This window comes from Pseudarthrobacter sp. PvP004, from assembly GCF_017876035.1.
In the GTDB taxonomy this organism is placed as follows: Bacteria; Actinomycetota; Actinomycetes; order Actinomycetales; family Micrococcaceae; genus Arthrobacter; species Arthrobacter aurescens_A.
Genome location: NZ_JAGINL010000001.1, coordinates 1 through 115343, shown reverse-complemented (window position 1 = coordinate 115343; position 115343 = coordinate 1). Strand labels below are relative to the sequence as shown.

Here is a 115343-nt window from a genome sequence, read left to right as displayed (position 1 = left end):
TCACGGGGCAAACTATACGAGCTTTTCTTCCGCAATGACATGGATAATGGGCATATGCAAAGTCCCCACCTGGCCTCCCACCTTGTTGCCGGACTCAATGCACGCGCCAAATGGAAGGCGCGGGACTTTGACGAGGCCTTCAGGCTGGCAGCAGAGGCCGCTGAACTTGCCCGGGACGCCGGAGACGAACTCGCCTGGTGGAACATGCGTTACCTGCAGGCGGAGTGCCTCCGTGATCAGGGAAGCATCGAGGAATTCCTGGCGCTTGCGTCCACCCTCAATGATCACAGCCTTACCGCTTCCTCCCCCGAGCTTGGGGCGAAGGCACAAACAATGGTGGCCATTGGGCTCCAAGGTCTCGGCCGGCTTGCCGAAGCAGCAACCATGGCGGCCGACGCGGCAAAACTTGCTGCCACTGACCCGGATCTCCTCTACGTTCAGGTCCTGGCCCAGCGCGCCCTTATCGCGGCGTTGGCCGAGAGCCGACTGCTGGATGATGCGTGGCGGGAATGCCTTGTTCTGGAGACCCTGATTACCGATGACGTTGATGAGGACACAGCGGGTAAGGGTTACTGGGTGATTGGTAACGTTGCTTTCCTGGCTGACCGCGTTATGGACGGCGGCCGCTATCACGATCTGGCCGCCGAGAGACTTTCGCCGTCAAAGGACGTTGATTTGTGGGCACGCTTCAACCGTGCCTCTGCGGAAATGCGCCTGCAAGCAAAACTCGGTGACGCGGCCACCCTTCGTTGCATCGAGAGGGCAGAGCTCGCTACGGACATCGTGGGCGGTTCCGAGCGGGACCATCTGGAAATGTCCTTGGTCCGCGCCCATTGGAATTCCCTCATCGGTGATATGCAGGAAGCCCTGGCCATCCTCGAACCCCTTTGCGCGCGTTCATCCATTCTGGCCACCCAAACATCCGCCGAAGCGCACTTTCTATTCGCACGGACTTTGCTGGCATCCGAGAGAATTGACGAAGCGTTGGCTGCCTTCGAAGAAGCAGCAAAGCTCTTCGACCAAGCGGCCCTACCTGAGCGCAGCGCGGCCGTTCGCGAGTATCTTCGGCAAAGCGTCGAGCGCCGGGGCGGGCCGCACGGGGGGTGAGCATGTCTGAAGCAGAAATGTACTCCGCGAACGACCCCCGCTTAGGGATGCTCCTTGAAGGCATCGTCAGGTTGGCGGCGGGCGACCTGAACACCAGGATCCAAGTCTCCGACGCGCGCGATGAGATTGACGCCGTGATCATGGGCACCAACCTCCTGGCCGAAGATCTCCAAATCGTCTACGAAGAGCTCGAGCAACGGGTGCAGGCCCGGACACAACAGCTCAATGAGGCGCACCTGGCAATGCAGCGCATGGCGATGACCGATCCCCTGACCGGCCTGAACAACCGCTCCGCTTTCGCAACCGCCCTGACCAAGGCCCAAGCGAACGGCGGACAAGGCAACAAACGGCCGGCGATCCTCCTGCTGGATATGGATGGATTCAAGGCCATCAACGATTCCCTCGGCCACACCATCGGTGACAAAGTCCTGGAAACGGTAGCTAACCGGATCAGTGGCGCGGTTCGGGAACAGGACATGGTTGCCCGTATGGGCGGCGACGAGTTCGCAGTCCTTCTGACGGAGGTGACGCCCACGGAGGCCAGCGCCATTGGCAGCCGAATCCTCGCTGCCGTGGCGGGGGTGATGGAGATCGAGGGACAACATCTCCGCTGCGGGGTCAGCATGGGCCTCCGTATGGCCGACCCCGGCCAGCGGGCCGAGGAGCTCATGATGGAAGCGGACATTGCCATGTACGAGTCCAAGGCGGACGGGCGCGGCAAACTCAAGGTGTTCGCCGCTGACATGCTGCTCGCCAGGCAAATGCGGAACCAGCTGGTGGGGGAGCTCAAAGAGGCTATCGCCGGTTCCCAGCTGGTGCTCTACTACCAGCCCATCATCAGGCTGGACACCCGCGAAATTGAAGGTGTGGAAGCACTGGTCCGGTGGAACCACCCCACCCGCGGGATCATCATGCCGGACGAGTTCATCCCCATCGCCGAGGAAACGGGAATGATTTCCGATCTGGGCGGTTGGGTGCTCCGCACCGCCGTCGAGCAGTTAAAGCAATGGCGCAGCGACCCACTGACGGCGGGCCACAACTTCAGCATGCGCATCAACGTTTCGGCGGCGGACCTGCAGCGGCTGGAGTTCATTGAAGACGTTCGCGAAGCCTTGGCTTCAGCCGACCTGGATCCGTCGCTCCTGGTCTTGGAGCTGACCGAAAGTGCCGTCATCCAGGGCAACGATCTGGACCGTTATACGCTCAATAGCCTGCGCCGCCTTGGTGTGGGATTGGAAATTGACGACTTCGGCACGGGCTATTCCTCCATCAGTTACCTTCGCCAGCTGCCCGTGGACACGGTCAAGGTTGACCGGACGTTGCTTTCCGCCTTGGGCAGCGACCCGTCCCAGCCCGCCCTGCTGGCTGCTGTTCTGCAACTGATCCGCGCGTGCGGGCTGGCTGCTGTGTGGGAAGGCATCGAAAGCGCCGAGCAGGCCGAGTACCTGCTGAGCATCGGGTGCACCAGCGGTCAGGGTTACTACTTCAGCCGGCCACTGCCTGAAGCACAGTTGACCGAGCAGCTGAAGCATCACAAGACGTGGCCTGTCAGCTGATGGTCCGCGTCCATGGATGGTGCCGTGTGCGCCACTCCGAATCCAGAATCGCGTAGATGTTCTCTGTGGCCCACTGGCCTTTGTAATGCCAGTTGTCCACCAGCGTTGCTTCAAGCCGCATGCCCAGGCGCTTGCAAATGCCGGCCGAACCGTCATTGAGGGCGTCCAGCTTGGCCTCGATGCGATGGAAGGCCAGTTTCTCGAACGCCAGCTTCATGACGGCTTCCGCAGCCTCGGTGGCAATCCCGTGGCCGCGGGCCTCGGGATGGAGGATCCAGCCCAGCTCGCCCTGCCCGGTGCCCTCCAACCACTTCAGTACTACCTCGCCAAGCAGGCCGGGCTTGTCCTTATGCTCGATTGCCAAGCAAACCCAGTCTCCTTCCTGGTTGAATTCGAAGTTTGCGTACCGGCCAAGGACCTCCATGGACTTGGTTTTGGTCAGCTCGTTGCGCAACAGGAACCGGGCTGTTTCGGGCAGCGACTGGTATCCGTGGAACCGTTCGAGGTCTTCAGCTTCGAAGCGCCGCAGGACGAGTCGGTCGGTGATGATGGGAAGCTCAATTTCGGGCATGCTTCCGAGGCTACTAGCTACGGGTGAATCGTGGTCCAGTCTTGACACGTGGCGCGATCTGGGATTACCTAATGAACATTCGGTAAATAAAGCTGGAGGCAATGACGCATGGTTGAAACAACCCTCTCCGGTGCTCAGCACCACATCCTGACCAACGACTACGCGTCCGAATGGATGGGCATCGAGGTCCTCAAGCTCGACGACGGCCACGCCACCATCCGCATGCATCTCCGCCAGGAAATGCTCAACGGATTCGGCATGGCACACGGCGGAATGATCTTCGCCTTCGGTGACACCGCCTTCGCACTGGCCTGCAACCCGGCCAACCCCACGCCCAAGCAAGCCGCCAACATCACGGTGGCGTCCGGCGTCGACATCAACTTCATCAAACCGGCGTTCCAAGGCCAAGTGATCACCGCCGTCGCAAACCGCCGCGCGAGCACCGGCCGAAGCGGTCTGTACGACATCCAGATCTATGCGGCATCCCACGACGCAGCCGCCTCCCCCGAGGCGCCCGGGGAGCTCATCGCTGAGTTCCGTGGCCGCAGCCGCACCATCTCCAAGAAGTAGGGAAACCCATGACGCAGAACACTGTGGCCGCCCCCGCCACCTCCACGGCAGCTGCCCCCGTGCTGGACCGTGAAGAGACCATCTCCCGCGACGAACTGGAGGCCCTGCAGCTCACCCGCCTCCAGCACACCGTGGCCTACGCCTACGATCGCGTGCCGCTGTACAAGCGGAAGTTTGATGAGGTGGGCGTACACCCCACCGACCTCCGCGAGTTGAGCGACCTCGGCAAGTTCCCGTACACCACCAAAGAAGACCTGCGCCTGGAATACCCGTTCGGCATGTTCGCCGTCCCGCAGGACCAGGTTGCGCGCATCCACGCGAGCTCCGGCACCACCGGCCGGCCCACCGTGGTTGGCTACACCAAGAACGACCTCGCCAACTGGGCAACCTTGGTGGCGCGCTCCTTCCGCGCCTCCGGCGTCCGCCCCGGCATGAAGGTTCACAACGCCTACGGATACGGCCTGTTCACCGGCGGCCTCGGCGCGCACGCAGGCGCTGAAGCGCTCGGCTGCACCGTCATCCCCATCTCCGGCGGCCAAACCGAACGCCAGATCCAGCTCATCCAGGACTTCAAGCCCGACGCCATCCTGGCCACGCCCACGTACCTGCTCACCATCGCCGATGCCATGCAACACCAAGGCATCGACCCCACGTCCACGTCGCTCAAGTATGCCGTTTTGGGCGCCGAACCGTGGACCGAAGAGATGCGCCACGAGCTCGAAACGACCATGAAAATCAAGGCCTCGGACATCTACGGGCTCTCCGAGGTCATGGGCCCTGGTGTGGCCGGCGAAGCTGTTGAAACGCAGGACGGCTGCCACATCTGGGAGGATCACTTCCGCCCCGAGATCATCGACCCGTTCGACCACTCCACGGTCCTCGCCGACGGCGAACCCGGCGAGCTCGTTTTCACTTCCCTCACGAAGGAAGCGCTGCCGATCATCCGCTATCGCACCAAGGACCTCACCCGCCTGCTCCCCGGCACCGCACGCCCCGCGCACCGCCGCATGGGCCGCATCACCGGCCGCAGCGACGACATGATCATCCTTCGCGGCGTGAACCTGTTCCCGTCACAGATCGAGGAAATTGCGCTCCGCATCCCCGAGCTCAGCCCCCACTTCCAGCTCGAAATCACCCGCCCCGAAGGCAAGCGCATGGACTCGCTGACTGTGAAGATCGAGCGCCGCGAGAACGTCCCGTCCGAGGCAGGCACGACGGCGGCACACACCTTGCGTGAGCAGATCAAGATTCACGTCGGGTCATCCTGCGTAGTTGACGTTGTAGAGCCCGGCTCACTTGAACGGTCCAATGGCAAGCTTCGCCGGATCTACGACATGCGACCCAAAGGCTGAGCGCCGTCCACCACTGAGATCGTGAGAAAATGCCAGCATGCCTACTGAGACCACCACCAAGCGCGGACGGCCCGGTTATGACCAGCAGTCGGTGCTCCGCATCGCCGTCGACGTCTTCAACCGCCACGGGTACGACGCAACGTCCATGGGCATCCTGGCCGAAAATCTCGGGATCTCGAAGTCAGCCATCTACCACCACGTGCCGTCCAAGGGCGATCTGCTGAAGCTCGCCCTGGACCACGCCTTGGGCGGCTTGGAAGCCATCCTCGAGGAGCCGTCCGCTACGTCCGGTCCTGCTGATGCGCGGCTGGAGTTCGTGCTGCGGCAGACCATTGCCGTGCTGGTGGACCGGTTGCCGTTCGTGACCCTGCTCCTGCGCTTGCGGGGCAACACGGAGATCGAACGCGACGCCCTGGAACGCCGCCGCGCCTTCGACCACAAGGTGGCCGAGCTGATTGCCGCTGCCCGGGAAGACGGCTCCCTGCGCCAGGACATCGATCCCCGCACCGTCACCCGTCTGCTGTTCGGCACCATCAACTCGATCGTGGAGTGGTACAAGCCGGGCGGCTCTCTGTCCCCGGAGAAGCTCGCCGACGACGTCATCACCATGGCCTTCGACGGGCTTCACACAGCCGCCTGACGCTCTCTCACATCCCCCACCCTTCCGGCCAACCCTCACTCACATCCCCACCCTTCCGGCCAACCCTCACTCACATCCCCACCCTTCCGGCCAACCCTCTCTCACATCCCCCACCCTTCCGGCCAACCCTCTCTCACATCCCCCGGTGGCGGGCATGACGAAGCCAGGTGCCGCTGTCGTCGTGAAGTTCCTCATGGCTGCCTTCGGCCGGAACGACGAAACGCCTTTCCGCATTGAAGCGGAAAGGCGTTTTGTCGTTGCTGCAAGAGCGTCCCGTTCAAACCCGAGGGATCTGCGAGAGGGACCCGCTCAAACCCGAGGGATGTGAGAGAGCGTCCCGGCCAAACCCGAGGGATCTGCGAGAACGACCCGGCCAAACCCGAGGGATCTGCGAGAACGACCCGGCCAAACCCGAGGGATGTGAGAGAGCGTCCCGGCCAAACCCGAGGGATGTGAGAGAGCGACCCGGCCAAACCCGAGGGATGTGAGAGAGGGTCCCGCTCAAACCCGAGGGATGTGAGAGAGGGTTACTTCTCCACGAGGGTCAGGACGTCGTAGGTGGCCACGATTTCGTCGTTCTGGTTGGTCAGGACGGCGTCCCAAGCCACCTCGCCGTATTCATCAGTCTCGCGAGGCGTGATCTTCTTGGCCGTCAGCGTGACCCGAATGGAGTCGCCCGCGGCAACCGGGGTGATAAAGCGCAGGTTCTCCAGGCCGTAGTTAGCCAGGACGGGACCCGGAGCGGGCTCAACAAAGAGTCCGGCAGCCCAGCTCAGGAGGAGGTAGCCGTGGGCCACGATGCCGGGGAAGAACGGGTTGGCTTCAGCGGCTTCCTGATTGGTGTGCGCGTAGAACGTGTCGCCAGTGGAGTTCGCGAAGGCAGTGATGTCCTCAAGCGTGACTTCACGGAGGTCCGAACGTACGGCATCACCGATGCGGAGCGTGGACAGGTGCTTCCGGAAGGGATGCTCGCCCTCGGTCTCCACGGTGAAGTTCCGGTCCGCGCCGGTGTGCCACAGACCGGTAACCGCGGTCAGCATGTTCGGCGAACCCTGAATGGCCGTACGCTGCATGTGGTGCATCACGGAGCGGATACCGCCCAGCTCCTCGCCCCCACCCGCGCGGCCGGGACCGCCGTGAACCAAGTGCGGTACCGGTGATCCGTGGCCGGTGGATGAGCGCGCGTCTTCACGGTTGAGCATGTGAACACGGCCGTGGTGAGCAGCGATGCCGAGCACCAGTTCCCGCGCAACAGCAGGATCGTTGGTGCATACAGATGCCACCAATGAGCCGGAGCCGCGGGCCGCCAAGCGGATGGCGTCGGTGAGGTCCGAGTACCCAATCACTGAGGAAACCGGCCCGAACGCCTCCAATGAGTGCACTTCTTCCGCTTCGGCGTCTGCCCAGCTCAGGAGCACCGGAGACATGAAGGCGCCGTCTTCCACCACGCCTACGGTGCCGCCGACGGAGGTGACCGACGGCGAATCGAGAGATCCGTACGCAAGCTCACCGCCGGCGTCGAGCATGGACTGAACGGCAGCGCGAACGTCAGCGAGCTGTTCCAACGACGCCAAGGCGCCCATGGTGACGCCCTCGGCTCGGGGATCGCCAACCACGACGCGCTCGCTGATGCGCGCGCCGATGGCAGCCGCGACGTCGGACGTCAGCTCCTGCGGGACGATGACGCGGCGGATGGCCGTGCACTTCTGGCCGGCCTTGACGGTCATCTCGGTGACCACCGCCTTGATGAAAGCGTCGAACTCGGGGGTGCCCGGAATGGCGTCGGGTCCGAGGATTGCGGCGTTGAGGGAGTCGGTTTCGGACGTGAAACGGACGCCGCCCTGGACCACGTTCTTGTGGCCCTTCAGCGAGTTGGCAGTGGATGCCGAGCCCGTAAACGAAACGAGGTCGCGGTAGTCGAGCTCGTCCAGAATGGTGCGGGCGGAACCGGAAATCAGCTGGATGGAGCCTGCCGGAAGAATGCCGGACTCGACGATTGCCTTGACCGCCGCGGCGGCAACATAACCCGTGGGCGTGGCCGGCTTCACGATGGTGGGGACGCCGGCCAGGAACGCGGGAGCGAACTTCTCCAGCATGCCCCAGACCGGGAAGTTGAACGCGTTGATTTGGACAGCAACGCCGGGGATCCGGGTGTGGATGTGTTCGGCGACGAACGATCCGTCCTTGGACAGAGTCTCCATGGGGCCGTCCACCACAACCTGCGAGTTGGGCAGCTCGCGGCGGCCCTTGGAACCGAACGTGAAGAGCACGCCGATGCCGCCATCGATATCGATCATGTTGTCGATCTTGGTGGCACCGCTCTGCGAAGAGGATTCGTACAGCTCTTCGCGGCGCCCGTTGAGGTACATGGCAAGCTCTTTGAGCTTGAGCGCGCGCTGGTGGAAAGTCAGCTTCCCAAGTTCAGTTTGCCCGGTGGTGCGGCCGTGATTGACGACGGCGGCAAGGTCCAGTCCGTCGGTGCTGACGTTGGCCAGGACCTCTCCGGTGCTGGCATCACGGACCGGGACTTTCTTGGCGTCGGGTGCCGGCGTCCACCAGGCATCCTGGACGTAGCTGGGGACGGTTGCAACGGCTGTGGTTTCCGGGGCGACTGCGGTAGTGGTCATCGTCGACGGGTCCTTCCAAGGCACGTGAAATCGGCACGGTCATTGCTGACTGGAGCCAACATTACTGACCGGCCGTTCGGTAATATATACAGGGTACATGAATGCCCGGTGGAGTACAGCAGGAATTTTTCCGCTTTGGAGGACGCAACGAAGGGCCGGCCTCCATAGTGGGAGACCGACCCTTCACATTGCTGACACACGCAGTATGGCTACGAGGGTCCGAACTTGGTGTTGTAGCGGAACATGAATGCGGCCATGGCATCACGGTTCACGGGGAGCAAAGGCTTGAACGCCTTGCCACCGGCTTCGGCCCAACCCGTGGAGATGCCCTGGGCTGCGAGCCACGTGATCTCCTTGTAGAACTGGGCCCCGACGGGAAGATCAACGAACGGCGAAGTCGCCGGGGCAGTGAACTCAGGCTGCTCAGCCAAACGGTACATGAACGCAGCCATGGCATCGCGGTTCACGGGCTGCAACGGCCGGTAGGTCTTGGTCTTGTCAGCCTCTTCCCAACCGGTGGTGATGCCCTTGTCTGCCAGCCAGGTGATCTCTTTGTAGAACTTGGCGTCTGTGGGGAGGTCAGCGAACGGTGACACAGCAGGCGGGGTGAACTCAGGTTCGCCCAACAACCGGTACATGAATGCGGCCATCGCGTCACGGTTTACCGGAGTCAGCGGCTGATAGGTCCTGGACCCATTGGCTTCCCAACCCGTGGAAATTCCCGCATTGGCCAACCAAAGGATTTCATCCTGGAACTGAGCTCCGAGGGGAACATCGTCGAAGCCCCGGGTACCCTGCGTTGCAGTCGCGTAACTCAGTGTCCCAAGATTCGTGTTCTGGCCTACGAACGAGGAAACAGACCTGGCGTTCGTTGCGTTGAGGACATTTCCGGAGTAGATCGGGCCAGCCCCCTCGGGCTCAGCCGACACAAAGTAGAGTCCCGTGGTGAGGCCAGTGACATTGAAGGTACCGTCTGCTGCGGTGTAAGAAAACCGAGTCACAAGCGACTCGTGCTTGGTGTAAACGTTAACTCGCACGCCGCTCAGGGGAGCTCCTGTGGATCCCAGGATCTTTCCGGTAAGAGTTCCGCCCTGGCGAACGGTTGCGTTGACACTGTTTAGGGTCTGCCCGGCGGCTACGGTCACCGGCGTTGCGTTAGCAGCGCCTCCGGACTCGGGGAGGTCCTTATAAAGCTGTGCCTCGTACTTGGACACGAAACCCTTGGTCCGGTTGAACTGAACCGTGTACGTGCCAGGCAGCAGGTTCTTCAGCGCGTAGGTGGTCTGCGAGGTTTCCATGACCGTTGACGCTGCAACAGTGCCGTCTTGAGCAATGGCAGTAATGCTCATGCCCGGACCACTCATCGTGGGGCCAGGGGCGGGGGCACCCGCGATGGAGCCGCCGATAGTGGCAGCCGCAACGGCAGTGTCCTGGATACCAGCGAGCTGCTGTCCTTCAGTAACCGTTACTGACTGTGAGCTGCCGACTCCCGCAACACCGCCATGCCACATGTTCGCCCACCCGCTCTGGGCTTGGAACTGAATCTTGTAAGTGCCGGGCGCGAGGCCACCCACCACATAGTTTCCGGAGTCCGAGCTTTGGAGAAACGCATTTCCCGCGTAGCCGCTGTTCGCGTAGTCGGGACCCTTGATGACGTTGACCTGACCGGTAAAGGCAGCAGAGCCAGCCGGAACGGAGACCTTTCCGGAAATGAAGGCTGCTGGCTTCAGGGTCTGGTTGATGCCCGTGGTGGTGGCACCCGGTGAAACGTTGACGAGCGTTTTTGAACCATCCGGAGAGGTTGAATAGTGAGCATTCACCACCGGCGACGGCTGGAAGGGGTAGTTGAAGTTGACCCAGACGTTGCCTGCGGGAAGTCCACTAACCGTGAACGTTCCGTCCGAGGCCACATTCGCCGTTTGATAATACCCGACTTCGGGGCCGGCGAAGACAGTTATCTTGGACGCGTCAACGCCCGCCGGTACGGTGACCGTTCCTGAAATGCTTCCCGTGGCTGCTGCAAACGCCGGGGATGCGATCCCGGCAGGCAGGGCGCCCAGGACGAGTGCCGCTAGTAGTGTGATTGCGAGCCGAAAACGGCCGCGAGAATAACCCCTCATGGGTCCCCCATGTTTCATGCGAACGAAGGGGCCGCAAATGGCGGCCCCTCGCGATCCTAATGCAGGGAACGGGTAATACTAAACGCCGCATATTTGTGAAGTGAGAGAACGCTTCGCGGACGATTAGCCCCGCCTGAGCAGCTTCCGCATCAAAAGCATGGGCTTCTTCAAGAACTCCCCCACACTCGTCCGTACAACAACGGTCTGGCTCAGCGCCTCGAGACGCTCCAGGATGTGGTCGAGCTTGGCAGCGGACTCGTCCAGGCGTCGCTGCTGCGCGACAATGAGTTCTTCTTGCTCCGACAACACCCGCGTCAGGTAAAGCATGGTGCCAAGTCCGCCCTGCGCGGCCTGGTCACGGAGATAGTCGTCGCGAACCAAGGCATCGTATTGGGCATGTTCTGCGACCTTAGCGAAGATGCTGTTGCTGTGGTGGCCATCGGATTGGGGCCGCTGCGACCAGAAGGCGAGAGGTTCGCCGTCGAGGAATCCAACGCGCGAGTGGCTCAGCACGCGGAGGTGGAATTCCCAGTCCCCCACCACGGGCAGGTTCTCGTTGTAATAGCCCACGTGGTCGTGAAGATTGCGCCTGTACAGGAACGAAATGGGAACGGCACGGTTGATCTTGAGCATGTCAGCGAGCGTTATTTGCCGCATGTCAGCCCAAAAGATTTCGCGGCGGATGGGCTCGATCGCGCCGTCCACAAGCTCTTCGATGACGATTTCCGTCCGCACCATCACGCCGCTTTCGGCAGCGTGCGCGGGGTCGTCAAGGTAGGCCACTGTTCGGGCCAGAAATTCAGGGGCCCAGAAGTCGTCGTCGTCGTGGATCACCACGAACTCGCCGGATCCTGCCTTGAGACCGGCATTCGAGGCCCCCTCCATGCCAGCCGATTCAGCGTGGTGAAGCGTCGTAACGCGGGATCGCTCGGCTTCCGACCGCTGGGAGATGAGGTGGTCCACGTCGGCAGAGTTGCCGCCATCGTTGACAATCACCAGCTCGAAGTCCTGGAACGTCTGGGCAAAGATGTCGTCCAAGGCGCGCGCCAGGAAAATGGGTCGGTTCTTGGTTCGGGTCACGATGGTGACGCGGGCACCGGAAGTCATTGCGGATCCATTCATTTCGGAGACGAGTCAACTCTGCATGTTAGCAGCGCTGGTGACCCCGAGCTTGGCCCTGACTGCCGCCAACTCCGCCTCGGAAACGCCGTTGGACGTCAGAAACGCGGCTACATCGATCGAAGCAAGGAACTCGCGCAGGCTGGCTCGCCGCCGGGTCAGCATTGCCTCAAGGTCCTCCTCGGACAGATACGGATCGTGCGCATGCGGCGCCCCGTGCGTGCGATGCCGCTCGTTGATGCCCCGCGCCGCGAGCTCGTATCCGCGCACAATCTCCTCATCACCAACCCCCGCCAATCGCTGCAGGAGCAAAGCGATCACTCCGCTGCGGTCCCTACCCGCGGAGCAATGAACCACCACCTTGCCGGGTGAGGCCGCAATAACTTTGAAGACTGCCGTTATCTTCTCAGCGAACAATTCCAGGTAATCCGCATACTGCGCGGGGTCCTTGAGGTACGGGCCAAAAAGCTCGCTGTAGTCCCTATGGTCCGGATCTTCCGTTGGGCAATGCACGACGTCGATCCGCGCCTTCACCTCGTCCGGCACCTCGGGATCGGTGTCGCGTTGCCGCCGCTCGCGCGAGGCGCGGAGATCGATCACGGTGCGGACGCCGTCGTCGTACATCTGCTGCCAACCGGCTTCGGTAACCCATTCATGGCGACCCATGCGATACACATCCCCGGCGATGCGCCACGCGTTCACGGCGCCGTCCCAATGGACACCGTGGTGAGCTGAAGTAGTCCCGTCCATAGGAGGTAGCTAAGCACATTGGCGCCTTGGTGTGGGAAGTGAGAGAGGGTCGCGCGCAAGCACGCGGGAGGTGAGAGAGGATCGCGCGCAAGCACGCGGGAAGTGAGAGAGGGTTCCGCGCAAGCACGTGGGATGTGAGAGAGGGTCGCGCGCAAGCACGCGGGATGTGAGAGAGGGTTCCGCGCAAGCACGCGGGATGTGAGAGAGGGTGGGGGTGGGTCTTGCGGAGGTTGAGTGACCCATGTCATACTCGTTCTCGATGCGCATCGACGATACGCATCGACAAGCCACAGGAACTGTTCAGCAGAGAGCACAAGGAGGTCAGGCCATGCCCACCAGCAAGGACGTTGCCCAGGCCGCCGGAGTAGCTCAAAGCACGGTGTCCTATGTACTGAGCGGCAAGCGGCCGATTTCCGAGAAGACCCGCAAAAAGGTCGAGGCGGCGATCGAACAACTGACGTACCAGCCGAATGCCGGCGCCCGCGCCTTGGCGGGGCGCAGGACGCGCGTCATCGGGCTGGTCATTCCGTTCATTCCAGAACTGGAAATGGCCTCCCTCATGGAATTCGTTTCCGTGATCGCATCGACGGCGAGGCAGTTCGATCACGACATCCTGCTGGTCACCGAAGACGAAGGGGCCGCGGGGCTCCGCCGTGTTGTCGGTCAGCAGATCTGCGACGGCCTGATCCTCATGCAAGTGGAAGACGAGGATGAACGGCTCCCGGTCGCGCGGACGCTCAACGTTCCCGTGCTGCTGATCGGCATCCCCCGGGATCCGTCCGGCCTGGTCTGCATAGACGCAGACTTCGAAATGGCAGGCGAGCAATGCGTCCGCGACCTGGCCGCAGCCGGCCACAACGTCATTTCGATCATCGAATGGCAGCCAGCCGTCGTGAACCGGCACGTCAATTACGTTGACCGGTTCATGCGCGGAGCCGATGGGGCCGCCGAATCCCTGGGAGTGGCAGTTCAGCACTTTCCGGGAGGCGCGGATGTTGCCATCATCGCGGATTCCGTAGACAAGGCACTGGCCGCCACAGACGGCGTGCCAGCCTTCATCGCACCGGACCGCACCATTCAAGACATCCTGCGCCGTGCCCTCGCCGCCCGTGGACTGACTCCCGGCAAGGATGTCTCCATCATCGGCAGCGCTTCTCCCACCCTGGCCGAACTACAACCCGTGCCACTCTCCACGATTGATCTACGCCCGAGGGAAGTATCCCGGCGGGCAGTGAAAATCATTTGTGACCTCCTCGAAGCCGACAACCAGGGACCACACGAATCCTTGGAACTGGTACCCACGGTCATAACGCACCGTTCAAGCACGCTCCGCCCACCCCACGGCAGCTAAGTCCCCTCTTTACGTACCCGTTTTACCTCCGTTTCCGAACTCATCGATACGCATCGTCGATACGCATCGATAAATCGATTCCCAGAAAAGGAACAGACAATGAAGTCAGCACAAAGGACATCCCGTCCACTCGCTTTGGCTATGGCCGCCATGGTCGGCCTGCCGTTGGCCCTCTCCGGCTGCGGTTCCTCCACAGCTGCATCCTCCACCGAAGCCGTCACGGAAATCTCAGTGATGGACTACTACAACAACGAGCCGGACAAGTCCTTCATCGGCGATGCCCTGACCAAGTGCGGCACCCAGCTGGGCGTCACCGTCAAGCGGGAGACTGTCCCCGGAAAGTCGCTCATTTCCAAGGTTCTCCAGCAGTCCTCCTCCAAGACACTCCCGGACGTCCTCATGTTGGACAACCCGGACCTGCAGCAAATCGCGGCCACGGGTGCGCTGGCTCCGCTGGCCGATTTCAAGGTCAGCACGGAGAACTTTGCTGAAGGCGTGCTGAGCGCGGGCACCTACAAAGACAAGGTGTATGGTCTGGCTCCCACGGTGAACACCATCGCCCTTTTCTACAACAAGGACATCCTGGCCAAGGCCGGCGTCACTCCCCCTACTACCTGGGATGAGCTCAAGGAGGCCTCCGCAAAGCTCACTGCAGGAGACCAGTACGGACTGGCCTTCAACGCAAACCCCACCTATGAAGGCACTTGGCAGTTCCTTCCTGTCATGTGGTCCAACGGCGGCGATGAGAAGAAGATCGACACCAAGGAGACCGAGCAGGCGCTCCAGCTGTGGACCGACCTGGTCAAGAGCGGCTCCGTCTCTTCCTCTGCCCTCAACTGGACCCAGGCTGATGTGAAGGACCAGTTCCTGGCCGGCAAGGCCGCCATGATGGTCAACGGGCCGTGGCAGATTCCTGCTTTGGACAAGCAGCCCACACTTCAGTACGGCGTAGTGAAAATTCCGGTACGGGAAGCCGGCCAGACGTCGGTGGCTCCGCTCGGCGGCGAAGTGTGGACGGTTCCGCAGACTGGCAACAAGGCCCGGCAAGCCAAAGCAGCAGAGATGGTTGCCTGCTTGAACAGCGACGAGAACCAACTCGCCATGGCCACAGCCCGCAACACCATCCCCTCCAAAACCACGCTCTCGGACAAGTTCGCCAGCGACAACCCCAAGCTCGCAACGTTCACCGAACTGATCAAGACTGCCCGCGCACGCACCGGCCAGCTCGGAGAAGAATGGCCCGCACAGGCCACCAAGATCTACACAGCCATTCAGTCTTCACTCACGGGCAACGCCTCACCGGCCGACGCACTCAAGCAAGCCCAAGGTCAGTAGGCAGCTGCCATGTCATTAGCAACTGATCTACCTCGTTCAAAGGGGCAGACTACCGGCGGGGCCGCCAAAACTCACGGCTTAGGGACCGGACAGCCAGCCCCCAGACGCCGCACCCGACAACGCCGCGAGCGCCTCTTCCAGTGGCTCTTCCTGGTTCCCGCAGTGGTGTACATGACGTTGTTCTTCGGCTATCCCGTAGTCAAGAACGTGGTCATGAGTTTTCAGGAATACACCACCTCCACGTTCTTCACCGGAGAAGCCCCCTGGGTAGGGTTCGCCAACTACGTGACTGTACTGTCGTCGTCGTTGTTTTCAACGTCCCTGCTCAACACCGTCTTGTTCACCATCGGCTCGATTGTGGGCCAGTTCGTGATCGGCCTTTCGTTGGCGATCTTCTTCCAGCGCAAGTTCCCGCTCAACGGCATCCTGCGGTCCCTGCTCCTGCTTCCCTGGCTCCTTCCCTTGATCGTCTCCAGTGCTGTGTGGCGGTGGATCCTGGATAAAGACAGCGGCGCTCTCAACCGCTTCCTTGGAGACCTCGGCATCATCGATACCGGTATTCCGTGGCTCACCAGCACCTCACTGGCCCTCATCGCGGTGGTGGGTGTGAACATCTGGATCGGCATCCCGTTCAACATGACCATCCTCTACGGCGGACTGCAGGAAATCCCGGACGAACTGTACGAGGCCGGATCCCTGGACGGTGCCACCGGGTGGAAGGCCTTCCGGCACATCACCTGGCCCATGCTGCGGCCAGTAGTGAGCGTGGTCCTGGTGCTCGGTGTCGTCTACACGCTCAAAGTGCTGGACATCATCCTGGGACTAACCAACGGCGGGCCGGCCAATTCCACCCAGACCATCGCCACGCAGTCGTACAACCTGTCCTTCCACGAATTCAAGTTCGGTGAAGGCGCAGCCCTGGGCAACGTGTTGGTGATCATCTCCCTGGTCTTCGCAGTGCTGTACCTGCGGGCCAGCCGACGCGCAGTGGACGAGTGAGGACAGCATGACAACCACACTGAAAGCCCCCACGCTCCGGCGTAACAACCCACGAGCTACGGGACGCAAGAACTGGGGCTACACGGCACTGGCCATCTTCTTCCTGGCCATCATGCTTTTCCCCGTGTATTGGATGGTCAACGCCTCCTTGCAACCCAACGGCACCACCTTGGAAACCTCGTGGTTCCCGCTGAAGCCCGACTTCACCGGTTACGCCACAGCCATCAACGAGCAAGCGGGCAACCTGGGAACCAGCCTCATCATTTCGCTCGGAAGCGTGGCGCTGAGCCTGGCCATCGCCGCCCCGGCCGCTTACGCTTTGGCCTACTTCAAGGTCCGTGGCGCGGGAGTGGTCCTGTTCGCGATCCTCATCAGCCAGATGATTCCGGGGATCGTGGTGGCCAACGCCTTGTACACCGCGTACAACGATCTGGGCCTGCTCAACTCCATTCCAGGTTTGATCCTGGCTGACTCGGCCCACGGCATCCCGTTCGCGATCCTCATCATCCGGGCGTTCATGAACGGCATGCCGGCCTCGGTGATCGAGGCCGCACGGGTGGACGGCGCCGGACACGTCCGGGCGTTCTGGTCGATCGTGCTGCCGCTCAGCCGAAACTCATTGATCACCGCCGGGCTTTTCACCTTCCTGTTCGCGTGGAGTGACTTCCTGTTCGCGCTGACGCTGACCACCACCGAAGCCGTCCGACCCGTCACCTTGGGCATCTTCCAGTACATCGGCGCCTATGTGAACGACTGGAGTTCGGTCATGGCGACGGCGGTACTCGCCTCCATCCCGGCCATCGTCCTGCTGGTCGCGGCCCAAAAATACATCGCCGCCGGCACCACCGGCGGTGCGGTCAAGTAGACCGCCCTCCCACACCTTCAAGGAGAAAAACATGACTGAAAGCAAGCCCATCCGCGTCACTGTGTGGTCCGAGAACCGCCACGAAAAGCGCGACGAACTGGTGGCACGCCTCTACCCGGATGGTATGCACGGCGCCGTCAAGGCGGGCATCGAGGAGAACCTGGGTGCCGCCGTCGAGGTCCGGACCGCAACCCTGGATGAACCGGAACACGGCCTCACCGAGGAAGTCCTTGCCAACACCGATGTCCTCACCTGGTGGGGTCACATGTCACATGCCGACGTTGAGGACGAGATCGTGGAGCGCGTCCACCGGCACGTCCTGGCCGGAATGGGCCTGATTGTGCTGCATTCCGGGCACTGGTCCAAGATCTTCACCAAGCTCATGGGCACCTCGTGCACCCTGCGCTGGCGCTCGGAACAGGACCGCGAACTCGTGTGGACCGTGGACCCCACACACCCCATCGCCAAAGGCATCCCGCACCCCATCGAGATCCCGCAGCAGGAAATGTACGGCGAGTTCTTCGACATCCCCACCCCCGAGGAACTGGTGTTCATCAGCTCGTTCAGCGGCGGCGAGGTGTTCCGTTCCGGCTGCACGTTCCGCCGCGGTCACGGCAAAATCTTCTTCTTCAGCCCCGGCGACCAGGACTACCCCGTCTACCACCACAAGGACGTGCGGCGCGTCATCGCCAACGCCGTGGAATGGGCCATCACCGATCGTCCGGAACGCGCTGTACCGGAACTGCTGCGTTACGAGACCGGCGACTTCTTCAACGGCAAGAGCTACCAGGGAGCCAACGCGTGAGCACGCATTTCGCCACCATTCCCGACGACGGCACTCCCCTTCGCGTCGTGGTAGTCGGCGCCGGGGGCATGGGCCGCGCGTGGCTGCGGACGGTGGAATCGTCGCCGTTGGTGGAACTCGCGGGCATCGTTGACCTTGACCTTTCGGCCGCCACCGAAGCGGCGGCGTCCCTGGGCCGTCCCGACCTCCCGGTCGGTGCCGGTACAGCAGCAGTGGCGTCCGACGTCGGAGCCCAGGCCGTCATCAACGTCACCGTTCCTGCCGCGCATCATCCGGTCACCACCGAAGCGCTGGCCGCAGGCTTGCCGGTCCTCGGTGAGAAACCAGTAGCTTCCACCGTGGCCCAGGGGCTTTCCTTGGCGGCCGCCGCCGAGCTCCATGGTCAGCTGTTCATGGTCAGCCAGTCCCGGCGGTACAACAAGCACTTGTTCTCCGCCAAACACCTATCGTCAACTTTGGGTGCCGTTGGCATTGTGTCCGCTGAGTTCTTCAAGGCCCCGCACTTCGGCGGTTTCCGGGACGCCATGGACCACCCACTCCTGCTGGACATGGCCATCCACCAGTTCGATATGGCCCGTTTCCTGCTGGACGCCGACCCCGTCTCAGTGTTCTGCGAGGAGTACAACCCTTCGTGGAGCTGGTACCGCGGAGACGCAGGGTCCACGGCCATCTTCGAGATGACCGGCGGCGAGCGCTTTGTGTTCACGGGCAGCTGGTGCAGCCCTGGACAGGAAACATCATGGAATGCGTCGTGGCGGATCAGTGGCGAGCACGGAACTGTCCTTTGGGACGGCGACAACGAACCAGTATCTTCCGTTCCATCGGATGCCGGGTACTCTGAGGACCCCGGCCAGGAGATTGCCGGCTCCTTGCGGGACTTCGTGTCCGCTGTGCGCACCGGAAGCACGCCCATGGGACGTGTGCACCAGAACATCATGAGCCTGGCCATGGTGGAGGCGGCCATCCTCAGCGCTTCCACCGGTGCACGTGTTTCAGTCGATTCGTTACTGGAAGACTCGTACCAACAAGCAATCCTGGCTGAGCGCGATCCCGCCGTGTTGGAGGTGCTCAAGTCCTGGACCTCGGTGAGGAGTGCCCTGGCCGGCGAAAGCGTTGCGCTGTGACGGGTGCTCCGGCGTGACTTGGTTGCGATCTCGCCGAGGGGTTAGCTCTCGGGCTTATCGGGTGTTCTTACACCCGAGATCTCACCCCTCGGCGAACGGGTTAGCGCTTTGCCAGCTGGGCGGGCTTGATTGTGGAGAGTAGGGCTGCGGCGTAGGCCTGATGGCCGGCCGGATTCGGGTGGAAGTTGGCGTCCGGCAGGCGATTGAACGGGGGCACCGGAGCCGGGACCAGCACAATCCACGGTTCAGCTGAGTTGACCGCATGCCCGCGGAATCGCTTGGTCACGTCAACGAACACCGCATTGACCTCACTCGCCTTCACCGCTGCTGCAATGGTCGTGTTGAGAGCAGCGACGGCCCGGTTGACCTCAATCTGGTGCTCCACAGAAACAATGGGCACACCGTTGATGGGATCAAAGAGCAGTGGATAGCCCATCACCGCGATGGTTGCATTTGGCGCGGCTTCGGCGATGTCCCTATAAAATTCCGCAAGCGTCAACTCCAGGCCCGGCAAGAGGGACATGGCATTATTCACGGCACCTTGGCAGATGATGAGAGTCTGCGTGAGGCAAGCAACCAGAGCATCCCCACTCCCAATGTCATTGGCGCCTGCCGTAATACTGACGAGCTCCGCAGCAGCAAGCTCGTTCCCCAGGCCGCTAATCTGGGCCGAAACCGATGGAATGGGAACCTCGTCGAGAGTAAACAAGAGCGCCCCATGGCACGCCCCGTTCGCCAAAAGGTTCACGCGGCCTGTATCGGCAACCACATCCACGTAGCCGCCCTCGCTTTGCCAACAAATTGCGTCTGCATACAACCCGCCGGCCCCGGTCCCCGCCGTATACGAATCACCGAGTGCAACGTAGTCCACCGGTGGCGGCGGGGCGGCAGTCGCCGGACTTGCCGTAAATCCTAAGGTGAGCGCCAGGACGGCAAGCGCGCCCGCAAAAGCGGTGTGCCGCCGTCGTAATTGATGAGTTGCCATTGTGAATCCCCTTTTTTACCGCTCGATGGGGCTCCGGTTCCGCATGCGCGGAAGTCGCGGCTCGCCCACCAGTCGGCCGCGCACCCGGGGCAATGTGTTGGCTAGATTACGCCCACGGGTGTGTTGGGGAAAGACCTTGACAGCACGCCGAGGGGTTAGTTCTCAAGGCTTACGCGACCGGATAAGGCCGAAAGCTCACCCCTCGGCGAACCAGTTACGCGCTGTACTTCTCCAACCGGAATTCCAGCCCATTCCGGACGGCCGGCCATTCGTGTTCGAGGATGGAAAAGACCACGGTGTCGCGGAGGGCACCATCCTTGCTGCGGGAGTGGTTTCGAAGCACGCCGTCCTGTTTGGCACCGAGCCGGGCGATAGCCTCACGGGACTGCTGGTTCATCCAGTGCGTGCGGAACTCCACGGCCGGGCAGCCCAGGGTTTCGAACGCGTGGCGCAGGAGCAACAGCTTCGAATCCGGGTTGGTTCCTGTACCGTGCGCCGACGCGGCATTCCACGTGGATCCGATCTCCAAGCGAGGCGTCTCGGCGTCGATATTCATGTAAGTCGTCATGCCGATGAGCTTGCCCGTGGTGTTGGACCTGGTGGCAAAAGGCACCATGGTCCCTTGGGATTGCAGCCCCAAGCGGCGATCGATTTCGGCAGCCATGCCCTCGGGCGTAGGGACCGAGGTGTACCAGAGCTTCCAGAGATCACCGTCGCGGGCAGCGTCCACCAGGCCGTGGTGGTGTTCCTGGCTCAACGGCTCCAGCGTCACGAATTTTCCGGTCAGGGTGATGGGTTCGATTGAAGTCACCCGGATAGCCTAACCGCCGCGCAGCCGTCAGTCGGTCCAGTCGAAGAAGCCCTTGCCCGTCTTGCGTCCCAGCTCGCCGCGCGCCACTTTGTCCCGCAGAATCTGCGGCGGAGCGAAGCGGTCGCCCAGCGTGGAGTGAAGGTACTCGGCAATGCCCAACCGGACGTCCAAACCAACGATGTCCGTGGTCTTGAGCGGACCAGTGGGGTGCTTGTAACCGAGGACCATGGCAGCATCGATGTCTTCCGCCGACGCCACGCCCTCTTCCACCATGCGCATCGCCTCAAGGGCAATTGCCACGCCGAGCCTTGAGGACGCAAAGCCAGGAGCGTCATTGACGACGACGGCGGTCTTGCCAAGTGCCTCAGTCCAGTTTTTCGCTGCTTCAGCCAGTTCGGGAGACGTTTCCTTGGCCAACACCACCTCGATGAGGGTTGACGCAGGCACAGGGTTGAAGAAGTGCAGCCCCACGAAGTTCGCAGGGCGGCGAAGCTGGTTGGCGAGCCCGGTGACTGAGAGCGAGGAGGTGTTCGACGCCAGATAAGCATCCGCGGACAAGTGGTCCTCCACGGCCTTCAGCGCTGTGACTTTGAGGTCGTAATCCTCGGGCACGGCCTCCACCACGAGACCGCAGTGGATGAAGGATTCGTAGTCCGTGGAGGTGCTGAAGCGGGACATTGCTTCTTCGGGGGTTTCGCTCAAGGTACCGCGGGCCGCGGACTTGGCAACGGCATCAGCAACGCGACCTTGCGCTCCGGCCGCTGCCTCGTGATCGCGTTCCACCACGATCACAGTGGCACCGTTGGTAAGGAAGGCATGCGCGATGCCAGCGCCCATCCTGCCTCCGCCCAGGACTCCAACGACGTGCGGGATGGCGGGAGCTTCGGTCATTTCTGGGTCCTGTCTTGCGTGGGTGCGTCGGGTGCGGCGGCGGTGTCAGCGGCGGGTAGGGCGGTGTCTTGCGTAGCTTTCGCGGACTTCTTATCGAGGAAAGCCTGCATGCGATCAAACTTGGCCTGAGACTCGAAGAGGATTCCCTGGGCAAGGGTATCGATCAGTGGGTGGGCTTCTGCCGGGGCGTGGAACACGGATTTGGTAATCCGCACGGCCAGAGGGTCCTGGCGTCCGATCCTGTCCGCCAGCTTGTGTGCCGCATCCATGAGCTCGGGTGCTTCGTGGATTTCCGTGATCAGGCTGATTCGCAGGGCTTCCTCAGCGCGGAGCACGGCACCGGCCAAGAGAATTTCCTTGGCTTTCGGTTCGCCCACCAGTTCCTTCAGCCGCCAACTGGCACCGGCTGCGGCCAGGATCCCCAAACCGGTTTCAGGGTTCCCGATGCGGACGCTCGGAGTTCCAATGCGGAAGTCGGCAGCGTACGCGAGCTCGGCTCCCCCGCCAAGGCAGTAACCGTCCAAGGCGGCGATCACGGGCATGGGCAACTTGGCGATCCGGACAAAGATCGTGGAGTTGATCCCCTGCAGGGCGTCGTCCCGGCGGCGTTCGCGCAACTGTCCGATGTCCGCACCCGAGGCGAAAACGCCCTCGGTTCCGGCAATGATCAGTACCTTCGGGTTCCGCTCAAGTTCAGCGCAGACCAGGTGAAGCTCGTCCACCATGGTCTGGTCGATCGCGTTACGGACCTCGGGACGGTTCAGCAGAACAGTGAGGCGGTCCCCGCGGTCCTCGATGAGAAGTGTGGAGAAGTCTTTCGGATCCAGCGCCATTACACGCCTTCCAGCAGCATCGCGGTACCCTGTCCGACGCCGATGCACATCGTTGCCAATCCGAGCTTAGGTCCGGTAGTTGAGGCCAGTTCCCGCTCCATGCGGCCCAGCAGGGTGATCGCAATTCGCGAGCCGCTGGAACCGAGCGGGTGCCCCAAACTGATGGCGCCGCCGTCGTTATTCACGATGTCCGGGTTCAGCCCGAGGCGGCGCATGCTCGCCAACGATTGGGTGGCGAAGGCTTCGTTGAGTTCTACGGCGCCCAGCTGATCCACGGTGAGGCCGGAGCGAGCCAGGACCTTTTGGGTGGCCGGGACCGGGCCGATGCCCATGATCTCCGGTTCGCATCCAGCCGAGGCGCCGTCGACGATGCGGGCGCGAGGGGTCAAACCAAACTTCTTGATGGCGGCCTCGGAAGCAACGATGATGGCCGAGGCGCCGTCGTTGAGCGTGGAGGAGTTGCCGGCCGTCACCACGGATCCGCCGGGAACCACCGGGCGGAGCCCAGCGAGTACGTCCATGGTGGTGCCTTCGCGGGGACCCTCATCCGTGTCCACCACGGTCTCCGATTTTCGGGTCTTCACAGTGACGGGAACGATCTCGTCCTTAAAGCGCCCACCGGCGATTGCGGCCAAGGCGAGCTCGTGGGAGCGGACAGCAAAAGCATCAGCATCCTCGCGGGAGATGTTGTCCACGCGGCCCACTTCCTCGGCCGTTTCAGGCATGGAGTAGGTCATCTTGCCATCACGGGAAAGCTCGCCCTTGGTGAAGCGCGGGTTGGCGAAGCGCCAGCCAATGGAGGTATCGAAAATCTGGCCGGGCTTGGCGAACGCCGTGGTCGGCCTCTCCTGCACCCACGGCGCTCGGCTCATGGACTCAACGCCACCGGCCACCACGATGTCCGCAGCGCCGGACTTGATCATCTGGCTGGCCATGATGATCGCGCTAAGGCCCGAGGCACACAGTCGATTGACGGTGATGCCGGGGATGTGGAGGGGAAGTCCGGCCAGGATGGTGGCCATGCGGGCCACATTCCGGTTCTCCTCGCCCGCGCCGTTGGCATTACCGAGGATCACCTCGTCAATGGAGTCAGGATCGACGCCGGCACGCGCCACCGCTTCCCGGACCACCAATGCTGCGAGATCGTCCGGGCGGACGGAGGACAGTGCCCCACCGTAGCGACCTACAGGCGTGCGTGCGCCGCCAACAAGAAAAGCCTCGACCATGAGAACATCCTTCGCGAAGTGAAAGGGACCGGTCCGGAATAATATACCGACCGTTCGTTCTATAAAGATTACACGGCAGGGCGGGCCGGTCAACAGCTGAGCCCTCAGTTACAGATCAGAGGAGACCGGCCCCAGCCCGGATCAAACCACCCTGATTCCCAAGTGTCCAGCGAGCAGCGGTGCCATGAGGCTCAGCTGATAGTCATCGATCACCACACCTGCCAGCCCCGCCAGACCGTTGATTCCACGGAACTCCGAGGTCCGCAGATCCACATCCTTTAGCTTGGCGCCCGTGACATCCAACGTGCCGATGGTGCAGTTCTTCAGCGCCAACCGCGTTCCCGTGCAACCGCCGAGGTCCAGCTCGTTAATGATGCAGTCGGAGATTTGGATATCCATGAGCTTGGAGCCTCGAAGGTTCACGTAGTCCAGCTTGCCGCCATCGATGCGGACTGAACGCCAGTTCCCCTCATAAAGTTCGGCTGAGCCCCACCTCGGATTGCTGATCTCCACGTCTTGCCAGGAACTCCGGGCAGCTGTGAAGACCGGGGCGTACGGCTCCGCGAGGATGCATTCACGGAACGTAGCTCCCCGCAATTGGGCTTCGTTGAAGGACACACCGTTAAGCTCACACTCGATGAAATCCGCGCCGCTCAGTTCCTCGCCGTCGGCAGAAACGCGGGTGAGCCGGACGCCGTCGTACCGTTCGCCGCGCTGGAAGTCCGGGGCGTCGTCGTCACGCAGTTCATCCAACCGCACCGGCGAGATTTTGGGGGCTGCTACCTTCACAGCCGCCATCAGAGCGATTCCGCTTTGGCGGCGATCTCGGCGAGGTCCTTACTGAGGGCCTTGCGGGTCATGCTCATCCCGATTTTCCCGAACAGGGCCATGCCCACCTTGCTGATAAGCGAAGGATTGATCATCTCGGCGCCGAAGGTCAGCGTCAGGTCCGTGCCGCCGTCGCGGTCGTTCAAGGTGAAACGGGTGGTGTAGTCCGCGCCTCCCTGAAGCGCCTTGACCGTGGTGCTGCGCGGAGGGTCTGTTTGGGACACCCACATCTCTACTGTTTCCTGCTTGCCCATCATGGTGCGGGTTTCCTTCCAGCGGGTGCCCTCGCCGTACGGGCCCTCACTGAGCATCTGGATGGATTCGATGCCGGAGAGCGTTCCGGCCGAGCCGGGAATGTCCGAGATGACGGCCCAAACCTTCTCCGGGCTTGCGTTGACGTGCTGCGTCAGGGTGGTGGTGTGTTCCATATATTGAGCCTAGACCCGACCCCCGACACTCCCAACCGGGGTGCTCGTTGCGAGGCCCACTCTGCACGACTCACCCCACCCAAAAGGCGCAAAGCAGGCCCCACAACACAGGGGTGCTCGTTGCGAGGCCCACTCTGCACGACTCGCGCCACCCAAAAGGCGCAAAGCAGGCCCCACAACGCAAGGGGTGCTCGTTGCGAGGCCCACTCTGCACGACTCGCGCCACCCAAAAGGCGCAAAGCAGGCCCCACAACACAGGGGTGCTCGTTGCGAGGCCCACTCTGCACGACTCACCCCACCCAAAAGGCGCAAAGCAGGCCCCACAACGCGAACGGCGGACGCCCCCACCAAGGGAAGCGCCCGCCGTCGAGTTATGGACCGGAAGAGGCGTGAACCGGAAGAGTTAGCTGAACAGCTCGCTCTTGGGCTCGTTGTTCTTGACCTTCTGCCATCCGAGCCACAGCACCAGGGCGAAGAACGGAATGGTGGCGAGGGTCCACAGGCCAAGCAGGAAGACCTCGCCGGTTTCCTTGTCCGTCATGGAGTCGAAACCGATCAGCACGGTGATGGCCAGCAAAGCGATGAGGCCCAACCAGCTGGTCCACGGTGAACCGGGCATCGGCAGGCTGGAGACGTTGCCGCGCTTCTTCCGCAGGGCAATTTGGCTCGCGAAGATGGAGCCCCACGTGAAGATCACGCCGATGGATGCGGTGTTCAGCGCGAGGTCGAACGCGTGCGAGCCACCCAGCCAGATGTTGAGCAGGATGCCTACAAGGTAGACGCCACCGATCGCCAGGATGGCCGCGTACGGCACGTGGCGTGTGGACATCTTGGTGAGCCACTGCGGTGCGTGGCCGTTGTTGGCCATGGTGCGGAAGATGCGGCCGATCGAGTACAGGCCCGAGTTGCAGGAGGACAGCGCGGCGGTGATGACGATCATGTTCATGACATCGCCCATCCAGCCAAGGCCCATCTGGCCGAACACGGTAACGAACGGCGAGGTGCCGGCCACGTACTGGTCGGACGGCAGCAGCATCGCGAGCAGCGTCACCGAACCGACGTAGAAGACAACAATACGGACCACGACGGCGCGGATCGCCTTGGGAACTTCGCGTTCCGGGTTTTCCATCTCACCAGCGGTAATGCCGACGAGCTCGATGGCGTTGTAAGCGAAGATCACGGCGTTGAGGACCAGGATCATCACCAGGCCGCCCTTGGGGAACATGCCGCCGTCTTCGTGGAAGAGGTTTGCGACGGACGCGTTGCCCTCGCCCACCTTGGCGTTGGTGACAACCATGAACGTGCCAACGGCCAGGAAGATCACGATGGCCGCGACCTTGAGGCAGGAGGCCCAAAATTCGAATTCGCCGAACGCCTTGACGCTGAACAGGTTCACGGCCACCAGCAGCACCAGCGCTGCGATGGCGGACAGTTCAATGGGCACGTTGGGGAAGAAGAACTGGAAGTACAGGCCGATTGCAATGAGTTCGGCAATGCCGGTCATGGCCCAGTTGATGAAGTACATCCACCCGGAGAGGAAAGCGCCCTTCTTGCCGAACATCTCGCCGGCGTAGCTCACGAAGGAGCCGGAGGTTTGGCGGTACATGATGAGCTCGCCGAGGGCGCGCATCAGCAGGTAAGCGATGACGCCGGCAATGGCGTAGGAGAAGATCAGGGCCGGGCCGGTGGAGGCGAGGCGGCCACCGGCGCCCATGAACAGGCCGACGCCGATTGCGCCACCCATGGCGATCATGGTGACGTGGCGGCGGCTCAGGGTCTTCTGATATCCCTCGGCGCTGAGGTTGGAGTCCGAGGCTGCGGATGAGGCCTTGGGGCTCTGGAGATCTGTGGGAGTACTTTGCGGCACAGCTGTTCCTTGTGGGTTGGGGTGTTGCTGTAGGTGTTACGCCAGTGCCGGAACACGGGCGGCTTTGGCACACATAATTCGAGCTTTTCCTCGTTTGAGGGTTCGAAGTGTGACAAAGAACGCAGAACGCCGAAGCTTCGCGCAACCCGTCTATCTTACGGGATTAACCACAATGCCCGTGACGCAGGCAACAAGGGGGCTGTAGATAACCGCTGTTCAGTCATGCGTCAGCACGATGTTCCCGGCCTCATCTGCGAAGACTTTGTAGGAACGCAAAGATTTCTCCCCCGTGGTGGAACAACCTGTCATCAGCTCGAAGGCGTGCTGATGGAGGGGACAGATGACCACGTTATGGTCGATGGTTCCGTCAGCGATCGGGCCGCCTTTGTGGGGGCAGACGCCCCCGACGGCGCGCAGCGTGCCGTCCCGTAACCGGAACACCGCAACCTGCTCGCCGTCGACTCCGTAGGCCCGGCCCTCCCCGAAGGGAATTTGGTCAACGGACCCCAAGACCGTATTCGCTTCGATTGCCGGAACGGACCGGGCGCTCATCGGACCGGCACCTGCGGGAGGACGGTCAACGGCAAGGAAGTCCGGAACTGACCGGGCGTCAGCGGATCATCCCGTTCGCTCCAGGGATCCACGTAGCTGTCAACGGACGCCTGCATGGCGGCGTCCAATTGGGCGGCGATCCCTTCGGAGTCGTCCAGAATGACGCTGCGAACATGGTCGATGCCTACCCGCGGAACAAACGAGTAACTCCGCTCCAGCCAGTTGGCGTTTTCCCTGTAGTACTGCATGAACCGGCCCGCCAAGAGTGTGACCTCTTCCGGTGTATCCACGGTAACCAGTAGGTCGCCTTTCCGGATGTGGGCGCCGGCCGCTCCCCCTATATAGATCTCCCAGCGTCCGCCTTCCACAGCCACCACCCCGACGTCTTTCACCAAGGACTCGGCGCAATTGCGTGGACACCCGGAGACCGCGAGCTTCAGCTTGGCAGGCGCTTCGATTCCTTGGAAACGGGACTCCAAAGAGATGCCCAGACCGGTGGAGTCACCTGTCCCAAACCGGCAATAGTCCTTGCCAACACAGGTTTTGACGGTGCGAAAGCTCTTTCCGTAGGCGTATCCGGACGGCATGTCCAGGTCAGCCCAGACCTGTGGCAGGTCCTCTTTCGGGACTCCCAAAAGGTCAATCCGTTGACCGCCGGTCAGCTTGATCATGGGAATGCTGTGTTTCTCCGCGACGTCGGCAATCCTCCGGAGCTGTTGAACAGACGTCACCCCGCCTTTCATCTGTGGGACCACGGAGAATGTGCCGTCGCGCTGGATGTTGGCGTGCACGCGGTCGTTGATGAACCGGGCGTCGCGTTCATCGATGTACAGATCGGCCAACATCATTTTCATAAGCGAAGCCAGCGCCATCTTGGATTTGGCATCCTCAACACTGCCCGGGGCGAGCGCCGCAAACACCTGGGAAACGGATCGCAGCCCGCGTGCCCGGATCTCGGCCATCAAAGCAGGCTTGTCCAAAGGAATACCGGGAACGTAGTAGCCCGCGGCCAAGTCTTCCTCCACAGCCCCGCCTGCGGCCCACTCCACCACCTGCGTGACCATGAGCTTGCACGAGCCGCAGCCTTTACCGGCCCGGGTAGCATCCATGGCCGCGGACACCGAAGCGCACCCGCCACGCACCGCCGCAACGAGCGTCCCCTTGGAAACCCCGTTGCAGTTGCAGACCTGTGCGCTGTCCGCGAGTTCGGCCACACTTTCTTCTTCACCCGGCGAACCGAGATCGAACATCAGCGAGAGCCGCTCCTCCGGAAGGGGCAACCCCTGATCGAAAGCTTGGGTCAGGTAAGCCACCTTGCGGTGATCGCCCAGCAGGGTGGCGCCCACCATTTTGTTGTCCCGGATGACGATGGACTTGAACACACCCCGGCCGGGTTCCGAGAACACGATGTGCTCGTCCGTGTCCCGTTCAGGACCGGAAAGGCCCATTGAAGCGACATCGACGCCGGCTACCTTCAGTTTGGTGGCGGTCCTGGAACCCAGATACACCGAAGACCGATCCATCCCCGTGACCTGGTCTGCCAGTACGGCGGCCTGCTCCCAGAGGGGCGCCACCAGTCCGTACACCTCACCGCGGTGTTGGACGCACTCCCCTACTGCGTAGATGTCATCTTCATCCATGACGCGCAGTTGGTCGTCCACCACAATGCCGCGCTCCACTGCCAACCCACTCACAACGGCGACATCAACGTTGGGTCTGATGCCTGCGGTGACCACCACCATGTCGCAGTCAATCTCAGTGTCGTCGCGCAGCCGAACCCCACTCAGCTGGTCTGAACCGAGGATCGCCGTGGTCCGGCTTCCTGTGTGCACCTCGATGCCCAGCGCCTCGACGCTTCGCCGCAGTATTGCACCGCCGTCGGGCCCTAACTGGGCGTTCATGAGGTGACCGCCTGAGTGGACAACAGCTACGTCCAGGCCGTTGGCCTGCAGGCCGTGGGCCGCTTCCAGTCCCAGCAAGCCGCCGCCAATCACCACTGCCTTGCGCCGGTGATCATGGTGGGCCTCGTGGTGGGCGAACTGAATCATTTTCCGGGTATCGTCCAATGTCCTGAACGTGAAGACACCGTGCCTGACCGCGCCGCTGGGTGCGTAGACACCGCCCATGGGTGGCAGGTGTGAGCGGCTGCCGGTCGCGATGATCAGGACGTCGTACGGCTCCACGCGACCGTCGGCGGCGAAGACGTGCTTGCTGAACTTGTCGATGCGATCCACCCGGACACCCGCGTGCAAGGTGATGTTGTTCTCCCTGTACCAGGGCAGCGCATTGAGGAAGATGTCCGCATCGCTTTCCTCGCCGGACAGCACATGGCTGAGCATGATCCGGTTGTAGTTCCCATACGGTTCATCGCCAAACATGGTGATGTCGAAGACGTCGGCACCGCCCCTTGCCAGGATTTCCTCAACAGCCCGGGCACCGGCCATCCCGTTTCCGATCACCACCAGCCGCCGGCGCATCAGTGCTCCACCATCCCGAGATCCACCACAACGGAACCTCTCACGCCGGCGGGCGCAACGATGAACAGCTCAATCATGGAACCTCCATCGATGTCTTCCACCACCCTCAGCGGAACGTGCACATCGCTTTTGGCCCCGATGGGGAAGTAGCGCATGGGGACGCCGTCGCGCATGAGGACCACGGTGATGAGTTCGGGGCTGGAGTTGCCGCCGCGGAAGTACAGCGTCTGGTTCACGACGCCGTCCGGGACAAAGTGCGCCAGCTCGCTGTGGAGGGGGACCGGCTTTTCCATGCCGATGCCTTCGAAGGGGTAGATGCCCTGGAGGAAGAGGTTCTTGGCGATCACGGAAGTTCCTTTCGGCCGGCTTCCTTCCATGGTGCTCCGGCCGTGTTTCAGGACACTCGATGCCACGTTTCCGCTTGCAGGACAGGGGGTAACGATCACTTTGCAGGCGGCTCACCACGGCCGCTCGCAAACAGCCGCTCGCCAGCTACAGCCGCTCGCCCGCTACAGCAGTTCGCCGCCCTGCATCCCGTACCTGACCCAGTGTCCGCCCGCCCCGACCGGACCATTGCGGTGTTCGCCTGCGACGTCGGCACGAGCGCAGCGGTCAAACCATTCCCCCAGCGCGCGGTCGTGGCTCACGATCACCAGAGTCCCCGCAAATACAGCGAGCGCTGCCTCCAGCTGCTCCACCAGCACTGGCGCCAAGTGATTGGTGGGCTCATCCACGATCATGGTGTCGTACCCGCCTAGAAGGAGGCGGGCCATGGCGAGCCGGCGCTGTTGCCCGGCTGAGAGACCTCCCACGGGAACATGGAATTCAGCGGGCCGGAACAGGCCCAGCCGCAGCAAGCCCTCAGCATGTTCGTCGATGTTTCCGCCCAGCCCCGCAGCGAACGCCGGAAGCAGGCGCAGCCCCGGCCGGGCCGGCACCTCCAGTTCCTGCTGCAGGTAACCCACGTTGCCGTTCACTGTGACGGTCCCGGTGGTTGGCTCGAGTGTTCCGGCAAGGATGGACAGCAGCGTGGACTTACCGGCCCCGTTGGGCCCGGTGATGAGCACTTTTTGTCCGGCTTCCACCCTGAGGTGGGTGGGCTGGAGCCGCCCGGGAGAGCTGACGCCGCGGGCCTCCAGCGCGGGTTCGGAAACGGCCAGAGCCGCCGCCCGAAGCGGTGCTGCCAGTTTCAGTGGCACAGGCGGCCTGTCCACTGGGTTCTCCTCGAGCCTGCGGAGCCGTTCCTGGGCGTTGCGGACTTTGCTTGCTGCCGCGCTCTGCCACGTGCCTGTTTTGAAGCCGAAGGCCATCTTGTCGTTGTCGCGCTTGCGGCCGTAGCCCATGCCGTCCGCAACTGTGGCGGCTTGGAGGCGTTCGGCGGCCATGGCGTCCAGCCACTGCTCGTACTCCTGGACCCACCGGGCGCGTTCTGCCGCTTTCTCCCGGAGGTAGCCTTCGTATCCGTTCCCGTAGCGGTTCACGGACCGTCGGTCAGCGTCCACTTCGATGATGGTGGTGGCCACTTTCCGCAGCAGGACACGGTCGTGGGAGACCACCACCACGGTTCCGCGGTGCGCAGCCAGCCGCGATTCGAGCCAGGCGGTGCCGTTGGCATCCAGGTGGTTGGTGGGCTCATCCAGGAGCAACGCTTCGGCCGGGTCTGCCAGCAAGCAGGCGAGGGCTACCCGCTCCTGCTCGCCGCCGGACAGGGATCCAAGCGTTCGACGGCGGTCCAAGCCTCCCAGCCCCAGCTTGTCCAGCGCTGCTTCAACCCGGGACTCGGCGGCGTAGCCTTCTCGGAGCTGGTATTCCGTTTGAAGGCTTCCGTAGAGCTCCAGTTCCTCGGAGTCGGCGTCGGCGAGGCCGGTTTCGAGGTCCAGGATCCGCGCCTCCAAGGAACGCAGCGAAGCCAAGGAAGTGTCGATGGCATCGCCTACGGTCAGCGACTCAGCGAGTCCATGGGTTTGCGCGAGGTAACCCACGCGGTAGCCGGGGTTACCGGACAGACCTGCCGTGCCGTCGTCGGGCGTTTCAACGCCCGCCATGAGCCGGAGCAGGGTGGATTTGCCCGCGCCGTTTTCGCCGACGATTGCCACGTGTTCGCCGTGGTGAATCGTCAGGTCTACGGCGTGGAGAAGTTCGCGGTCCCCGTAGCCGTGGGAAACGCCGGAAAGGTGAAGGTGGTCAGTCAAGAGGGATCCTCGCAAGTCCGCAGTGGATGGCAGAAAGCCGTGTGGGTACTGGGGATGCAGCCGGGAAGAGGGGCTGCGCTCAAGACTTCATCGCTCAAGACTGCCCGGCAAAAAGGACCGCGTCAACCCGAGACACCAGTGCTGGTGCCATTCAGCGCAAAAAAGCATTGATGTGACACCAGTGTGGCGTCATAATGGTGTCATGCAGCTGAACCAGTACGTATCCTCAGTCCAACACCAGCTGGACACCGCCGCCGAAGCAGGAGGGCCGGAAGCCCGCGCCCTCAGCGAACGCCTCACGGCAGGCCTCGAAGCCACCGTCAGGCTGGTCCTCTTGGAGGCGCTCTCGGAGGCCGCAAGCGAGATCACGCTGGAACTCGCTCCCGGCTCGGTGGAGCTCAGGCTCCGCGGCCGCGACCCCGAGTTCGTGGTGAGCAGCCCGCAGGGTGGGGACTTCGAGGCAGTCAACGAGCGCTCGGCACGCACCGTAGCGGCCGAGGATCTCGACGGCGCCAGCACCTCACGCACCACGCTCCGGCTTCCCGACTATCTCAAGCAGCAAGTCGAAGAAGCAGCCAGCCAGGACGGCCTCTCCGTGAACTCATGGCTGGTCCGGGCCGTCGGCGAGGCGCTCAACGGCGGCCACTCGAGCAAACGCAGCTCCCTCCGCGAACCCGGCGAGCAGAACTTCACAGGATGGGCACGCTAATGGCAACCTTTGAGACTCCCCAGCCAATCGCCGTCGTGGTTGATGTTTCTGTCCGCGCCGATATCTGGATCGTGGCCGGTGACCGCAAGGACACCGAGGTCACTATCCGCCCCCGCAAGCCCAAGCGAAGCCTGGACGTCAGAATGGCTGAGCAGACCACGGTGGACTACACGGACGGCCGCTTGCAGGTCAGGCTTCACCCCCCATTCCGCCACACCTGGTTCAGCGACGGCGGCGCCGTGGAGGTCACCGTGGAAGTTCCCGTAGGCAGCAGCCTGGAATTGAAGTCGGGAATGGGCGATCTCCGCTGCGAAGGCGAATTCAGCACCGCCGACCTGAAGACCGACTTGGGTCACATCCGCATCGATTACTGCGGCGAGCTCCGTGCCCACACAGACATGGGCGACGTCACTGTGGAGCGCGCCTCGGGCAGGTCCCGGATCAAGACCGGCTCCGGCAAGATCCGCATCCGGGACATTGACGGAGTTGCCACCGTAAAAAACGGCAACGGCAGCACCTACATCTCGCAGGCTTCCGGTGAGCTCAGCGTTAGCGCAGCCAACGGCGACGTCTCCCTTGAACGGGCTGGCCTGTCCACTACCGTCAAAGCATCCAACGGTGACATCACCGTGGGCGAAGTGACCGCCGGTAGCCTCACTGTCCAGACCGCCGCGGGGACGCTCGCCGTCGGCGTACGTGAAGGCACCGCCGCCTGGCTGGACCTCAGCACCAAGTACGGACGCGTGCGCAATACCCTCGAACCCACCGGCGGACCCGGTGAAAGCACGGACACGGTGGAAATCCGCGCACGCAACGCCTATGGCGACATCACTGTGAAGCGCTCACCCGTCAGCGTACGGTAGCGGTCGCTACGCCGTGGCGACGGCCCGCTTCCGGCGGGCCTTCGCCAACCGCGTACCGATGAGCCCCTGCCGTGGGCTGAACAAATACACGACGGCGAACACCACGCCTTGAGTGAGCACCACCATGGCCCCCGACGCCGTGTCCAGGTAATAACTGAGGTAGATGCCGGCGACGGAGCACACCACCGAGATCACGGGCGCCATCACCAGCATCCGGGAAAAACGGTCGGTCAGCAGGTAGGCCGTGGCACCCGGGATGATCAGCATGGCCACCACCAACACCACACCCACGGTCTGCAGGGCTACCACGGAGGTCAGCGCCAGCAGGCCCAGGAGCAAGGCGCCCAGCCGTTTGGGTGACAAGCCGATGGCGTGGGCGTGCGTGGGGTCAAACGCGTAGAGCGTGAGGTCGCGTCGTTTGAGGATCAGGATCGCAAACGCCACGACGCCCAGGACCACCACCTGGATGAGGTCCGGGATGCTGACGCCCAGCAGGTTCCCGAAGATGATGTGGTTCAAGTCAGTCTGGCTCGGGGTCACGGAGATCAGCACCAGGCCCAGCGCGAACAGCGAGGTGAACACGATGCCGATCGCCGCGTCTTCCTTCACCCGGCTGGTATTCCGTACCACCCCGATCAACGTCACCGCGATCAGCGCGAACACCAACGCACCCAGCGCGAAGGGCGCACCCACAATGTACGCGAGGACGACGCCGGGAAGCACCGCGTGCGAGACGGCGTCGCCCATGAGGGACCAGCCGATCAGGACGAGCCAGCAGCTCAGGACCGCGCAGACCACGGCGGCGATGGCCGTAGTTGCAAGCGCCCGGACCATGAAGTCGTAGCTGAGAGGTTCAAGGAGGAATTCCACGGCCTAGCCCCTGTTCATGACGTCGAGGCCGAAGGCCATGGCCAGGTTCTCCGGTTGGAGCACGGTATCAGGACTTCCATGCATGAGGACCTTGCGCATCAGCAACACTGCTTCATCGCAAAGTTGCGGCAGGGCGTGGAGATCGTGAGTGGAGATGAGGATGGTGGCGCCGTCCTCGGCCAGCTCGCGGAGTAGCCTGGTGATGGTGGCCTCGGACCGCTTATCCACGCCCGCGAACGGCTCATCCAGCAGCATCATGGTGGCACCTTGCGCGATGCCCCGGGCCACGAAGGCCCGTTTTTTCTGCCCGCCGGACAACTGCCCGATCTGCCGGTCGGCGTACTCGCTCAGTTCCACGCGTTCCAAAGCATGCTCGACGGCGTCCTTGTCCGCTTTGCGGGGCCGGCGCGTGAATCCCAGGTGCCCGTAGCGGCCCATCATCACCACATCCCGGACGGACAGCGGGAAGGCCCAGTCAACGTCCTCGCTTTGGGGAACGTAGCCGATGCCGGCTTCCTTGCGCATCTTCACCGGCGGCTGCCCGTTGATGAGCACCCGGCCGGAATCCGGCTTGACCATGCCCATGATGACCTTGAACAGGGTGGACTTGCCGGAGCCGTTCATACCGACCAAGCCGCAAATCCGCGAATGGTCCAGGGTCAGGGACGCAGAGTCCAAGGCGAGGACCTCACCGTAGTGGACGGTGACGTTCTCAACAGCGATCGCGGGAGTGCTCACGGCGTTCCTCCGGTGAGTGCAGTGGTGATGACTTTGGCGTCATGGCGCATGAGGTCCAGATAGGTGGGTACGGGCCCGTCCGCTTCAGAGAGGGAATCAACGTAGAGCACCCCACCGAACTTGGCATCAGTGGCTCCGACAACCTGCTGCATGGGTGCGTCGGACACCGTGGACTCACAGAACACCGCCGGAACCTGGTTGTCCTTGACGAACTCGATGGCCCGCGTAATCTGCTGCGGTGTAGCCTGCTGCTCCGCGTTCACAGCCCAGATGTACACCTCTTTGAGGCCGGCATCGCGGGCCAGGTAGGAGAATGCTCCTTCGCAGGTGACCAGCGCCCTCTGCTTCTCCGAAAGGACGGAGAGCTTGGACACCATCTCGTCCTGCACGGTTTGGAGCTGGGCGTTGTAAGCCTTGGCGTTGGCCTCGAACTCGGCAGCGTGGGAAGGATCCAGCTTGGCGAAGGCCTTGGCCATGTTGTCAGCGTAGATCTGCACATTCTTGGGCGACATCCACGCATGCGGGTTCGGCTTGCCCTGGTAGGAATCCTCGGCAATGGGCATAACGTCCACCCCGTCACTAACTACCGCGTGCGGCACATCCAAGTCCTCCACGAACTGGGCGAACCAGGCCTCGAGATTGAGTCCGTTGTCCAAGATAAGGTCAGCTTGGGCGGCCTTGCGGATGTCCCCCGGCGTTGGCTCGTAGCCGTGGATCTCAGCTCCGGCTTTGGTGATGGACTCCACGCGGAGCTTGTCCCCCGCAACGTTCTTGGCCACATCAGCCAAAACAGTAAACGTGGTCAGGACAACGGGCTTGTCATCACCCCCCGCGGATGAGTTCCCTCCGCAGGCGGAGACCCCCAGGGCAAGTGAGATCGCGGTCAGGACAGCAGCGAAACGGCGGACGTCTTTGGCGCGCCGAAACGAAAAGTTAGGCATACCGAAAAGTGTAGCCACGCAAGTGCCAGTCGGCAAAGCTAGGCTGGTCACATGGGCACTCCATCCACCAAGGCACCTTTGTACAGATTCACCGCCTTGGACGCCATTGCCGTGGCCGCATACGTTGGCTTCACCGCCTACTTCCTGCTGGCTGGCGAGACGCTCAACCGGCTGATGCTGCAGCTGTTTGCGGACCCGGCCACGGCGTCCTATGCCGTCAACGCGATCTTTTATGCCGGCGTCGGAATATTCGCCGTGGCGTCTGCCTGGCGCGTAGCCCGGCGGGACCTCAAAATCCTGGGAACCCGTCCATGGTTCACCCTGGCCATGGTTCCGCTGGCCATCGTGGTGATGCTGATTCTCACGGCCGTTCTGGTTGCGGCATTCGGGACGGCGCAAAGCTCCGAGAATCAACTGGGCATCCAAGGGCTGCTGCAACAGGTGCCGGCCTGGCTGATGGTGCCGCTGCTGGTGATCCTGGGACCGTTTGTGGAGGAGTACCTCTTCCGGCATCTGCTGATCGGCAAGTTGTCGCAGTACCTGAACATCTGGCTCTGCTGCGTGATTTCCGTGGTGGTGTTCGCGTCAATCCATGTGGTGGGCCGCGAAGGACTGGCTATGTCTGCGCTGGCTCCGTACCTGGGCATGGCCGTGGTGCTCGTGGCGGTTTATGTGTGGACGGGCAAGAACCTGATGTTCTCCTATTTTGTCCACGCCGCCAAGAACCTCATGGCCGTGGTCCTCATCTACGCGATCCCCCCGGAACTCCTCCCGAACTAGGGGAACCCGGACTGAAGGTGACCGCAACACCCTACCCAGCCACCCGCCGTCGGGAATAGCTTGAAGAGCATGACACTCAACATCCAGGTAGTAGTGGACTGCAAGAAGCCGCACGAACTCGCCGACTGGTGGGCTGAGACCCTTGAGTGGAACGTGGAACCCCAGGACGAGGGGTTCATCCGGTCCATGATCGAGCAAGGCTACGCAACCGAAGACCAGACCATCACACACAACGGCAAGCTGGTGTGGGCAGAGGGCTGCGCGATCGTCCCCGCCGAAGACACAGACCCCAACACCGGCCGGCGGATCCTCTTCCAAACGGATCCCAACCCAAAATCCGTCAAGAACCGGGTGCACTGGGACGTCCGCTTGGAGGGACGAGACAAGGATGACGTGCGGAAACAGCTCGAAGCCCGCGGCGCCAAGCACCTGTGGACCGCCAACCAAGGCCCCCACGAATGGCACACCATGGCCGACCCCGAGGGCAACGAGTTCTGCATCAGCTAAGGCCATTACTAGACTCGGACTGTGAACAACCAACTCCCTGCCAAGGTTTCCGACGTCTTTGACCCTTCACGCTGGCGCACAGTTTCCGGCTTCGACGACTTCAAAGACATGACTTACCACCGGCAGGTTGAGCGTTCAACGGACGGCTCAGTCAAGGACCTTCCCACAGTCCGGATCGCCTTCAACCGCCCAGAGGTCCGCAACGCGTTCCGCCCGGGCACCGTGGACGAGCTCTACCGCGCCATGGACCACGCCCGCATGACACCCGACGTCGCCACGGTCCTGCTCACGGGCAACGGCCCGTCCGAGAAGGACGGCGGCCACTCGTTCTGTTCGGGCGGGGACCAACGGATCCGTGGCCGTGACGGGTACCGCTACCAAGTAGAAGGTGCTGCTGGGGACTCGGCTGAATTTATCGACCCCGCCCGCGCAGGCCGCCTCCACATCCTGGAAGTCCAGCGGCTCATGCGAACCATGCCCAAAGTGGTCATCGCCGTCGTCAATGGATGGGCAGCCGGCGGCGGTCATTCCCTGCACGTTGTCAGCGACCTCACCATCGCCTCGCGCGAGCACGGCAAGTTCAAGCAAACGGACGCCACGGTGGGAAGTTTCGACGCCGGATACGGCTCTGCGCTGCTGGCCCGCCAGATCGGGCAGAAAGCCGCGCGGGAGATCTTCTTCCTCGCCCGTGAATACTCTGCCGATGACATGGTCCGCATGGGCGCTGTGAACGAGGCAGTTGACCATTCGCGGCTCGAGGAAGTGGCCCTGGAGTACGCCGCGGACATCGCCCGCCAGTCACCGCAGGCCATCCGCATGCTCAAGTTCGCCTTCAACCTGGCTGACGACGGCCTTGCCGGGCAGCAGGTCTTCGCCGGCGAAGCCACCCGCCTCGCGTACATGACGGACGAGGCCGTGGAGGGCAAAGAAGCGTTCCTCCAGAAGCGCGACCCCGACTGGTCCAACTTCCCCTACTACTTCTAGGACCACCGTGAACATCGATCCTGTACTGAAAGCCCTGATGGCCGCCCTCCATGGCGAGGGCCCCGCCGTCGAAATCGTGGTGGACGAAAACGGCGAGCCGCAGGCGGTTCCGGTGGAGACCGGCGTCGACGACGCAGCAGTGGTGGTCCGCACGTCCGGTTCCACGGGGACGCCGAAGGCAACCATCCTCACCGTTGATGCCCTCGCGGCCTCCTCAGTGTCCACTGCCGTGGCCCTGCGCGGCGAAGGCCAATGGCTGCTGGCACTCCCCCTGCAGTATGTGGCCGGGGTTCAGGTGCTGGTCCGTTCGCTGTATGCGGGCACGCGTCCGTGGGTCATGGACCAGTCGAAAGGCTTCACGCCCGAGGCCTTCACTGCAGCAGCAGAGGAACTCACGGACAAGATCCGTTTTACGTCCCTGGTGCCCACGCAGCTCCAGCGGTTGCTGGACTCCCCCACGCCGGAAACCCTTGCCGTGCTGCGTCGCTTCGACGCGATCCTGCTGGGCGGCGCCCCAGCATCGGCTGAACTCCTTGCCGCCGCCCACGCCGAAGGGCTCAAGGTTGTGACGACGTACGGCTCAGCCGAGACCTGCGGCGGGTGCGTGTACGACGGCGAGCCGCTGGACGGCGTCGAGGTCCGGATCGGTGAGGGCGAACTGGAAGGCCGAATCCTGCTGGGTGGCGACACCGTGGCGGCCGGTTACCTGGACGCCGCCCGCGCCTCAAAGGCAGCATTCGTCGAGGAAGGCGACGTCCGCTGGTACATCACCGGCGACCTCGGCGAGCTATCCGACGACGGCAAACTCACCGTGCTGGGCCGCGCCGATGACGTGATCATCACCGGCGGCGTCAAGGCCTCGGCCGCATACATCCAGGGCAAGCTGGAAGAGCTCGACGGCGTCACTGCGGCTTTCGTGACCGGCGTCCCGTCGCGCGAGTGGGGCCAGGCCGTGGCAGCCTATGTTGCGGTGACCGATCCTTCGCCCGAGGGCCTGAAGGGATTCACTGCCCGCCGTGAGAAAGCATTGGGGGTCCTGGCGCCCAAGACGGTGCTCGCAAACAAGGAAATGCCGATGCTTCCGAACGGAAAGCCGGACCGCATGGCCATGATTGACCTGCTTTCCAATCTGCATCAGGGACAATAGACAAGTTCTTCCCCCGAGCCTGACTAACGATCAACCGCGAAATACACGAGGTACTACACGTGGCGACAGCTGCACAATGGATTCAAGGAGCCCGGCTCCGCACACTGCCCGCGGCCATCGCGCCGGTCCTCATCGGTTCGGCAGCGGCGTACGAGCTTCAGGCTTTCCGGCTGCCGAACGCGATCCTCGCGGCACTCGTGGCTCTCCTGCTTCAAATCGGCGTGAACTACGCCAACGACTACTCCGATGGCATCCGCGGCACCGATGAGGACCGAGTGGGTCCCCTTCGCCTGGTTGGTTCCGGCGCCGCAAAACCGGAGCAAGTTAAGTGGGCTGCGTTTGCCCTGTTCGGGGCGGCGATGATTTGCGGCCTGATCCTGGTGATCATTACCCAGACCTGGTGGCTGATCCTGGTAGGCATCGGCTGTGTCCTGGCGGCGTGGGGATACACCGGCGGCAAGAATCCCTACGGATACCTGGGCTTGGGCGACGTCTTTGTCTTCGTGTTCTTCGGTCTCGTGGCCACCCTCGGCACCACCTACACCCAGGCCGGCCAGGTCAGCCTCGCAGCGGTCATCGGCGCGATCGGTACGGGGCTCATCGCCTGCGCACTGCTGATGGCCAACAACGTCAGGGACATCCCCACGGACACGGCCGCCGGGAAGCGGACCCTGGCCGTCCGGCTGGGTGACCGCCACGCCCGCGAAAGCTACGTGTTGATGCTGGCCGTAGCCATCCTGCTGGTCATCGTCCTGGCACCCACCAAGCCGTGGATGCTGATCGTCCTGCTGCTGATCCCTGCGTGCCTGATGCCGGCGTGGCTCATGGTGAACGGCAAGAAGCGCAAGAGCCTCATCCCGGTCCTCAAGCAGACGGGCCTGATCAACCTCGGCTACAGCCTGCTGTTCTCGCTGGGACTGATCCTGAGCCGCGGCTTCTGAGTCTTTCCGTTCGAGTCTCTAACAGACAACGCCCCTAAGAAGCTCTCTTAGGGGCGTTATCTGTACAAAAAAACTTCTAGAGGGTGCCTGGGCGTTTGTCGTTGTTAACGGCAATATCCGGGTTCTTCTCCACCAGGCCGTCCTCGGCGGCGGCGTCTTCAACCTCGCCGGCGGTGCGGATGGGCTTGGCCCGCCCGGAGAAACGTTCGCGCATGGCTGCAGTGGCGGCGTCGCGCTGTTTCTGGAAGAACAGGTAGCTGATGGCGAAAGCAATCAGCCCCGCGAAGATGACCGCAAGGATCCAGCCGACCCCCAAAAAAGCGAACAGCACGAGCAACGGCGCGAACAGCGCCAGACGGATGAGGGAATACTTCAGGAAAGCCACCATCCAAGTTTAGCCGCCCGGATGGTTGCACTCTGATCACAGCCGGAAACGGGCGTCCAGTGTTTGGCTTCCGGCGACTAGACTTGGTGCATGCTCCGGGTTGTAGGCGTCGTCATAGTTCTAGTCATCTTTGTCTATGCCCTGGTGGACGTCATTCGCACCGACGGCCACCAAACACGCGGGATCTCCAAACCCGCGTGGATCATTGTGATGATCGTCCTGCCGTTGCTGGGCGCAATCCTCTGGTTCATCTTCGGCCGGCCTTACGGCAAGCCCACGGCCAAGCCCGTCCGCCGCCAGCCCACAGCCCCGGACGACGACCCCGAATTCCTCCGCAACTTGGAAACCCGGCGCCGCAACCAGGCCGAAGACGATCGCCTGAAGAAGCTCAAGGCGGACCATGAAGCCAAGGAACGCGAACTTAGGGACAAGCCAACCGACGGCAGCGGCGACGCAAAAAACAATGGCTTCAAAGCCGGCGACGTCAAGCGCACCGAGCCGGATCCCCATGACACCGACGAGCTGAAGTAGGGAAACATGGCCCAGCAAGCTGATGGATCACGGCAGTCACCTTCCTCCACACCATCAGCCAGCGGGCCCACATCACCCTCCGCACCACCACCGCGACCAGGCATTTCCCTCTCCACTCCCCCGCCCATAGCGGCGGTTGTTCGGCCTCCCGGAGCCGCACGGTTGTCCCGCTCCCTGTGGGTGGCGAGCTTCGTGGCCGGAATCGCCGTAGTGGTGACAGGCTTTCTCGGCCGTGATTCCCACTTCGAACGCCTGAAGGGCGTCATCTCAGGCATGGTTCCCGACGGCGACGCGGACGCTCTGGAGGGGGCCACCGCCGTCGTGTTCCTTGGCAGCCTCACCATGCTTGCGCTAGTGGTGGCCATGGAAGCGATCCTGCTGGCGGTCCTGTTCAGACGCCGCATCTGGGCTCGCTGGGCACTGGCCCCGTTGGTCCTCCTGCATGCGGTAGTCACGGTCATCACTGCCGACTTTGTGGTGACCCCAGGCGCGGACGGGACCCTGACCATAGTGCTGTTGGCGGCCCAGTTCATCCTGGCCGCGGCCGGCCTGATCCTGCTGTTCCTCCCGTCAACCACCAACTGGTTGCTCAGCGAACGGCGGGGATAGCGGCCAACATCCCTTCGCAACTACGGACCACCACGCGGCAAGCGTCCAGTGCGGCCGGCTCAGTGAGCGGGTTTTCCGCGATAAACCGCCAACGGTTCAGGCCGTTTCGTGCCGCCTCACTGATCTGCTCCGGGCTTGCCCCCGGATCCAAGCCCAACCTCAGGGAGGGCGTGCTGCCGCGTCCACCTACCAGCTGCTCAGCTTCCGCGGACAGCTCCGGAGTCAGGCTTGAGCCCTCAGTCCGCAGCGTTGCCAGGAGTTTCAATTCCCGGAACTCGTGGGCGCCCGCCTGAAGTTTTTCCAAGTTAGCTTCGAGCAGCAGCGCGACGTCCCGTGGCGAATTGCGCAGCAAGGCTTCCAAACCCACGACGACGGCACGCGCCTTGAGTGCGTCCGCGCGCGTTTGGAACAAATAGGCGATGTTATCGAGCAGCTGGCCAAGGCCGCTGCGCCGTGAGAGCTCATGGGCCAGTTCCGTAGGATTGCTGATACCGCCCCGGATCAGGGCAACACCAAGGCGGATCCCGAACAGACCGAACCTCTCCACAAGGGACGTCTTTGCTGCCTGACCGAGTCCTTCGGGTTCGGTGGCGCGGACAAAGAGATCCGCTGACAGCATCAGCCTTTCCCTCTGTTTCCTGTCCATCTGCGCCAAAAGCTGCATGGCCTCGAAATCGCCTTGGCGCATGGTCCGCGAACTCTGCGCCAGCAAGCCGGCAACCGGGACGACGCCCAGGGCAAGGGGCCTGAGGTTCTGGTCCCGGCTGTATCTATCGGCGATCACTGCGGCGGAAATGAGGGAGTCGATTCTTCCTGCGCCGATCTCATCGGCGCGGGACAGGACGGCCAAGGCATTGACTGTCCCGGATTGGCCCGCGGCGGTGTCCTTGAAGGATTCCAGGAACCGGACATCGGAGGCGTGGAGATGCCGCATGAGATAGATGACGGCATCGGCGGCCATGGGGGCGTCTTCGGGGAGGAGGAATTCCGTGGACCGGCCTGACACGTCGTGGGACAGCGAGGCGATCCCCGGCGTATCGATCAGCGTCAGCTCCCGCAGGCTGGCCGTTGGCCAGTCCACCACCAGCCGTTCCACATCCTCGGCCCGGACCTGGCCCAAATTGAACACCAAGCGGCCATCTTCACGGGTGACAGGGAGTGCTTGCGGCTCCCCGATGAGGGGATGGAGCGTGATCCTGGGCGTGTGTCCGTAGCGGTACCACGTAACAATCCGCGTGCATTCCCCGGCATCAGTGGGCGCTATTTCCTCCCCGATGATCGCATTGAGAAGCGTTGATTTGCCGGCTTTCACCATGCCGGCCACGGCTATGCGCAAAGGCCCTTCCAGCCTGCCCTCGAGTTCGTCCACCACCGCGAGAGCCGCTGCGTCGCCGTGGAAGATCTCCCTTGCTTGCCGGAGCAGGTCCGAGGCTCCGGCGATGCCCGTGTCGATCATCCCGCCGGGATCGGCGAGGTCGCGGCGCCGGGGAGGGAGGTGGTGCCGGGCTGGGATCCAGTGTCGGGCCGGGAGACGGGCGGCTCTTCGAGCAGCTGCTGAGCGGACTTGGCCAGGGCGTCAACGGCTTTGAGCTGGTTCCGTATCTCTTTGATTCTCATGTCCCGCTCCACCGCGTACGTAGCTGCCGCTTTCTGCGCGGCCGCCACGGATTCCGTCAGGGAACGGTGGTGCTCCTCGGCAATCTCCGTGAAGTGGTCCCGCGTGGCCCGCTGGACCAACCGCAACCTGTCCTTGAGCTGTTTGCCCACTTGGAACACCACATCATCCACGTGCTTTCGGACCAGGACTTTGGCTTCTGATTGCCGTTGCTTGAGTCGGGCCTCTTTATCTTCCCTGAATGCTTTGCGTCCCAACATCAGGCCTGCTCCAACGGACAGCGGGTTGATGAGGGCCATACCGAAAATGCCGGTCAGCAGGCCAAACATCAGCACTCCGCCGTAGGACCCCCGCATCCCTATCAGCACCTTCTGCAGAGGCCCCAGCCGGCCGTCTTCCATGTGCTGAATGTCGGCCACGGGGTCCAGTACGCCGCCGGTATCGGACACTTTCAATGCGGGGAGGGCCACCTCCTCTTCTGAGAAGTGCTCCGCAACCTGTGTGGCCAACCATTGAGCACGCTCGCTGGTCCACACGAAAGTATCTGAAACCGCTGCCGCCGTGCTCTGTTCCAGCCATTGCGTGAACTGCTCCCACGCGGGTCCAGGATCGCCTTGCTCAATGGCTGTTTCGGCCTCGCGTTGAATCCTGCGCAGCCGGTCCCGCAGGTCGTACTCCATGTCGGCGATCAGGTCACCGATGCCATCGTTGAGCGTTATCTGCCACCGCGCGGAGCGTTTGCGCAGCGCATCGGCATCCTCCTTGGCCGCATTCAGGCCGGCGATCATCTGCGGAGTTCCTGCCGGATTTTCCAAGGCTCCAAGTTCCGACTGCAGGGCGAGCCTGAGGTTATCGGTGACGGACAAGAGGTCGTTGCTCACGGATCTGCGTTGCATTCTGGCCGCCCCGCCCACAATGTTGTTCCGCACATGGCCGATCAACGCCGGGAACCCCGATTCGGCGTTCAGTTCCGGGTCCTGCAGCCGCGCCGCATGCAGACGAAGTTCCGAGGACACCGGAAACAGCGGAATATCGGGCCCGACGTCAGCCAGGTGCCTTTGATCCAGGTCCGCGATCTGGCGCCACGCGGGGTAAAGGTCCGTTTTGGACAATACGCACAGGACGTTCGGGCTGATGCGCATCGCCTGACGCAGAAACCGCATTTCCGGCTCGGTGAACTCCTGGGAAGCATCGGAGACGAACACCATGGCGTGCGCCGAGGGCAGCGCAGTCAAGGTGGTCAGTGTGTGTGTTGAGCCCAGGCCGCCAACGCCCGGAGAGTCCACGATTGTCAGGCCCCCGGACAACAGTTTCCGGGGCAGGGAAACCTCGGCTGCCACGATGTTCTTCGTGTTGCCCGGGTTGCCCTTTTCGGAAACGTATTCCGCGAGTTGTTCCAGCTGCACGGGTTGCCGTTCCAAGCCGTTCTCGGATCCGCCGGTCTCACCTTCAGCCTCGGGTCCGGTACCGTCCTTCCTGGGAACCAGGACAACGGCCGACGCCGGGTCCCCCTGCCGTACGACGGTAGGGACGGAGGTGGCGATGTCGTCATCAACGGGGCAGACCGGTGCGTTCACCAAGGCGTTGATGAGCTGGCTCTTTCCCTGTTTGAACTCACCCACCACGATCACGCGAACGCTTGGATCCCGCAGGCGGTTGAGGGTGTTTTCCAGTCGGCGACGGAGGTCGTTCCGGTCTCCCACCAGCGCCATGCCCTGCTCCGCCAAGGTGGTCATGCGTCCTGTTTCCGCCACGGTCTGTCCTTTGCTCTGCCTGCCTCGCCGATGAGGCCACGAAGTGCCCGGCAGACGGTTTGCCGCCTGCCGGGCACTGCTGGGGGTAACGCGTTGTGCTTCTTGTTGTTACATCGTGTGGAACTCGTTGGTGCTAGTCGATTTCCACATCGTTCTTGGCGACGACGATCGAATCGTCGATGTCGTTGTACTCCACATCCACGTCGAGTTCGTTGTCGGCGATGACCGTGTTGTCCTCCACGTTGGTGTATTCAACATCCAACTCGTTGTCTTGGACAACCGTGGAATCGTAGTTGACCTGGACGTCTTCGACATCGATTTCCTTGGAGTTGTCGATCTCCAGCTCGTTGTCCTGGATCACCGTGGAGTCGTAGTTGACCTGCACGTCTTCCAATTCCACGTTGGTGGAGTGATCGTTGGTGTACTCCAGATCCACCTCGTTGTCCTTGATGATGGTGGAGTTCTCGATGTTCGTGTACTCCACGTCCACGTCGCCGACTTCCAGTTCGGTCTCGTTGTTGTAGGAGTCCTTGTTGAACGAATCCGTGTTGTGGATATTGGTGTGCGAATTGTCCACCGAGTTGTCCTCGTTGAAGGAGTCCTCGATGTCCACGTCAACGTCGACGTCCGTGTTGTAGGAGTCCTTGGTCACGGAGTTATCGGAGTTGTCGTTGAACGAATCCTTGATCTCGATGTCCGTGTTGCCGACCTCAACGTCGCCAGGGCCCGATTCATTGATGTTGAACGAATGATCGTCGGTGTTCGTCGTTGTTGTAGTGGTTGTTGTAGTGGTGTTGCCGGAATCCCGAACATCGTCGCCGGCTGCAATTGCACCATCGCCGGAAGCAATGACGGCCTCATTGTCGAACAACTGGACTACGTCACCGTCGGCCCAGATGTTCTGGTTGACCGACTGGTCAGTAATCGTGTCGCGGTCGTCGATCGTGGTGGTGTACGAGTAGTTGTTTACTACGTGGACCAGCTGCTGGACGGCATGTGCATGGTCGTCCCAGTCACCGCCACCGCCGCCGCCGTGGCCGCCGCCGTCATGATCGTCGTCGTCATGGCCACCCCAGCCACCACCGCCACCGCCGTGTCCGCCGCCGTCATGATCGTCGTCGTCATGGCCACCCCAGCCACCACCGCCACCGCCGTGTCCGCCACCGTCATGATCGTCGTCGTCATGGCCACCCCAGCCACCACCGCCACCGCCGTGTCCGCCACCGTCATGATCGTCGTCGTCATGGCCACCCCAGCCACCACCGCCACCGCCGTGGCCGCCACCGTCATGATCATCGTCGTCACGGCCACCCCAGCCACCCGTCGATGCGTGGTTGCCGCCGGTGTTGTATTCGCGGTCGAAGGACGAGCGGGCGTTGATGGGTGCGTAGTCGAGGACCACCGGGCGAACGGCGTCGACGTCGGCCGAAGAGACGTCACGGAGGCCGGCCGCTGCGAGCGCTGCTTCGGGATCCCGTACGAATTCTTCGGCTGCTTCAGGATCGTTGAACAGGCTCATCAGGAACTGCACGAGCTGTTGTGCGAGTGTAGGCATTGGAGTGCTCCCTCAAATTCTGTGATGGATAATGATTCGCCCGGCGCCTTTGCCGGGCTTGAATCCAAACTATTGCCGCGGTTGGGGACCGGGCATCGGGGGTGGTCCCCCTACCGGCTGCCTCACCGTTAGGGGATGGTGTGGTTTTGCGTTAGGGGGTGGAGGGGGTTGCCGCTACGGAGGCGGGTACCCCTCCCCCAACGCCAGGCGGAGACGGACCAGGAGTTCAGAGCGGTTTTCGGCGCCCAGGCGCCGGCGCATGCGTGCCACGTGGTGTTCTGCCGTGCGGGGCGAAATGTAGATGGCCTCGCCGATTTCCCGGTAGGTCTTGCCCTCCAGGATGAGCCGGGCCACTTCCCGTTCCCTGGCGCTAAGCCCTGAAGAATCAGGGTTCCCGGGACTACCCCCGTTGTCCATGACGGGCGGGGCGACGACGGCGGTGTGGACATCCTCCTGCCGCTCTGAAGCTCCGCCGGACGGAGCCGCACTCTGGGGGTGGATGTCCCTGGCGCAAGCCAGTAGTTTCACCATGTCGCGCCGTTCGTCCGCATGCGCTGCGGCGTGGCCCGCCAAACGTGCGCCTTCCCAGGGCATCCCGACGGCGGCCAACCCGCGGGCCGCTGTTTCGACGTCGGACGCTTCGAAGCGGCCAGCCAGGACAGACACCCAGGCCTTGCCTCCAGCGGCGAGCACGGACGCCAGATGGCTGTGTTCCGATGCCCGCACCAAGGCTGCCGCGTGCGGTGCAAGACCGGCCGGGTCCTCGCTCAGCAACGCCGCCTGCACGGCCGCCCAGTGCAGCGGCACTGACCACAAGGGCGGGTTGCCCAGCCTTCCCAGCAAGTCCCAAGCACCCTCCACATAATGCGAAACTCTCCTGGATTCCCGCAATCGCGCCGCGGTGATCATCAGTTCACCCCACGGCAGAAGGCTGTAGAGATCCACGGAGACGTGCATCATCGCTTCGCGGGCCTTGTCCCACGCCAGCACAAGCTCGTGCACGTCGCTGCCCCGCCGGGCCAGGCCCACGTCCAAGGCCGCCAATAAGAATTCATCCCGGGGCGCCAAGGGCCAGTGGTTGGCCTTGACGGCCTCGTTGATGGCCAGGCGTGCCTCGTCGGCGTTGTCCTGCTGCATGGAAGACCATGCCCGCAGCAGGAACAGCCGGGGACGGGCAGCATCGCCGCCTTGGCCTCCAGCCAGCGCGGCTTTGAGCACTGTGTCCGCTACCCCCGGTTCCCCGCTGTGCAGGGCGCATAAGGCGGCCAGCGCGCTGGGTGTCTCCGGCAAGGGGATCGAGGTACCTGCCGCATTCATCATGTCCGAGGCCCTGATGAGTTCAGGCAACGCAAGTTCGGGTGCGGGCCCCAAGGTTTGGCGCAGCCCTTCCTGCGTCAGTGACAAAGCCACTGCCAGGAGCGTCGGCGAACCACTCGGCGGAGCAACTGCCAGCAACTCTTCGGCACCCACAGAATTTCCCGAACCAATCATGGCCACCGCAGCGAGCGGGGCCGAACCGTCGATCCTGTCTGATCCCAGCCAGCTGTAAGTATCGGCGCTCCGAGACAACATTCCACGCTGCGCCCAGACCGCGGCCGCCACATCCACTCCCAGGCGAAGGTCGGGCGGCTCAGGCATCGCGAGGAGTCGATCCACGATCCTGCCTGCGGAGTCCAGGTCACCGGTGGCCGCGGTGGCCTGGGCGCGCCTGGCAGCTGTGGCCAGTTCTTTTCCCCCTGCCATGAGGGCTTCGGAGTAGAGCTCGGCGGCCTGTGCTGGGTCGGTTTCCAGTACAGCGTCCGCAGCCTTTTCGAGCTCAGCCACAACACGGGGGTTTTTGAACCCACTCCTCGCAAGGTCCCGGGCTAGCTCCCCCAACGCCTGACCCTCCTGGAGAGTCTTGTCCACCAGTTCTTTCTGAAGCGCGCGGATGCGGGCAGCGGGTGTTCCCTTCAGCAGGGCGTACCGTGCAGTACCCACCACGGACCCGTCCGGTGAGAGCAGCCCGGCGTCCTTGGCTGCGGCAATGATCGAGTCCAGCCCTCCATGGTCCACCAGGTGGTGGTCTCCCAGGCTGTCAGGCAGGGGCGACGGGATGGAGAACCCCACGGACAATGCCAAGAGCAGCTCGCGGACTGCCGCAGTCGCGCCCGTCAGCGTGGGAGCAATATCTGTGCCCCGGGTCTCTGTGGTCTGGTTCAGGGGGTGATCGTCTGCCGCGGGCCGAAAGTGCCCGGGCGTATGGTCCTGTCCCGTCATGGGTTAGACCGCCGAGAGCAGCGCTGGATCCGGAGTAGGGCTGGTTTCCGCTGGTGAAGGTGCAGGGTCCGGGGTGACCGGCGGTGCGGTCTCCTGCGGCAGAGTTGGTTCCGGTGACGGCGGCGGAGGGTCCTGGACCACTGTGGGCTCGGGCTGCGGTGCAGGGGGTTCCGGCGATGGTGGTGGAGTAACTGGATCTGCCGGAGTGGTGGGCGGTGTTGTTGGCTCGATGACCGGTGGCGTCGTGGGCTCAACCACCACCGGTGGTGTGGTGGGAGGCGGAGTGCTCGGATCGGGTGTTGGTCCGCTCGCGGCACCTCCTGTGGGATCAGGGGCCGGGGTTGTTGGCGGCGTCTGCGTGCCCGGAGTCTGCGTGCCTGGGGCCTGGGTGCCCGGCACGGTGGTCCCCGTTCCCGGGGCGGCCGGCGCGGTGGTGCCCCCTGTCCCGCCGGCGACTGTACCAGCGGTGGTGCCGCCAGCGCCCGCCCCTGCAGTGTTCCCTGAACCGGTGCTCGCGCTGCCTGTCCCCGCGTTCGCTGCACCCGAATTCGTTGTTCCTTGCCTGACCGGAGCCCGTCCGTTGGATCCAGCCCTCGTGACCCCGGCCTTGGCGCTCGCTTCGAGCCCCGCAGCCGGTCCTCCCATCACGGGCGCCGAACCGGCGGCGCCTCCTGCAGCGCTGCCGCCCTGCGCACCGGAAGCCTGCGCACCGGAAGCTTGCGCACCGCCGTCGCGCATGACATCGGCCGCTTGGTTTCCGAACACGGTTGCCAGCAGTCCGGTGCCTTCGGGGCTCTGTGCTGCGGTGGCGGTCGCTATGGTGAGCGCGGTTGCGGCCGCAGCGGCTGCTGCTGCCATGCGGACCCGGGGCCGTGGGGCGTGCCGACCGGGCTTGGCCGACGCCGCCTTGGGGTGGCTGAATGCCGGAACCCGGCCCGGGACGTGCGGCCTCCCGCCAGCAACGGAATCCTTGGACGCGGAAGCCAGGGTTGGAGCGCCGGCCGCGGCATCCACGGCACCCGCCCCGCTGGAACGCAGACCAGCTACGGCAGCACCAAGGCAAATGGACGATTTGGGATCGGCGTCCACGGCTATGGGACGGTCCAGTTCCACGGAAATCAGCTCTGCCACGAGTGGAATCCGGGACGATCCGCCGATCAGCAGCACGGCGCTCAGGTCCTGGGCTCCAAGGTTGATGCTCCGCAGGCTGCGTTCAAGGGCGTCCACTGTGTCCCGGACCGGGGCCTCGATCATCGCCTCGAACTCGGAGCGGACCAGCCTCACGGACAGCTGGGTGCCGGGCAGGGAAACAGCAACGCTGGCTTCGCTGTCCAGGGACAGCGCTTCCTTGGCTTCCCGGCATTCCCGCCGCAACCTGGACAGGGCGGCCAACGTCCCGGGAGAACCCGGATCCATCACCGCAGCGTCACCAACATGACCCATCACGTGGCGCAGGACGGCGGCGTCGAAATCGGCGCCGCCAAGGGTTTCAATGCCGTCCGGACGGCCCAGTAGTTCAAAGTTCCCGGCTCCGGCCTTGCGCAGGACGGCGGTGTCGAAAGTACCGCCGCCCAGGTCATACACCGCGATGATGCTGCCGTCCTCAACACGCGTTTGGGAGGCGTAATGAAGGGCCGCCGCTTCCGGCTCGCTGATCAGGGTGATGTCCTGCAGACCCGCCATGTTGAGCGCTGCCAGGACCAGGGAGGTGCGGTGCTGCCCCCATGCTGCGGGGTGCGTCATGATGATCGACGACGGCGCGCTTCCCTCGCGCTCTTCGGCCTTGTCCACCACCCAACGGGCCATGGTTGCATACACGTCTTCTGGGGCCAGCCAGCTCTCACCGACAGCGAGGGGAACGGAGTCACCTATCCGGCGTTTGAACTCCCGCACCATGCGCTGGGGGTCGTCCAAGCCGCGACGTTCGGCCGCTTCGCCAACCAGGATCCTGCCGTCGTCGGCATAAAACAGCACCGAGGGCACGGCGCTGCCATGCAATCCCAGCGAAAGAATTTCAGGGGTCGGAGCGGGTCCTTGCTGGGGTTTAACAAGGGCTGCGGCTGTAAAACTTGTCCCGACGTCAATGGCGAGAACATAGCTCATGGTTACCTCGAAAAGGTCACGGCGCGTCGCTAGCGGTCTGCATCACAAGCGGGTCCTGATCAAGTTAGCACCTGCCTTCACAGGGCAAAAGGGCTAATTGCTACACCGAATTGTCATTGTCGAGGCGTGAGTATGAGCTTGGGAAGTAACGCCCCTGCTCAGGGCGGGATCTGGAACTAAAGTCCCGAATAAGAATGCAAGCCGTTGAAAACAGTGTTCACGAGTGTGAAGTTGATGATGACGCAGGCGTAGCCAACGATCGACAACCACGCTGCACGGGTTCCAGTCCAACCTCGTGTGGCCCGGGCGTGGAGGTAGCCCGCATAGACCACCCAGATCACAAAGGTCCACACTTCCTTGGGGTCCCAACCCCAAAAACGGCCCCACGCCTTTTCGGCCCAGATGGCACCGAACATGAGGGTGAACGTCCAACCGATGAAGGCGATGGCATTGATTCGGTAGGACAGGTTTTCCAAGCTCAGCGCATTCGGAACCAAGCGCATGAAGCCCAGGTTGTCAGTCCGGCCCGCAGCCAGGTTCTTCTGGCGGTGCGACTGCAGCAATTGCAGCACAGACATGGCGAAGGTCAGCGTGAACAGGGCTGATGACAGAACCGCGATGGAAACGTGGATGATCAACCAGTAGCTCTGCAGGGCCGGAACCAAGTGCCCCACCGGAGTCCAGAAAGCAGCGGACGCGGCCACCAGCATGATGATGGCCAGCCCGATCACGAACGTGCCCAGGAACCGCAGATCCCTGCGGATGAGGACCACCAGGAAGACGGCCACAGCAACAAAAGCACCTGTGGTGAGGAACTCGTACATGTTTCCCCACGGCACGCGGCCCGCGCCGAAAGCACGGGTAACCACGCCTGCGCCGTGGATGAGGACGCCCAAAACCGTCAGCGCCACGGCCACCCGGGCAGGTGCGCGGCGTTCGCCCGCGTACTTCATGTCACCTGCGGCGGTACCGCCCTCAACGGTGAGGCCCGACGTCGGACGCTCGGCACGGCCAGCCGGCCCACCGGCGTCGGGACCTCCCAAGCCACTGGCGACCCGGCCTGCAGCCACCGTGACCTTCTCGCCGGCGGTGTTTGCCGCGGCCTTCTGGTCCACTGCACGGAGCATTTTGCTGCTCTTCGCCAGGTCCCAGGCAAAGGCGATGAACGCCACGGTGTACGTGCCGGCGGCCAACAGCATGAACAGCTCGCTGTACTGGCCCAGGGTTTCGTTGATGACGGGCATTACTGGTCCTTCGAGGTTGAGGAAGAGACTGCTGTTGTTGCGGCGGTATCAGGAATGTTCCATTCCCGGGCCAAGATCTCGCGGAGGGCTGCTGCTTCGCCGGCCAGGCGGTGGTCTTCACCACGTGCCAGCAGGCCGTACTCCACCATGGTGCGGCCGTCCGCGTGGGTTCCGGTGCGGACCCACACGCGGCGGCGGTTAATGTACAGCGACATGACCAGACCGGCCACCGCAAGGAAACCGAAGATCAACGCGTACAGCTGGCCCGGGTTGTGGTGGATGTCTACGCCGATGTATTTCTTGACGCCATCGAACGTGATGCTGCCCTTGCCTTCGGGCAAGTCGACTGTGGCGCCCGGGGTCAGGGTGATACCGCCCGCGGCGAGGTCGCGGCCGTTGAGCTGCGTCAAGTCTTTGACGTCCAGTTCGAACACGTTCTGGGGCACGCCCTTGTCCAGTCCGAGGTCGCCGTAGAACGAGTTCAGGCTCAGCTGGGGGTTGATCAGTTCCGGGGCACCGCTGAAGGAAATGCCGTCCTCGGTGACGAACGCCGTGGGAAGGAAGAAGCCAACAAAGCCGAGCTGTTCCGGCTTGGCGTCCGGGACCTTGATGACCACGGAGGAATAGTAGTTGTCGCCTTGGACCTTGGCCGTTACGGGACCTTGGAAGGCAATATTGCCTTCGCCGTCGCGGACCGTGACCAAGGGTGCGTAGCCGTTTCCTGTGAGGTAGAGGCTTGTACCTCCGAGGGAAACGGGGTCGTTGACCTTGAGCGTTTCCTTCTTGCCCGGCGAATCCGGAGTTTCCTTGGTGGTCACTTCTGCGGTGTAGTCGATGGGTTGCCCGGCCTTGCCCGGCGATTCGCGGTCGAACCTGGCCTCGAACTTATCCAGTTGCATCGAGTACGGCTGGAGCGAACTGCTCTGGAAGTTGGTACCCGGCGTGAATTGGTCGTAGCCCACCAAGGTGTTGACGAACGTTTCGCCCTCCACCAAGATCCGCTGTCCGCTGTATCCGTAAAGCCCACCGATGGCCACAGACACCAGCACCCCGATCAAGGACGTGTGGAACACCAGGTTGCCCACTTCCTTCAGGAAGCCGCGTTCTGCACCCAAGGACGGCAGGGCGTCGTCGACGTCCCTGACCTCCACGCGGTAGCCGCGCTTCTTGAGCAGCCCGGCGGCATCGTTGATGGCCTTCGACGCCGGGATCCCGGCGTCGGCGGGTATGGCCAAGGTGCCGTACTCAGGCAGGCGCGACAGGCGCTTGGGGGTGCGCGGCGGCTGCGACTTCATGGCTTTGTAATGGGCGATGGCACGCGGTGTGACGCAGCCGATCAGGGAGACAAACAGCAGGATGTAGATGGCCGAGAACCAGGCCGACGAGTAGACGTCGTACAGCTGCAGGGCATCCAGAAGCTCGCCGTAAGAAGGGTTGTCCTTGATGTACTGCGTGACCACTGACGGGTTGGCAGGCCGCTGCGGGAACAGGGAACCCGGCACGGCGCCCACTGCCAGCAGGAGCAGCAGGAAGAGGGCCGTGCGCATGCTGGTCAGCTGGGTCCAGGCCCACCGCAGCATGCCTTTTAAACCGAGCGCGGGCAGGGCTGCCTCGGACTTGGCCTGCTGGAGTTTTCCGTCCGCTGTGTTTTCAGCGGCTGGTGACTTCTTCTTGGCTTTCACGGACTCGCTCATCAGATTGGCAACTTCACATCGTTTTGGAACCAGTACTGCAACTCGGTCACCCAGGTTCCCCACACACCGGTGGCCATCAGAATGCCGAGCAAAATCAGGATGCCCCCGCCGATCCGCTGGATGGCCAGCCGATGCTTGCGGAAGAAGGACATGACGCCCATGCCCCGGCGGACGGCCAACGCAATCAGGAGGAATGGAATGCCAAGGCCCAGGCTGTAAACGAACGCCAGGAGTGCTCCCTTGGCCGCCGACGAACCGCCGGACAGGCTCAGCAACTGTACCGCGGAGTACGTGGGACCAATACAGGGCGCCCAGCCGAGGCCGAACGTGAGTCCCAGAAGCGGCGCACCCCACAGGCCTGCGGGCGGTTTGGCGTGGATCTTCGCGTCACGCTGAAGCCAGCCGAAGCCGCCCATGAACACCACGCCCATGATGATCACCAGAATGCCCAACAGCTGCGTGATCCAGGCGTTTTGCGGACCCGTCAGCAACGTCCCAAGCTGGCCGAAGGCACCGCCCAGGAGGACGAAAATCACCGAGAAGCCCAAGACAAACAGTCCGATGCCAGCCAGCATGCGGCCCCGCCGCTGCTTCTGGAGGTCGACGCCCGTCAGTCCCGTGACGTATCCAAGGTAACCGGGGACCAGCGGCAGCACGCAAGGCGAAAGGAACGAGACCAGTCCGGCCAGCAACGCCACCGGCACAGCCAGCAGCAGTGATCCGTTGAGGATCGTCTCGGCGAAAGGACTGTTCATGGGTGCTACTCGGCCACTGCGGAGGTGATGAGGGCTTTCAGGGTGCTCTTCTCGATCTCGCCGAGCACGCGCGAGGCAACCTTGCCTTCCTTGTCCAGGACCAAGGTGGTGGGAACTGCTCCCGGGGGCACAATGCCGGACACGGACAGCAGCACAGCCCCGTCCTTGTCATTGAAGCTCGGGTAGGTGATGTTGAAGGTCTTGTCGAACGCCTCAGCGGTGGCTTGTTCGTCGCGCAGGTTGACGCCGAAGAACTGGACTCCCTGGTCCTTGAAGTCCTGGTGCAGGGCTTCAAGCTGGGGGGCTTCGATGCGGCACGGAGCACATGCGGCAAACCAGAAGTTCAGGACAGTGACTTTGCCCTGCAGGTCCTCCGGCTTTACGGTCTGCCCATTAAACAGAGTGCCCTTGAGCGCCACGGGGGCTGCACGATCTGCCTTGGCGAACTCCGTCACCGAACCATCGCCGGCCACGTAGTTCTTGTTGTCGCCAGCCTTGGCTTGCTTTGCAAGGGAGTCTTCCTGGGCACACGCGGACAGGCCCATGGTCAGTCCTGCGAGGAGGACACCGCCGGCGGTCAGCACGCCGCGGCGCGAAAGATTGTTGTCCATGCTCTATGCCCCCGGGGTGCTCGCCGCGCCGGGGAGCAGAACGGCAGCAGGCTCGGTGTATTCGACGCGCACGATCTTGCCGTCGTCGTCCAAAGTCAAGGATGTCAGGGAGGTGAGGGTGCACTCACGCTTGCGGGGATCGTGCGCGAGGCGGCGGCCCTCAGCGGTCAAACGGGTTGACCAAATGGGAAGTTGGTGGCTCACCAGAATGGCTTCAGCGCCGTCGCCACCGAGCTCGATCGCCTTCACCCGTGCGTCTTCCACAGCCGCCAGAACGCGGGCCGCCTGCTCTTTATAGGGCTCGCCCCAGGAAGGCCGCAGGGGATTCCTGAAGTAGAACCAGTGCTTGGGCTTGAGGAACTCGCTCTTGGTGGGATGGAGTCCCTCAAAGTGGTTCTCGGCTTCGATGATGCGAGGATCCGTGGTGATGTCCAGGTTCAGCGCCTTGGATGTCGGCATGGCTGTTTCCTGGGCGCGGGTCAGCGGCGAGGCTACCAAATGCACAATCTTGGCACCTTCACTGGCGCGGGCCGTGAAGTGGTCCGCCAACATCCGGGCCATCTCCCGGCCACGCTCTGAGAGGTGGAATTCCGGCAGCCGGCCATAGAGGACGGCGCCGGGATTGTGGACCTCGCCATGGCGAAGCAGATGGACAGTTGCTTGGGGCATGTTTACCAGTTTCTCAAAGAAGCGGGGCGATCCGAAATCTTCTACCGCTAGTAGAACTCAAAGTTTTCCCGAAATGTTCCGTGGAGTTGGAATAAAAGATGCATATGCATGTTTATACTGGGTACGAAGCTCGGTTGACGCTTCAAGCAATGAGCTCGACCGGGCAAGCACGCAGTACCCACCACTTGATATAGGAGCAACACCATGATGACTCTCCCCGCTTCCGTCACCACCGGCACCTGGACCCTCGACGCTTCCCACAGCGAGATCGGCTTCACCGTCCGCCACGCAGGCATCAGCAAGGTCCGCGGCCAGTTCAAGGATGCTGCTGCCACTCTGGAAGTCGGTGAGACACTGGCCGACTCCAAGGTCACCGCCACCATCCAGACCGCCAGCTTCGACTCCGGCGACGTCAACCGCGACGGCCACGTCAAGGGCGAAGACTTCTTCGACGTGGAGAAGTTCCCGGAAATCACCTTCGTGTCCCGCCACGTCAAGGCCAACGGCAACAGCTTCGACCTCGTGGGCGATCTCACAATCAAAGGCGTGACCAAGGAAGTTTCCATCGAAACCGAATTCAACGGTGTAGCCGTGGATCCGTTCGGCAACACCCGCGCAGGTGTCTCCGGCGAAACCACCATCAGCCGCAAGGACTTCGGCCTCACCTGGAACGCCGTCCTCGAAGCCGGTGGCGTCCTGGTCAGCGACAAGGTAGTCATCAACCTGGAGCTCGCCTTCATCGCACCGGCTGCCGCATAGTCCTGCTGCTCCTGGTGCGGGTTCACGAGTCCCGCCCTTGTTCGTCATCCCCGCCGCACAACGCGGAGGGCGACGAACAAGAGACTGATCCGTGGCCGACGCAGCCAAACGGCGCCCCACATAGTTCACGCTGTGGGGGCGCCGTTTCGCATGCAGGGAAGTCACCCCGCAATTGTTCGGCAAAGAGCCTGCATTTAGCTGCGAGTTGGCTCCGAATTTCCTATGCATCCTTCAACCCGCGGTCTAAAGTGATGCCATGAGTACCCCAGACGAAACACCACAGCCACAGCAGCCCGGCTCCCAGCCTCCGCAGCCCGGCAATGTTCCTCCTGCGGGTTACCAGCCTCCGCAGGGCTACCAACCCCCTCAGGGTTACCAGCCACCGTCTCAACCAGGCCAGTATTCACAGCCCGGCGCACCCCAGCCCGGGCCCGGCCAACCTGCAGCCGGGCAGCCTGGTTTCCACTTCGAAATGCCCACCGACGGACCGCGCAGTTTCAACGACGTCATGCCTCAGGGCGGGTTCTCGGGAATGTTCAAGACCCAAGGCCTACCGACGGAGTTGAAGGTTTCCTACTTTATTTGGGTGATCTCCGGACTTCTGGGCTTGCTGTTCGGGCTTATTGGATTCTTCGCCGTGATCGCAGCCTTCGCCTTCGCCCCGGGTATCGCGGCAATCGCGCTCATCCTCCTCCTGCTCGCTTTGGCCGTTGCCGCCGCCCAGGTGGTCCTGGCCATGAAGATGAAGGAAGGCAAAGAATGGGCTCGCCTCGCTTTGACCATCCTGGCCGGCGTTTCGCTGCTGCTGGCCATCTTCGGAGCGGCAAGTGGCGGCGGTTCCGGGATGGGCCTGGGCGGCAACTGGTTCGGCTTCCTGGTCAGCGCAGTCGCCGTCGTCCTCATGTGGATGCCCAATTCGCAGCTCTGGTTCAAGGCAGTAAAGGGCCACGCATAGCACTGACCCAACTGCCGTCGTCGTGCGTGATCGGCGGTAATGCAGGCTGAAGGCCGCGGCCCGGATCCTCCGGATTCCCGCGGCTTTCATCATGAAGGCGTAAGCCGATTTGATGATTTTTCCTGTGAGCTGGAAATACCAGCGTGTGATCGTCTGCAGCGTCGGACCCGGGAGGTACGGTGGTAGCAGAACCACGCTGGGGGCAGGGTCGATTTGCTGATCCCGGCGGCCGCACCAGCAGTCGAACAAGCAAAGGAATGCCATGAGCAACCCTCCGTACCCGCCGTCAACCCCGGGTGACGACAACAAGCCCGAGCAGCAGGGCACCCAGCCTTCTGCCCCGCAGCCCCCGGCACCTCAGTACGGTCAGCCTGCCGCGCCGCAGTACGGACAGCAGTCTCCCGCTGCGCCGCAGTACGGACAGCAGTCACCGGCTGCACCCCAGTACGGACAGCAGTCTCCCGCTGCACCGCAGTACGGACAGCAGGCCTCTCCTTACGGCCAGGCCCCTGTGGCTCCGCAGTACGGCCAGGGCACTAACTGGCCGAGCCAGCAGCCCGGACCCACCACCATCCCGCCGATGGTTAACTACGCGTTCTGGATGATCGTCGCGGCCGGACTGCTGTCCGCCATCAGCTCTCTGGTCTTGGCCTTCACCGGAGCTGACCCCATCATTGATGTCATGTTCCAACAGGCCGCACAGCAGAATACAGAGATCCCTGAGGGATCCGCTGAAGGCATCCGGGCTGCCATCGCAGTCGGCGCCATCATCGGGGCGATCCTTTCGCTGGGCCTCTACGCCTTGGTTGCCTTCCCCGTCCGGAAGGGCAAGAACTGGGCACGGATCCTAGGCACAGTCTTCGCGGCCTTGTCAGTCCTCGGCCTTACCAGCCTGTTCCAGTTCGGTCCCACCTACGGCATCCTGCAGCTCATCGTGATCCTGCTGGGTGTTGCAGCAATTGTCATGCTGTACCTGCCGGCGTCGGCTCCTTACTTCCGTAAGGCGCAGCCGTTCGGCAGCCCGTACCAGAACCCTTACGGCCGCTAAACACGCCGACTTCCAAGTATTAGACGCGGGCGCGGACCCGGCGAAGGCTAAACAGCCTGGCCCGGAGTCTGCGCCCGTTGTGCGTGGTAGGCAAGGATCTGCAGCTCGGTTGCCATGTCCACCTTGCGGAGGTTGACGTGCGGGGGGACCTGCAGCAGCACCGGAGCGAAGCTCAGGATGCTCCGGATCCCGGCGGCAATCACGCGGTCGCACACGGCTTGGGCCACCGTTGCAGGCAACGCCAGGACCACCATGTTGGTGTGGGTTCGTTCCAGGACGCGCTCCAACTCGGCGGAGTCGCTGACCCTCAACCATCCCACCTCGTTGCCGATCACCATGGGGTCGGCATCAAAGATGGCTACGACGTCGAAGCCCCGGGACTCGAAGCCTCCATACCGGGCAAGGGCTTTGCCGAGGTTACCGGCACCCACAATCGCGACCTTCCAGTCGTGGGTCAGGCCGAGGGCTGCCGCAATGTGGCGGCTCAAGTACTGGACCTCATAGCCAACGCCGCGGGTCCCGTAAGAGCCCACATAGGAAAGGTCTTTGCGGAGGGTGGATGAGCTGACTCCCGAGGCCTCGGCCAAGGCTTCCGAGGAAACCCGCTCAACGCCTTCGGCCAGCAGAGAGTTGAGCGCGCGCAAATAGAGAGTCATCCGGGCCACAGCCGCGGGCGGGATCTGCTTGGTGGCAGGTTCGTTATCCCCGGTTGTGGCTTCCGGGGACGGTTCCAGCGCAGTCACGGTATTCTCCATTGCGTCGCTTTGTTGTTCCACTCTATGACCCCCCGCCGGACTCAACAAAAGCCATTACCTGCGGGTAACCCCACCCTCAGCCCTCCAGGACTTTCTTCAGGGTGCGGGTGAGCCGTTCCTCGTCGATCTTCCAGAAATCGCGCTGAATGCCGTTGACCAGCACCACTGGAATCTCCTCTGCGAAGCGCTCTTGCAGTTGGGGGTCGCCGTCGATCTTCTGTTCGGTCCACTGCACCCCAAGGCCTTTCGTGACACGCTCGACGGCGGCACGCGCCTCCGTGCAGAGGTGACAGTCAGCTTTGGTGAGGAGGACGACGTCGGGAATTGCCATGTCTCAAAGGTAACCGCCCCACCGACCCTCTCTCACATCCCACCCCCTTCCCGGCAACCCTCTCTCACATCCCACCCCCTTCCCGGCAACCCTCTCTCACATCCCACCCCCTTCCCGGCAACCCTCTCTCACATCCCACCCCTTTCGGCGCTCTCCCGTGCGTTCCCGACGCGGGCCCCGGCGATTGACTAGACTCAAGGCATGCCCGAGGAGAAGAACGCCGCCGTGGTCGCAGATGCCTTGGTGCAGAAGGACACCGTTCAGAAGGACGCGGCGAAAAAGGACATCGCGCAGAAGCACGCTGGCGAAGCCGCATTCTTCGACGTCGACAATACGTTGATGAAGGGTGCCAGCCTCTTCCACGTGGCGCGCAAAATGTATGAACGCAAAGCGTTCACGCTTTCCCAGGCCGCCGGGTTCGCCTGGAAGCAGTTCAAGTTCGTCATGCGCGGCGAGAACATGGAAGACGTCCACTCGGTGCGCGACTCTGCACTGACCCTTGCTGCCGGCATTACCGTGGCTGACATCAAAGCCTTGGGCGAAGAGGTCTACGACGAAATGATCGAGTCGAGGATCTGGCCGGGAACCAAAGCGCTGGCAGAACAACACCTTCGGGTCGGCCGGAAGGTGTGGCTCGTGACGGCCACACCCATCGAGGTCGCCACTGTTATTTCCACCCGGCTCGGCCTGACAGGCGCTTTGGGAACCGTGGGCGAGGTGGACGAAGGCGTGTACACAGGGAAGCTCGTGGGCGACATCCTGCACGGACCTGCAAAGGCAATTGCGGTCCAACTCGTGGCCGATCGAGAGGGTCTGGATCTGGACCACTGCTGGGCCTACAGTGACTCCGCCAACGACATTCCTTTGCTCACCATGGTGGGTCATCCCGTGGTCATCAACCCGGATTCAAAGCTGCGGCGGCACGCCCGCGAGAACAACTGGCCGGTTTACGATTTCCGCTCGGGACGCCGTGCGGCAACCCTTGGCCTCAAAGCCGCCACAGTCGGCGGAGCTGTGTATGGTTTGTGGCGCGGATTCTCGAAGTTCCGCGGCCCCCGCGTCTAACCCTCTCTCACATCCCACGGGCTTGACCTCAACCCTCTCTCACATCCCTCGGGCTTGAGCCCAACCCTCTCTCACATCCCACGGGCTTGACCCCAGCCCTCTCTCACATCCCACTTGGGCCATAACAAGCCTGTGGATAACTTTCGATGGCTTTAGCATTTCTGGGCAAGAATGCCGGTATGCAAAATGCCACTGCTCTTCCTCCCCGACTGACCGCCGGCCCGTTCACCTTGGACGAGGCGGAGGCTGCGGGCCTTAGTCAGTCCTACCTCTGGAATCGCATCAAGGTCGATGGAGTTAGCCGGGGTATTTACCGGCCTTCCGATTGGAATTTCGAGCTTTCTGCGGCTGCCCGATCGCTGTCGGTTGTAAGTCCCGGCGCTTGGATTTCCCATGTGACGGCCGCCAGGCTCCATGGTGCATGCCTGCCGCCCTGGCTGGCGGATTCCAATGAATTGCATCTGAGCAAGCCGAGGCACCTGCCGTCAGTGCGGCGCAAGGGCGTGATCGGACACACGGTAGTAGCATTCGACGACGAGGTCGAGTATGTCCAAGGCATCAGGATGAGCACACGGTCGCGGACTTGGTTGGATCTCGCGCGACGCCTGCCCGTCCCTGAGCTCGTCTGCATGGGTGATGAACTCATACGCATGCCCCGGCCGAACTTCGAAGGACGCGACAAGCCGTTCACGTCGCTGGAGGCTCTTCGCAAAATGATTGGCAGGCACAAGAATCTGCAAGGCGTGGTTCGGGCACGAGAAGCGCTCGACCTCATGCGGGTTGGCGCCGATTCTGCGCCCGAGTCGCTGCTCCGGCTGGCGATATTGGACGCCGGCATCCCAGAACCGGAGCTGCAAGTGCAACTCCGGCCAAACGATCCGTTCTCCCCGTCCGCGGATCTGGGCTACCGTGATCGGCGAGTAGCCATGCAGTACGACGGCGATCATCACCTTGAGCAGGAACAGATACTTCGCGATCGGCGACGTGACAAATCATTTGAAGCAGCCGGCTGGACGGTCCTCAAATTCGGCAAGGACGACCTAGCCGACAACTTTTCGTCCGCCATCCAAAAGATTAAGAGGGCCCTGCGGGTCGCATGGCGGGATCCTGCAGTCAGTTCGGGCTTTTCCCGAGGGACCTGAGAGAGGGACGGCCCCAAACCCGAGGGACCTGAGAGAGGGACGGCCCCAAACCCGAGGGACGTGAGAGAGGGTTGGGATGCAAAAATGCCCGCCACCTCGAGAGGCAACGGGCATTCACGCTTGATGAAGTATCTCTACTTCTTATTGCGGCGCTGGTGGCGAGTCTTGCGAAGCAGCTTGCGGTGCTTCTTCTTGGCCATACGCTTGCGGCGCTTCTTAATAACTGAACCCACGAAAGTTCCTTACAAACTAGAAGTTCCTGTCTGTTGGAACAGATCCGCGGAAGCAGACAGTACAACTGACAGATTCTTACATTGACGTAAAACGTTCCTTAACAGAGTACCGCTTCAAAGGGGCACCCCATGACCACCGTCCGCGGGACGGACCCCGGCTGGCCTCAGGCGGTCTCGGATTGCCCGTCCACCACAGCACCTTTGAGGTATTGGGCAACAGCTTCTTCAGGAACCCGGAAGGAACGGCCGAACCTTACGGCGGGCATTTCCCCTGAGTGGACCAGGCGATACACAGTCATTTTGGAAACACGCAGGACGTCGGCCACTTCGGCCACCGTCATGAAACGCGCATTCGAGAAGTTAGTCTCCGCGGACATTTCCCATATTCCTTTGCTCTCAGACAGTAGGACACCCCCAGTGGAACGGTGTGCCGATGCTGAGCCATCAAACAACCATGTGCTAGATACTCTAGAGGCTGATGGGGCCAATGTGAAAGAGCTCCCAGCAACTTTGGAGGCCCGGGTAAACCCCGGTCCCGCCCGTTTCGTGGGTTCCCTGCGCGTCGTGCCGTGGGCACGGCATGATGCGCAGGGAACCCACTCAGCGGATCTACGCCGCAACCACCGCACGGCGCTTCCGGGCCGACGCTGCGAGCTGCTCCAACACCGAGGCCGTGACGTCCCACTCCATGCAGGCGTCCGTGACGCTCTGGCCGTACACGAGCTCCTGATCCCCGGAAAGCTGCTCGGCCACGTCGAGGTTCTGCGCGCCGCCCACCAGGAAGCTCTCCAGCATCACGCCGGCAATCGGCGAGGAAGAACCAGCTTCGAGCTGTGCGCCAATTTCCAAGGCAACCTCGGCCTGGCGGTGATGGCTCTTGCCGCTGTTGGCGTGGCTGGCGTCCACGATCAAGCGCGGGTTCAGGCCCTTGGCAGCAAGCTTGGCGGAAGCGGCTGCGACATCTGCAGCAGAGTAGTTGGGTCCCTTGCGTCCACCGCGGAGGATCACGTGGGTGTCCGGGTTGCCGGACGTCGCTACGAGAGCCGCGCGGCCGTCGTCGTCGATTCCCAGGAAGGCTTGCTCAGCGGCGGAGGCGCCGCAAGCGTCGATGGCCACTTGGAGATCACCGTCGGTGCCGTTCTTGAAGCCGATGGGCATGGACAGCCCGGATGCGAGCTGGCGGTGGATCTGGCTTTCGGTGGTGCGGGCGCCGATCGCGCCCCAAGAGACGAGGTCCGCCATGTACTGCGGGCTGATGGGTTCAAGGAACTCGGTGGCCGTGGGCAGACCCAACGCGGTGACCTGCTTCAGGAAGCCGCGGGCCGCGCGCAGGCCAGCGGCGATGTCGTGGCTGCCGTCCAGGTGGGGATCGTTGATGAGGCCCTTCCAGCCAACGGTTGTGCGCGGCTTCTCGAAGTAGGTCCGCATGACGACCAGCAGGTCCTCCTTGTGCTTCTCCGCCTGGCTGACCAACCGGCGGGCGTATTCGAGGCCGGCCTTGGGGTCGTGGATGGAGCACGGGCCCACGATCACCAGAAGGCGATCGTCTACCCCGTCCATGATGGCGCGGACCTGATCGCGGCCGCGGTCGACGACGGCAGCTGAGCGGGCGTCCAGCGGCAACTCGGCGATGAGGTCCTGCGGGGCCGGAAGTGGCTCGAAGCGTGCAACCCGCAGGTTGGAGGTAGCGGGCTGTGCTGCGTCCGCGGCGGTAGCGGAGTGGAGCGATTCAGTGGGTTCTGCGGCGATGCTGGTCATTTCTGGGTCCTGTTCCGGGATGCGGAGCGGGCCCCTTTTCAGAACCCGCCGGATATGGCGAAGGGCAGAGAATAATCTCTGCCCTGTTGGCTCTGAAGGAAAGTTGGATGCGTGTCAGTTAGACGCGGGCCCCTCCAGAGCCAACGAAAAATACGCATACCAACGCTTAGTCATAGCCACACCATAACCGCGGTTCTTCACCGCGGGCAAATCGCGTCCATCAAGATGACAGGAGTTTGCGCAGGAACTGCAACTGCTTGATCCAGTGGTGCTCTTGGCCGCCCTCGTGGTTGTTGAAGCGGTACACCTCGATGTCCTTCTCAACCCCGCCAGAGCCTGTGCCGTAGTTGTTGAAGCTTGCGAACACCGTTGATGGAGGGCAGATATCGTCCATCTGCGCAGCCGAGAACAGCGCCGGCACTGTGGCGTTGCGGCCGAGGTGGACGCCGTCGAAGTAGTTCAGCACTGCCAGCATGGGCTCATACTTTTCCCGGTACCGGCCCAGGAACCCGGCAATCTCGGGGTACGGACCACGCGGGGTGATGTCGATCGCGCGAGGGAAGTCCTGCAGGAACGGGACGTCCGGCAGCGCGGCGATGACGCCGTCGAGCCTTCCAGCCGTCAGCCCGGCAGCAGCAACAGTGATGCCGCCACCCTGGCTAACGCCGGCCAGCACCACTTTGGAAGGGTCGACGGCGGCATGGCTCTGTGCCGCTTCTACCGCACGGAAGGCGTCCACGTAGACCCGTCGGAAGTAGTAATTGTCCTGGTGATCAGCGCCTCGCGTCATGAGGCCGGCGTAGTTAATCCCACCGGCCGAAGGGTGTGGATCCGGGGTGTCTCCGGAAACGCCGCCGTAGCCCTGCCCGCGCGTGTCCATGATGAAGTGCGCGTAACCGGCTTGGGCCCAGCGGGTGTTCTGGTTGACCAGGCCGCGCCCTCCGGAGTAACCGATGTATTCCACAACTACGGGAAGCTGCTCCCCCGGCTCGAGCTGCGAGGGTACGTGCAGCCATCCCTTGATGCGGTCTCCCCCAAAGCCGGAGAACGTGACATCGAAGGTGTTGATTACGGTGAGGTAGTTGTCCACGGGCTCAAAGACAACGTCCAACGGCAAGGCTCGGGCCTCGGTGATGGTCCGGTCCCAGAACTCTTCAAGGTCGGCTGGTACCGCGGCGTTGGAGGTGTAGTTGCGGAGCTGATCAAGGGGAAGGTCAAAAAGGGGCATGGTCCGTTCCGGTTCAGGTGGGTCTTACTGGGCTGATTCAGGCGCTGCGGGTTGTTCTGGTAGAGGACATCCTACGTCATCACAGGTTTTCGGCCTGGCTGGTTTGAATCGTTACATTTTGAAGTCGGTCGAGCTAAACTAAACGTATTCGTCCCGGGAAAGCGCTTGCTCAGGTGTAGCCTAAACCCGCCCGAACACTTTTGTGAAGACCCAGACGACGGCGTCACGCGCCATCGTTGCCGCGCCACCCGAGGAGAGCCATGGACACCGCTTCCACCGAGTCCGTCAGCAGCCCAACACCCAACAGGCCTGCCCCTCCGACCGGGACTGCAGCTTCAACCGGGCCTGCCGCGGTAACTGCCCCCGCCCGGATCGCCCTAGTGGGGGTCCACGGCTTCGGCACGCACCACCTCCGCAACCTGGAGCGGCTCAGCAAGCAGGGCATCGTGGACCTCGTGGCCGTGGCCGACCCTCATCCGCCGGCGACCGGAGCTTTGCCTGAGACCACGGCGATCCACGCCAATCTGGACGAACTGCTGGCCGGCGAGCACGGACCGGACGTCATCATCGTGGCTACTCCCATTCAGACCCACGCCCCACTGGCCCTTTCCGTGCTCGCTTCCGAGGCTGATCTGTACTTGGAGAAGCCCCCGGTTGCCTCGATGAGCGACTTCCTCCGCCTCCAGGAAGCGGCGGCTAAAGCTGGCCGCAGCGTTCAGATCGGTTTCCAGAGCCTCGGATCCCATGCCTTGGCGGCGTTGGAGAATCTGGCCAGCGGGGAAGCTACGGCAGAGCTCCCCGGCATCGGTGCCCTGAAGGGGATTTCCGCTACGGGCCGCTGGGTCAGGGATCGCGCCTATTACAAGCGGTCCCGTTGGGCAGGCAAACGTAGTCTCGACGGCGTGGATGTGGTGGACGGCGTTGCTACCAATCCGCTGGCCCACGCAATCGCCACCGCACTCCGCATCGCCGGAGCCAGGGAGGCACAGGATCTCGTATCCGTGGAAACCGACCTCTACCGCGCCAATGACATCGAAGCGGACGACACCTCAGTGATCCGCATGCGGACCATCAACGGTTTGCCCATCACCTGCGCCCTCACGCTCTGCGCCAGCGAATCCGTGGAACCGTACGTTACGCTCCACGGCACCGAAGGTACGGCAGTATTCCACTACACGGAGGACCGGGTGACGGTCCGCACCGAAGCGGGCGAAACCGCTCACACCTTCGGTCGAGACGACCTCACCGAGAACCTCCTCCAGCACCTGTCCCAAGGCACGCCACTGCTCAGCCCGCTCCACCACAGCGGCGCCTTCATGAAGGTACTGGAAGCCATCCGGACAGCAGAGGCACCTGCGCTGATTCCCACAGAATGTGTGAAATGGGTAGGAAAGGGCGAGCAAGCCCACGCAGTGATTCCGAACATTGAAGACATCCTGGAACGCGCCACGCGCGCCCACGCCACCTTCTCCGAGTTGGGTCTCCCCTGGGCACGCCCGGTCACCTCTGGTGCCGAGGCGCTCTTCGCACCTGACGACGCCGGCCCTGCCGCCACCCCTGCCAACGCCGCCGCCGTCCTCCGCACCGGAAGCACCCTCGAGCCGGATCTGTCCCCACGGCCCTACCTGCACCCGGTATCCACACAGGCCGGCGTGGTGGTTACGGATCACCTGCCCTCAGACCACGTATGGCACCTCGGCGCAGGATTCGCCCTGCAGGACGTCAACGGCAGCAATTTCTGGGGCGGCCGCAGCTACCGCAGAACCGCGGGGAAGTACGTGGATGTGAAGGACCACGGCAGGATCGAAACGGCAAGCATCGCCCGGGAAAAAGACCACACCACGCTTGGCCTCAACTGGCTCGCGGCCGACGGCAGCCTGGTCCTCACGGAACGCCGCTCACTGAAGCGCGCAAACCTTGATGCGCTCACATGGCGACTCGACATCCAGACCCGGCTCACCGCCGTCGTGGATGTTTCGCTGGGCAGTCCCGGCTCGCACGGTGCCGCCGGCAGCGGCTATGGCGGATTCTTCTGGCGGCTTCCTGCCAATGCCGCCCCGCGCGTCTTTTCCTCCACAGCCGAGGGCGAGCCTTCCGTGCACGGTTCAGTGGCGCCGTGGCTCGCTTGGACGGGAGAGTTCGACGGCGGCCCTGCCACTTTGGTGTTTGGCGCACCTTCCGAGTCGCCGGACCCGTGGTTCGTGCGCTGCAGCGACTACCCGGCGGTCGGTTCTGCACTGGCATGGGACACCGCCGTAGAACTGGCTGCCGGTGACTCCATCACCCGCAGCAACACCGTGTGGATCAGCGACGGAACGTTGGATGTAGCGGAGATCGAGGGCTTGGTTTCAGGCAGATGAGTGCTCGCTGACGCGTTGTGAGGCCCGCCCTGCATGGTATTTGCCATGAATAGCCTGCAGAACGGGCCCCGCAACGCGAAGTCACGGTGTTTGGCAATTACCGGCGGCCCGCTAGGAGCGACGGCGGGCCGAGTATCGCCAGAGCAGGAAACCGATCACGGCCGCCGAGACCATGCCCAGCGCTCCCGTGACCACGAGCCCCGTGCGGACGCCGAAGTCCTCCGTGAGCCACCCTGCCAGCAAGCCACCCAGCGCATGACCGCCCAGGAGAAGTGGGAAATACAGTGCCAGAACCCTGCCGCGCACGCTGGCGCCGGCCTCGAGCTGCACCGCCGTGGCTGCGCTCGTGAGGAACACCAGGGTCATGAAGCCCACCACGATGAGCATCACCACGAACCACTCCTGCGTGGGCATCACAGCAGCGAGCCCTTGCGTCAGGCCGAAGAGCCCGGCACTGGCCACAATCCCTTTCCGTCCGAAGCGTTTGATCCTTGTTGCCACCAACGCGCCTGCCAGTGCTCCCACGGCGCTGACAGTATTGAAGAGCCCAAAGCCGGCAGGTCCGCTGTGCCACACCCCGTCCGCGAAAGCCGCGAGAACTACAGGCCCGTTCATGCCGAAAGCGCCTAGCAGTCCCGCGAGCAGCATGGTCAGAAGCAGAGGCGGACGGGCGCGGACGAAACGGAAGCCGGCGAGGATCTGGCCTTTCCGGGCTGTGGGATCAGACGCTTCGGGAGCGTGGTGCAGTTCGCCAGGCCTGATGGACGCGATCATCACCAGGACCGAAACCCCTATCAAAGCGTTGGCCGCGAATGCCGCAGCCGGACCAGCCTGGGCGATGACCACACCAGCCAGTGCCGGGCCTGCCATGGCCCCCAACTGACCAATCGCACTGTTCAAGCCTATGGCGGCCGGCAGCCCTGCGTCACCCACCACCTCGTTGACGAACACCTGCCGCGCAGGCCCATCGATCGCACTGGTGACGCCCAAGGCAATGCAGGATGCATAGACCACCCACACATCCGTGCCGCCCATCGCGTTCCACACGGCGAGGCCGGCGGCCAGCAACGCGGCGACGGACTGGCAGATCAGGAGGATACGGCGTTTGGGGAAAAGGTCCACCAGGATGCCGCTGATGGGACCCACCACCAGCATGGGCAGGAACTGGAGTGCAACTGCGAGGCCCACGGCGGCCGGACTCCCCGTTAGCTGCAGCACCAACCAGTCTTGGGCGAGCCGCTGCATCCACACCCCGCCACTCCCCACAAGGGAGAGGGTGACGAAGATCCGGTAGTTATGGTGCCTCAGCGGGTAATGCCAGCTTTCCGTGGAGCGGGCACGCGGTGTGGTGGATTTGGGGCGCAGTGGGAACGGGCGCGGCGACACGGAGTGTTCTGCTCGATTCAGCGGGTTGGTTGGGAATTCTTAGCGATGGGAGCGGATCTTGACGGCGGCTGCGGCCAGGACCAGGGTCCCGGGGACGATGACGAAGAGGGCTTGCAGCATCCAGACGAAGACCACGGCCATGAAGACTGCGGCTAGCAGCAGGAGCGAGCCGGTCCAGTCGCGCACCGCATCAGCCTTGGCGTTGGCATAGGCGGCAGCCCACCGTTGCGGGCCGGGAACGACGGCGGGTTGGTGGCCGGCGTCGCCGCTCCAGGTCACGCTTCCGCTCCAGCTGGCGGTGATGCGCAGGAACAGCACGGCGCCTGCCGCGGCGAGGATCAGCGTGGCGGGCAGGATCGCTGCCCGGCCGGGCAGTTGACCCACCAGTGCGAGCAAAAGGTTCAGGACAATCACGACGGCGGCTACCGCCGTCGTGATTCCCATCTTCCAGCTGCCGGGCAGCGCACGGCGGAAATTGCCCCACAGGCTTCGCAGGGAATCGTCCCTGCCGCTGAGGTGCCTTTCCAGGTGCGCGACGCCGGCCGCGTAGGCAGCCGGCGCCGTCACCAACGGGACGGAGAGGAGGAGCACGATGACTCCCGCCAGGATGGTCTCGGCGAAGAGGGCAAAGCGGTTGACCGGAATCCCGGGGTTCCCGGACGGCTTGCCTGTGGCGTTCATAGTGCTCATTTTTCTCTCTTCCGTGTCCGTCAGCCCTTGAGGCCCTGCGTTGAGACGCCTTCGACGATGTAGCGCTGGAAGACCAGGAAGAAGACCAAGACCGGGAGCAGCGCCAGGACGGACATGGCGATCATGGCACCGTAGTCCGAGGATTGGGTTTGGTCCACGAAGAGCCGCAGCGCCAGCGGGAGCGGGTATTTGTCCGGGGTGTTCAGGTAGAGCAGCGGGCCCAGGAAGTCGTTCCAGCTCCAGATGAAGGAGAAGATGGAGGTGGAGATCAGGGCCGGTTTCATCAGCGGGAGCATGATGGACCCGAAGATGCGGACGTGTCCGGCGCCGTCGATGCGCGCTGCTTCGTCGAGTTCGGCCGGCAGGCCGCGCATGAACTGGACCATGAGGAAGACGAAGAACGCGTCTGCGGCCAGGAACTTGCCAATCAGCAGCGGCACGTAGGTATCCACGAGACCAAGCTGTTGGAACACGATGTACTGCGGGATGATCACCACGTGGAAGGGCAACAGCAAGGTGGCGATCATCATGCCGAAGAACAGTCCTCGGCCGGGGAAGTTGATCCGGGCGAAGGCGTAGGCCGAGATACTCGCTGAGAGCACGGTTCCCACCACCGCGCCGACGGCCAGGATCAGCGAGTTGGTGAAGAACGTCAGCGTGGAGACCCCGCCGATGCCTTCCATGGCCGTGACGAAGTTATCGAAGCTGAAGTTGTTGGACCACAACGCATTGTTCGCGCCGCCGATCTCGGAGTTCGGCTTGAACGAGGCCGAGATCATCCATAGGGCCGGGTAGAGGACCATCGCCACCAGTGCCAGGGCCACGATGTGGAAGATGGTGCTCTTGATCCGCTTGGCCAAGGTGGACTCGGACTTCGGGTTATAGACCGGCGCCGGAGTGGTTGTTGTTGCTCGGGGCTGGGTGGGGGTTGCCATGGTTGTCACTTTGCATCACCGCTGTAGTGGACCCAGGACTTGGAGGTCTTGAAGAAGATCAGCGTGATGATGCCGACCACGATCACCAGGAGCCAGGCCATCGCCGAGGCGTAGCCCATCCGGAAATCGGAGAAACCGCGCAAGTACAGGTAGAGGGTGTAGAAGAGGGTGGATCCTGCCGGGCCGCCTTCGCCGTTGGAGATGATGTAGGCCGAGGCGAAGATCTGGAACGCGTGGATGGTTTCCATCAGCAGGTTGAAGAAGATCACCGGGGAGAGCATGGGCCAGGTGATGTTCATGAACTTCCGCACCGGGCCGGCGCCGTCCATCGAGGCTGCCTCGTAGAGGTCCACCGGGATCTGCTTCAGGCCGGCCAGGAAGATGACCATCGGGGCGCCGAACTGCCACACGGTCAGCAGGATCATCATGCCCATGGTCATGTTGGGGTTACCCACCCAACCGCCGAGGTTGATCCCGAAGAAGGACAAGCCCTGGTCCACGGGGCCGGAATCGCCGAACATGGCCTTCCAGACGATCGCGATGGACACCGAGGCGCCGATCAGGGAGGGGGCGTAGAACGCGGACCGGTAGAAACCCTGGCCCTTGCGTTTGCTGTTGAGCAGCATCGCGATCGCCAACGCCGCCGCGAGCTTGAGAGGGGTACCGAAGACCACGTACTGCATGGTCACACCCACCGACTGCAGGAACCGTTCATCCTGGAACAAGGTGACGTAGTTATCGAAGCCGATCCACTTGGGGGCATCGAAGAGGTTGTAGTTGGTGAAGGAAAGGTACAGCGAGGAAATCATCGGGCCCACGGTCAGGGCAATGAATCCCAGCAGCCAGGGCAACAGGAACGTGTAGCCGGCGCGGGCGTCCGCCCCGCGCCGCCGCGATTTACGCGGCTGCGTGGGAGCGGAGGCGGTGCGCCTGCTCAGGGTTGGGCTTTGAGTCACGAGATCAGTCCGTCAGTTATGAAGCCTGTATCAGGCGTTCTGCTTGATGAGGTCTTCGGCTTCCTTGAACCACGCATCAACTGCGCCGTCCACGGTGAGCTTGCCGTAGTTGAGGTCCTGGGTGACGCGCTTGAATGTGGACTCCAACGTGCCGAAACCAACGATGGGCGGCTCCGGAGCGTCCTTGAGGTACTTCTCGATTGACTTCTCGTAATCGACCACGAGCTTGTCCGTGCCTTCGAAGGTGGTGCCGTCGCGCTGGGTCTTCGACGCCGGGACACCGCGCGAGGTCTTGAAGATCTGGCCGACCTCGGGATCGTTGACCATGAAGTCAATGAAGCGGGCAGCAGCATCCTTGTACTTGGTCTTGGCGCTGGCCACCATGAGCATTGACGGCTTCAGGAACAGGCCCAGGTTGTCCGGGTCATCCGACGGAACAGGAACCAGCTTGAGTTCCTTGGCACCGCTGTCAGCGAGGTAGCCGGCCATGAAGTTGTCCCACGTAACTTCCGTGGCGGTGACGTTGGAGCCGAACGGGGACTTGGGCAGCAACTGGGTGGCCTTGTCTTCGCCAACAATCGCCCCGGTTCCGCGCAGATCCGCGGTGAGGTTCCACCACTTCTTCAGATCGTCCTTGGAGAATCCAAGCTTGCCGTCCTCGGTGAAGGCCTGGATGTTGTTCTGGCGCAGCCAGATGTTGAAGTTCCACCAGATGCCGGTGTAGTCGGTGCCGCCGAACAACGTGCCGTTGCCCTTGGCGCCAACCTCGGCCAGGAAAGCGTTGAACTCCTTGTAATTCCAGGTGCCGTCCGGCTCCGCAATGCCCAAGGAAGCGAGCTTGGCGGGATCGTAGTAGACCGCAAAGGCGTTGGTGCTGGTGGGGATGCCGTAAGTCTTGCCGCGGATCTGGCCCGAGGGAAGGAGGGACTTGTCGAAAGCGTCCGTGTTGATCTTCACGGTGCCCAGGTCCAGGAGCTGGTTCCGCTGACCGTAGTCACGCAGGTAGGAGAGGTCCCACTGCATGACGTCCGGCAGTCCACCGCCGGCAGCTTCGGTAGCGCGCTTCTGCCAATAGCCGGGGAAGTCGGAGAAGTTGCCGTTGACCTTGATGTCCGGGTTCTTGGACTCGAACAGCGCAATGGCTTTGCGGGTGCGCTCGGCACGGTCATCGTTGCCCCACCAGGTGTAGGTGATGGTGACGGGGTTCTCCGCGGAACCGGTCTGTCCACTGGACGAGGACTGGCCACAAGCGGAGAGGAACGCGGCAGATGCAGTGCCGAGAGCCACCGTGGTGAGGAATTTCCTTCTATCGATCATGAGAGCCTCCTTGCTCAGTTGGTGCAAGCTTCCGAGTTCTCTACAACGTGGCAGTGATCTCGCTTACACTCGTTCTGAATCGATACAATATCCCTAAACAAGAATCTGGGCAAGCGTTTTCCAAAGATCGCAATTTGACCGGTACGCTGCACTCATACCTTCAGTACCACCAGTACCAGCACGGCCAACCTGACGAAGGAGTCCCCTTGACCTCCCCCGAAATCCCACGCAGTCCATCCGTCTGGAACAGCATCCACGGCCTCGCTTACGGCGGTGACTACAACCCCGAGCAGTGGCCGGAGGACATCCGGCTCGAGGACATCGAGCTCATGAAGGAAGCCGGAGTCAACTTCCTGAGCGTCGGCATATTCTCCTGGGGTCTCCTGGAGCCCACTGAAGGGAACTACGATTTCGGCTGGTTGGACGATGTCATGGACAACCTCCACGGGGCCGGGATCAAGGTTGCACTGGCGACCGCCACAGCCTCTCCCCCTGCCTGGCTGGCCCGCAAATACCCCGAGATCCTGCCCGTCACCGCGGAAGGAATCCGGCTGGAACGTGGCTCGCGACGCCACTACACGCCGTCGTCGTCCGTGTACCGCAGGTACGCCACCGCCATGACGCGGGTCATCGCCGAACGCTACAAGAACCACCCGGCCTTGGCACTCTGGCACGTGGACAACGAACTTGGCTGCCACGTTGGCGAGTTCCATGGCGAGGAAGACGCCGCCGCTTTCCGCGCTTGGCTGGAACGCCGTTACGGTTCCATCGAGGCCCTCAACGAGGCCTGGGGAACGGCGTTTTGGTCCCAGCACTACGCATCGTTTGACGAGATCATCCCGCCGGGCGCAGCTCCCACCACGTTGAACCCCGGGCAGCAACTGGACTTCGCCCGGTTCAATTCCTGGGCTTTCATCGATTACTACCGCGAACTGCTGGCCGTTATCCGCGAAGTCACCCCGGGCATCCCGGCGACCACCAACTTCATGGTTTCCAGCGCCACCAAGGCCCTGGATTACTTCGATTGGTCCAAGGACATGGACGTGGTTGCCAACGACCACTACCTGGTGGCGGCTGACCCCGAGCGGGAGATCGAACTGGCCTTCAGCGCCGATCTCACGCGCGGCGTGGCGGGCGGCGAGCCGTGGATCCTCATGGAGCACTCGACGTCTGCGGTCAACTGGCAGCCCCACAACCAGCCCAAAATGCCCGGCGAAATGCTTCGAAACTCGCTGACGCACGTAGCCCGCGGCGCCGACGCCGTCATGTTCTTCCAGTGGCGTCAAAGCAAGGCCGGCTCGGAGAAATTCCACTCAGCGATGGTTCCCCACGGCGGCCGCGACACCCAGGTGTGGCGGAACGTGGTGGACCTCGGCGACGCGCTGTCCAAGCTGGAGACCGTCAAGGGATCGAGGGTGGAATCCCGTGTCGCGATCGTGTTCGATTACGAGGCCTGGTGGGCTTCGGAGTTGGATTCGCACCCGAACAATTCGCTGAAATACCTGGACACCATGCGGGCATTCCACCGTTCCCTGTATAGGCGCGGGATCACCGCGGACTTCGTCCACCCGTCCTCAGACTTGTCCGGTTATGACCTCATCCTGGTGTGCACTTTGTACTCCGTCGCTGACACCGCGGCTGCCTCCATTGCGGCAGCCGCGGAGGGTGGTGCCACAGTACTGATCAGCTACTTCAGCGGCATAGTTGATGAACGGGACCACGTTCGATTGGGCGGCTACCCCGGCGCTTTCCGCGAATTATTGGGCGTTCGGGGTGAGGAGTTCCACCCACTTTTCCCCGGCACGTCGGTCACGTTGAGCGATGGGACGGTGGGGTCCGTGTGGAGCGAGCACGTCCACGCGGCCGAGGGTACGGAGATTTTGGCAACGTTCACCGACTACCCGCTCGGCGAGGTGCCGGCATTGACGCGGCGTTCCGTCGGAACGGGTTCTGCCTGGTACCTCGCCACGCTTCCCGACGCCGATGGCATCGACTCCCTCACCGCGCGACTCGTGGAGGAAGCAGGGGTGAGGGCCGTGACCGAGATGTCTGCCGGCGTCGAACTTACGCGACGGCGGGCCGCTGACGGCCGTACGTTCCTGTTCGCCATCAACCACAGCCAGGAGGACGTTACGGTAAAGGCCGACGGCGGCGAACTGCTCAGCGGCGCGCGCTTTACGGGAGTGGTACCCGCCGGAGCCGTGGCCGTCATCGCGGAAGACTGACTCAACTGGCTGGCGGGCACACGAAAAAACCGCGCTCCGGGTTGATCCTGAAGGACCAACCCGGGGCGCGGTTCCCGTCGCTGGAAAGCTAGCTAATGGCGGATTTCATCTCGTCCACGGCCTTCTTGCCGGCTTCCTCGGTGGAGAGCCTGTCGAACAGGACCTCCGAGGTGTAACGCTTCACGATTTCCTGGATGGCTCCCGCACCCTTCGGTGGTGCGGCCGGAGCTTCGCCAAGTTCTCCCTTGATCTGGTCGATGAAGTCGACAACCTTGACGTCGGCCTTTGCGAGCTTGGGTGCGATTGCCTCGCGAACCTCCGAGTTCGGGTAAACGCCGCGGTCTGCCAGGAGTGCTTCGCCGGCCTTGACGTTGTTGGTCAGGAAGTCGATGAACTTGGCGGTCTCTTCAGGGTGCTTGGTGCGCGATGACGCCGACCAGAACTGGGAAGCCTTGTACCAAAGCTTCGCATCAGCGGCCTTGCCCGTCTTGGAGGGGAAGCGCAGGACCTGCAGTTCACCGCCGGCAGCTTTTTCGAGGGCCGGAAGCTGGTTGGACCACCAGAATGCCAGGCCATTCTTACCGGTTGCCAGGCCGCTCTGGTCGAGCGGTGCTGCTTCGGCTTCAACAACCTCGGATGCAGACGGGACAGCCTTCTTCTCGCTGAGTTGCTTCAGGAAAGCCCACCACTCGGCAATGTCCGACGGCTCGAAGCCCAGCTTGCCGTCCTCGGTGTATAGGGATTTGCCGTTCTGGCGCAGCCAGACACCCAGGGAGGCTTCATCCGTGCCGTAGGCAGCCGCGCCGTACGTTCCCTTGGGCGACTTGGCAGTGACCTCGGCGGCGATGCGTTCGAAGTCTTCCCACGTCCAGGTCTTGTCATCCGGAAGTGCGACGCCTGCGGCCTGGAAGACTGCCGGGTTGGCCAGGATGGTGGCAGCGTTGATGCCTGCGGCGATGCCCATGAGGCCGTCCTCGCCCTTGCCGGCTTCCAAAGCGGCTTCGTCCAGCTTGGAGGTATCAATGTCGTACTTGGAGAGGTCCAGCAGTGCACCGCGGGTGGAGTACTCAGTGATGTACTTCTCGTCCATCTGGATGATGTCCGGAGCATCATTGGCGGCGACCTGGGTGGCCAGCTTGTCCCAGTAGCCGCTCCAGTCGCCGTACTCAGGCTTGATCTTGATGTTGGGGTTCTCGGCCTCAAAGGCCGCGATGGCTGCCTGCGTCACCTGGGCGCGCTTGTCGCCGCCCCACCATGCAAAGCGAAGTTCCACTTTGCCATCGGCGCTCTTGGCTTCGGATCCTCCGCCGCCACCGCAGGCAGTGAGTGCGAGGACCGCGGCAGCTGTTGCCGCCACGAGGGCGGAGGCACGAAGCCTGCGCTTGGCCTTCGGCGCTGGCGCGCGGGTTTCTGCGGCGGTTGCGGGGGCGACTGCTTCACCCTTTGGACTTACCGGCACTGTGGTCTCCGATCTTCTTTGATCTTGATGCGAACTGAGAAAGCGTTTTCTCGTTGGGATTTATGATACAAGTCACAATCTTGTATTACAAGATGCAACTTGCCTTGATTGGTGAATAGCTCGACGGCGGTACTCGCCTAAGGCGCGGCGCATACCGGAGGGGCAACATAGCCGGAGGGCGCGCCCACCGGAGGGGACGGCACCCGCCGCCCCCTCGTGACGTGACGCTCGTGGCAGGAACGATGGATCTACTTGATGCCCGTGGTGGCAATGCCTTTGATGAGGAATCGCTGGCCGAAGAGGAACACCAGGAACACCGGGAGCAGGGACACGATGGACATCGCGAAGAGCGATCCCCAGCTGGTGGCGGACTGCGAGTCGACGAAGGCCCGCAAAGCTACGGGGACGGTGAACATGTCCGGGTCCGTGAGGTAGATGAGGGCACCGAAGAAGTCGTTCCAGGTCCAGATGAACGTGAAGATGGTGGTGGTGGCCAGGGCCGGGACCATCAGGGGCAGGATGACACGGAGGAAGATCCTGGGGTGGCCGGCACCATCAATGCGTGCGGCTTCGTCGAGGTCCTTGGGGATGCCGCGGATGAATTGGACCATGAGGAAGACGAAGAACGCGTCGGTGGCCAGGAGCTTGGGGACGATGAGCGGCCAGAAGGTGTTCACCCAGCCGATCTGGGAGAACAGGATGTACTGGGGCACGATCACCACGTGGAAGGGCAGCATGATGGTCAGCAGCATGATGCCGAAGAAGATCTTCTTGCCGCTGAATTGCAGGCGGGCGAAAGCGTAGGCGGCCATGGAGCAGGAGATCAGGTTGCCGAGAATCGAGCCGAGGACCACTATCGCGGAGTTGACCATGTAGTGCCCGAATGGGTGGGTCAGCGCTGACCATCCATCGGTGTAGTTGCTCATCTCCAGGCTCTCCAGCCACAGGCCGGGTTCGCGGAAGATGAGGTCGTTGGGGCGGAGGGAGGAAACCACCATCCACAGCAGCGGGTAGATCATCACCGCGCCCACAATGATCAGGATGGCGTGCTTGACCAGGCCTTTGATGCGGGCGCTGCGGCTGAAGGCCAGGCTGCCTGGTGATTCGCGGCGCCGCGGGCTCTTGCCGGACTTGCCGTCCTTTCCTGCGGAGGTACCGGAGGCGGCGGGGAGGGTTTGGAGTTTAGTCATCGTAGAACACCCAATACTTTGAAGCGATGAAGTTGATGGCGGTGAAGACGCCGATGATGACCAGCAGGAACCAGGCCATCGCTGAGGCGTATCCCATATCAAATTGGCCGAAGCCCTTTTGGTACAGATACAGGGTGAAGAACATGGTGGAGTCGGATGGGCCGCCGTTGCCGCCGGAGACGATGAACGCCTGCGTGAACGACTGGAACGAACCGATGATCTGCAACACCAGGTTGAAGAAGATGATGGGGCTCAGCATCGGGAGGGTGATCCGCCAGAACTGCTGCAGCGTGGTGGCCCCGTCCACCTTCGCGGCCTCGTAGTACATCACGGGAATCTGGCGGAGGCCGGCCAGGAAGATGATCATCGGGCTGCCGAAAGTCCACACGTGCAGCAGGATGATGGAGCCAAGAGCGGTGTTGGGGTCCGAGATCCAGCCTGGACCCTCAATGCCAACCATTGCCAGGATCTGGTTGACCAGGCCGGTGGTGCCGAAGATCTGCTTCCACAGGATGGCAACTGCCACCGATCCGCCCAGCAGGGACGGCAAGTAGAAGATGGACCGGTAGAACGGAAGGCCGCGCAGGCCTTTATCCAGGACCAGTGCGATCAGCAGGGCCACACCCAACTGAAGGGGTACACCCACCAGTACATACGTGAAGGTGACCCGCAGCGAGTTGTGGAGACGGGCGTCGCCGAACATGCGGATGAAGTTATCCAGCCCCACCCATTCCGGCGGCTGCAGGAGGTTGTAGTCCGTGAAGGACAGGTACAACGACATGAGCATGGGTCCAACAGTGATGGCCACCAAGCCCACCAACCACGGCAAGAGGAAGATGTAGGCGGCCTTGTTGTCGCGGCCGTTTGCTTTCTTCTCTTCCTTGGTCATGGGGCCCTTGCGACGGGTCATGGTGGAGAGTTCGCCTATGGCGCTCATTGTTTCCCCCTCGCCGGAGCGCGAACGCCTTGCGGCGTCCCCGTGCGTAGTACAGCGGCCATGTGGTCTCCTTTGGTCATCGTGGCCATCCACGGAGTTCGAGTCTTGGTGGTGCTTGCCGTCCGGGATGCAGCCGATCTGCTGGCGCTACCCCCTGAAGGCCTGGATTTAAGTCCGGGCGATCAGCGGCTCCGTATCAAAGTAAACGTTTTCTTGACCCTTGTACAGCCTTTTGCTAATTTTTGAGAAAGCGTTTTCTTGCGAAACCGCCCACATCGATTTCCCCACGCTGAAGAAGCCCGGCGTGCGCTACCGCACACCCTCCCGCATCGATAAGGCAGGACACTATTGTTTCCCACCGACTACGCCTGCCATGAGCGGGGCTGACATGGCAGATTCGTCCTCCCGGCCCAGTGCGCTGGCCAGGTACGAGGACTGGCCCTGCTACGTGGGACGACGCCACGTGGCTGAGTCCGCGGACGCCCAGCAGCTTGCTGACACACTCGGAGTTCCTGCCGTAATAAGCGAGCTTCCGTACACCGTCCACTCAGAAAATGAGCACGACGGCGTCATCACCACGCACTTGTCCTGGCAGTTGGGTTTCGGGCCGAAGACATCCGCATGGTTGGTGCGTCCAGCCGGCGTTACCGGTCCGCTGCCGGGATTGCTCGCCCTGCACTGCCACGGCGGCATCAAGGCCTATGGCGCCCAGCGGCTGGTGTCGTTCCCCCGTAGCCTGGAAAACCGCGACGACGTGACCTCCTCGGCGGTCGCCTCCGGTTCTGCGTCGCATGCGTTGCCGCCCCTCGATGTCAGGGCAAAGCTCTATGGCGGCCGGGCACTCGCCACATGGTTGGCTCAGCAGGGTTTCGCCGTCCTTACGCACGACGCTTTCATGTGGGGTAGCCGAAGCTTCGGACTCGAACCCCTTCCCTGGCGGGCTGCCAACGCAGTCAGCGGCCAGCAGGCACTCTGGCGGGAGGCCGGCGTCGAACCTTCCGCGGCGGAACAGTACAACGCAGCGGCTGCCGCCCACGAAGAAACCGTGGCGAAAGCCGCAACGCTGATGGGGACCACCGTTGCCGGGACCGTGGCGCATGACGACCTCGCAGCCTTGGGCATCCTTGCCTCGCTGCCGGGCGTGGATGCGGATCGGCTCGGTTGCTTGGGCTTCTCAGGCGGCGGTGGTCGGGCGCTGGTGCTCGCTGCCCTGAGCCCGCTGATCCGCAGTTACGTGGTGACGTGCATGATGACTACCTTCGCGTCGCTCCTGCCCGCCTACCTGGACGCACACTCTTGGTTGCTGCACACCCCCGGGCTGGCCAAGCTGGGGGATTGGCCGGACCTGGCCGCGCGTTCCAGAGCCAAGGTCCTGGTTCAGTACGGCCTGGCGGACCAGCTTTTCCCCGAACAGGGAATGCGTGATGCCCACAATCGCCTCCTGGAGCGCCTGCCTGCCCGCTACACCGGGAGCTTCTGGCAGGAGCCCCACGTTTTCACCCCAGCCATGCAGGAGGAGGCGGCGGCCTTCCTCACCGCCGTCCTGCAGGCCGGGCAAGCTACCAGTGCCCCCGCACCTGATCCCGCTAGGACAGCCTCATGACACAACCCTCGATCGCCACCACAGCGGAAGGCAACGCCCGGCTCCCCCGCATCGCACTGGTTGGCGTGCACGGTTTCGGTGAACGACACCTCCAAAACCTTGCCCGCCTCAGTGCTGACGGCGCCCTCGAACTGGTGGCGGTGGCCGATCCACAACCCCCGGCGGGCGGGACGCTCGGCTCCGACGTGGAGGTCTTCGCTTCCCTCGACGAGCTCCTGGCTGCGGGAACCGCCCCGGATGTCGTCATCGTCTCCACACCCATTCAAACTCATGCGCCGCTTGCCCTCGCCGCCCTCAAAGCCGGGTCCAACGTCTACCTGGAAAAGCCGCCGGTGGCGTCCATGGCGCAATACGAGGACCTCATGGCGGCGGCCGCGAGCGCGGGCCGGTTAGTGCAGGTGGGCTTCCAGAGCCTTGGTTCAGGGGCCCTTCCCGCAATAGAGGCTCTGGTGGCATCCGGCGACATCGGAGACGTCCGCGGCATCAGCGCCACCGGGCTGTGGCTGCGGAACAAGGCGTACTTCAAGCGCTCCCGTTGGGCCGGCAAACGCAGCCTCAATGGGACGGATGTGGTGGACGGGGTAGCCACCAACGCCTTGGCGCACGCTGTGGCAACCGGGCTGCGGCTTGCCGGTGCCCGGACCGTGGCGGACGTTGAATCCGTGGATACCGACCTTTACCGGGCCAACGACACCGAGAGTGACGACACGTCCGTGGTGAGGGTCCGGACCGCGGGAGGTATCGTGCTGACCTGCGCCCTGACGCTCTGCGCGCCTGTGCAGTCCGCGCCGTCAGTCACGGTCTACGGGACACGGGGGCAACTCACCCTTTTCTACACCGAGGACCGTCTGGAGATCACAACCCCGGACGGGACGCGAAGCGAGACTTTCGGGCGAACAGACTTGTTGGAGAACCTGATTGCTGCTCGCTCGGAAGAGGATCTGCTCAGCCCGCTGAGTGGTGCCGGCGCCTACGTGTCCGTGCTTGAAGCCATTCGCACAGCCGACTCGCCCCGGCCGATCCACCCTGACTTCGTCACATGGGAGGGCGAGGGAGACTCGGCCCATCCCGTGGTCCAGGGCATCGAATCCCTGATTAAACGTGCAGCGCTGGGCCAAGCCACGTTCGCGGAGCTCGGAGCGCCCTGGACTGCATCAGGCGGACCCACCCTGGACATTCACGGTGTACCCGTCGCTACCCTCCAGGACGGAAACCACATCCGGGCAACGTCGTCGCCGCGGCCCTACCTCCACCCCGTGCGCACCCTTGCAGGCACTGTGGTCACCGACCACGTCCCTGAGGACCACGTGTGGCACCTCGGAGCTGGCGTCGCCCTCCAGGACGTGGACGGCATCAACTTTTGGGGTGGGCGGACCTTCACCCGCGAGGCCGGGGCCTATGTCTGGCGCAAGGACCACGGCCGAATCGTCACCGAATCCGCGGAGCACTCTGACGGTCAGCGGCGGGAAAAGCTGAGCTGGCTGGCACCGGACGGAACACCTGTCCTCCGCGAGCAGCGCGAGTGGCGCTGGGCCGCCGTCGGACATTCCGCATGGAAACTGACGCTGGACTTTACGCTGGGGTCCGCCACCGGACGCGCTGTGCTGCTGGGCAGCCCCGGTTCCAACGGGCGTCCGCTGGGCGGTTACGGCGGCTTCTTCTGGCGCTTGCCCAAAGTCAGCGACGCCACCATCTGGACCCCGGACGCGCGCGGCGAGGACGCCGTGCACGGCAGCGTGGCGCCGTGGCTGGCATGGTCCGGGACGTTCGACGCCGGAACCTCGGGCGCCGCACATGTCACCGGCGACCCCGGGCTGGGACACCCCGCAACACTCGTCTTCCTCGCGTCACCGCAAGCCCCGGACCCGTGGTTCGTGCGGCATTCGGGTTATCCCGGCGTCGGGCTATCGCTGGCGTGGGACGCCCCAGTGGCCGCCGACCCCGGACACCCTGTCCACAGGTCGGTGACCGTGCTCATCACGGACGGCTTCCTGGCAACACAAGACATTGAACAGCTCATGACTACTTTGGGGGAAACGGCATGACCACGCCTACTCAATTCACAACACCCGCCACAGCCCGGACAGCACCCGGCAACGTTGCCGACCGCGCAGTAAAGCGCCGGCGGGTACTGGACATCCTGGACGCTGCGGGTCGCGATTCGCTCCTGCTGACATCCAACACGGCCCTCACCTGGTACCTGGACGGCAGCCGCGTGCACATCAGCCTTGCCGGTGACCCCATCGCGGCCCTCCTGGTGGACCGTTCCGGCGACCACCTGGTCACGTTCAACAACGAGGCCGGACGGATCACCGCAGAAGAATTACCGAACGGCGTCAGTTTGGACACCGTTCCATGGCATGGACAGTTGCACGCGGCAGCGGCCGGCCTGGCAGTGGACGGCAACCCCTTGGTTGAAGCGGCCGTCACGTCCGAACTGCGTGCGGCCCGGCAACAACTCTTGCCGGCCGAGGCAGCCCGTTATGCAGCGCTATCCGCCGACGCGGCGAACGCCATGACCGATGTCCTCACTGCTGCGACCCCGGAAACCACGGAGTTTCAGCTGGTGTCGGAGCTGGCTGCCCGTATTGTCGCGGTGGGCGCCGAGCCGCTGGTCCTGCTCTGCAACGGGGCGGGCCGGAGCGCCTTCCGGCACCCCCTGGCCACTCACTCCCCCATCGGCCGCCGTGCCATGGCGGTGGTGTGCGCCCGCCGCAACGGGCTGGTTGCCAATGTGACCCGTTGGGTAGCGTTCGACGCCGGCACTCCCCAGGAGCTCGACGCCGAGGCCCGCATCGCCGCTGTTGAAGCGGACATTTTCCGGGCCACGGTTCCCGGTGCGAAGCTCAACGAGGTCTTCACTGAGATTAAGCTGGCCTATGCCCGGCATGGCTTCGGCGAGGAGCAGTGGACGCTTCACCACCAGGGCGGACCGGCCGGTTATGCGGGGCGGGATCCCCGGGTCACTGCCGAGGTCACGGACACCATCGTCCTCAACCAACCCTTCACGTGGAACCCGTCCGGGCCCGGTGTGAAGATCGAAGACACTGTGCTGCTCACGGATACGGGCCTGCGCGTCCTGACCACAGACGACCGCTGGCCGACCACCCAAGTCGACGGCCGCCGTCGTCCGCTGACGCTGCGCCCGTAACTCTCGCACCCAGCGCGAAAGGGGCGGGGCCACCGTGATGGTGACCCCGCCCCTTTCGTGTATGCCTACCCAGCTGAGTCGCAGTTGGGGTGCGGCTGGGTGCGCTAGCCGAGCGTCAGCACGCCGTCCACACGCCGCGGGATGCCCAGCGGGTTGGCGTCGTGCAGTGCCGGGTGCAGCACAGTCTCCGGAGCGTCCTGGTAGGCCACCGGGCGCTGGAAGCGGCGAACCGCCGTAGCACCCACGGAGGTGAACAGGGATGTGGTGGCCGGGTACGGACCGCCGTGTTGCTGTGCCCAGTTCACGGCAACACCAGTGGGCCAGCCGTCGAACAGCACCCGCCCGGCCAGGCCGCTAAGTTGCTCCACCAAGGCGGACACGTCTTCACCCGGCTGGGCGTGCACCGTGCCCGTGAGGCTGCCTGGAACCTTCGCGAGGGCCGCGGACAGTTCGTCCTGGTTGGCATACTCGATGAGCAGCGTAGTTGGACCAAAGCACTCCTCAAGGAGTTCTTCGGGACGTTCCAGGACGTTCGCGGCACTCGTAGAAAACACCACGGGCGCGGCGCCGTCCGCCAGGCTGTCCTGCTCCACCGTGCCACTCACGACGGCGACACCCGGCTGGTCTGCGACGTTACGGAGCCCATCCGGATAGGCTTCCGCGATGCGCTCGGTGAGCATGGCCGCCGTTGGCTTGTCCTTGCTGGCCTCGGCGAGGTGCGATGCGAAGTCCGTGCCTGCCGGGATGAACACCAGCCCGGGTTTGGTGCAGAACTGTCCGGCGCCCATGGTGAACGAGCCGGCCAATCCCGCGGCGAGCTGCTGGCCGCGTTCCGCGAGGGCGTCCGCCGTGATGACCACGGGGTTCAAGCTGCCCAGCTCACCGTAGAACGGGATGGGTTCCGGGCGGGACGATGCGAGGTCGAACAATGCGCGTCCGCCCGGGATGGAGCCGGTGAAGCCCACGGCCTTGATGGCGGGGTCCTGAACGAGTGCCGTGCCGGCCTCGCGGCCGCTGACCAACGCAAATGTGCCTTCCGGGGCGCCGGCTTTGGCCAGGGCTTCGCTGACAATCTCAGCGGTCCGCTGGGACAGGCGGAGGTGTCCCGAGTGTGCTTTGACTACCACCGGGCAGCCAACGGCCAGCGCGGACGCGGTATCGCCTCCTGCCACGGAGAACGCGAACGGGAAGTTCGACGCCGAGAATACGGCTATGGGGCCGATCGGTCGCAGGATGCGGCGCAGGTCTGGCTTGGGCGGAGTGGAGGAAGGGTCGGCGTGATCAATGACGGCTTCAAGGTACGAGCCCTCCGTGATGACGTTTGCGAACAGCCGCAGCTGTCCACTGGTCCGCGCTACCTCGCCTGTGAGCCGGACGGTGCCAAGGCTTGTCTCGGAATCGGCAATGGCCACCAGTTCAGCCACGTTGGCGTCCAGGGCGTCGGCGACGGCGGTCAGCCAGGCTGCGCGATCGGCGTCGGACGCTGCTGCGGTCACCTTTGCAGCTTCAGTCGCGGCCGCCGTGATGGCTGTCAGGTCAAGAGTTGCTGTACTCAATGAGGTTTCCTTTGTTCTCAGAAGCGGAGTTTTCAGAAGCGGAACTCCCTGGGGCGGACTGCTTGCCGGTAAAGTCGAAGCCGAGCCCATGACGGCCTGTGCTGCTGAGCAGGCTTCTGCCGGTACTGTTGCTGATCCGAACCGGCGAGGGGCCGGCCAGGATTCCGAGCTGCTCGAACGAGGCATCCTCCACGTCTTCCACGCTCACGGCTTCCGCCAGGGTCAGCGCCAGCTGCCCCGAGAGCTCCGGGAGGAGGTGCGGAGCTACCCTGATGCTGTTGGCGCGAGCCAACTCAACGATCCTTCGGAACGGCGTAATGCCGCCCACCCGGACGATGTTGGGCTGGATGATGTCCACGGCTTCGGCTTCGATGAAGTCGCGGAAGCGGTAGATGGTGTGGACGTTCTCACCCAAAGCAATGGGCACGGGCGAGTGCTTGCGCAGGCGCCGGTAGGCCCAGAGGTCGTCGGCGCGGATCGGTTCTTCCAACCACTCCAGTCCGTACTCCCCCAAAACATCCAAGGCACGGAACGTGTGGGCGAGGTCCCAGCGTTGGTTGGCGTCGATCATGAGCAGCCGATCCGGGCCGATGACCTGCCGGACAGCGGCAACTCGTTCGGCGTCTTCCCGAAGCTCGGGCTTGCCCACTTTGATCTTCACCGCGTTGTGTCCTGCAGCAACCCATCGCTGAGCCTGCTCCACCAGCTGTTCCACGGTGTAGTGCAGGTTCACGCCGGAGCCATACACCTCCACTGATTCTTGGCGCTGACCCAAGAGTCCTGTGACGGATGTACCAGCTTGCCGGGCCTTCAGGTCCCAGAGGGCAAGGTCAACACCGGACATCGCGATGGTGGTCAGGCCGCCACCGCCGGCCTCGTGAAGCCTCTTCCAGAGCTGGTCCCACACGATCTCCGCGTTCGCTTCCAATCCGAGGATGAACGGTGCGATGTCGTGATCCAGGAGGGCCTTCACCGCGTGGGGACCAATGGTGGGCGTCCACGAGAAGCCGTGGCCCGTGCCGCCGTCGTCCGTGGTCAGTTCGGTGACAATCACATGGTTCTCGGGCGCCTCCGCACCCCAGCTGCGCAGCAGCGGGACCGTGATCAGCCGGGTGGTGAGGCCCGTAATGCGGGCCGACATCAGCTGCCGGCCAGCTCGTGGCCCTTGGCCAAGATGGACTTGAGCTCCAGCAGCTGCTCCTCGGTGGGGTCCACCAGAGGCGGCCGGACCGAACCTACGGGGAGCCCGGCCAACCGCAGCCCGGCCTTGATGAGGGAAACACCAAAGCCCGGTGTCTGGTCCCGGAGACGGACCAACGGAGCATAAAAACCTTCAAGCAAGGCGTGGCGGCGTTCCTCGTCACCGGAAACGTAGGCGTCGTAGTAGGCCTTGGCGATCTCCGGAGCCATGGCGAACGCTGCCGAGGAATACAGCGGGATGCCGAGGCCACGGTAAGCGCCCTGGGTCAGTTCGGCCGTCAGCAGGCCATTGAAGAGCGCGAAGTCGGTGCGGCCGCTGGCGTTGATGGCGGACACGATTTCCTGCGCCAAACCAACGTCGCCGATTCCATCCTTGAAACCAACCACCTTCGGGTTGGCCGTGAGGCGTGTGATGGCATCGGCTGTGAACTTCGCGGTGCCACGGTGGTAAACGATCACGGGCAGGCTGCTCGCGGCAGCAATGGCCTCGACGTAGGCCACCACACCGTCAGTGGGGCCGGTGACCAGGTACGGCGGGAGCACCAGGAGGGCGTCCGCACCGGCTTCCTCGGCAACCTTGGCCGCCGCGATGGCGTGACCCAAAGGACCCCCGGCACCCGAAACTACGGGGACGGCTCCCGCGACGGCCTCGACGGCGGCAGTCACCACGGTGCGGATCTCATCGATGGACAGGGCGTGGAACTCGCCGGTGCCGCACGCGGGGAACACGCCGCCCGGACCGAACGGAAGCCGGGAGGTGATGTGCTCCTTTAGCAGCGCCACATCTACGGTGCCGTCTTCGGCGAAGGGAGTGACGGGGAAGAACAGTACGCCGTCGAAGTTCATGGTGTCTCCTTGGTTGCTCCCGCCGGGACCAGCCCGGCGTGGTTCTCGTCGTTGAGTGCTGCTTGGGTTTCTTCTTCAGATGCTGTGTCTTCGCCCTCGAATGGCGGCGTAAGTTCGGTGCGCCACGTGCGCTGTGGCTCCCAGCCCAGAAGTTCCCGGGCCTTATCAATGGAGAACGCCGGGCTGGTGCCGGTCAAGTGCTCGGTCAGGGGGCCGCTGCCAGGCAGGAACCGCGGGAACAGTTCCGCCAAAGGCGCCGCGGCCAGAGCATCCTTCGCGCCCACGAAGAACACCTCGCCGTTGGGGATGGAGTCCATCTTTTCCAGCAGCACGTCCAGGAAGTCAGCTACGTCCCGCGCGTCCACGTAGTTGAACAACGCCGGAGCGGAAAGCGCCGAATCCTGCAACCGCTCACGCACCGTGTGCCCTTGCTGCGTCAGCGCCCCTTCCCACTCCTCCGGGGAGATCACGTAGCACGGACGGAACGCCGCGTACCGAATTTTGTTGCCCTGAGCGGCAGCGAACATCTGCACGGTCTGCTCCGCGATCAGCTTGGACAGCGCGTAGGCGTTCCACGGTTTGGGGGGCGTCTGCTCGTTCAAAGGGAACGACGGCGGCAGCCACCCCGCCGGTGAGCCATAGCCCAGGGCTGTGGGGCTGCTTGCCGTCACGATCTTGGGGACACCGGCGTCGGTGGCCGCGCTGACTACGGCATAGGCGAGCCGGGTGTTCGTGCTGAAAATGACGTCCTCCGGCGCGCTGAAAGGCACGGCAATAGCAGCGAGGTGGATGACGGCGTCGGGCGTTGTTTCGCGGATGAGCCGCTCCGCCTCCCCCGGCGCCAAAAGATCTGCGGTGAACTGCTCGGCCCCGGCCGGCAACAGCTCCGCCGGAATGGCGTCGCGGTCAACCGAAATCACCTTATGGCCTGCCTCCGCGAGTCCGGCCACAACGCTGCGGCCGAGCCTGCCGGAACCACCGGTGACGAAAATCCTGCTCATGGTCTTGTCCTTGCTTGAGGTAGTGAACGGTCAGGCCTGGCCGCGGCTGAGATCGGCGCCGAGGCCAAGTTCACTGATGCGGACGGGAAGATCGGTGTCCAGGGACTGGTTTCCGGCGATACCCACCGACACAGAGCGGAGGCCGTCGATGTAGCCGGAGGGGCGGCCCAGCGGGTCAACGCCCGGGCCGTTGAACAGATCCGAAAGGAGCAGGTTGTCGCCGCCACCGTGGCCACCTTCGCCGTTGACGATCGGAACTTCGTACGCAGCCTCCCAGTGGCGCTGAACCACCAGGCGCTCGCCGTTCCGGCGCACGGCGTCCTCTTCCTCGATGGGCGTCGCGCTGGGGTCCACCACGGTTTTCTTGTCGGTGCTGGACTCGACGGCGGCGCGCTCCACCACTTCGAGTTCCGCACGGCCTTCGGTGCCGTTCACGGTGACGCGATAGCCTTCCCACGGGCTGTGGGCGTTCAGCGAGTAGCTCAGCGTGGGTCCGCCCTGGTAGTCCACCACGAGGGCAAGGTTGTCCTCGATGGTGATGCCCTCCGTGAAGACATCCTGGTCGCGGATGTAGCCGTCGAACTTCTCATTGTCGTAGTACAAGGCCTTGAGGCGCTCGTCTTCGCGCATGTCCAAGCGGAACGGATCGTGCTCAAGGCCGTCAACGGTGCCACGCTCAGGACGGGCACCCAAGCCACGCTCTGCAGCGTTCTTGTCGCCGTAGAACCGCAGGCCACCGGAAGCGAAAACGCGCTCCGGGACGTCGTTGATCCACCAGTTGACAAGGTCGAAGTGGTGGGAAGCCTTGTGGATGAGCAGGCCACCTGAGTTCTTCTTTTCACGGTGCCAGCGGCGGAAGTAGTCAGCGCCGTGCACCGTATCCAGCACCCAGCTGAAGTCGATGGACGTGACCTTGCCGATCACGCCGTTCTGGATGACTTCCTTCAGCGCGGTGTTGCGCGGCGAGTAGCGGTAGTTGAACGTCACCACCACGTTTCTGCCGGTCTTTGCGACGGCGTCGGTGATGCGGCGGCAGCCGTCGACGTCGATAGTCAGGGGCTTTTCAACCACGACGTCGGCACCCGCCTCGAGCGCTTCAACGATGTAGTCCGCGTGGGTGTAGTCGGGCGTCGTGACAATGACGCGTTCGATGTCATTGGCCTGGATGAAGCTGGTGAGCTGGCCGGGTTCGAAAGAAGCCACCGGCTGTGTTCCGCCGAGTTCCTTGATCAAGTCCTGGTAGAAGTCCACACGGCCCTGGTTGACGTCGGAGAGCGCAATAAGTTCTGCGACGTCTGAATGCTGTCCATAGATGGCCCGGATGTACATCTCCGAGCGGCCGCCGGTTCCGATGAGGGCTATGCGGGTCCGGTTGGAGGCCTGGGGCTGGGCGGTGGTTGCGGCAGATTCGGTCTGGGTCTCGGTTGAGTCGACGTTGACCATGTTGGATGCCCCTTTCAGAAAGGCAGGAGTGAACCGCTTGACGGCCCGGCTTCGTATGGGAAGAATCATGAGAAAGCGTTTTCTCAGAGCGTTATAAGCTTTGTATCAAGACTCTGGTGGTCACGTCAACCACTGCTCCAACGACGGAGCATGCGGGAGGCAGGCAATGGGAAGGGGCCACATGGCACGCAGGAACACCAACAGGCGGGTCGGCATTGCCGATGTCGCGGAGAAGGCGGGCGTCTCGCACGCCACCGTGTCGCGCGTCATGAACGGTAATGCCGCCGTGGATCCGGGCATTGCCGCCCGCGTTAGGGCCGCCGCCGTTGAACTGAAGTACCAGCCCAACCCGGTGGGGCGCAGCCTCGCGCTCGGCAAGACAGACACCATCGGCATCGTGGTTCCGGACTTGGCCAACCCGACGTTCCAGGCGATCCTCCGCGGCCTCAGCATGGCCGCTGCCCAGGACGGGTACCGCGTCCTCATTGCCGATTCCTCGGAAGTCACCAGCGAGGAAGCCATCCTTGCGGGCGAGGCCCGACGCCGCTGTGACGGCGTGGTGCTCTGCGCCCCCCGCATGAGCGATGCCGAACTGGAGGAGTTGGCGCCCACCCTGCACCCGCTGGTGCTGATCAACCGCACCACCATTGCCACCAACACTCCGAGCCTCAGCGTGGACTACGGGCAGGGCATCCAGGAACTGGCACAGCACCTGGTCACCCTGGGTCACCGCCGCTTGGCATTCCTCTCCGGCCCCGAGCACAGTGCATCCAACCGCCAACGCCTGGTGGGGCTGGACCAATTCCGCAAGGAACACCCGGAAATCGAGCTTCAGATGCTCCACGGCGGCTCCAACTTCGACTCGGGCCACGAATCCACCCAGGACATCATCGCCAGCGGCGCAACCGGGATCCTGGCATTCAACGACCTCGTAGCCATGGGCCTGCTCAGCGGCCTGCATGAGCGCGGAGTGCGCGTCCCGGAGGACATCTCAGTGACCGGATTCGATGACATTCCGTTCGCCAAGTACACCACTCCCCCGCTGACCACGGCGGCCGTGCCCATCAATGAGCTTGGAAGCCTGGCCTGGCGGAGGATGCGGGAACAGATTCAGCAGGCAGGCGAGGCCACCACGCAGGCACAGGACGAATTCTCACCCAGGGTGGAGATCCGCAAGAGCACCGCGGCCCCCGCCCTCGAGCCCGCGAGCTGACAGTTGATGACAATGTTCGGCGCGGACATTGGCATCAACTGTCACTTCGGCGGAGGGTTTGAGCCGACGCCCGCCTCTTTGTAGAAGCCTTGGATGTGTGCGGCAACAAGCTCAGCTGCCTCGGCGCCGTCGTTGTTGTTGACCGCGGCGAGTATGGCGCGGTGTTCAGCACGAAGCCTGGTGGATGTGGCGCTCCAGTCCGGAAGATTTCCCGTCAGCTCACCTGCATAGTTTTCGATCGCACCCCGCAGCGAGGCCATCATGGCACTGACCACCGAGTTGCCGGCCGCTTGGGCCAGTGCAACGTGGAAGCGTGCGTCCAAGGCCAGGAAAGTGTCGATGTCCGGGGCGGCATCCATCTGATCCAGCAGCTCCGCGGCTTCCTCCAGCGCCGGAACGCCCACGTGAGCCCGTTCTGCCGCCCACGATTCCAGCAGCACGCGGGTCTCCACGATGTCGGCCACAGGCAGGTGGCGCGTGGCCACATGCAGCCGAAGGGTGGAGCCCAGGGCAGAGCCGGGCTCGGCAATCACCACAGTTCCAGCATCCTTGCCCGAGCCAACGCCTGCACGGACCACGCCCATGGCCTCAAGGATCCTCACAGCCTCGCGCACCGAGGTCCGGGAAACCTGAAGTTGCTCGGCCATGACCCTCTCCCCCGGCAGCCGTCCGCCCAAGGTGAGGTCTCCGTCAGACAGCTGCTTCTCGATCCATTGCAGGACCAGCTCGTGGGTACGCATAACGGAATACTAGTTGATGTGGTCCAACCACATGGCTTACAGTGTGGTTAGACCACAGTGGCAGGACCACAGAATTCAAGGGAGAACCGCATGACCGACACCCTCGACCCCAAGATCACCGCCGCGCCAGCCAATGCCGGCAGCGATCAAAACGTGGCACGGGCACCCCAGCCACAGCCCGCCGTCGTACTGCCGCCGGCCCTGAAGCGCCGCGTGCCCAAGGTCTCGGACCTGGCGCCGCTGATGCAGTTCAAGAAGCCGGAGTTCAGCAAAACCGCCCGCCTGAAGCGTGCCAGCACCATCTGGGAACTGCGGGACATCGCCAAGCGCCGCACTCCGCAAGCACCCTTCGACTACACCGACGGTGCTGCCGAAGAAGAGATCACCCTCCGCCGCGCACGCCAGGCTTTCCAGGACATCGAGTTCCGCCCCGGCATCCTGCGCGACGTCTCCAGGATCGATCTCCGCACGGACATCCTGGGCCGGGAATCACGGCTCCCGTTCGGCATCGCGCCCACGGGTTTCACGCGCATGATGCAGTCGGAGGGCGAGTACGCGGGTTCGCAGGCCGCTGAAGCTGCGGGCATTCCCTACACCCTGTCCACCATGGGCACCGCGTCCATCGAGGACGTTGCCACCGCCGCCCCGAACGGCCGCAACTGGTTCCAGCTGTACCTGTGGACGGACCGCGACCGCTCGCTCGAACTGATCGAGCGTGCCGCCAAAGCCGGCAACGATACCCTCATGGTCACCGTGGACACGGCAGTTGCCGGCGCCCGCCTCCGCGATGTCCGCAACGGCATGACCATCCCGCCGGCACTGACCATCAAGACCGTGCTGGACGCCTCTTACCGCCCGGCATGGTGGTTCAACTTCCTCACGCACGAGCCCCTGACGTTCGCCTCCCTCTCGCGTTACACCGGCACCGTGGCGGACCTGATCAACTCTATGTTCGACCCCACCCTCACCTACGAGGACCTCGACTGGCTCCGTGAAACCTGGAAGGGCAAGCTGGTGGTCAAGGGCATCCAGACTGTGGAAGACGCCCGCAAGGTAGTGGATCACGGCGCCGACGGCATCATCCTGTCCAACCACGGCGGACGCCAACTGGACCGCGCCCCTATCCCCTTCCACCTGCTCCCGGAAGTTACTGCAGCGCTGAAGGCGGACAACAGCAAGGCCGCGGTCATGCTGGACACGGGCATCATGAGCGGCGCAGATATCGTAGCTGCCCTGGCTTTGGGCGCCGACTTCGCACTGATCGGCCGCGCCTACCTCTACGGCCTCATGGCTGGAGGACGCGAAGGCGTAGACCGCACCATCCAAATCCTGGAGAAGGACATGACCCGCACCATGGCGCTCCTGGGTGTCAGCAAGATCTCCGACCTGAACCCGGACCACGTTCGGCTACTCCAGCGCTAACAGCACCCATGTAGGTAGCAGTAGAGGCCGTTTTGAACGCTCAAAACGGCCTCGGCTGCTACTCAGTTGGGTAAAAGTGCTAGATCAGACCCTGGGCGAGCATCGCGTCGGCTACCTTGACGAAGCCGCCAATGTTGGCCCCCACCACGTAGTTTCCGGGCGCACCGTATTCATCGGCAGTGGCGGCGCAGCGATCGTGAATGCCCACCATGATCTCCGTAAGGCGCTGTTCCGTGTGCTCAAAAGACCAGGAGTCGCGGCTGGCGTTCTGCTGCATTTCCAGCGCGGAGGTTGCAACGCCACCGGCGTTGGCGGCCTTGCCCGGTCCGAACAGGATCCCGGCGTCCTGGAACACTGACACAGCTGAACGGGTGGAGGGCATGTTGGCGCCCTCAGCGACGGCGATCAGGCCGTTACTGATTAGCTTGGCGGCAGCATCGCCGTCGAGTTCGTTCTGCGTTGCGCACGGCAGCGCCACGGTGCCGTTGACGTCCCACACCGAACCACCGGCAACATGGCTGGCGCCCGGCCGGCGTGCGGCGTACTCGGTAAGACGCCCGCGCTCCACTTCCTTGATCTGGCTCAGAAGCGCGACGTCAATCCCGGCTTCGTCCACGATGTAACCGGCGGAGTCGGAACAAGCCACCACGGTGGCACCGAGGGACTGCGCCTTGGCAATGGCGTGGATGGCCACATTGCCCGAACCTGAGACCACGACGCGCTGGCCATCGAAGGACTGGCCGCGGGTCTTGAGCATCTCCTGGGCGAAGATCACGGTGCCGTAGCCGGTGGCCTCGGGACGAACCAAGGAGCCGCCCCACGAGATGCCTTTGCCCGTGAGGACGCCGGATTCATAGCGGTTGGTGATGCGCTTGTACTGGCCGAAGAGGTAGCCGATTTCGCGGCCTCCCACGCCGATGTCGCCGGCCGGGACGTCAGTGTACTCGCCGATGTGGCGGTACAGCTCAGTCATGAAGGACTGGCAGAAGCGCATGATCTCGGCGTCGGAACGCCCGCGGGGATCGAAGTCCGAGCCACCCTTACCGCCGCCGATGGGCATGCCGGTGAGCGCGTTCTTGAAGATCTGCTCGAAGCCAAGGAACTTTACGATCCCCAGGTACACCGAGGGGTGGAAGCGGAGTCCGCCCTTGTACGGGCCGAGTGCGGAGTTGAACTCCACTCGGAATCCACGGTTTACGTGGACGCGGCCGGCGTCGTCGGTCCAGGGGACACGGAAGATGATTTGGCGCTCGGGTTCGCACAGGCGTTCCAGCACGGCGCCTTCAAGAAATTCAGGATGACGGTCGTGAACAGGGCCAAGGCTTTCAAAGACCTCAGTGACGGCCTGGTGGAATTCCTTCTCCCCCGGGTTCCGCGCCAACACAGTGTCGCGGACAGCTTCGAGCCTTGAATCCATGCGTCTTCCTATCCTCAGTGGGCCGGCCAGCGGCGAGACGATCAGTCCCGCTCATGGTTGCACCGAGGGAGGTGGGATCTCCATCCGAAGGCAATGTGACCCGGATCGCGGAGTTAACACAACTGTAGGAAATCGTTGAAAACTCAAGGAAACGGCAGATTAACAAAAACTCACAATGTGAGAAGGATCACGTTAAGTCGAGTCCGACTATCGCTTACGGCCGAACTTGGGAAGGTTGGGCAGGTTCGGGAGATTGGCCAGAAGATCAGCGGCCTTAGTGGCGGCCCGGCCTACGGTTCGGCCGATCTGCTGGGGAACAGTGTCATCCGATGCCAGATCCAGCGAGACGGGGTTTCCGCTCGCATGAACCTTGACGGCCTGGCCCACAGCGTCCGCCCGGGTAGCCGGGACCTCCGGAGCGGTATCGACGGTTGGAGCGGCGGAGGCGGCAGCGGGCGCCGTATCAGGGGCCTCAGCAGGTGCGACGACGACGGGCGCCGGGGTGCCGACGTCGAACGTTTCCAGCCAGCTGGCGACGCCGGCGAGCGGCTTGGGATTCAGGGCGTAGAAACGCTTCTGGCCTTGTGCGCGCATGCTGACGAGATCAGCCTCACGGAGCACTTTCAAGTGCTTGGAGATGGTGGGCTGGCTCGCAGCCAGTTCTTCCACCAGTTCGCCTACAGCTTTATCCCCAGAGCGGAGGGAGACCAGGATGTCGCGCCTGGTTGCCTCAGCTATGACGGCAAATACGTCGTCAGTCACCATGCCTCCCACCCTAGCGACATATACGCCGATTGGCATCCCTGTTTCGTGGCGCTACGGGTCCGGGAATTCAGTCGAACACACCGAAACGTCAGTCGAACCAGGGATCCAGGCCATAGAGCGGAAAGATCTCTTTGCGGGTGGCAATAACGGTCCGGTCAACCTCGTCCGCGGGATTGTAGCCCACCTCCCAGGAGCGCCACCAGACGTCCACGTCATCGCTCATCGACTCCGGGGCCCACACGCCGTACGTTTCCTTCACGTAGCTCCGCCATGCTTCCGGCACGGGTGTTTTCAGCGGCACCGGGCGTTGCGTCACCATCCCGATCAGGTGGCTCCAGGCACGCGGCACAACACCGGTGACGTCATAGCCGCCTCCGCCGGTAGCAATCCAGCGGTTATCGCAGTAGCGGGCGGCGAGGCCGGCGACGGCGGAAGCCGCCTCACGCTGTCCATCAACGCTGAGGTTGAGGTGCGTCAGGGGATCGTCCCGGTGGGAGTCGCAGCCGTGCTGGCTGACGATGACTTCGGGCTGGAACGCACCCACAAGCTGAGGGACCACCGCGTGGAAAGCCCGCAACCAGGCCGCGTCGCCAGTGAAGGCAGGCAGTGCCACGTTGACCGCTGTTCCCGGGGCATCCGGCCCGCCGGTTTCATTGGCAAAGCCGGTCCCGGGGAAAAGGGTGAGACCCGTTTCGTGCAGGCTGATGGTCATGACGCGGGGGTCGTTCCAGAAAATACTCTGCGTGCCGTCGCCGTGGTGGGCATCAACGTCGATGCTCACCACCCGTTGCACGCCGCCGTCGAGCAGCTTTTGGATTGCCAGCGCGACGTCGTTGTAAACACAAAAGCCGCTGGCCCGCTCCCGTGCTGCATGGTGCATTCCGCCGCTGAAGTTCACGGCGCGGACAGATTGGCCGGAAAGGATGGTTTCAGCCGCCAGCAGCGAGCCCCCGGCGAGGCGGGCGCTGGCCTCGTGCATTCCGGCAAAGGCGGGATCATCCTCGGTTCCCAGTCCGCGCTCCTCCTCGGGGGCTGAAGGGTCCGCACTGACGCGGCGCACGGCCTCCACATAGTCGCGGCTGTGCACGGAAAAAAGTTCGACGTCGGTAGCCACCGCGGGTGCCTCGACGGCCACATGGTTGTGGTTAAACAGGCCGAGCGATTCAGCCAGCCGGGCTGTCAGTTCTAGCCGCTGCGGTGCCATGGGATGGCCCGGGCCAAAGTTGTAGGCAGTCATGGCTGGATCCCACACCACCGTCGTTGGCAGTGCGGACCGCGTAATGCTGGAAGCTGTTGTTCCAAGCCGTGAGTTCATCCAGAACAGGCTACCTGAGCCCCGAGGAGCCTACCGCCCGGTTACGCCGCAGGAATAGTGGTTTACTACTCAGGAAAGCTTGTTCAACCGAGGAAGAGCGCCATGTCTCAAAGCCAGTCGCGGTCCACGAGCCCGACCAACTGGCAACCCAACCAGCAGGAGCGGGAAGGTCTCTGGATCTTTACGCGCGTGCGCGACTTCGTTGACAACATTGCCAACACCTCACCTGCCCGTCTGGCGTTGACCGTCTTTGCCGTGGTGATCCTGATTTTCACCGGGTTGTTGTCCCTGCCCGCCGCTTCCACGGCCGGCACAGTCACGCCCCTGCACCAGTCCATGTTCACGGCCGTCTCCGCAGTCTGTGTCACAGGACTGACAGTAGTTTCAACAGCCACGCACTGGACCTTCTTTGGTCAGCTGGTCATCCTCGTGGGCATCTTCGTTGGCGGTCTCGGCACCCTGACCCTTGCTTCCTTGCTGGCCCTGATGGTCAGCAAACGGCTGGGTGTGCGCGGCAAGCTCATCGCGCAGGAAGCCATGAACAACGCGGGCAGGCTCGGCGAGGTTGGTACGCTCCTGCGGATCGTCATCGTCACGTCGGTGGTCATTGAGGCAGCCCTGGCCCTGGCACTGATTCCACGCTTCATATTGCTCGGCGAAGACTTCTGGCAATCCGTATGGCACGGCGTCTTCTATGCGATTTCCTCGTTCAACAACGCCGGATTCACTCCACACTCAGATGGCATCGTCCCCTACGAGACCGACCTCTGGATCCTGATCCCCCTGATGCTGGGGGTTTTTCTGGGCAGCCTCGGCTTCCCTGTGGTGATGGTGCTCCAGCAGAACGGGCTCAACTGGAAAAAGTGGAACCTCCACACCAAGCTCACCATCCAGGTCTCCTTCATCCTGCTCGCAGCAGGCACGGTCCTGTGGGCCTTGATGGAGTGGGACAACGTGCGGACCATCGGCCACATGGATATGGGCGACAAAGTGATCCATTCACTGTTCGCCTCAGTCATGACCCGCTCGGGCGGATTCAACCTGGTGGACCAAAACCACATGGAGTCCACCACCATGCTCCTCACCGACGCCCTCATGTTTGCCGGTGGCGGATCGGCGTCCACGGCGGGCGGCATCAAGGTGACCACCATCGCCGTCATGTTCCTGGCCATCATGGCTGAAGCCCGCGGCGACGCCGACGTGAAGGTCTACGGGCGCACCATTCCACAAGGCACCATGCGCGTTGCCATCTCGGTGATCGTCGCAGGAGCCACCCTTGTGTCCGTGGCGGCATTCCTGCTGCTCTCCATCAGCGGCGCATCCTTGGACCGCGTGCTCTTCGAATCCATCTCCGCCTTTGCCACCGTGGGACTGAGCACAAACCTCAGTGCCGAGCTGCCGCCGTCGGGCGTTTATGTCCTCACCGCACTGATGTTCGCCGGCCGTGTCGGCACCGTAACCCTCGCGGCAGGGTTGGCCCTGCGCCAGCGCAGCCAGCTGTACCACTACCCGGAAGAGAGGCCAATCATTGGCTAGTACCACAGGGGCCGCCAACCGCCCCGCCCACAACTCACCAGTGCTGGTCATTGGCCTCGGCCGGTTCGGATCCGCCACCGCTGAGCAGCTGGTCAAGCAGGGCCGTGAAGTCCTGGCTATAGAACGCGACCGCACTCTGGTCCAAAAATGGGCCCCTGTGCTCACCCACGTCGTGGAAGCCGATGCCACCAACATCGATGCCCTCCGCCAGCTCGGCGCCCAGGAATTCAGCTCCGCGGTGGTGGGTGTTGGTACGTCCATCGAGTCCTCCGTGCTCATCACTGTGAACCTGGTGGACCTGGGCATCCAGCACCTCTGGGTCAAGGCCATCACGCCCTCGCACGGCAAAATCCTCACAAGGATCGGCGCCAACCACGTGATCTACCCGGAGGCCGACGCCGGTGTCCGCGCAGCCCACTTGGTGTCCGGGCGAATGCTGGACTTCATCGAGTTCGACGACGACTACGCGATCGTTAAGATGTACCCGCCCAAGGAAACGGTGGGCTTCACCCTGGAGGAATCCAAGGTGCGCTCAAAATATGGCGTGACGATCGTCGGCGTAAAAACCCCGGGCGAGGACTTCACGTACGCCCGGCCGGAAACCAAAGTGTCCGGCCACGACATGTTGATCGTGTCCGGACACGTGGACCTGCTGGAGCGCTTCGCAGCGCGGCCGTAGTCTCTTGGAGCTCAGCCGAGCTGCTTGGTGATCTCTGCTGCCCGGGCTGCTGCCGCGCGGGCGCCGTCAGCAATGATCTTGGGGATGCCGCCGTCGTCGAAGGCCGCGATGGCCCGCTCGGTGGTGCCGTTCGGGCTAGTGACGGCGATGCGGAGGGCCGAGGGGTTTGCTCCCGGTTCGGCCAGCATGAAGCCTGCGCCGGCAACGGTTTCACGGGCAAGCATCACGGACAGCTCTTCGTCCAAGCCCAGCTCCACTCCGGCCGCAGCCATGGCCTCGGCCAGATAGAACGCGTAGGCCGGGCCGGAACCGCTGATCGCAGACAACGCGTCCACCTGCTCTTCAGGAATCTGGACCACGGTGCCGGCGCCAGCCAACGCCTTCTTCGCCTTTTCGAGCTGCTCGGGCGTGCAATGAGTACCCGGGGAGACAGATATGACGCCGCGGCCCAGCCTTGCAGGCGTGTTGGGCATGGTGCGGATCACCGGCTGTCCGTCGGGCAGCGCAGCTTCGAGTTGGGCGATGGACACTGCCGCTGCGACGCTGACAACAATTGTGTCTTTCCCCAGCGCGGGGCTGATCTCCCGCGCCAGGTCCAGGATGCCCACCGGCTTGACGCCCAGGATGACCATGCTGGAGCCCTTGCTGGCAAGCTTGTTGTTGTCCGGCTCCTCCTCGCCTGCGATGGCCATAACCCCGTGGCGCTGCGCGAGTTCATCGGCGCGTTCTGCACGGCGGACAGTGGCAACGATGTCTGACGGGTCCGTCCCTGCGGCAAGCAGGCCCCCCAGGATTGCCTCGTTCATGGATCCACAGCCAAGGAATGCGATTCGGTTGCTCATTGGTCCATCATTGCAGTTGGCCTTGGACGGGGTCTAACGAATTCCAGATTCCCAGCTTGCTCCCAAGGTTATTGCAGGCAGCACTCATTCTTGGTCCGTAACTTAGTAGTTACCTCATTGAGGGTGCGAGTGATGAAGGCGGGCATGGGGATGTCCGCCAGCAGCACCGGTGGCCGGGCGGGTTTTCCCCCATTTCCCGATTCGGCCGCCGGTGCTTTCGCATTTAACGAGCGCGGACCGCACGAAACCCGCGCTTGTTCGCCTGACACACCGTTCATCGGCGGGACGGGCGAACAAGCGCGTGCGGTGCTCGACGGCGGTTAGTTGTCTACGCTTCGCAGCATCGGGACGCTGAGGTGCTGACGGGCAAAACGCAGGGTTTCGGCGAGCATTTCCTCGCGCTCCCCCGCTACCTTTGCCTTACGGGTTGAAATCTCGGCCACGACTACGCCGTCAAACCCCGTTGCTGCCAAGTGCTGCAGGGCATCAGCGCACTGTTGCGTTCCGGTGCCGGGCACCAAGTGTTCGTCCTTGCCGGATCCTGAGCCGTCGGTGAGATGGACGTGCCGGAGCTTGTTCCCGAGTGCTTTGATGGCTTCCAGACTGTTGGCCCCGGCAGTGGCGGCGTGCGAGAAGTCCCACGTGACGTCGTCGTAATCCTGGCCCAAAGGGTCCCAGTGCGGCAGGTACGCCACGGCCTCCCGGCCACGGACCCGCCACGGGTACATGTTCTCCACGGCGATGCGCACCCGGTACCGCGCGGCGATTTCACGGACGCCCTCCACGAAGTTCTCCGCGTAGTTGGACTGCCAGCGGAACGGCGGGTGGACCACCACGGTGTCGCATCCGACGTCCGCGGCCATCTGACAGGATTTCTCGATCTTGTTCCACGCCGTACCCCACACCTGTTGGGTCAACAACAGGGTAGGCGCATGGATGGAGACGATCTCCTGGTGATACCGGTGGCTGAGCTGGACCAGGGCGTCGGGGTTCTGGCTCACCGCATTGTTGGTGACCATCACCTCAACACCCTCATAGCCCAGGTCCTGCGCCACTGCGAAGGCGTCGTGGACGCTCAGGGGGTACACGGATGCGCTGGAGAGCGCCACGGGAATTTGGCGGTCATTCACTTCAGGTTCGACGTCGTTGCTCATCTCAGGAGGCCAGCCCGCCTGCCACGGGGGCTGGGATGGGTGTTGGGGACGGTGTGTTGACAGGGACCGGGAATTCTTTGAAGCCCGGGTGGGGCTCTTCTTCTTGCTCGGAAGCCTTGCCGGCTTCCTTGGCTGCCTTCTTCTTGGACTTGTCCTTCTTGCGCTTCCCCACATGGGGCGCCGGATCCAGGGCTTCCTCAAAGACCAACTGGTCCAGGCGGCGCAGGATCAGTCCTTCGCGAAGGGCCCAGGGACAAATCTCCATCTTGGGGAACTCGAAGAGCTCAAGGGCCGCTTCGGCAACCAGGGCGCCTGCCAACAACTGGCGGGCGCGGGCATCGGAGACGCCGGGAAGGTACAACCTGTCTTCCACCGTCATGGCGGAAATCCGTTGTGCCCACAGCCCCAGGTCTGCTGCGTGGAGCTCGCGTTTCACGTACGGTCCGGCAGCGCTGGGCGCTGCGCCGGCGATCCGTGCCAAGGAGCGGAACGTTTTGGACGTGCCGGCCACCAGATTGGCCCGGCCCAACTGGTGGAAGTCACGGACCACCGGTTTCAGCGTTGACCGGATGTAGCGCCGCAGTTCCTTCACGCTCTTCGCGGTAGGCGGATCGTCGTGGAGCCAGTCCCGCGTCAAACGGCTGGCGCCCAGGGGAACGGATGTGGCGTACTCAGGGAGTTCATCGGTTCCGTATGCCATTTCAAAGGAGCCGCCCCCGATGTCCAGGTCAAGGATGGGACCTGCACCCCATCCGTACCAGCGGCGTACGGCGAAGAACGTCATGGAGGCTTCTTCGCTGCCGGTGAGTTCCTGGAGGGTCACCGTGGTTTCGTGCTTGACGCGGGCCAGAACCTCGGGGCCGTTGGTTGCTTCGCGAATGGCCGAGGTACAGAAAGCCAGGAGGTCTTCCGCCTTGTGGCTGGCCGCGAACTCCCAGGCCTCCAGGACGAACTCGATGAGCTCGTGCTGGCCGGCGTCGTTGATGTTGCCATCCCCGTCGAGGTACTGCACCAGCGAAAGCGGGCGCTTGTGGGAAGCGAAAGCTACCGGACGCGCGCCGGGATGAGCGTCCACCAGTAAGAGGTGGACGGTGTTGGACCCGATGTCGAGAACGCCAAGACGCATTCTGCCATTATTCACCGATTCGAAGCCCGTGAAGCAACTTGGCGACGACGTTTCGCTGACGGAATGGTTACCGACAGCTTGGGCGGGCCCTATTCGGCGGACTCCCCGGCTTCGTCGGCGCGCTTGAAGTCGCGGCGAATATTCGCGATGCCCTCGGGGTCGATTTCGAAGCCGAATTCGCTTCCGGGGTTGATGACCATGCCCAGTTCATCGCCGATGTTGCCGAGGATGGCTGACCCCATGGTGCCAAGGACGTGGGGGGCTGCGTCGAGGAAACGCTCATCGACGCGGCTCGGGTGGCTGAATACGGCCAGAACGGGCTGGCCGTCGGCGTTGGAGAGCACCAGGGGCTCCACTGAGGAGTCCGGGCCATCCACAGCTTCCGAGCTGACGAGGTAGACCTCGTTGTTCAGGAAAGCGAGGATGACGTCCACCGGGTTCGCGTCCGGCTGTTCGGCCGAGGCGAGCTTCGCCTCGAGGTCGTTCAAGGGTTCGTTGTCCGGTGAAACCGTCTGTTCAGTCATGGTTCTACTCGACCACGATGCCGGCCGGGACGCAATTCGCGAGTGCTGTCCCGGCCGTCATGGTGACTACTTTTTGGCTGTTGCCTTCTTGGCCGGCGCCTTGCGGGTGGTGGTCCGCTTGACCGGTCCCTTGGCACGCTTTTCTGCCAAAAGTTCGACGGCGCGTTCCCGGGTCAGCTCTTCGAGTGACGTTGAGCGCGGGACGGTGATGTTGGTGACGCCGTCAGTGATGTATGGGCCGAAGCGGCCTTCCTTCACCACAATGTTCTTCTCGGAAACGGGGTCCGGTCCGAACTCGGCCAGCGGCGGCACGGAGGCACGGGCGCCGCGCTGCTTGGGCTGCGAGTAGATCTCCAACGCCTGTTCCAAGGTAATCGTGAAGATTTCCTCTTCCGAACCGATGGAGCGGGAGTCCGTGCCCTTTTTCAGGTACGGGCCGAAGCGGCCGTTCTGCACTGTGATGGGGTTGCCGTCCGCGTCCTCGCCGAGGACCCGGGGCAAGCTCATGAGCGCGAGGGCTTCATCCAAGGTGACCGTATCCACGGTCATGGACTTGAACAGCGAACCGGTGCGCGGCTTTGCCTTCACGGGCTTTTTGGGAGGTTTGGGCTTGCCGTTCTTGTAATATTCCACCGGCTGGTTGGCCAGTTGTTCCTCGGTCATCTCAGGGATGATCTCGGTGACGTAAGCCCCGTAGCGGCCGTTCTTGGCAACGATGGTGTGGCCGGTGTGGGGATCGGTTCCCAGGACCCGTTCCTCGGGGGCCGCGGTCTCCATGAGCTCTTTGGCTTTGTCCGCCGTGAGTTCGTCCGGGGCGAGTTCCTCGGGGACGTTGGCCCTTGCGGACTCAACCACTTCACCGGTCTTCGCATCCAAGGTGGGGATGGAGCTTTCCAAGTACGGGCCGAACTTGCCCACGCGCAACGTGATGCCCTCGGCGATGGGCACGGAGTTAATCTCGCGGGCATCGATTTCGCCGAGGTTGTTGACGATGCTCAGCAGTCCGGGGTCTGCGTCCTCACCGTAGTAGAAGTGCTTGAGCCAGGCGGCGCCCACGGCCTGGCCGTTGGCGATCTTGTCCAGGTCGCCTTCCATGTCAGCCGTGAACTCGTAGTCCACGTAGTCCGTAAAGTGCTGCTCCAGCAGGCGGATAACGGAGAACGCGATCCAGCTGGGAACCAAGGCGGAGCCCTGCTTGCGGACGTAGCCCCGGTCCTGGATGGTGGAGATGGTGGAGGCGTAGGTGGACGGGCGGCCGATGCCCCGCTTTTCCAACTCAGCGGTCAGCGATGCTTCCGTGTAACGCGGCGGCGGCGATGTTTCGTGGCCGACAGCCAGGATGTCCGAAGCCGTCAGGGAATCGCCCTTGGCAACGTTCGGGAGGCGACGCGCTTCATCGGATTCCTCGTCGCCGCGGCTCTCATCCTTGCCCTCTTCATAGGCTGCTAGGAAGCCGGGGAAAGTGATGACCGTACCGGAGGCGGAGAATTCGGCGTCGCGGCCGTCGGCGGCTACCGCGCCGAGGCGGATGGTGGCAGTAGAACCCTTGGCGTCAGCCATCTGGGAGGCCACTGTGCGCTTCCAGATGAGCTCGTACAGGCGGAACTCGTCGCCGCTCAGCTGCTTGGCAACCTGCGCGGGAGTGCGGAAGGAGTCTCCCGCGGGACGGATGGCCTCGTGCGCTTCCTGGGCGTTGGCAGCCTTGTTGGCGTAAACGCGGGGGCTCTGGGGCACGTACTCGGGACCGTAAAGCTCCGAAGCCTGGCGGCGGGCTGCCGTGAGTGCTTCATCGCTCAAGGCAGACGAGTCTGTACGCATATAGGTGATGTAGCCGTTTTCATACAGGCGCTGGGCAACCTGCATGGTGCTCTTTGACGAGAAGCGGAGCTTACGGCCGGCTTCCTGCTGCAGCGTGGACGTGGTGAACGGCGCGGCAGGGCGGCGGGTGTACGGCTTGGTATCTACGGAGCGGACGCGGAATTCGGCGTTTTCCAAGCCTGCAGCCAAGGATGTGGCCAGTTCCTCGTTGAGGTGCACCACCGTGGAGGACGTCAGCTGCCCGTTGTCGTTGAAGTCCCGGCCGCTGGCAACCTTGGAACCGTCCACGGCCGCAAGCTTGGCCTTGAAAGAACCCGAGTCTGAACCGAACTGGCCCGTGAGGTCCCAGTAGGACGCTGCCCGGAAAGCCATGCGTTCACGTTCGCGGTCAACCACCATGCGGGTCACCACAGACTGGACACGGCCGGCCGACAGTCCGCGGGCCACCTTGCGCCACAGGACAGGGGAAATCTCGTAGCCATAAAGGCGGTCAAGAATACGACGCGTCTCCTGGGCGTCCACCAAAGCGGTGTCAACATCGCGCAGGTTATCCATGGCCCTGTGGATGGCTTCCTTGGTGATTTCACCGAAGGTCATGCGGTAAACGGGAACCTTGGGCTTCAGGACCTCCAAGAGGTGCCACGCGATGGCTTCACCTTCGCGGTCCCCATCAGTTGCGAGATAAAGTGCATCAGCGTCTTTCAGCTGGGCCTTGAGCTCGGCGACTTTTTTCTTTTTGTCCGGGGAGACAACGTAGTACGGCTTGAAGTCGTTTTCGATGTCGACGGCGAACTTGCCCAGCGAGGTCTTCTTCAGTTCGGCAGGGAGGTCCGATGGCTGCGGGAGGTCCCGGATGTGGCCGATCGAAGCCTCGACGATGAAGCCCTCGCCAAGATACTTGGCGATGGTCTTGCTCTTGGCGGGAGACTCCACGATCACGAGTTTCTTGCCGGTTTTTGCCTTGCTGGGCACGGTGCTCCTACAGAAAAAATGTGTAATTGGGCTGGTGCCCATATTGGCCTAGTTCACCATAGTTTGCAGAATCCTGCGTTTTGGCGCGGAACCAGGACGGACAATCGAAGACCCGGGCGGGCTGTTACTGACCGGGCGCTACGCGGTCGTCCGGGATCATTGACCACAAGGTTGCCACACGTTCAGCACCTTCCGGTATCCGGGTGGGATCCTCGAGTTCGTACTCCCGCAGAACTGCGCGGATTCTGTCCAAGAGTTCCCTGCGCTGGGGGTTGGTCAGGTACAGCAGGTTGCTGGAGAGGACCACCGCTGCCGGCTCTTCTCCCGTCTCCCCCCGTTGCCGGCGCTCACCGCGGGCTTTGGCGAAGGCCGAGGCCCGGCGCCGGAAGGCATCGAGTTCAAGGTCCACCACGGCGATCTCGGGGCTGGCGACGCTGCCTCCCGAGATAGTGAAGTCCGTTCCAGCCGCCTTCCAGCGGCGCTCCCGGGCATCGCCGGCGTTTTCCGCAGGCGCCACGATCCCCCACTTCTGCAGGGCCCGGAGGTGGTAGCTCATTGCGCTGGGCGTCAGACCCGTTCTGGCAGCGAGTTCGGTGGCTGTGTGGCTGACCTGTGTGGCGTAGAGCTCAGAGATCACCTCAATCCGGGCGGCGTGCGCCAAGGCACGGATAGCCTTGGGATCCGTGATCTCAATCGTCTTCTCGGCACGCTTCCGCCGAGGAACGTCGCCTGACGCTTGGGATGCTTCGTTGTTCGCAGTCACTTCATCAGTGTAGTCAGGGTCACTTCCCGGAGGTCCGGTAGTTGATGAGTGTGGTGCGGCACCCCGGATCATGCGCTGACCTGCGCCGGGTCCGGAAGGAGGAACCCCTCCAGGACCAGGTTGGTAACGTCGCGGACAAGCCCTTCGCGGAAAGCTTGTTCATCGAAGTCATCTCCCCCACCAAGGAGCGATACCAAGGCCGAGACGATTTGCCGGACCGACAATTGGCCGTCGCAGGCGGAGACGAACCCGGCGAGTTCAGTGCTCAGCAGATTGGTCCGGCGAAGGCCGGCGCCCTGCCGCAGGAGGATGACGCCGGGATGAACAGCCCCGGGACGTTGATGCCGTTCTTCTGTAACGTCCTCGGCTACCACCAAGTGTGCCTCCGGGACCGAATGTGCCGCCACCCAGTCGGCCCGTTCCACGGCTGCACCCACATGCGGCCCGATTGGCTGCTCGATCGGATAGGTGATTTCCTCGAAGCGGCTGACGATGGCCCCGAACGGTGACTCCGGACGGCGCAGCCAGATCATGCCGAAGCCAATGCCTTGGACATTCCTCGAAGCAAAGTCATCCAGATAGGCGGCGTAAGCCTCCTTGTATTGCTGGCCTTCGCGATTCTGCGAGGCGTCCTGAAGCCATGTCTCCGCGTACTGCTCAGGACCCACCTGCTCCCGCTGGATGAACCAGACGTCCAAACCTGAGTCGCGGAGCCATGCCTGGGGCCGGTCCTTCCAATCGGTACCAGAGGTAACCTCCCAGTTACCCAGCATTTGAGCCGTACCGCCGGCCTCGAGGACCTCAGCGAGCGACTGCACGAGGGAGGCGACGATGTCGTCGCCGGGGAGCCCTCCGTCGCGATATGTGAACTGCTCCGACGACGATTCGCCACCCGTTCGCGGAGTGATCACGAACGGAGGGTTTGATACCACCAGACCGAACTGTTCCCCTGCCACCGGCTCAAGGAGCGATCCCAGCCGCAGGCTCACCCGGCCCTCCAGGTGGTTGGGGTCCAGCTCCAGTTCAGCGGCGTTCAGCAGGAGGTTGAAGCGGGTGAACGCGAGTGCCCTCTCGGAGATATCCGTGGCGGTGACGTGCTCGCAGTGGTGCAGCAGGTGGAACGTTTGGATTCCGCATCCGGTCCCCACATCCAGCGCACGTTTGGTGTGCTTCCTGAACGTGGATTGGACCAGCGTTGTAGAGGCACGTCCAATCCCCAGGACATGGTCATGCCTCAGCACCCCCGGCTGCTGGTGGGCTGCGAGGTCGCTGGCGACCCAGAGTTCCGCGCCGCCGCTGCCATCGGTGTTGGCGTCCCAGCCGTAAGGGCGCAGGTCCACCTTGGCCTTGACCACCCCTGAATCCACTGTGACCAGCCCCAGCTCCGCAAGTCCTTGCGAACGAATGCCGGGGAGCGCGGAATCGATGTCTGCCACGGACTGCGGAACGGCCAACAACCAGAGGCGAACGACAACTGCCGGCGATCGGAGGGCGGGGTCCTGGGAGTCCATGAGCCGCTCGCTGGCCAGCAGAGCAGGGATGAGCTGGTCCCTTCCAAGCGCTTCAGAGGCGGAGGTCCCCAGGAGTTCAGCCACACCATCCACCGTGTAGGAGAGCGCACGAAGGTCCGCGGCGAGCGCCGAAAGCAGTTCGGGTCGGTCGCTGCGGGGAGCATCGTCAGTGTTGCCGGAGGTAAAGGAGGAAGCTGTGTCAGTCACCTTGCAAGTGTAGGGGCGGCGCACTGCGCTTTTGGATCCTGGAATCGCGCTATGTGGATACTGGCGGCGGGCGGGCAATCGCGATGGGTGGACAAAGCTCCCCGCGGGAACCCGGTAGCGTTGGATTCATGCTCAACTTCTCCTCCACAAGGCGCCGCGCGGGCCTTGTTGCCATCACCACTGCGGCGCTGCTGGGAGTCTGCGGCTGCCAGGCACCGGTCAATATCGAAGATGCCGACGTTCCTGCCTGGAAGGAAAAGGTCCTCCCCGCGGCGAGTGGCGTGGTGTTGGAGGACTCCGGCAAGATCCTCAACCGGGACCCGTTGGTCAAGGAATCCGCGAATGTTCCGGCAGGAAGCTACACACTCACCATGGCGTGCGATGGGGGCGGCAAAGCGTACTTTGCAGTTTCTTCGGGCGGCAACAAGATCACGGACGCCGCCGCAGCATGCAATGGAAGCCTTGATGTGGTGAAGATCAAGGTTCCCGGAGCCGGTCCCCTCAGCATCTCGACGAGCAGCGTCGACGCTCCGCTGATTTTCGCCTACCACGTGGTTTCCGCGGCCGCCTAGGATTGCTCCGGCACCTGCCCGGATAGGCCTTCAGCCGGTGGCAGCACGGGCGTAAAGTCAGTGCATGGGCAGCAAGGCAGCTCGCTCGGTGATGCCACAGCGGCTGGCGAGGGCCGCCGTCGTCATCCTTGTTGTGCTGAGCGGCAGCCTATCGGCCTGCGAATATACCTATGACGACGGCGGAAGGCCGGACGCCAGCCCTACTTCCACAGCCGGCAATGTGGTTCTCCCCCCGGATCCGGCACTGGAGGAGACCGTCACTGGTGAGGCGCTGGAAGAGTGGGCGAAGATGGCCTTGCCTGAGTCCCAGGGGCAGTCGTTTTACTCAAGCAACGGCTACCTCAATCCCGGCGAGTCCAAGTCCGAGCAAACGGTGCAGTTGCCGGGTGGGACGTACGCGGTGACACTGGCCTGCCGGGGCACCCGACGGGTGACATTCAAGGTGGCCTTGGGCGAGGCCGAGCTGGTTGACCTTACCCTTGGGTGCGCCAATGCCCGCGTGAGTGTGGTCCAGCTGGAGAAGGACGCCATACTGTCCATCACGGTGGGTTCCAGGTCGGACGCCAACTTCGCCTATCGGGTGAGCCGGCTCTGACTCGGATGTCAGGCGGCTTCGCAGCCTCCGGGGCAGCGGAGCGTTTCCGGGCTGGAGGCACATTCCCCGCAGTACAGGGTCAGCGTACGGCAGCTGAGGTTTGAGCAGTTCTCGAATTTGTTGGTGGGCGCGGAACAGCGGACGCACTCACCGATGGTTTTTGCTTCCTCACTGAACTCGACGTGCATGCGCTTATCGAAAACGTACAGTGAGCCTTCCCAGAGACCTTTGTCCTTGAACGTCTCGCCGTAGCGGACGATCCCGCCATCCAACTGGTACACCTCTTTGAAGCCCCTGTTGACCATCAGGCTGGACAGCACTTCGCAGCGAATACCGCCCGTGCAGTAGGTGACAACGGGCTTGTCCTTGAGGGAGTCGTACTTGCCCGAATCGAGTTCCTTAATGAAATCGTGGGTGGTGTCCACGTCCGGGACGATTGCGTCCTTGAACTTGCCGATTTGGGCTTCGAACGCGTTGCGCCCGTCGAAGAACACTACGTCTTCGCCACTGGACTTTTTGGCATCCACCAGTGCGTGCAGTTCCTCGGGTTGGAGGTGCTTTCCGCCGCCCACCACGCCGTTGGCGTCCACCTTCAGCTCACCGGGCGCACCGAACGACACAATCTCATCGCGCACTTTGACGCTGAGGCGCGGAAAATCTGCGGCGCCTCCCTCGGACCACTTGAAGTCGATGTCGTGAAAACCCTTGTATTCACGTGTGGTCTTCACGTACTGCTTCATATTGTTGAGCTCGCCGCCCACCGTGGCGTTGATGCCGTCCTTCGAGATGAGGATCCGGCCTGTGAGGCCCAGTTTTTCGCACAGGGCACGCTGCCATAGACGCACGGCGTCGGGGTCGGCGATCGGGGTAAAGCCATAGAAGAGGACAATTCGGTTCAGAGCCACTATTAAAGGGTACTTGGTGCAGTAGAATCCGGTCGCTCGGGGTCGCTCGGGGCAGGGCAGCCAGCGGTAAGTCACAATTCCATAAGCAACCATCCCGGGGCTGACATGGCTCTGTTGCTTCATGGTGCGCTGGCATACTCTCTCTACATGAGTCCAGACGCCTTGGTTGAAGACATTGCGCACCTCTTGGAAGTCTGGGTAGCCGGTTGGTCCGGCTGCCGCGGCTATGAATCCCGCCAAGAGGGACGTTTCCCTGCCGCGCTTCGCGCCGACAAAACCGGTGATTGGGAGTATTTCGCCCATGACCCTTCGGATGAAGAGTTCGCCGCCCTGGCGGAGAAGACCGCAGAAGCCCCAACCCGGATCCTGACGGTCCTCACCAACGATGTCCAACGGTACAAGTACCTTGCTGAACAGCGCGGACTCACGGTGACGTCAGCCTCACAGACCATGATGATCGTGGACATGGAAACCCAGGATTCCGAGGACCCTTGGCTTCCTGACGATGACCTTGAACTTGCAACCTCGGAATCCAACGGCGTCCATCATGCGGTGGTTCACTCCGGTGAACGGGTTGCTGCCAGCGGCCGGGTCTACGTCGTCGACGGCACCGCTGTTTTTGACAAGATCGTCACTGAACCCGATTTCCAGCGCCGTGGCCTGGGAAGCTTCATCATGAAGGCCCTCGCGGCCCAAGCCTTTGCGCACGATGTTGAAAACGGACTGCTCCTGGCATCGCTGGACGGCCAAAAGCTCTACTCCCACTTGGGATGGGACGTGGTGTGCCACGTCCTCATGATGTCCAGCGGCACCGAAGGATCGGACCTGTCAGGAGCGTAGAAACTCCCGTTTAACAGCCAAGCCCGACGGCGGCGCTCCAGGGCGCCGCCGTTGGCGTGCCCGCACAGTGACAGAATGATTCGGTGGCTGCACCGAATTCCTTGATCTCCTTGCTGGGCCGGACACCGGACCCTGAGCAGTTGCGCCATGTCCACACCATCCCGGCCCGGAAGGCGGTCAACGAGCCCTGGCCCGACTGGGTCCACCCGGACGTTGTGGCAGCCTACGGTACCCTCGGCATCCACCAGCCGTACCGGCACCAGATCCAGGCGGCAGATCTGGCCCATTCCGGACAGCACGTAGTCATCGCCACCGGAACTGCCTCCGGAAAGTCACTCGCCTATCAACTGCCCGCGTTGGATGCGATACACCGTTCCGAGCTGCGGGTCCTGTCCGATCCCGGAAAGATCCACGACGACGGCGCAGTCACCCTCTACCTGTCCCCCACCAAGGCCTTGGCAGCAGACCAGCTCGCAGCGATCCGCTCGCTGAAGTTGCCTACTGTCCGGGCAGAAACATACGACGGCGATACCGACGTCTCGTCCCGGCGCTGGATCCGTGACCACGCCAATTTCATCCTGGCCAACCCGGACATGCTGCACTTCGGCATCCTCCCCAACCACACGTGGTGGGCCCGGTTCTTCCGACGGCTGCGCTATGTGATCGTTGACGAAGCACACAGTTACCGCGGTGTCTTCGGCTCGCATGTGGCCAACTTGATGCGGCGCCTCCGCCGGATCTGCGCTTATTACGGGGCGGGGACGTCCTTCCCCGAGCCGGTATTCATTGCAGCGTCCGCCACAGCTTCCGATCCCGGGGTCTCCTTTGGGCGGCTCATCGGCGCTCCCGTGCGTGAAGTTTCCGAAGACTGCTCTCCTCACGGCTCAACCACAGTGGCGTTCTGGGAGCCCGCCTTGACGGACGTCAAAGGTGAGAACGGCGCCAAGCAGCGGAGGACGGCCGTAGCTGAGACCGCGGACATCCTGGCCAACCTCGTTTCCTCGCGAGTAAGGACCATCGCATTCATCAAGTCGCGTCGCGGCGCCGAGTCCATTGCATCCATCACCAAGAGACTGCTGGACGAAGTGGATCCCAGCCTTCCCGGACGGGTGGCCGCATACCGTTCCGGATATTTGCCTGAGGAACGTCGGGCTTTGGAGCAGGCCTTGAGGTCCGGCCAGCTGCTGGGAGTCTCCAGCACATCCGCATTGGAACTCGGCATCGACATTTCGGGCCTGGATGCCGTACTGGTGGCAGGCTGGCCCGGCACACGGGCCTCGCTCTTTCAGCAGATTGGCCGCGCAGGGCGGGCGGGGCAGGACGCCATTGCCGCCTTCGTGGCCAGCGACGATCCTCTGGATACCTACCTGGTGAACCACCCGGAAGCCATCTTTGACGTTTCCGTGGAAGCAACCGTCTTTGATCCGGGCAACCCCTACGTCCTTGGCCCGCACTTATGCGCGGCGGCCGCCGAGTTGCCGATCGGACCTGCGGAACTCAATCTCTTCGGGCCTACAGCTGAGGGCCTTCTGGACCGCTTGGTGGTCCAGGGATACCTCCGAAAGCGGCCGGCTGGGTGGTTCTGGACCCACCCGGAGAGTGCTGCCGGGATGGTGAACCTCCGGGCGGACGGAGGTGGACCGGTGAGCATCGTCGACGCCGAGACCGGCTCCCTTCTGGGAACCATGGACTCGCCACAAACCCACTATCAGGCCCACACGGGTGCCATCTATGTCCACCAAGGCGACAGCTACCTGGTGGAAGACCTCAACGAAGCCGATCACTGCGTCATGGTGCGCCGGGTAAATCCGGACTTCTACACCACGGCACGGGATGTGACCCAGATCGAAGTCCTTGAAACGTCCCGCTCGGTCCAGTGGGGTGACATCACCGTGCATTTCGGCGACGTCAAAGTAACTACCCAGGTGGTCTCCTTTCAGCGCAAGGCCTTGATTTCGAACGAGATCCTCGGGGAGGAACCTCTCGATTTGGGAGCCCGGGACCTGTTTACCAAAGCCGTCTGGTTCGTGGTGGACAACCGGTCGCTGCACGGAGCCGGATTGGTGGAAGCGGAGTTCCCCGGGGCGCTGCATGCGGCCGAACATGCTGCCATAGGGCTCCTCCCCCTGGTGGCATCCAGTGACCGCTGGGACATCGGTGGCGTCTCAACAGCACTGCATGCCGACACCGGCGTGCCAACCATCTTTGTGTACGACGGCCATCCCGGTGGTGCCGGCTTCGCTGAGCGGGGCTTTGAGAAAGCCAAGATATGGCTGACTGCCACCCGCGAAGCCATCAAGGCCTGCGAGTGTGATGCCGGCTGTCCGTCCTGTGTTCAGTCCCCTAAATGCGGCAACAAGAACAACCCCTTGGACAAGGCAGCCGCCATCACACTCCTGGACGTCTTGTTGAAGGACGCCAGCTAGATTCCCTGGCACCAACCCGTCCTGCACGAAGCCGGTGTGCCTGGCCTTGCTACGGAGGAGGTCCCGCCCTGGAGTGTCCGGTGGCGACGCCCCACTGGAAGGGATATGCCAGCTCAGTGCCGACCTCCACCACGTCCCCGCCTGCTACCGCGCAGGACGTGAGCTTCGCATCGTGCTTCCCGGCCACGCCTCCTGCCACGGCACATGGGTCACCGGAGGTCAGGCCGCGGGCAGCATCTGCTCCGGCAAGCGCTGCAAGGTCAGCCGCCGACGCGGCCCGGGATGCCATCACGCCAGCCTGTGCCAGGAGAAGCAGTCCAAGGAGCAGCACCATCACCACCGCCCCCAATGCCAGGGCGAGCACGGTTCCGGATCCTCGCTCACGCTGGGTGTTTTTCCGGAACTTTCTCACGGGGTACCCAATTCTACCGGCGCTGACGCCGAGGCTCTCAGAGTCCATGGGACCAACGGGCCTAAGGCTCCGCCTACTGGTGCCGAAGCAGTTACTGTCAGCCACTCGCCGTCGTTCGTCAGCGACGAGCTGACGCCCTCCCCGGCAAGTCGCTTGACGATGCCTTCCACAGAGCTGGAAGTCTCACCCCTGGCCGATGCGCGCGCCCCCGCCCTCGCCGCTTCCTCCAACCGCAGTTGGGTAATACCCGCGGCGCCGCCTGCCAGCAGGAATGCAAGGAGCAACACAACGGCCGGCAAGGCGACGGCGAACTCCGCAGTGACAGCGCCCCGTTCCGTTTCATTCCGGGACGTTCTCCCGCGGGCAGGCAGCGCTTCCGTCATGGCAAGGACAAGGCCGTACGGATCAGGTTGAGCAGGAAGCCGCGGACCTCCTCACTCCGAAGGATGACCACAAGCAGGCCCGCGAGCCCAACAGCGGCAAGGGTGGCGATTGCGTACTCGGCGGTGGCCATGCCCGCTTCAGAGCCGATGAGCCTTGTCCTTGCCCAGAAGCCATCGTCTGTAAGTGGCCCGTCCTCGGACTCCTCAAGATCGTCAAATCCCAGTTGGAACTGCCCGATTTCGTCCTCGAGATCGAATCGCTCGAGGTCGTCATGTTCAAGCTCGTACTCGGAGAGCTCATACTGCCGGGTTGTCACCGGTTCAGCGGAGGGAGCCTTCGGGACTACAACGGGAGCCGGTCGATCCCGGGGCATATCACCGAGAATGTCAGGAAGCGCAGTGGACAATGTTTTCATGGTGGGTTCCTTTCAAGAGTGGCGGCGGGTCTGCCGACAGAATCGACTCTTCCGTGACTGGGAGTGGCCCGGAATATGGCGATTCCAGCAAGTGGATAACCCCGCCTTTCCGGCCCGATGTGGAGGGAAAGATGTGGCTATGGAAGCACCGAGTCTTCAGCACGAAACGCCCGGCACTGGATGTACCGGGCGTTTCTGAAACGTTCTTCTCCGCCTTCAGGTATCTCTTATCTCTGCGCATTTCAGCCTGAGGGGAGCATGGCGATCAGGACGGGGACGATGCCGAGGCAGATGAACGCCGGAAGGGAGCAGAGACCCAAAGGAACCACAAGTTTCACGCCCAAGGCAGCCGCCCGCTTCTCCGCGGCCCGGAACTGCTCTCGCCGTTCCCTCGCGGCCTGTGCATAGAGGATGGAAGCCGACGGCGCACCCGTCAGGGCTGCGAAGGCCAAAGCATCCTTGAGGCGGACTACTTCGGGCGGTTGCCTGGTGGGCGTCCGCCAGGCAGTCTCCCAGTCGGCACCAATGGCCAGTGCGGCAACAACGGGTCGGAGCGATTGCCTGATGGGGGGTGAGGCACACTTTGCGATGAGTTCCAGGGCCCGCCCGATTCCAGCTCCGGCGTCGAGCATCGAGGCCACCAACTCCAGCATCATTGCCGTATCGCGAAGTCCGTCAGTCACTACGTCAGGGGTTGATCCGGATGGCTCGTGAAGCGGTTCAGGGTCCCTGGTCCGAGGATGCAACGGCTGCAAACGCGCTCTCATCCGCGAGGGTGGCGCGAAGTTGAGGATGGCGGCCAGCGCCATGACGGCGATTATTAACAGCACCGGGGCTCCGGACATCAGTGGCCTCCAGCAGCAGAAGCAACCAGCCGCGAGGACCAAATCCGGCCCGCCACTGTCAGGAGGAGTCCGGCCGCGAACGCGGCGACACCCAGGAAGTTGTTCAGCAAGATCCCCAAAGGGTCCACGCCCAAGGCCATCCCCAGTCCGAGCCCGAATACCGGGAGCCAC

At 63.1% G+C, this 115343-nt stretch carries 104 protein-coding genes; 38 read left to right on the top strand and 66 right to left on the bottom strand.

Annotated elements, in window-relative coordinates:
• Positions 1–54: 54 nt before the first annotated feature.
• Positions 55–1107 carry a hypothetical protein gene (locus J3A64_RS00520; protein WP_014922597.1) on the top strand — a complete coding sequence of 351 codons (1053 nt, stop codon included), beginning with the start codon at positions 55–57 and terminating at the stop codon, positions 1105–1107.
• Between the two features lie 2 nt (positions 1108–1109).
• Positions 1110–2663: a bifunctional diguanylate cyclase/phosphodiesterase gene (locus tag J3A64_RS00515; protein ID WP_210063395.1), complete on the top strand. Its 1554-nt coding sequence runs from the start codon at positions 1110–1112 to the stop codon at positions 2661–2663.
• Here J3A64_RS00515 and J3A64_RS00510 read toward each other — a convergent pair.
• On the bottom strand, positions 2656–3234 hold the full coding sequence (locus J3A64_RS00510) for a GNAT family N-acetyltransferase (RefSeq protein ID WP_011775867.1): 579 nt from the start codon (positions 3232–3234) through the stop codon (positions 2656–2658). The two genes, J3A64_RS00515 and J3A64_RS00510, sit on opposite strands and share 8 nt — an antisense overlap.
• 108 nt (positions 3235–3342) lie before the next feature.
• On the opposite strand from J3A64_RS00510, the gene J3A64_RS00505 reads away from it, so the two are divergent.
• Genes J3A64_RS00505 through J3A64_RS00495 form a run of 3 tightly spaced genes read left to right on the top strand, consistent with a single transcriptional unit; the run spans position 3343 to position 5796 of the window.
• Positions 3343–3804, top strand: a complete 462-nt coding sequence (locus J3A64_RS00505) for a hotdog fold thioesterase (protein ID WP_210063394.1) — start codon at positions 3343–3345, stop codon at positions 3802–3804.
• Positions 3805–3812: 8 nt separating this feature from the next.
• Positions 3813–5156 (top strand): phenylacetate--CoA ligase PaaK, encoded by a 1344-nt coding sequence (paaK, locus tag J3A64_RS00500; RefSeq protein WP_210063393.1) that lies wholly within the window; start codon positions 3813–3815, stop codon positions 5154–5156.
• 37 nt (positions 5157–5193) lie between these two features.
• Entirely contained in the window at positions 5194–5796 is a 603-nt protein-coding gene (locus tag J3A64_RS00495) for a TetR/AcrR family transcriptional regulator (protein WP_014922600.1), read from the top strand.
• Positions 5797–6323: 527 nt separating this feature from the next.
• Here J3A64_RS00495 and paaZ read toward each other — a convergent pair.
• The 4 genes from paaZ to J3A64_RS00475 form a co-directional block, all read right to left on the bottom strand.
• On the bottom strand, positions 6324–8423 hold the full coding sequence (gene paaZ / locus J3A64_RS00490) for a phenylacetic acid degradation bifunctional protein PaaZ (protein WP_210063392.1): 2100 nt from the start codon (positions 8421–8423) through the stop codon (positions 6324–6326).
• 209 nt (positions 8424–8632) lie between these two features.
• Positions 8633–10543 (bottom strand): S-layer homology domain-containing protein, encoded by a 1911-nt coding sequence (locus J3A64_RS00485; protein WP_210063391.1) that lies wholly within the window; start codon positions 10541–10543, stop codon positions 8633–8635.
• Between the two features lie 123 nt (positions 10544–10666).
• A complete protein-coding gene (locus tag J3A64_RS00480; RefSeq protein WP_286176103.1) occupies positions 10667–11650 on the bottom strand; it encodes a glycosyltransferase family 2 protein in 984 nt (327 codons plus the stop codon).
• Between the two features lie 27 nt (positions 11651–11677).
• The gene (locus tag J3A64_RS00475; protein WP_011775873.1) at positions 11678–12412 is read right to left on the bottom strand and encodes a tyrosine-protein phosphatase; all 735 of its coding nucleotides are present in this window, start codon (positions 12410–12412) and stop codon (positions 11678–11680) included.
• A gap of 328 nt (positions 12413–12740) precedes the next feature.
• Between J3A64_RS00475 and J3A64_RS00470 the strand changes: the two genes are divergently transcribed.
• The 6 genes from J3A64_RS00470 to J3A64_RS00445 all read left to right on the top strand — a co-directional run bounded on the left by J3A64_RS00470 (position 12741) and on the right by J3A64_RS00445 (position 18891).
• On the top strand, positions 12741–13763 hold the full coding sequence (locus tag J3A64_RS00470) for a LacI family DNA-binding transcriptional regulator (RefSeq protein WP_011775874.1): 1023 nt from the start codon (positions 12741–12743) through the stop codon (positions 13761–13763).
• 99 nt (positions 13764–13862) lie between these two features.
• Positions 13863–15098: an extracellular solute-binding protein gene (locus J3A64_RS00465; RefSeq protein ID WP_014922606.1), complete on the top strand. Its 1236-nt coding sequence runs from the start codon at positions 13863–13865 to the stop codon at positions 15096–15098.
• Between the two features lie 9 nt (positions 15099–15107).
• Positions 15108–16097 carry a carbohydrate ABC transporter permease gene (locus J3A64_RS00460; protein WP_210063389.1) on the top strand — a complete coding sequence of 330 codons (990 nt, stop codon included), beginning with the start codon at positions 15108–15110 and terminating at the stop codon, positions 16095–16097.
• A 7-nt stretch (positions 16098–16104) separates the two neighbouring features.
• Complete coding sequence (locus J3A64_RS00455) at positions 16105–16962, top strand: carbohydrate ABC transporter permease (RefSeq protein ID WP_014922608.1); 858 nt, start codon at positions 16105–16107, stop codon at positions 16960–16962.
• Between the two features lie 31 nt (positions 16963–16993).
• On the top strand, positions 16994–17767 hold the full coding sequence (locus J3A64_RS00450) for a ThuA domain-containing protein (RefSeq protein WP_011775878.1): 774 nt from the start codon (positions 16994–16996) through the stop codon (positions 17765–17767).
• Entirely contained in the window at positions 17764–18891 is a 1128-nt protein-coding gene (locus tag J3A64_RS00445; protein ID WP_043806287.1) for a Gfo/Idh/MocA family protein, read from the top strand. Before J3A64_RS00450 ends, J3A64_RS00445 begins: the two co-directional genes overlap by 4 nt.
• A gap of 100 nt (positions 18892–18991) precedes the next feature.
• Here J3A64_RS00445 and J3A64_RS00440 read toward each other — a convergent pair whose 3' ends face one another.
• The 12 genes from J3A64_RS00440 to J3A64_RS00385 all read right to left on the bottom strand — a co-directional run bounded on the left by J3A64_RS00440 (position 18992) and on the right by J3A64_RS00385 (position 31981).
• Complete coding sequence (locus tag J3A64_RS00440) at positions 18992–19876, bottom strand: SGNH/GDSL hydrolase family protein (protein ID WP_210063388.1); 885 nt, start codon at positions 19874–19876, stop codon at positions 18992–18994.
• Between the two features lie 214 nt (positions 19877–20090).
• The gene (locus tag J3A64_RS00435) at positions 20091–20687 is read right to left on the bottom strand and encodes a GNAT family N-acetyltransferase (RefSeq protein ID WP_014922612.1); all 597 of its coding nucleotides are present in this window, start codon (positions 20685–20687) and stop codon (positions 20091–20093) included.
• Between the two features lie 27 nt (positions 20688–20714).
• Positions 20715–21578, bottom strand: a complete 864-nt coding sequence (locus tag J3A64_RS00430; protein ID WP_210063387.1) for a 3-hydroxyacyl-CoA dehydrogenase family protein — start codon at positions 21576–21578, stop codon at positions 20715–20717.
• Entirely contained in the window at positions 21575–22411 is an 837-nt protein-coding gene (locus J3A64_RS00425; RefSeq protein ID WP_210063386.1) for an enoyl-CoA hydratase/isomerase family protein, read from the bottom strand. Before J3A64_RS00425 ends, J3A64_RS00430 begins: the two co-directional genes overlap by 4 nt.
• Positions 22411–23637 (bottom strand): acetyl-CoA C-acyltransferase, encoded by a 1227-nt coding sequence (locus J3A64_RS00420; protein WP_210063385.1) that lies wholly within the window; start codon positions 23635–23637, stop codon positions 22411–22413. The genes J3A64_RS00425 and J3A64_RS00420 overlap by 1 nt, the downstream gene beginning before the upstream one ends.
• A 141-nt stretch (positions 23638–23778) precedes the next feature.
• Positions 23779–24435, bottom strand: a complete 657-nt coding sequence (locus J3A64_RS00415) for a pentapeptide repeat-containing protein (RefSeq protein WP_210063384.1) — start codon at positions 24433–24435, stop codon at positions 23779–23781.
• Entirely contained in the window at positions 24435–24893 is a 459-nt protein-coding gene (locus J3A64_RS00410; protein WP_011775886.1) for an SRPBCC family protein, read from the bottom strand. Before J3A64_RS00410 ends, J3A64_RS00415 begins: the two co-directional genes overlap by 1 nt.
• Before the next feature lie 403 nt (positions 24894–25296).
• A complete protein-coding gene (locus J3A64_RS00405; RefSeq protein ID WP_014922617.1) occupies positions 25297–26760 on the bottom strand; it encodes an amino acid permease in 1464 nt (487 codons plus the stop codon).
• A gap of 216 nt (positions 26761–26976) precedes the next feature.
• A complete protein-coding gene (locus J3A64_RS00400) occupies positions 26977–27312 on the bottom strand; it encodes a Rieske 2Fe-2S domain-containing protein (RefSeq protein WP_014922618.1) in 336 nt (111 codons plus the stop codon).
• On the bottom strand, positions 27309–29789 hold the full coding sequence (nirB, locus tag J3A64_RS00395) for a nitrite reductase large subunit NirB (protein ID WP_210063383.1): 2481 nt from the start codon (positions 29787–29789) through the stop codon (positions 27309–27311). The genes J3A64_RS00400 and nirB overlap by 4 nt, the downstream gene beginning before the upstream one ends.
• On the bottom strand, positions 29789–30136 hold the full coding sequence (locus J3A64_RS00390; protein ID WP_043471456.1) for a hypothetical protein: 348 nt from the start codon (positions 30134–30136) through the stop codon (positions 29789–29791). Before J3A64_RS00390 ends, nirB begins: the two co-directional genes overlap by 1 nt.
• A 162-nt stretch (positions 30137–30298) precedes the next feature.
• Entirely contained in the window at positions 30299–31981 is a 1683-nt protein-coding gene (locus tag J3A64_RS00385) for an ABC-F family ATP-binding cassette domain-containing protein (RefSeq protein ID WP_210063382.1), read from the bottom strand.
• A gap of 202 nt (positions 31982–32183) precedes the next feature.
• Here J3A64_RS00385 and J3A64_RS00380 point away from each other — a divergent pair, with 202 nt between their 5' ends.
• Together J3A64_RS00380 and J3A64_RS00375 are read left to right on the top strand one after the other, a co-directional pair.
• Positions 32184–32690 carry a hypothetical protein gene (locus J3A64_RS00380; RefSeq protein WP_014922622.1) on the top strand — a complete coding sequence of 169 codons (507 nt, stop codon included), beginning with the start codon at positions 32184–32186 and terminating at the stop codon, positions 32688–32690.
• The gene (locus J3A64_RS00375; RefSeq protein WP_210063381.1) at positions 32690–33553 is read left to right on the top strand and encodes a DUF4097 family beta strand repeat-containing protein; all 864 of its coding nucleotides are present in this window, start codon (positions 32690–32692) and stop codon (positions 33551–33553) included. The genes J3A64_RS00380 and J3A64_RS00375 overlap by 1 nt, the downstream gene beginning before the upstream one ends.
• Before the next feature lie 6 nt (positions 33554–33559).
• On the opposite strand, the gene J3A64_RS00370 is transcribed toward J3A64_RS00375, so the two are convergent.
• Genes J3A64_RS00370 through J3A64_RS00360 form a run of 3 tightly spaced genes read right to left on the bottom strand, consistent with a single transcriptional unit; the run spans position 33560 to position 36102 of the window.
• Complete coding sequence (locus tag J3A64_RS00370; protein WP_307807151.1) at positions 33560–34423, bottom strand: metal ABC transporter permease; 864 nt, start codon at positions 34421–34423, stop codon at positions 33560–33562.
• A 3-nt stretch (positions 34424–34426) separates the two neighbouring features.
• Positions 34427–35161: a metal ABC transporter ATP-binding protein gene (locus J3A64_RS00365; protein ID WP_011775895.1), complete on the bottom strand. Its 735-nt coding sequence runs from the start codon at positions 35159–35161 to the stop codon at positions 34427–34429.
• Complete coding sequence (locus tag J3A64_RS00360; protein ID WP_011775896.1) at positions 35158–36102, bottom strand: metal ABC transporter substrate-binding protein; 945 nt, start codon at positions 36100–36102, stop codon at positions 35158–35160. The genes J3A64_RS00365 and J3A64_RS00360 overlap by 4 nt, the downstream gene beginning before the upstream one ends.
• Before the next feature lie 51 nt (positions 36103–36153).
• On the opposite strand from J3A64_RS00360, the gene J3A64_RS00355 reads away from it, so the two are divergent.
• From J3A64_RS00355 to J3A64_RS00335, 5 genes are all read left to right on the top strand, one after another.
• Positions 36154–36882, top strand: coding sequence for a CPBP family intramembrane glutamic endopeptidase (locus J3A64_RS00355; protein ID WP_210063380.1), 729 nt, complete (start codon positions 36154–36156; stop codon positions 36880–36882).
• A gap of 69 nt (positions 36883–36951) precedes the next feature.
• Positions 36952–37389 carry a VOC family protein gene (locus J3A64_RS00350; RefSeq protein ID WP_014922626.1) on the top strand — a complete coding sequence of 146 codons (438 nt, stop codon included), beginning with the start codon at positions 36952–36954 and terminating at the stop codon, positions 37387–37389.
• Positions 37390–37410: 21 nt separating this feature from the next.
• On the top strand, positions 37411–38373 hold the full coding sequence (locus tag J3A64_RS00345; RefSeq protein ID WP_014922627.1) for a 1,4-dihydroxy-2-naphthoyl-CoA synthase: 963 nt from the start codon (positions 37411–37413) through the stop codon (positions 38371–38373).
• A gap of 7 nt (positions 38374–38380) precedes the next feature.
• On the top strand, positions 38381–39520 hold the full coding sequence (locus J3A64_RS00340; protein WP_210063379.1) for an AMP-binding protein: 1140 nt from the start codon (positions 38381–38383) through the stop codon (positions 39518–39520).
• A 59-nt stretch (positions 39521–39579) separates the two neighbouring features.
• Positions 39580–40461: a 1,4-dihydroxy-2-naphthoate polyprenyltransferase gene (locus J3A64_RS00335; RefSeq protein ID WP_011775901.1), complete on the top strand. Its 882-nt coding sequence runs from the start codon at positions 39580–39582 to the stop codon at positions 40459–40461.
• Between the two features lie 76 nt (positions 40462–40537).
• Here the strand turns inward: J3A64_RS00335 and J3A64_RS00330 are convergent, their stop codons facing one another.
• Positions 40538–40849, bottom strand: coding sequence for a DUF4229 domain-containing protein (locus J3A64_RS00330; RefSeq protein WP_011775902.1), 312 nt, complete (start codon positions 40847–40849; stop codon positions 40538–40540).
• Between the two features lie 87 nt (positions 40850–40936).
• Here J3A64_RS00330 and J3A64_RS00325 point away from each other — a divergent pair, with 87 nt between their 5' ends.
• Positions 40937–41377 (top strand): PLD nuclease N-terminal domain-containing protein, encoded by a 441-nt coding sequence (locus tag J3A64_RS00325; RefSeq protein ID WP_014922629.1) that lies wholly within the window; start codon positions 40937–40939, stop codon positions 41375–41377.
• A gap of 6 nt (positions 41378–41383) precedes the next feature.
• On the top strand, positions 41384–41986 hold the full coding sequence (locus tag J3A64_RS00320; protein ID WP_210063378.1) for a hypothetical protein: 603 nt from the start codon (positions 41384–41386) through the stop codon (positions 41984–41986).
• Here the strand turns inward: J3A64_RS00320 and J3A64_RS00315 are convergent.
• From J3A64_RS00315 to J3A64_RS00270, 10 genes are all read right to left on the bottom strand, one after another.
• The gene (locus tag J3A64_RS00315) at positions 41967–43442 is read right to left on the bottom strand and encodes a dynamin family protein (protein WP_210063377.1); all 1476 of its coding nucleotides are present in this window, start codon (positions 43440–43442) and stop codon (positions 41967–41969) included. The genes J3A64_RS00320 and J3A64_RS00315 overlap by 20 nt on opposite strands.
• Positions 43439–45355 carry a dynamin family protein gene (locus J3A64_RS00310; RefSeq protein ID WP_210063376.1) on the bottom strand — a complete coding sequence of 639 codons (1917 nt, stop codon included), beginning with the start codon at positions 45353–45355 and terminating at the stop codon, positions 43439–43441. The genes J3A64_RS00315 and J3A64_RS00310 overlap by 4 nt, the downstream gene beginning before the upstream one ends.
• A gap of 133 nt (positions 45356–45488) precedes the next feature.
• The gene (locus J3A64_RS00305; protein WP_210063375.1) at positions 45489–46910 is read right to left on the bottom strand and encodes an IniB N-terminal domain-containing protein; all 1422 of its coding nucleotides are present in this window, start codon (positions 46908–46910) and stop codon (positions 45489–45491) included.
• A gap of 174 nt (positions 46911–47084) precedes the next feature.
• Positions 47085–49169, bottom strand: a complete 2085-nt coding sequence (locus tag J3A64_RS00300) for a LuxR C-terminal-related transcriptional regulator (RefSeq protein WP_210063374.1) — start codon at positions 49167–49169, stop codon at positions 47085–47087.
• A gap of 3 nt (positions 49170–49172) precedes the next feature.
• Positions 49173–51272, bottom strand: coding sequence for an Hsp70 family protein (locus tag J3A64_RS00295; RefSeq protein ID WP_210063373.1), 2100 nt, complete (start codon positions 51270–51272; stop codon positions 49173–49175).
• A 176-nt stretch (positions 51273–51448) separates the two neighbouring features.
• The gene (ccsB, locus tag J3A64_RS00290) at positions 51449–52516 is read right to left on the bottom strand and encodes a c-type cytochrome biogenesis protein CcsB (protein ID WP_210063372.1); all 1068 of its coding nucleotides are present in this window, start codon (positions 52514–52516) and stop codon (positions 51449–51451) included.
• Entirely contained in the window at positions 52516–54210 is a 1695-nt protein-coding gene (locus tag J3A64_RS00285; protein ID WP_014922638.1) for a cytochrome c biogenesis protein ResB, read from the bottom strand. The genes ccsB and J3A64_RS00285 overlap by 1 nt, the downstream gene beginning before the upstream one ends.
• Positions 54210–54965 carry a cytochrome c biogenesis CcdA family protein gene (locus J3A64_RS00280; protein WP_014922639.1) on the bottom strand — a complete coding sequence of 252 codons (756 nt, stop codon included), beginning with the start codon at positions 54963–54965 and terminating at the stop codon, positions 54210–54212. Before J3A64_RS00280 ends, J3A64_RS00285 begins: the two co-directional genes overlap by 1 nt.
• Positions 54966–54970: 5 nt before the next feature.
• The gene (locus J3A64_RS00275; protein WP_011775913.1) at positions 54971–55576 is read right to left on the bottom strand and encodes a TlpA disulfide reductase family protein; all 606 of its coding nucleotides are present in this window, start codon (positions 55574–55576) and stop codon (positions 54971–54973) included.
• A gap of 3 nt (positions 55577–55579) precedes the next feature.
• Complete coding sequence (locus tag J3A64_RS00270) at positions 55580–56245, bottom strand: histidine phosphatase family protein (RefSeq protein ID WP_210063371.1); 666 nt, start codon at positions 56243–56245, stop codon at positions 55580–55582.
• Between the two features lie 207 nt (positions 56246–56452).
• Here J3A64_RS00270 and J3A64_RS00265 point away from each other — a divergent pair, with 207 nt between their 5' ends.
• From J3A64_RS00265 to J3A64_RS00255, 3 genes are all read left to right on the top strand, one after another.
• Entirely contained in the window at positions 56453–57004 is a 552-nt protein-coding gene (locus tag J3A64_RS00265; protein WP_043471462.1) for a YceI family protein, read from the top strand.
• A gap of 256 nt (positions 57005–57260) precedes the next feature.
• The gene (locus J3A64_RS00260) at positions 57261–57959 is read left to right on the top strand and encodes a hypothetical protein (RefSeq protein ID WP_011775916.1); all 699 of its coding nucleotides are present in this window, start codon (positions 57261–57263) and stop codon (positions 57957–57959) included.
• A gap of 262 nt (positions 57960–58221) precedes the next feature.
• Positions 58222–59007: a hypothetical protein gene (locus J3A64_RS00255; protein WP_210063370.1), complete on the top strand. Its 786-nt coding sequence runs from the start codon at positions 58222–58224 to the stop codon at positions 59005–59007.
• 47 nt (positions 59008–59054) lie between these two features.
• Here the strand turns inward: J3A64_RS00255 and J3A64_RS00250 are convergent, their stop codons facing one another.
• Both J3A64_RS00250 and J3A64_RS00245 read right to left on the bottom strand, forming a co-directional pair.
• Positions 59055–59762: a redox-sensing transcriptional repressor Rex gene (locus tag J3A64_RS00250; protein ID WP_011775918.1), complete on the bottom strand. Its 708-nt coding sequence runs from the start codon at positions 59760–59762 to the stop codon at positions 59055–59057.
• Positions 59763–59838: 76 nt separating this feature from the next.
• Entirely contained in the window at positions 59839–60093 is a 255-nt protein-coding gene (locus J3A64_RS00245) for a glutaredoxin family protein (RefSeq protein ID WP_014922642.1), read from the bottom strand.
• A 201-nt stretch (positions 60094–60294) separates the two neighbouring features.
• Between J3A64_RS00245 and J3A64_RS00240 the strand changes: the two genes are divergently transcribed.
• Together J3A64_RS00240 and J3A64_RS00235 are read left to right on the top strand one after the other, a co-directional pair.
• Positions 60295–61158, top strand: coding sequence for an HAD family phosphatase (locus J3A64_RS00240; protein WP_014922643.1), 864 nt, complete (start codon positions 60295–60297; stop codon positions 61156–61158).
• A 146-nt stretch (positions 61159–61304) separates the two neighbouring features.
• Entirely contained in the window at positions 61305–62300 is a 996-nt protein-coding gene (locus tag J3A64_RS00235; protein WP_286176101.1) for a DUF559 domain-containing protein, read from the top strand.
• A 134-nt stretch (positions 62301–62434) separates the two neighbouring features.
• Here J3A64_RS00235 and J3A64_RS00230 read toward each other — a convergent pair whose 3' ends face one another.
• The 4 genes from J3A64_RS00230 to J3A64_RS00215 form a co-directional block, all read right to left on the bottom strand.
• Positions 62435–62533 (bottom strand): 30S ribosomal protein bS22, encoded by a 99-nt coding sequence (locus J3A64_RS00230; protein WP_003792170.1) that lies wholly within the window; start codon positions 62531–62533, stop codon positions 62435–62437.
• Positions 62534–62697: 164 nt separating this feature from the next.
• Positions 62698–62910, bottom strand: coding sequence for a helix-turn-helix domain-containing protein (locus tag J3A64_RS00225; protein ID WP_017199160.1), 213 nt, complete (start codon positions 62908–62910; stop codon positions 62698–62700).
• A 232-nt stretch (positions 62911–63142) separates the two neighbouring features.
• Entirely contained in the window at positions 63143–64291 is a 1149-nt protein-coding gene (locus J3A64_RS00220; RefSeq protein WP_210063369.1) for a 3-deoxy-7-phosphoheptulonate synthase, read from the bottom strand.
• Between the two features lie 220 nt (positions 64292–64511).
• Complete coding sequence (locus J3A64_RS00215; protein WP_210063368.1) at positions 64512–65519, bottom strand: acetylxylan esterase; 1008 nt, start codon at positions 65517–65519, stop codon at positions 64512–64514.
• A 260-nt stretch (positions 65520–65779) separates the two neighbouring features.
• Here J3A64_RS00215 and J3A64_RS00210 point away from each other — a divergent pair, with 260 nt between their 5' ends.
• On the top strand, positions 65780–67879 hold the full coding sequence (locus J3A64_RS00210) for a DUF6807 family protein (RefSeq protein ID WP_210063367.1): 2100 nt from the start codon (positions 65780–65782) through the stop codon (positions 67877–67879).
• Positions 67880–67990: 111 nt separating this feature from the next.
• On the opposite strand, the gene J3A64_RS00205 is transcribed toward J3A64_RS00210, so the two are convergent.
• From J3A64_RS00205 to J3A64_RS00185, 5 genes are read right to left on the bottom strand one after another with little or no spacing between them, the layout of a single operon-like run.
• Positions 67991–69265, bottom strand: a complete 1275-nt coding sequence (locus tag J3A64_RS00205; protein WP_210063366.1) for an MFS transporter — start codon at positions 69263–69265, stop codon at positions 67991–67993.
• Between the two features lie 39 nt (positions 69266–69304).
• Positions 69305–69955 (bottom strand): Poxvirus protein I5, encoded by a 651-nt coding sequence (locus tag J3A64_RS00200; protein WP_374100526.1) that lies wholly within the window; start codon positions 69953–69955, stop codon positions 69305–69307.
• A 20-nt stretch (positions 69956–69975) separates the two neighbouring features.
• On the bottom strand, positions 69976–70899 hold the full coding sequence (locus J3A64_RS00195; RefSeq protein WP_011775929.1) for a carbohydrate ABC transporter permease: 924 nt from the start codon (positions 70897–70899) through the stop codon (positions 69976–69978).
• Positions 70896–71846 (bottom strand): carbohydrate ABC transporter permease, encoded by a 951-nt coding sequence (locus J3A64_RS00190; protein WP_011775930.1) that lies wholly within the window; start codon positions 71844–71846, stop codon positions 70896–70898. Before J3A64_RS00190 ends, J3A64_RS00195 begins: the two co-directional genes overlap by 4 nt.
• A gap of 30 nt (positions 71847–71876) precedes the next feature.
• Positions 71877–73163 carry an ABC transporter substrate-binding protein gene (locus tag J3A64_RS00185; RefSeq protein ID WP_011775931.1) on the bottom strand — a complete coding sequence of 429 codons (1287 nt, stop codon included), beginning with the start codon at positions 73161–73163 and terminating at the stop codon, positions 71877–71879.
• Between the two features lie 206 nt (positions 73164–73369).
• Here J3A64_RS00185 and J3A64_RS00180 point away from each other — a divergent pair, with 206 nt between their 5' ends.
• Positions 73370–75388 carry a beta-galactosidase gene (locus J3A64_RS00180; protein ID WP_210063365.1) on the top strand — a complete coding sequence of 673 codons (2019 nt, stop codon included), beginning with the start codon at positions 73370–73372 and terminating at the stop codon, positions 75386–75388.
• A gap of 88 nt (positions 75389–75476) precedes the next feature.
• On the opposite strand, the gene J3A64_RS00175 is transcribed toward J3A64_RS00180, so the two are convergent.
• The 3 genes from J3A64_RS00175 to J3A64_RS00165 form a co-directional block, all read right to left on the bottom strand.
• Positions 75477–76847, bottom strand: coding sequence for an ABC transporter substrate-binding protein (locus J3A64_RS00175; RefSeq protein WP_210063364.1), 1371 nt, complete (start codon positions 76845–76847; stop codon positions 75477–75479).
• Positions 76848–77095: 248 nt separating this feature from the next.
• The gene (locus J3A64_RS00170) at positions 77096–78037 is read right to left on the bottom strand and encodes a carbohydrate ABC transporter permease (RefSeq protein ID WP_210063363.1); all 942 of its coding nucleotides are present in this window, start codon (positions 78035–78037) and stop codon (positions 77096–77098) included.
• Positions 78030–78974: a carbohydrate ABC transporter permease gene (locus J3A64_RS00165; RefSeq protein ID WP_011775935.1), complete on the bottom strand. Its 945-nt coding sequence runs from the start codon at positions 78972–78974 to the stop codon at positions 78030–78032. The genes J3A64_RS00170 and J3A64_RS00165 overlap by 8 nt, the downstream gene beginning before the upstream one ends.
• A 220-nt stretch (positions 78975–79194) precedes the next feature.
• Here J3A64_RS00165 and J3A64_RS00160 point away from each other — a divergent pair, with 220 nt between their 5' ends.
• The 3 genes from J3A64_RS00160 to J3A64_RS00150 are packed head-to-tail and all read left to right on the top strand — an operon-like array spanning position 79195 to position 83728.
• On the top strand, positions 79195–80577 hold the full coding sequence (locus J3A64_RS00160) for an acetylxylan esterase (protein ID WP_210063362.1): 1383 nt from the start codon (positions 79195–79197) through the stop codon (positions 80575–80577).
• A complete protein-coding gene (locus tag J3A64_RS00155; RefSeq protein WP_210063361.1) occupies positions 80574–82622 on the top strand; it encodes a DUF6807 family protein in 2049 nt (682 codons plus the stop codon). Before J3A64_RS00160 ends, J3A64_RS00155 begins: the two co-directional genes overlap by 4 nt.
• A complete protein-coding gene (locus tag J3A64_RS00150; RefSeq protein WP_210063360.1) occupies positions 82619–83728 on the top strand; it encodes a Xaa-Pro peptidase family protein in 1110 nt (369 codons plus the stop codon). The genes J3A64_RS00155 and J3A64_RS00150 overlap by 4 nt, the downstream gene beginning before the upstream one ends.
• Positions 83729–83832: 104 nt before the next feature.
• Here J3A64_RS00150 and J3A64_RS00145 read toward each other — a convergent pair whose 3' ends face one another.
• From J3A64_RS00145 to J3A64_RS00125, 5 genes are read right to left on the bottom strand one after another with little or no spacing between them, the layout of a single operon-like run.
• Positions 83833–85284: an aldehyde dehydrogenase (NADP(+)) gene (locus tag J3A64_RS00145; protein WP_210063359.1), complete on the bottom strand. Its 1452-nt coding sequence runs from the start codon at positions 85282–85284 to the stop codon at positions 83833–83835.
• Positions 85265–86425 (bottom strand): mandelate racemase/muconate lactonizing enzyme family protein, encoded by a 1161-nt coding sequence (locus tag J3A64_RS00140; RefSeq protein WP_210063358.1) that lies wholly within the window; start codon positions 86423–86425, stop codon positions 85265–85267. Before J3A64_RS00140 ends, J3A64_RS00145 begins: the two co-directional genes overlap by 20 nt.
• Positions 86425–87330, bottom strand: coding sequence for a 5-dehydro-4-deoxyglucarate dehydratase (locus J3A64_RS00135; protein ID WP_011775941.1), 906 nt, complete (start codon positions 87328–87330; stop codon positions 86425–86427). Before J3A64_RS00135 ends, J3A64_RS00140 begins: the two co-directional genes overlap by 1 nt.
• Positions 87327–88331: an NAD(P)-dependent oxidoreductase gene (locus J3A64_RS00130; RefSeq protein ID WP_210063357.1), complete on the bottom strand. Its 1005-nt coding sequence runs from the start codon at positions 88329–88331 to the stop codon at positions 87327–87329. Before J3A64_RS00130 ends, J3A64_RS00135 begins: the two co-directional genes overlap by 4 nt.
• 30 nt (positions 88332–88361) lie before the next feature.
• Positions 88362–89774, bottom strand: a complete 1413-nt coding sequence (locus tag J3A64_RS00125) for a Gfo/Idh/MocA family protein (RefSeq protein WP_210063356.1) — start codon at positions 89772–89774, stop codon at positions 88362–88364.
• Positions 89775–89955: 181 nt separating this feature from the next.
• On the opposite strand from J3A64_RS00125, the gene J3A64_RS00120 reads away from it, so the two are divergent.
• Positions 89956–90987 carry a LacI family DNA-binding transcriptional regulator gene (locus J3A64_RS00120; RefSeq protein ID WP_011775944.1) on the top strand — a complete coding sequence of 344 codons (1032 nt, stop codon included), beginning with the start codon at positions 89956–89958 and terminating at the stop codon, positions 90985–90987.
• A gap of 41 nt (positions 90988–91028) precedes the next feature.
• On the opposite strand, the gene J3A64_RS00115 is transcribed toward J3A64_RS00120, so the two are convergent.
• Positions 91029–91727 carry a FadR/GntR family transcriptional regulator gene (locus tag J3A64_RS00115; RefSeq protein WP_011775945.1) on the bottom strand — a complete coding sequence of 233 codons (699 nt, stop codon included), beginning with the start codon at positions 91725–91727 and terminating at the stop codon, positions 91029–91031.
• A gap of 90 nt (positions 91728–91817) precedes the next feature.
• Between J3A64_RS00115 and J3A64_RS00110 the strand changes: the two genes are divergently transcribed.
• A complete protein-coding gene (locus J3A64_RS00110; protein ID WP_286176100.1) occupies positions 91818–93149 on the top strand; it encodes an alpha-hydroxy acid oxidase in 1332 nt (443 codons plus the stop codon).
• A 79-nt stretch (positions 93150–93228) separates the two neighbouring features.
• Here J3A64_RS00110 and gdhA read toward each other — a convergent pair whose 3' ends face one another.
• The 3 genes from gdhA to J3A64_RS00095 form a co-directional block, all read right to left on the bottom strand.
• Positions 93229–94566 (bottom strand): NADP-specific glutamate dehydrogenase, encoded by a 1338-nt coding sequence (gdhA, locus tag J3A64_RS00105; RefSeq protein ID WP_011775947.1) that lies wholly within the window; start codon positions 94564–94566, stop codon positions 93229–93231.
• Between the two features lie 207 nt (positions 94567–94773).
• Positions 94774–95331 carry a helix-turn-helix transcriptional regulator gene (locus J3A64_RS00100; RefSeq protein ID WP_210063355.1) on the bottom strand — a complete coding sequence of 186 codons (558 nt, stop codon included), beginning with the start codon at positions 95329–95331 and terminating at the stop codon, positions 94774–94776.
• 88 nt (positions 95332–95419) lie between these two features.
• On the bottom strand, positions 95420–96646 hold the full coding sequence (locus J3A64_RS00095; protein WP_014922666.1) for an acetoin utilization protein AcuC: 1227 nt from the start codon (positions 96644–96646) through the stop codon (positions 95420–95422).
• Between the two features lie 102 nt (positions 96647–96748).
• Between J3A64_RS00095 and J3A64_RS00090 the strand changes: the two genes are divergently transcribed.
• Both J3A64_RS00090 and J3A64_RS00085 read left to right on the top strand, forming a co-directional pair.
• Positions 96749–98182: a TrkH family potassium uptake protein gene (locus tag J3A64_RS00090; protein WP_011775950.1), complete on the top strand. Its 1434-nt coding sequence runs from the start codon at positions 96749–96751 to the stop codon at positions 98180–98182.
• 40 nt (positions 98183–98222) lie between these two features.
• Positions 98223–98861, top strand: coding sequence for a TrkA family potassium uptake protein (locus J3A64_RS00085; protein WP_011775951.1), 639 nt, complete (start codon positions 98223–98225; stop codon positions 98859–98861).
• An 11-nt stretch (positions 98862–98872) separates the two neighbouring features.
• Here the strand turns inward: J3A64_RS00085 and proC are convergent, their stop codons facing one another.
• From proC to J3A64_RS00050, 7 genes are all read right to left on the bottom strand, one after another.
• Complete coding sequence (proC, locus tag J3A64_RS00080; RefSeq protein ID WP_011775952.1) at positions 98873–99703, bottom strand: pyrroline-5-carboxylate reductase; 831 nt, start codon at positions 99701–99703, stop codon at positions 98873–98875.
• Between the two features lie 320 nt (positions 99704–100023).
• Complete coding sequence (locus J3A64_RS00075; protein ID WP_011775953.1) at positions 100024–100857, bottom strand: sugar phosphate isomerase/epimerase; 834 nt, start codon at positions 100855–100857, stop codon at positions 100024–100026.
• 1 nt (position 100858) lies between these two features.
• On the bottom strand, positions 100859–101983 hold the full coding sequence (locus J3A64_RS00070; RefSeq protein WP_043806300.1) for a Ppx/GppA phosphatase family protein: 1125 nt from the start codon (positions 101981–101983) through the stop codon (positions 100859–100861).
• An 89-nt stretch (positions 101984–102072) separates the two neighbouring features.
• Entirely contained in the window at positions 102073–102507 is a 435-nt protein-coding gene (locus tag J3A64_RS00065; protein ID WP_011775955.1) for an SseB family protein, read from the bottom strand.
• A 66-nt stretch (positions 102508–102573) separates the two neighbouring features.
• Entirely contained in the window at positions 102574–105297 is a 2724-nt protein-coding gene (gene topA, locus J3A64_RS00060; RefSeq protein WP_011775956.1) for a type I DNA topoisomerase, read from the bottom strand.
• Positions 105298–105421: 124 nt separating this feature from the next.
• A complete protein-coding gene (locus tag J3A64_RS00055) occupies positions 105422–106132 on the bottom strand; it encodes a helix-turn-helix transcriptional regulator (protein WP_011775957.1) in 711 nt (236 codons plus the stop codon).
• Positions 106129–107778: a methyltransferase gene (locus tag J3A64_RS00050; protein WP_043806638.1), complete on the bottom strand. Its 1650-nt coding sequence runs from the start codon at positions 107776–107778 to the stop codon at positions 106129–106131. Before J3A64_RS00050 ends, J3A64_RS00055 begins: the two co-directional genes overlap by 4 nt.
• A gap of 128 nt (positions 107779–107906) precedes the next feature.
• Here J3A64_RS00050 and J3A64_RS00045 point away from each other — a divergent pair, with 128 nt between their 5' ends.
• On the top strand, positions 107907–108350 hold the full coding sequence (locus tag J3A64_RS00045; protein ID WP_167532111.1) for a hypothetical protein: 444 nt from the start codon (positions 107907–107909) through the stop codon (positions 108348–108350).
• A gap of 64 nt (positions 108351–108414) precedes the next feature.
• Positions 108415–108945 (top strand): DUF6023 family protein, encoded by a 531-nt coding sequence (locus J3A64_RS00040; protein WP_043806302.1) that lies wholly within the window; start codon positions 108415–108417, stop codon positions 108943–108945.
• Between the two features lie 8 nt (positions 108946–108953).
• Here the strand turns inward: J3A64_RS00040 and J3A64_RS00035 are convergent, their stop codons facing one another.
• Positions 108954–109850, bottom strand: a complete 897-nt coding sequence (locus J3A64_RS00035; RefSeq protein ID WP_014922676.1) for a rhodanese-related sulfurtransferase — start codon at positions 109848–109850, stop codon at positions 108954–108956.
• Positions 109851–109997: 147 nt separating this feature from the next.
• Here J3A64_RS00035 and J3A64_RS00030 point away from each other — a divergent pair, with 147 nt between their 5' ends.
• Together J3A64_RS00030 and J3A64_RS00025 are read left to right on the top strand one after the other, a co-directional pair.
• Positions 109998–110690: a GNAT family N-acetyltransferase gene (locus tag J3A64_RS00030; RefSeq protein WP_043471474.1), complete on the top strand. Its 693-nt coding sequence runs from the start codon at positions 109998–110000 to the stop codon at positions 110688–110690.
• A gap of 83 nt (positions 110691–110773) precedes the next feature.
• The gene (locus tag J3A64_RS00025) at positions 110774–113116 is read left to right on the top strand and encodes a DEAD/DEAH box helicase (protein WP_210063354.1); all 2343 of its coding nucleotides are present in this window, start codon (positions 110774–110776) and stop codon (positions 113114–113116) included.
• 49 nt (positions 113117–113165) lie between these two features.
• Here J3A64_RS00025 and J3A64_RS00020 read toward each other — a convergent pair whose 3' ends face one another.
• The 4 genes from J3A64_RS00020 to J3A64_RS00005 form a co-directional block, all read right to left on the bottom strand.
• Positions 113166–113528 (bottom strand): Rv3654c family TadE-like protein, encoded by a 363-nt coding sequence (locus tag J3A64_RS00020; protein ID WP_210063353.1) that lies wholly within the window; start codon positions 113526–113528, stop codon positions 113166–113168.
• Positions 113525–113911, bottom strand: a complete 387-nt coding sequence (locus J3A64_RS00015; RefSeq protein ID WP_210063352.1) for a TadE family type IV pilus minor pilin — start codon at positions 113909–113911, stop codon at positions 113525–113527. The genes J3A64_RS00020 and J3A64_RS00015 overlap by 4 nt, the downstream gene beginning before the upstream one ends.
• Complete coding sequence (locus tag J3A64_RS00010; RefSeq protein ID WP_011775966.1) at positions 113908–114327, bottom strand: DUF4244 domain-containing protein; 420 nt, start codon at positions 114325–114327, stop codon at positions 113908–113910. The genes J3A64_RS00015 and J3A64_RS00010 overlap by 4 nt, the downstream gene beginning before the upstream one ends.
• A 242-nt stretch (positions 114328–114569) precedes the next feature.
• The gene (locus J3A64_RS00005) at positions 114570–115172 is read right to left on the bottom strand and encodes a type II secretion system F family protein (RefSeq protein WP_210063351.1); all 603 of its coding nucleotides are present in this window, start codon (positions 115170–115172) and stop codon (positions 114570–114572) included.
• Between the last annotated feature and the right edge of the window lie 171 nt (positions 115173–115343).

Bases quoted from the DNA above. Each gene is read 5' to 3' on its own strand.
- J3A64_RS00410 (WP_011775886.1), bottom strand. From the start codon at position 24,893: ATGGAACACACCACCACCCTGACGCAGCACGTCAACGCAAGCCCGGAG.
- J3A64_RS00055 (WP_011775957.1), bottom strand. From the start codon at position 106,132: ATGATCCGGGGTGCCGCACCACACTCATCAACTACCGGACCTCCGGGA.
- J3A64_RS00360 (WP_011775896.1), bottom strand. From the start codon at position 36,102: ATGCCTAACTTTTCGTTTCGGCGCGCCAAAGACGTCCGCCGTTTCGCT.
- J3A64_RS00265 (WP_043471462.1), top strand. From the start codon at position 56,453: ATGACTCTCCCCGCTTCCGTCACCACCGGCACCTGGACCCTCGACGCT.
- J3A64_RS00200 (WP_374100526.1), bottom strand. From the start codon at position 69,955: ATGAGCACTATGAACGCCACAGGCAAGCCGTCCGGGAACCCCGGGATT.
- J3A64_RS00070 (WP_043806300.1), bottom strand. From the start codon at position 101,983: ATGCGTCTTGGCGTTCTCGACATCGGGTCCAACACCGTCCACCTCTTA.
- J3A64_RS00245 (WP_014922642.1), bottom strand. From the start codon at position 60,093: ATGGCAATTCCCGACGTCGTCCTCCTCACCAAAGCTGACTGTCACCTC.
- J3A64_RS00210 (WP_210063367.1), top strand. From the start codon at position 65,780: ATGGACACCGCTTCCACCGAGTCCGTCAGCAGCCCAACACCCAACAGG.
- ccsB (WP_210063372.1), bottom strand. From the start codon at position 52,516: ATGCCCGTCATCAACGAAACCCTGGGCCAGTACAGCGAGCTGTTCATG.
- J3A64_RS00120 (WP_011775944.1), top strand. From the start codon at position 89,956: ATGGCACGCAGGAACACCAACAGGCGGGTCGGCATTGCCGATGTCGCG.
- J3A64_RS00420 (WP_210063385.1), bottom strand. From the start codon at position 23,637: ATGGTCGAGGCTTTTCTTGTTGGCGGCGCACGCACGCCTGTAGGTCGC.
- J3A64_RS00135 (WP_011775941.1), bottom strand. From the start codon at position 87,330: ATGAACTTCGACGGCGTACTGTTCTTCCCCGTCACTCCCTTCGCCGAA.
- J3A64_RS00300 (WP_210063374.1), bottom strand. From the start codon at position 49,169: ATGACGGGACAGGACCATACGCCCGGGCACTTTCGGCCCGCGGCAGAC.
- J3A64_RS00440 (WP_210063388.1), bottom strand. From the start codon at position 19,876: ATGGCAACTCATCAATTACGACGGCGGCACACCGCTTTTGCGGGCGCG.
- J3A64_RS00465 (WP_014922606.1), top strand. From the start codon at position 13,863: ATGAAGTCAGCACAAAGGACATCCCGTCCACTCGCTTTGGCTATGGCC.
- J3A64_RS00150 (WP_210063360.1), top strand. From the start codon at position 82,619: ATGACCACGCCTACTCAATTCACAACACCCGCCACAGCCCGGACAGCA.
- J3A64_RS00285 (WP_014922638.1), bottom strand. From the start codon at position 54,210: ATGAGCGAGTCCGTGAAAGCCAAGAAGAAGTCACCAGCCGCTGAAAAC.
- J3A64_RS00065 (WP_011775955.1), bottom strand. From the start codon at position 102,507: ATGACTGAACAGACGGTTTCACCGGACAACGAACCCTTGAACGACCTC.
- J3A64_RS00260 (WP_011775916.1), top strand. From the start codon at position 57,261: ATGAGTACCCCAGACGAAACACCACAGCCACAGCAGCCCGGCTCCCAG.
- J3A64_RS00185 (WP_011775931.1), bottom strand. From the start codon at position 73,163: ATGATCGATAGAAGGAAATTCCTCACCACGGTGGCTCTCGGCACTGCA.
- paaZ (WP_210063392.1), bottom strand. From the start codon at position 8,423: ATGACCACTACCGCAGTCGCCCCGGAAACCACAGCCGTTGCAACCGTC.
- J3A64_RS00110 (WP_286176100.1), top strand. From the start codon at position 91,818: ATGACCGACACCCTCGACCCCAAGATCACCGCCGCGCCAGCCAATGCC.
- J3A64_RS00215 (WP_210063368.1), bottom strand. From the start codon at position 65,519: ATGCCCCTTTTTGACCTTCCCCTTGATCAGCTCCGCAACTACACCTCC.
- J3A64_RS00460 (WP_210063389.1), top strand. From the start codon at position 15,108: ATGTCATTAGCAACTGATCTACCTCGTTCAAAGGGGCAGACTACCGGC.
- J3A64_RS00015 (WP_210063352.1), bottom strand. From the start codon at position 113,911: ATGACGGAAGCGCTGCCTGCCCGCGGGAGAACGTCCCGGAATGAAACG.
- J3A64_RS00520 (WP_014922597.1), top strand. From the start codon at position 55: ATGCAAAGTCCCCACCTGGCCTCCCACCTTGTTGCCGGACTCAATGCA.
- J3A64_RS00295 (WP_210063373.1), bottom strand. From the start codon at position 51,272: ATGAGCTATGTTCTCGCCATTGACGTCGGGACAAGTTTTACAGCCGCA.
- J3A64_RS00330 (WP_011775902.1), bottom strand. From the start codon at position 40,849: ATGGTGGCTTTCCTGAAGTATTCCCTCATCCGTCTGGCGCTGTTCGCG.
- J3A64_RS00315 (WP_210063377.1), bottom strand. From the start codon at position 43,442: ATGATCGACACGGGCATCGCCGGAGCCTCGGACCTGCTCCGGCAAGCA.
- J3A64_RS00125 (WP_210063356.1), bottom strand. From the start codon at position 89,774: ATGGTCAACGTCGACTCAACCGAGACCCAGACCGAATCTGCCGCAACC.
- paaK (WP_210063393.1), top strand. From the start codon at position 3,813: ATGACGCAGAACACTGTGGCCGCCCCCGCCACCTCCACGGCAGCTGCC.
- J3A64_RS00485 (WP_210063391.1), bottom strand. From the start codon at position 10,543: ATGAGGGGTTATTCTCGCGGCCGTTTTCGGCTCGCAATCACACTACTA.
- J3A64_RS00170 (WP_210063363.1), bottom strand. From the start codon at position 78,037: ATGACTAAACTCCAAACCCTCCCCGCCGCCTCCGGTACCTCCGCAGGA.
- J3A64_RS00075 (WP_011775953.1), bottom strand. From the start codon at position 100,857: ATGAGCAACGACGTCGAACCTGAAGTGAATGACCGCCAAATTCCCGTG.
- J3A64_RS00515 (WP_210063395.1), top strand. From the start codon at position 1,110: ATGTCTGAAGCAGAAATGTACTCCGCGAACGACCCCCGCTTAGGGATG.
- J3A64_RS00270 (WP_210063371.1), bottom strand. From the start codon at position 56,245: ATGCCCCAAGCAACTGTCCATCTGCTTCGCCATGGCGAGGTCCACAAT.
- J3A64_RS00400 (WP_014922618.1), bottom strand. From the start codon at position 27,312: ATGAGCGCCCGGTCCGTTCCGGCAATCGAAGCGAATACGGTCTTGGGG.
- J3A64_RS00045 (WP_167532111.1), top strand. From the start codon at position 107,907: ATGCTCAACTTCTCCTCCACAAGGCGCCGCGCGGGCCTTGTTGCCATC.
- J3A64_RS00240 (WP_014922643.1), top strand. From the start codon at position 60,295: ATGCCCGAGGAGAAGAACGCCGCCGTGGTCGCAGATGCCTTGGTGCAG.
- J3A64_RS00090 (WP_011775950.1), top strand. From the start codon at position 96,749: ATGTCTCAAAGCCAGTCGCGGTCCACGAGCCCGACCAACTGGCAACCC.
- J3A64_RS00475 (WP_011775873.1), bottom strand. From the start codon at position 12,412: ATGGACGGGACTACTTCAGCTCACCACGGTGTCCATTGGGACGGCGCC.
- J3A64_RS00470 (WP_011775874.1), top strand. From the start codon at position 12,741: ATGCCCACCAGCAAGGACGTTGCCCAGGCCGCCGGAGTAGCTCAAAGC.
- J3A64_RS00505 (WP_210063394.1), top strand. From the start codon at position 3,343: ATGGTTGAAACAACCCTCTCCGGTGCTCAGCACCACATCCTGACCAAC.
- J3A64_RS00030 (WP_043471474.1), top strand. From the start codon at position 109,998: ATGAGTCCAGACGCCTTGGTTGAAGACATTGCGCACCTCTTGGAAGTC.
- J3A64_RS00430 (WP_210063387.1), bottom strand. From the start codon at position 21,578: ATGACCGAAGCTCCCGCCATCCCGCACGTCGTTGGAGTCCTGGGCGGA.
- J3A64_RS00495 (WP_014922600.1), top strand. From the start codon at position 5,194: ATGCCTACTGAGACCACCACCAAGCGCGGACGGCCCGGTTATGACCAG.
- J3A64_RS00375 (WP_210063381.1), top strand. From the start codon at position 32,690: ATGGCAACCTTTGAGACTCCCCAGCCAATCGCCGTCGTGGTTGATGTT.
- J3A64_RS00250 (WP_011775918.1), bottom strand. From the start codon at position 59,762: ATGGAGAATACCGTGACTGCGCTGGAACCGTCCCCGGAAGCCACAACC.
- J3A64_RS00165 (WP_011775935.1), bottom strand. From the start codon at position 78,974: ATGAGCGCCATAGGCGAACTCTCCACCATGACCCGTCGCAAGGGCCCC.
- J3A64_RS00225 (WP_017199160.1), bottom strand. From the start codon at position 62,910: ATGTCCGCGGAGACTAACTTCTCGAATGCGCGTTTCATGACGGTGGCC.
- J3A64_RS00010 (WP_011775966.1), bottom strand. From the start codon at position 114,327: ATGAAAACATTGTCCACTGCGCTTCCTGACATTCTCGGTGATATGCCC.
- J3A64_RS00480 (WP_286176103.1), bottom strand. From the start codon at position 11,650: ATGACTTCCGGTGCCCGCGTCACCATCGTGACCCGAACCAAGAACCGA.
- J3A64_RS00320 (WP_210063378.1), top strand. From the start codon at position 41,384: ATGGCCCAGCAAGCTGATGGATCACGGCAGTCACCTTCCTCCACACCA.
- nirB (WP_210063383.1), bottom strand. From the start codon at position 29,789: ATGCGCCGGCGGCTGGTGGTGATCGGAAACGGGATGGCCGGTGCCCGG.
- J3A64_RS00355 (WP_210063380.1), top strand. From the start codon at position 36,154: ATGGGCACTCCATCCACCAAGGCACCTTTGTACAGATTCACCGCCTTG.
- J3A64_RS00115 (WP_011775945.1), bottom strand. From the start codon at position 91,727: ATGCGTACCCACGAGCTGGTCCTGCAATGGATCGAGAAGCAGCTGTCT.
- J3A64_RS00305 (WP_210063375.1), bottom strand. From the start codon at position 46,910: ATGCCTACACTCGCACAACAGCTCGTGCAGTTCCTGATGAGCCTGTTC.
- J3A64_RS00130 (WP_210063357.1), bottom strand. From the start codon at position 88,331: ATGAGCAGGATTTTCGTCACCGGTGGTTCCGGCAGGCTCGGCCGCAGC.
- proC (WP_011775952.1), bottom strand. From the start codon at position 99,703: ATGAGCAACCGAATCGCATTCCTTGGCTGTGGATCCATGAACGAGGCA.
- J3A64_RS00425 (WP_210063386.1), bottom strand. From the start codon at position 22,411: ATGGCGCTGGATCCGAAAGACTTCTCCACACTTCTCATCGAGGACCGC.
- J3A64_RS00005 (WP_210063351.1), bottom strand. From the start codon at position 115,172: ATGTCCGGAGCCCCGGTGCTGTTAATAATCGCCGTCATGGCGCTGGCC.
- J3A64_RS00235 (WP_286176101.1), top strand. From the start codon at position 61,305: ATGGCTTTAGCATTTCTGGGCAAGAATGCCGGTATGCAAAATGCCACT.
- J3A64_RS00155 (WP_210063361.1), top strand. From the start codon at position 80,574: ATGACACAACCCTCGATCGCCACCACAGCGGAAGGCAACGCCCGGCTC.
- J3A64_RS00100 (WP_210063355.1), bottom strand. From the start codon at position 95,331: ATGGTGACTGACGACGTATTTGCCGTCATAGCTGAGGCAACCAGGCGC.
- J3A64_RS00220 (WP_210063369.1), bottom strand. From the start codon at position 64,291: ATGACCAGCATCGCCGCAGAACCCACTGAATCGCTCCACTCCGCTACC.
- J3A64_RS00510 (WP_011775867.1), bottom strand. From the start codon at position 3,234: ATGCCCGAAATTGAGCTTCCCATCATCACCGACCGACTCGTCCTGCGG.
- J3A64_RS00255 (WP_210063370.1), top strand. From the start codon at position 58,222: ATGAGCAACCCTCCGTACCCGCCGTCAACCCCGGGTGACGACAACAAG.
- J3A64_RS00280 (WP_014922639.1), bottom strand. From the start codon at position 54,965: ATGAACAGTCCTTTCGCCGAGACGATCCTCAACGGATCACTGCTGCTG.
- gdhA (WP_011775947.1), bottom strand. From the start codon at position 94,566: ATGGATTCAAGGCTCGAAGCTGTCCGCGACACTGTGTTGGCGCGGAAC.
- J3A64_RS00350 (WP_014922626.1), top strand. From the start codon at position 36,952: ATGACACTCAACATCCAGGTAGTAGTGGACTGCAAGAAGCCGCACGAA.
- J3A64_RS00140 (WP_210063358.1), bottom strand. From the start codon at position 86,425: ATGTCGGCCCGCATTACGGGCCTCACCACCCGGCTGATCACGGTCCCG.
- J3A64_RS00450 (WP_011775878.1), top strand. From the start codon at position 16,994: ATGACTGAAAGCAAGCCCATCCGCGTCACTGTGTGGTCCGAGAACCGC.
- J3A64_RS00455 (WP_014922608.1), top strand. From the start codon at position 16,105: ATGACAACCACACTGAAAGCCCCCACGCTCCGGCGTAACAACCCACGA.
- J3A64_RS00325 (WP_014922629.1), top strand. From the start codon at position 40,937: ATGCTCCGGGTTGTAGGCGTCGTCATAGTTCTAGTCATCTTTGTCTAT.
- J3A64_RS00415 (WP_210063384.1), bottom strand. From the start codon at position 24,435: ATGGCGGCTGTGAAGGTAGCAGCCCCCAAAATCTCGCCGGTGCGGTTG.
- J3A64_RS00275 (WP_011775913.1), bottom strand. From the start codon at position 55,576: ATGGACAACAATCTTTCGCGCCGCGGCGTGCTGACCGCCGGCGGTGTC.
- J3A64_RS00095 (WP_014922666.1), bottom strand. From the start codon at position 96,646: ATGAACTCACGGCTTGGAACAACAGCTTCCAGCATTACGCGGTCCGCA.
- J3A64_RS00380 (WP_014922622.1), top strand. From the start codon at position 32,184: ATGCAGCTGAACCAGTACGTATCCTCAGTCCAACACCAGCTGGACACC.
- J3A64_RS00040 (WP_043806302.1), top strand. From the start codon at position 108,415: ATGGGCAGCAAGGCAGCTCGCTCGGTGATGCCACAGCGGCTGGCGAGG.